The 84,788-nt window shown below is 67.9% G+C and carries 73 protein-coding genes (1 of these 73 running past the window's edge); 31 read left to right on the forward strand and 42 right to left on the reverse strand.

Features of this window, described 5'->3' with window-relative positions; genetic code table 11:
• A protein-coding gene (locus tag BN976_RS12750; protein WP_011781984.1) for a hypothetical protein crosses the window boundary here: on the reverse strand, positions 1-13 show its start. It extends 341 nt beyond the left edge of the window; the window shows 13 of its 354 coding nt (coding positions 1-13); it begins with the start codon at positions 11-13; its stop codon lies beyond the left edge, outside the window.
• Positions 14-363: 350 nt separating this feature from the next.
• Between BN976_RS12750 and mscL the strand changes: the two genes are divergently transcribed.
• On the forward strand, positions 364-798 hold the full coding sequence (gene mscL, locus BN976_RS12755; RefSeq protein WP_011781985.1) for a large-conductance mechanosensitive channel protein MscL: 435 nt from the start codon (positions 364-366) through the stop codon (positions 796-798).
• 66 nt (positions 799-864) lie between these two features.
• Here mscL and BN976_RS12760 read toward each other — a convergent pair whose 3' ends face one another.
• From BN976_RS12760 to rpmF, 6 genes are all read right to left on the reverse strand, one after another.
• Positions 865-1,494: a porin MspA gene (locus BN976_RS12760; RefSeq protein WP_036371066.1), complete on the reverse strand. Its 630-nt coding sequence runs from the start codon at positions 1,492-1,494 to the stop codon at positions 865-867.
• A gap of 719 nt (positions 1,495-2,213) precedes the next feature.
• Positions 2,214-2,741 carry a MogA/MoaB family molybdenum cofactor biosynthesis protein gene (locus BN976_RS12765; protein ID WP_011781988.1) on the reverse strand — a complete coding sequence of 176 codons (528 nt, stop codon included), beginning with the start codon at positions 2,739-2,741 and terminating at the stop codon, positions 2,214-2,216.
• Between the two features lie 77 nt (positions 2,742-2,818).
• Positions 2,819-4,189: a S1C family serine protease gene (locus tag BN976_RS12770; RefSeq protein WP_036371069.1), complete on the reverse strand. Its 1,371-nt coding sequence runs from the start codon at positions 4,187-4,189 to the stop codon at positions 2,819-2,821.
• A 240-nt stretch (positions 4,190-4,429) separates the two neighbouring features.
• Entirely contained in the window at positions 4,430-5,884 is a 1,455-nt protein-coding gene (locus tag BN976_RS12775; RefSeq protein ID WP_036371072.1) for a HAMP domain-containing sensor histidine kinase, read from the reverse strand.
• Positions 5,884-6,573, reverse strand: coding sequence for a response regulator transcription factor (locus BN976_RS12780; protein ID WP_036371075.1), 690 nt, complete (start codon positions 6,571-6,573; stop codon positions 5,884-5,886). Before BN976_RS12780 ends, BN976_RS12775 begins: the two co-directional genes overlap by 1 nt.
• Positions 6,574-6,645: 72 nt before the next feature.
• A complete protein-coding gene (gene rpmF / locus BN976_RS12785) occupies positions 6,646-6,819 on the reverse strand; it encodes a 50S ribosomal protein L32 (RefSeq protein ID WP_003930126.1) in 174 nt (57 codons plus the stop codon).
• A 371-nt stretch (positions 6,820-7,190) separates the two neighbouring features.
• On the opposite strand from rpmF, the gene BN976_RS12790 reads away from it, so the two are divergent.
• From BN976_RS12790 to BN976_RS12820, 7 genes are all read left to right on the forward strand, one after another.
• Positions 7,191-8,828, forward strand: a complete 1,638-nt coding sequence (locus tag BN976_RS12790; protein ID WP_235622051.1) for an acyclic terpene utilization AtuA family protein — start codon at positions 7,191-7,193, stop codon at positions 8,826-8,828.
• Positions 8,825-9,985 carry an acyl-CoA dehydrogenase family protein gene (locus tag BN976_RS12795; protein ID WP_036371078.1) on the forward strand — a complete coding sequence of 387 codons (1,161 nt, stop codon included), beginning with the start codon at positions 8,825-8,827 and terminating at the stop codon, positions 9,983-9,985. Before BN976_RS12790 ends, BN976_RS12795 begins: the two co-directional genes overlap by 4 nt.
• On the forward strand, positions 9,982-11,631 hold the full coding sequence (locus tag BN976_RS12800; protein ID WP_051558414.1) for an acyl-CoA carboxylase subunit beta: 1,650 nt from the start codon (positions 9,982-9,984) through the stop codon (positions 11,629-11,631). Before BN976_RS12795 ends, BN976_RS12800 begins: the two co-directional genes overlap by 4 nt.
• A 91-nt stretch (positions 11,632-11,722) precedes the next feature.
• Complete coding sequence (locus BN976_RS12805; RefSeq protein WP_011781995.1) at positions 11,723-13,693, forward strand: acetyl/propionyl/methylcrotonyl-CoA carboxylase subunit alpha; 1,971 nt, start codon at positions 11,723-11,725, stop codon at positions 13,691-13,693.
• A complete protein-coding gene (locus tag BN976_RS12810) occupies positions 13,690-14,847 on the forward strand; it encodes an acyl-CoA dehydrogenase family protein (protein WP_036371080.1) in 1,158 nt (385 codons plus the stop codon). Before BN976_RS12805 ends, BN976_RS12810 begins: the two co-directional genes overlap by 4 nt.
• Positions 14,848-14,902: 55 nt before the next feature.
• Positions 14,903-15,670 carry an enoyl-CoA hydratase family protein gene (locus BN976_RS12815; protein ID WP_036371084.1) on the forward strand — a complete coding sequence of 256 codons (768 nt, stop codon included), beginning with the start codon at positions 14,903-14,905 and terminating at the stop codon, positions 15,668-15,670.
• 124 nt (positions 15,671-15,794) lie between these two features.
• On the forward strand, positions 15,795-16,391 hold the full coding sequence (locus BN976_RS12820) for a DUF1707 SHOCT-like domain-containing protein (RefSeq protein WP_011781998.1): 597 nt from the start codon (positions 15,795-15,797) through the stop codon (positions 16,389-16,391).
• Here BN976_RS12820 and BN976_RS12825 read toward each other — a convergent pair.
• From BN976_RS12825 to BN976_RS12875, 11 genes are all read right to left on the reverse strand, one after another.
• On the reverse strand, positions 16,388-18,394 hold the full coding sequence (locus BN976_RS12825) for a vWA domain-containing protein (protein WP_011781999.1): 2,007 nt from the start codon (positions 18,392-18,394) through the stop codon (positions 16,388-16,390). The genes BN976_RS12820 and BN976_RS12825 overlap by 4 nt on opposite strands.
• Entirely contained in the window at positions 18,387-19,778 is a 1,392-nt protein-coding gene (locus BN976_RS12830) for a sigma 54-interacting transcriptional regulator (RefSeq protein ID WP_011782000.1), read from the reverse strand. The genes BN976_RS12825 and BN976_RS12830 overlap by 8 nt, the downstream gene beginning before the upstream one ends.
• Positions 19,779-19,821: 43 nt before the next feature.
• Positions 19,822-20,496 (reverse strand): hypothetical protein, encoded by a 675-nt coding sequence (locus BN976_RS12835; protein ID WP_036371427.1) that lies wholly within the window; start codon positions 20,494-20,496, stop codon positions 19,822-19,824.
• Between the two features lie 15 nt (positions 20,497-20,511).
• Complete coding sequence (purH, locus tag BN976_RS12840; protein WP_036371087.1) at positions 20,512-22,095, reverse strand: bifunctional phosphoribosylaminoimidazolecarboxamide formyltransferase/IMP cyclohydrolase; 1,584 nt, start codon at positions 22,093-22,095, stop codon at positions 20,512-20,514.
• The gene (gene purN / locus BN976_RS12845; protein WP_011782003.1) at positions 22,092-22,748 is read right to left on the reverse strand and encodes a phosphoribosylglycinamide formyltransferase; all 657 of its coding nucleotides are present in this window, start codon (positions 22,746-22,748) and stop codon (positions 22,092-22,094) included. Before purN ends, purH begins: the two co-directional genes overlap by 4 nt.
• Positions 22,749-22,757: 9 nt before the next feature.
• On the reverse strand, positions 22,758-24,278 hold the full coding sequence (locus BN976_RS12850; RefSeq protein WP_036371091.1) for a cell division protein PerM: 1,521 nt from the start codon (positions 24,276-24,278) through the stop codon (positions 22,758-22,760).
• A gap of 60 nt (positions 24,279-24,338) precedes the next feature.
• Complete coding sequence (locus tag BN976_RS12855; protein ID WP_011782005.1) at positions 24,339-25,184, reverse strand: DUF5336 domain-containing protein; 846 nt, start codon at positions 25,182-25,184, stop codon at positions 24,339-24,341.
• A 168-nt stretch (positions 25,185-25,352) separates the two neighbouring features.
• Entirely contained in the window at positions 25,353-26,483 is a 1,131-nt protein-coding gene (sfnG, locus tag BN976_RS12860; protein WP_036371429.1) for a dimethylsulfone monooxygenase SfnG, read from the reverse strand.
• A 64-nt stretch (positions 26,484-26,547) separates the two neighbouring features.
• Positions 26,548-27,678: a glycosyl hydrolase family 8 gene (locus BN976_RS12865; protein WP_036371092.1), complete on the reverse strand. Its 1,131-nt coding sequence runs from the start codon at positions 27,676-27,678 to the stop codon at positions 26,548-26,550.
• Positions 27,672-30,356, reverse strand: coding sequence for a glycosyltransferase family 39 protein (locus tag BN976_RS32075; protein WP_051558415.1), 2,685 nt, complete (start codon positions 30,354-30,356; stop codon positions 27,672-27,674). Before BN976_RS32075 ends, BN976_RS12865 begins: the two co-directional genes overlap by 7 nt.
• On the reverse strand, positions 30,353-31,924 hold the full coding sequence (locus tag BN976_RS12875) for a glycosyltransferase (RefSeq protein WP_199558935.1): 1,572 nt from the start codon (positions 31,922-31,924) through the stop codon (positions 30,353-30,355). Before BN976_RS12875 ends, BN976_RS32075 begins: the two co-directional genes overlap by 4 nt.
• A 318-nt stretch (positions 31,925-32,242) precedes the next feature.
• On the opposite strand from BN976_RS12875, the gene BN976_RS12885 reads away from it, so the two are divergent.
• Positions 32,243-33,091: an LLM class F420-dependent oxidoreductase gene (locus tag BN976_RS12885; RefSeq protein ID WP_011782010.1), complete on the forward strand. Its 849-nt coding sequence runs from the start codon at positions 32,243-32,245 to the stop codon at positions 33,089-33,091.
• A gap of 20 nt (positions 33,092-33,111) precedes the next feature.
• Complete coding sequence (locus tag BN976_RS12890; RefSeq protein ID WP_011782011.1) at positions 33,112-33,660, forward strand: hypothetical protein; 549 nt, start codon at positions 33,112-33,114, stop codon at positions 33,658-33,660.
• On the opposite strand, the gene BN976_RS12895 is transcribed toward BN976_RS12890, so the two are convergent.
• The gene (locus tag BN976_RS12895; protein ID WP_011782012.1) at positions 33,657-35,186 is read right to left on the reverse strand and encodes an acetyl-CoA acetyltransferase; all 1,530 of its coding nucleotides are present in this window, start codon (positions 35,184-35,186) and stop codon (positions 33,657-33,659) included. The genes BN976_RS12890 and BN976_RS12895 overlap by 4 nt on opposite strands.
• A gap of 149 nt (positions 35,187-35,335) precedes the next feature.
• Between BN976_RS12895 and BN976_RS12900 the strand changes: the two genes are divergently transcribed.
• Both BN976_RS12900 and BN976_RS12905 read left to right on the forward strand, forming a co-directional pair.
• Positions 35,336-36,466 carry an ATP-binding protein gene (locus tag BN976_RS12900; protein ID WP_011782013.1) on the forward strand — a complete coding sequence of 377 codons (1,131 nt, stop codon included), beginning with the start codon at positions 35,336-35,338 and terminating at the stop codon, positions 36,464-36,466.
• Complete coding sequence (locus BN976_RS12905) at positions 36,445-37,554, forward strand: MarR family transcriptional regulator (protein WP_036371102.1); 1,110 nt, start codon at positions 36,445-36,447, stop codon at positions 37,552-37,554. The genes BN976_RS12900 and BN976_RS12905 overlap by 22 nt, the downstream gene beginning before the upstream one ends.
• Positions 37,555-37,650: 96 nt before the next feature.
• On the opposite strand, the gene sucD is transcribed toward BN976_RS12905, so the two are convergent.
• Positions 37,651-38,553, reverse strand: a complete 903-nt coding sequence (sucD, locus tag BN976_RS12910) for a succinate--CoA ligase subunit alpha (protein WP_011782015.1) — start codon at positions 38,551-38,553, stop codon at positions 37,651-37,653.
• A 12-nt stretch (positions 38,554-38,565) separates the two neighbouring features.
• Positions 38,566-39,729, reverse strand: coding sequence for an ADP-forming succinate--CoA ligase subunit beta (gene sucC / locus BN976_RS12915; protein WP_011782016.1), 1,164 nt, complete (start codon positions 39,727-39,729; stop codon positions 38,566-38,568).
• Positions 39,730-39,980: 251 nt separating this feature from the next.
• Here sucC and BN976_RS12920 point away from each other — a divergent pair, with 251 nt between their 5' ends.
• Together BN976_RS12920 and BN976_RS12925 are read left to right on the forward strand one after the other, a co-directional pair.
• Positions 39,981-41,027, forward strand: coding sequence for a M23 family metallopeptidase (locus BN976_RS12920; RefSeq protein ID WP_011782017.1), 1,047 nt, complete (start codon positions 39,981-39,983; stop codon positions 41,025-41,027).
• Positions 41,028-41,555, forward strand: a complete 528-nt coding sequence (locus BN976_RS12925; protein ID WP_011782018.1) for a hypothetical protein — start codon at positions 41,028-41,030, stop codon at positions 41,553-41,555.
• Here the strand turns inward: BN976_RS12925 and pcrA are convergent.
• Positions 41,552-43,879 carry a DNA helicase PcrA gene (gene pcrA, locus BN976_RS12930; protein ID WP_011782019.1) on the reverse strand — a complete coding sequence of 776 codons (2,328 nt, stop codon included), beginning with the start codon at positions 43,877-43,879 and terminating at the stop codon, positions 41,552-41,554. The genes BN976_RS12925 and pcrA overlap by 4 nt on opposite strands.
• A 264-nt stretch (positions 43,880-44,143) precedes the next feature.
• On the opposite strand from pcrA, the gene BN976_RS12935 reads away from it, so the two are divergent.
• Positions 44,144-44,440, forward strand: a complete 297-nt coding sequence (locus tag BN976_RS12935; RefSeq protein WP_264000104.1) for a chorismate mutase — start codon at positions 44,144-44,146, stop codon at positions 44,438-44,440.
• Between the two features lie 48 nt (positions 44,441-44,488).
• On the opposite strand, the gene BN976_RS12940 is transcribed toward BN976_RS12935, so the two are convergent.
• Complete coding sequence (locus BN976_RS12940) at positions 44,489-46,504, reverse strand: acyltransferase family protein (protein WP_011782021.1); 2,016 nt, start codon at positions 46,502-46,504, stop codon at positions 44,489-44,491.
• Between the two features lie 168 nt (positions 46,505-46,672).
• Positions 46,673-48,121 carry an NAD-dependent succinate-semialdehyde dehydrogenase gene (locus BN976_RS12945; RefSeq protein ID WP_011782022.1) on the reverse strand — a complete coding sequence of 483 codons (1,449 nt, stop codon included), beginning with the start codon at positions 48,119-48,121 and terminating at the stop codon, positions 46,673-46,675.
• 50 nt (positions 48,122-48,171) lie between these two features.
• Here BN976_RS12945 and pgi point away from each other — a divergent pair, with 50 nt between their 5' ends.
• A complete protein-coding gene (gene pgi / locus BN976_RS12950; RefSeq protein WP_011782023.1) occupies positions 48,172-49,833 on the forward strand; it encodes a glucose-6-phosphate isomerase in 1,662 nt (553 codons plus the stop codon).
• 49 nt (positions 49,834-49,882) lie between these two features.
• Here the strand turns inward: pgi and BN976_RS12955 are convergent, their stop codons facing one another.
• The 6 genes from BN976_RS12955 to BN976_RS12980 form a co-directional block, all read right to left on the reverse strand.
• Complete coding sequence (locus tag BN976_RS12955) at positions 49,883-50,410, reverse strand: hypothetical protein (RefSeq protein ID WP_011782024.1); 528 nt, start codon at positions 50,408-50,410, stop codon at positions 49,883-49,885.
• Entirely contained in the window at positions 50,403-50,696 is a 294-nt protein-coding gene (locus tag BN976_RS12960; RefSeq protein ID WP_011782025.1) for a helix-turn-helix transcriptional regulator, read from the reverse strand. Before BN976_RS12960 ends, BN976_RS12955 begins: the two co-directional genes overlap by 8 nt.
• Positions 50,697-50,793: 97 nt before the next feature.
• Positions 50,794-52,146: a cytochrome P450 gene (locus BN976_RS12965; RefSeq protein ID WP_011782026.1), complete on the reverse strand. Its 1,353-nt coding sequence runs from the start codon at positions 52,144-52,146 to the stop codon at positions 50,794-50,796.
• 60 nt (positions 52,147-52,206) lie between these two features.
• Entirely contained in the window at positions 52,207-52,956 is a 750-nt protein-coding gene (locus tag BN976_RS12970) for an SDR family oxidoreductase (protein ID WP_036371107.1), read from the reverse strand.
• Between the two features lie 113 nt (positions 52,957-53,069).
• Positions 53,070-53,963: an Fpg/Nei family DNA glycosylase gene (locus tag BN976_RS12975; RefSeq protein ID WP_036371109.1), complete on the reverse strand. Its 894-nt coding sequence runs from the start codon at positions 53,961-53,963 to the stop codon at positions 53,070-53,072.
• 3 nt (positions 53,964-53,966) lie between these two features.
• Positions 53,967-54,350, reverse strand: coding sequence for a phage holin family protein (locus BN976_RS12980; RefSeq protein ID WP_011782029.1), 384 nt, complete (start codon positions 54,348-54,350; stop codon positions 53,967-53,969).
• Between the two features lie 96 nt (positions 54,351-54,446).
• On the opposite strand from BN976_RS12980, the gene BN976_RS12985 reads away from it, so the two are divergent.
• Positions 54,447-55,319 carry an LLM class flavin-dependent oxidoreductase gene (locus tag BN976_RS12985; RefSeq protein ID WP_036371112.1) on the forward strand — a complete coding sequence of 291 codons (873 nt, stop codon included), beginning with the start codon at positions 54,447-54,449 and terminating at the stop codon, positions 55,317-55,319.
• On the opposite strand, the gene BN976_RS12990 is transcribed toward BN976_RS12985, so the two are convergent.
• The gene (locus BN976_RS12990; RefSeq protein WP_199558936.1) at positions 55,320-56,600 is read right to left on the reverse strand and encodes a nucleotide disphospho-sugar-binding domain-containing protein; all 1,281 of its coding nucleotides are present in this window, start codon (positions 56,598-56,600) and stop codon (positions 55,320-55,322) included. It abuts the gene before it with no gap.
• Between the two features lie 184 nt (positions 56,601-56,784).
• Between BN976_RS12990 and BN976_RS12995 the strand changes: the two genes are divergently transcribed.
• Positions 56,785-57,495: a class I SAM-dependent methyltransferase gene (locus tag BN976_RS12995; RefSeq protein ID WP_011782032.1), complete on the forward strand. Its 711-nt coding sequence runs from the start codon at positions 56,785-56,787 to the stop codon at positions 57,493-57,495.
• An 8-nt stretch (positions 57,496-57,503) separates the two neighbouring features.
• Here BN976_RS12995 and BN976_RS13000 read toward each other — a convergent pair whose 3' ends face one another.
• On the reverse strand, positions 57,504-58,682 hold the full coding sequence (locus BN976_RS13000; RefSeq protein ID WP_036371115.1) for an ROK family transcriptional regulator: 1,179 nt from the start codon (positions 58,680-58,682) through the stop codon (positions 57,504-57,506).
• A gap of 86 nt (positions 58,683-58,768) precedes the next feature.
• Here BN976_RS13000 and eda point away from each other — a divergent pair, with 86 nt between their 5' ends.
• Together eda and BN976_RS13010 are read left to right on the forward strand one after the other, a co-directional pair.
• Positions 58,769-59,422, forward strand: a complete 654-nt coding sequence (gene eda / locus BN976_RS13005) for a bifunctional 4-hydroxy-2-oxoglutarate aldolase/2-dehydro-3-deoxy-phosphogluconate aldolase (RefSeq protein WP_036371434.1) — start codon at positions 58,769-58,771, stop codon at positions 59,420-59,422.
• The gene (locus BN976_RS13010; RefSeq protein ID WP_011782035.1) at positions 59,419-60,630 is read left to right on the forward strand and encodes an MFS transporter; all 1,212 of its coding nucleotides are present in this window, start codon (positions 59,419-59,421) and stop codon (positions 60,628-60,630) included. The genes eda and BN976_RS13010 overlap by 4 nt, the downstream gene beginning before the upstream one ends.
• Positions 60,631-60,664: 34 nt before the next feature.
• On the opposite strand, the gene BN976_RS13015 is transcribed toward BN976_RS13010, so the two are convergent.
• The 3 genes from BN976_RS13015 to BN976_RS13025 are packed head-to-tail and all read right to left on the reverse strand — an operon-like array spanning position 60,665 to position 63,263.
• The gene (locus BN976_RS13015; protein ID WP_036371118.1) at positions 60,665-61,843 is read right to left on the reverse strand and encodes an acetyl-CoA C-acetyltransferase; all 1,179 of its coding nucleotides are present in this window, start codon (positions 61,841-61,843) and stop codon (positions 60,665-60,667) included.
• Positions 61,843-62,499, reverse strand: coding sequence for a 3-oxoacid CoA-transferase subunit B (locus BN976_RS13020; protein ID WP_036371121.1), 657 nt, complete (start codon positions 62,497-62,499; stop codon positions 61,843-61,845). The genes BN976_RS13015 and BN976_RS13020 overlap by 1 nt, the downstream gene beginning before the upstream one ends.
• Positions 62,499-63,263: a CoA transferase subunit A gene (locus BN976_RS13025; protein ID WP_036371124.1), complete on the reverse strand. Its 765-nt coding sequence runs from the start codon at positions 63,261-63,263 to the stop codon at positions 62,499-62,501. Before BN976_RS13025 ends, BN976_RS13020 begins: the two co-directional genes overlap by 1 nt.
• 169 nt (positions 63,264-63,432) lie before the next feature.
• Between BN976_RS13025 and BN976_RS13030 the strand changes: the two genes are divergently transcribed.
• Positions 63,433-64,194, forward strand: a complete 762-nt coding sequence (locus tag BN976_RS13030) for an IclR family transcriptional regulator (RefSeq protein ID WP_036371127.1) — start codon at positions 63,433-63,435, stop codon at positions 64,192-64,194.
• Between the two features lie 125 nt (positions 64,195-64,319).
• Here the strand turns inward: BN976_RS13030 and BN976_RS13035 are convergent, their stop codons facing one another.
• Positions 64,320-66,167 (reverse strand): sigma-54-dependent Fis family transcriptional regulator, encoded by a 1,848-nt coding sequence (locus tag BN976_RS13035; protein ID WP_011782040.1) that lies wholly within the window; start codon positions 66,165-66,167, stop codon positions 64,320-64,322.
• 186 nt (positions 66,168-66,353) lie between these two features.
• Here BN976_RS13035 and BN976_RS13040 point away from each other — a divergent pair, with 186 nt between their 5' ends.
• From BN976_RS13040 to BN976_RS13065, 6 genes are all read left to right on the forward strand, one after another.
• The gene (locus BN976_RS13040) at positions 66,354-68,258 is read left to right on the forward strand and encodes a hydantoinase/oxoprolinase family protein (RefSeq protein WP_011782041.1); all 1,905 of its coding nucleotides are present in this window, start codon (positions 66,354-66,356) and stop codon (positions 68,256-68,258) included.
• Positions 68,259-68,288: 30 nt separating this feature from the next.
• Complete coding sequence (locus BN976_RS13045) at positions 68,289-68,717, forward strand: acetone carboxylase subunit gamma (protein ID WP_011782042.1); 429 nt, start codon at positions 68,289-68,291, stop codon at positions 68,715-68,717.
• A gap of 34 nt (positions 68,718-68,751) precedes the next feature.
• A complete protein-coding gene (locus BN976_RS13050) occupies positions 68,752-70,881 on the forward strand; it encodes a hydantoinase/oxoprolinase family protein (protein ID WP_011782043.1) in 2,130 nt (709 codons plus the stop codon).
• Positions 70,882-70,908: 27 nt separating this feature from the next.
• On the forward strand, positions 70,909-73,221 hold the full coding sequence (locus tag BN976_RS13055) for a hydantoinase B/oxoprolinase family protein (protein WP_036371130.1): 2,313 nt from the start codon (positions 70,909-70,911) through the stop codon (positions 73,219-73,221).
• A 58-nt stretch (positions 73,222-73,279) separates the two neighbouring features.
• Positions 73,280-74,074 carry a hypothetical protein gene (locus tag BN976_RS13060; protein ID WP_036371133.1) on the forward strand — a complete coding sequence of 265 codons (795 nt, stop codon included), beginning with the start codon at positions 73,280-73,282 and terminating at the stop codon, positions 74,072-74,074.
• A 131-nt stretch (positions 74,075-74,205) separates the two neighbouring features.
• Positions 74,206-75,249, forward strand: a complete 1,044-nt coding sequence (locus BN976_RS13065; protein WP_036371135.1) for a zinc-dependent alcohol dehydrogenase family protein — start codon at positions 74,206-74,208, stop codon at positions 75,247-75,249.
• Between the two features lie 61 nt (positions 75,250-75,310).
• Here the strand turns inward: BN976_RS13065 and BN976_RS13070 are convergent, their stop codons facing one another.
• On the reverse strand, positions 75,311-76,111 hold the full coding sequence (locus BN976_RS13070; RefSeq protein ID WP_235622044.1) for an alpha/beta fold hydrolase: 801 nt from the start codon (positions 76,109-76,111) through the stop codon (positions 75,311-75,313).
• Positions 76,112-76,235: 124 nt separating this feature from the next.
• Between BN976_RS13070 and BN976_RS13075 the strand changes: the two genes are divergently transcribed.
• Positions 76,236-76,868, forward strand: a complete 633-nt coding sequence (locus tag BN976_RS13075) for a VOC family protein (RefSeq protein WP_036371138.1) — start codon at positions 76,236-76,238, stop codon at positions 76,866-76,868.
• Positions 76,865-77,329 carry a ribonuclease HI gene (gene rnhA, locus BN976_RS13080; RefSeq protein ID WP_011782050.1) on the forward strand — a complete coding sequence of 155 codons (465 nt, stop codon included), beginning with the start codon at positions 76,865-76,867 and terminating at the stop codon, positions 77,327-77,329. The genes BN976_RS13075 and rnhA overlap by 4 nt, the downstream gene beginning before the upstream one ends.
• Positions 77,330-77,348: 19 nt before the next feature.
• On the opposite strand, the gene mhpA is transcribed toward rnhA, so the two are convergent.
• The 3 genes from mhpA to BN976_RS13095 are packed head-to-tail and all read right to left on the reverse strand — an operon-like array spanning position 77,349 to position 81,029.
• Positions 77,349-78,920, reverse strand: coding sequence for a bifunctional 3-(3-hydroxy-phenyl)propionate/3-hydroxycinnamic acid hydroxylase MhpA (mhpA, locus tag BN976_RS13085; protein WP_235622045.1), 1,572 nt, complete (start codon positions 78,918-78,920; stop codon positions 77,349-77,351).
• A gap of 40 nt (positions 78,921-78,960) precedes the next feature.
• The gene (locus BN976_RS13090; RefSeq protein ID WP_011782052.1) at positions 78,961-79,899 is read right to left on the reverse strand and encodes a fumarylacetoacetate hydrolase family protein; all 939 of its coding nucleotides are present in this window, start codon (positions 79,897-79,899) and stop codon (positions 78,961-78,963) included.
• Positions 79,896-81,029 (reverse strand): VOC family protein, encoded by a 1,134-nt coding sequence (locus BN976_RS13095; protein ID WP_036371439.1) that lies wholly within the window; start codon positions 81,027-81,029, stop codon positions 79,896-79,898. Before BN976_RS13095 ends, BN976_RS13090 begins: the two co-directional genes overlap by 4 nt.
• Positions 81,030-81,150: 121 nt before the next feature.
• Here BN976_RS13095 and BN976_RS13100 point away from each other — a divergent pair, with 121 nt between their 5' ends.
• Positions 81,151-81,864 (forward strand): TetR/AcrR family transcriptional regulator, encoded by a 714-nt coding sequence (locus tag BN976_RS13100; RefSeq protein ID WP_036371141.1) that lies wholly within the window; start codon positions 81,151-81,153, stop codon positions 81,862-81,864.
• A 36-nt stretch (positions 81,865-81,900) separates the two neighbouring features.
• Here the strand turns inward: BN976_RS13100 and BN976_RS13105 are convergent, their stop codons facing one another.
• Positions 81,901-83,073: an aromatic ring-hydroxylating oxygenase subunit alpha gene (locus BN976_RS13105; protein ID WP_011782055.1), complete on the reverse strand. Its 1,173-nt coding sequence runs from the start codon at positions 83,071-83,073 to the stop codon at positions 81,901-81,903.
• Between the two features lie 114 nt (positions 83,074-83,187).
• Between BN976_RS13105 and BN976_RS13110 the strand changes: the two genes are divergently transcribed.
• On the forward strand, positions 83,188-83,808 hold the full coding sequence (locus tag BN976_RS13110; RefSeq protein ID WP_011782056.1) for a TetR/AcrR family transcriptional regulator: 621 nt from the start codon (positions 83,188-83,190) through the stop codon (positions 83,806-83,808).
• A gap of 83 nt (positions 83,809-83,891) precedes the next feature.
• Here the strand turns inward: BN976_RS13110 and BN976_RS13115 are convergent.
• Positions 83,892-84,788: HNH endonuclease signature motif containing protein (locus tag BN976_RS13115; RefSeq protein WP_036371153.1), on the reverse strand; the 897-nt coding region annotated here is incomplete at its 5' end.

Here is an 84,788-nt window from a genome sequence, read left to right on the forward strand (position 1 = left end):
CGTGCTTAGCCATCAGCATTCCCTTCGATAGATGGACACAAGTGTCCTGATTGCGTTTTTCAAGCTTCCACAGACTAGCAGTCGGGGCCGCGTCCCGCGCACTGAGCGAGCGATTCATAAGGTGGCGGATTCCCGTAGTTTCGCGACGTTTATCCACGTCGCGTCCGACACGGATCGTCCCACCGGCACCCACCCGGGAAACCGCCCAATTCCCGATGGCGCCAACGCCTTTGACACCTGCCGACGATCTACGGGTGCTGACGGCCTGATCCTCGGGATTCTCCCAGTCTCCCCACAGCCAGGCCGCACGCGTTAAGTTTCGGGAACCCGGCACCACACGCTGAAACGAAAGGGTCGACGTTCATGTTGAAGGGGTTCAAAGAGTTCATCTCGCGAGGAAATGTCATCGATCTTGCGGTCGCGGTTGTCATCGGCGCCGCGTTCACCGGACTGGTGACCGCGTTCACCGAGAATGTCATCCAGCCGCTGATCGACCGGATCGGTGCGGGTCCTGACGCGGAGTACGGAATCCTGCGAATTCCGTTGGGTGGGGATCAGTTCGTCGACCTGAACGCGGTGCTGTCGGCCGCCGTCAACTTCCTCATCGTGGCCGCGGTCATCTACTTCGTCATCGTCGTGCCGTTCAAGAAGCTCAAGGAGCGGGACAAGAAGGTCGAGTCGACGGAGACCGAGCTGACGCTTCTGACCGAAATCCGCGATCTTCTGCGCGACAACGCCGCCGACGCTGCGACGGGCCGACACGGCGGTACCGGCCCCCAGTCCCACGCCGACGAATGAGACGGTCCACTGGATACGAAATGGCCCCCGGCTCGTCGCCGGGGGCCATTTCTGTAGAGCCTTGGGTCAGTTCATGTTCCAGGGCGCGCCGTAGGTGGTGACGCTGTCACCGGTCGACGAGATCAGGCGGGCGAACGGACGCAGCAGCACACCACCGGCAGCACCGGTCACCGTGCCGTGGGCGTTGGACACCGCCACCGAGCCACCGGGGCCGGCGACATCGACGGAGAAGGTCGCGACCTCCTGGATACCCGGGCCGTTACCCAGGTCAGCCGAGATCGACACACCCGGGAACAGCGGCGGGGTCACGATGCTGTCAGCCAGGTTGCCGTCCAGGCCCCAGCCGTCGAACGCGATGTTCGGGGTGGTGTAGCTGAAGTTGATGCCCACACCCAGCGACCACGGGAAGCCGACCTGGTAGCCCAGCTCCAGCGTGCCCTCGAAATCGTCGGCACCCTCGCCGGCCACGATGTAGGTCGCCTTGCCGGAGTGGAACCACTCACGGGTCAGACGGTTACGGTCCAGCGGAAAAACGCCGTTGAGGAACGTGTCCCACTGCTGGACGGTCAACGTCCGGCCCTGACCGTCGACCAGGCTCAACTCATTGTCCAGCCCTGCGTGAGAGGTGCCAGTGCTCACGAACAACGCTGCGATGGACGCCACCACCGCGATCAGCACCCGACTGATTGCCTTCATCTTCTCCCTAGCTCTGTCGTACGAAGTCCCGGTCGGGGCTTCGTAGTGTCCGTGCCTGGCTCTACCGCTACACCACACACCTCGCAAGAGGATCATGTGAGGGGAATTAAAAACCTCACATGTCGGTCTTACGATTCACTCATCGTTGACACGAGGAACATAACGGGGGGGCATCAGACCGGCAACGCGTAGCCCCGGTGGTACAAAACGGGACGCAACGCCGCGCGTCGTTTGCTGAGGTATCCCCGACGGCCGCTGACCCCTTCCGTGCGACGACGGAGTGTGGTCGGAGAGAACGTCGCAGATTGTGACCCCGCACCGACGTATTCGTCGACGGTGAGGCAACCGTTACGGGATGCACCTGGTGGTGCTACTGCGAAATCACAGGTCAGTCATGGTGAGGCGGGACGTTGTCCCGCAGCCAGCGATCACGCTCGGCGTCGTCGCCCGGCGAGACCGGGTCCCGCTCATCAGCCGTTACCTCGGGTAATGCGTCACCGAAGACCCTGTTAACTAGGTCTCGCGGCCGCTTCGGAAGCTGTGTCACAGCGCGACTCCAGTGTGACTAAGATCACACTTTACACACACTTGCCGTTCACCTGCGCGTAACACTGCAGGTCGCCCGCTGTTACAGCAACGCCGATCGGCGCGGGGCAGTAAGTGCTGCCACCGCGCCATCGCGCCCACGTTTCGGGTAAACGTCAGCGTGAACAAGCCGCTTAGATCTCCAAACTGGATAGCTGAGCGATGACCTGACCCGCCAGCGGGCCCAGGGTGGCCATGCCGTCGCGGACCGCTGCGCGGGAGCCGGCGAGGTTGACCACCAGAGTGCTGCCGGAGATGCCGGCCAAGCCGCGGGAGACGCCGGCATCGATGATGCCCGCCGAGAGCCCGGACGCCCGCAGCGCCTCCGCGATCCCCAACAGTTCTCTATCGAGAAGCTCCCGGGTCGACTCCGGCGTGACGTCGCGCGGCGTCACGCCGGTGCCGCCGACGGACACGACCAGGTCGACGCCGCCGATGACGGCGGTGTTCAGTGCGTTGCGGATCTCCACCTCGTCGGAGGACACCACGACCACGCCGTCGACAACGAATCCGGCCTCGCCGAGCAGTTCGGTGACCAGCGGGCCGCTGTGGTCCTCTTCGTCGCCGTGGGCGGTGCGGTCATCGACGACCACGACCAACGCACGACCGACCAACGCTTGAGGCTGTTCCATGAGCTCAACCGTATATCTCGGCGCAGTCATCGGTGCAGCCACACGGGGCCGAATGTCGCCGCCGGGGCGGCTACCCCGGTCCGGACGATCCTGCCCGGCGGCCAGCCTCACTGGCCGGCCTTGCCGAGCGTGACGTCCAGCGACTGCGACTTGCCCGCCGGATCGAGGTAGGTCAGCGTCACCTTGTCACCGGGCGCCTTGGACCGCACCGCGGCCACCAACGCGTCCGCACTGTTGATCAGCCGGTCGTCGACCTTGGTGACGATCACGCCGCTGGGCAGTCCCGCGGCCGACGCCGCCCCGCCTGCGGTGACCTCGACGATCTTGGCGCCGTCGACGCCGGCCTCGTTGCCGACCTGGACGCCCAGCGAGGCGCGCGACGCGGAGCCGGTCTGGATGATCTCGTCGGCGATCCGCTTGGCCTGGTCGACCGGGATCGCGAAGCCCAGACCGATCGAACCGCCCTGCTGTGCGCCCGCGTCGGCACCCATCGTGGCGATCGCCGAGTTGATGCCGACCAGTTCGCCGTTCATGTTGACCAGAGCCCCGCCGGAGTTACCGGGGTTGATCGCGGCATCGGTCTGGATGGCGTCGAGCACGGTGTTCTGGTTGCGCGCGTCGCCGCCGGCGGCCACCGGCCGGTTCAGCGCGCTGATGATGCCGGTGGTGACGGTGCCCTCCAGCCCGAGCGGTGAGCCGATGGCGACCACGTCCTGGCCGACCCGCAGATCTGCCGAGGACCCGACGGTGATGGGGGTAAGGCCGGACACGTTCTGGGCGCGGACCACCGCGATGTCACTGCTGGGGTCGGCGCCGATCACCGTGAACGGTGCGGTCTTGCCGTCGGCGAAGGTGACCTTGGTCTTCGCCGGGCCTCCGGGTTCGCCCGCGGCACCTGCGGCGGTGGCGACGACGTGGTTGTTGGTCAGGATCAGCCCGTCGGTCGACAGGATCACCCCGGAGCCCTCCTCCGATGCCCGGCCCTGGCTGACCTCGAGCTTGACCACGCTGGGCACCACCGCGGCGGCCACCGCCTCCACCGAACCCGCCGGCACGCTCGCGGCGGGCATGCCGGGCGCCGCGCCTGACGCGCTGATGCCCGGGACGCCGTGGTCGGGGTGCACCAGCATCGCGACGCCGCCACCGATACCCCCGGAGACAAGTGCGACCGCGACCGCGCCGGCAGCCAAAGCCGTTGCACGGGAGCCCTTCCGAGGCTGCCGCGGAGGGGTCACAGGCACACCGGGGCGCGGGTGGTGACCGGGACCGGACGGCATGGGAGCGCCGGCATACGGATCGTAGGGCGCCCGGAACGCCTGGCGCTGCTGCTCGGTGGCGTACCGCCAATCCCAACCGCCGCTACCCTGCTGCTCGTAGGACCCCGTCCGCGGTCCAGCATGACCGGGGGGCACCTGCCCGGGATATCCGGACTGGCGACCCGGTTGCGGAGTCGGCGAGTAACTGGGCTGGTTCGTCATGTCGCTGCAGTGCTCTTCCTGGAGTCGGTGTCGTCACTTGGAACAACGAAGGTTGCTAGCTCAGCGTGCCCAAACGGGCTGAGAATCGGCTTAGAGAAGGATTTCCATTCCGACAACATTCGAGCGCACCCCCTGCCGCGTCCCTGTGGAAGACCCTGTCAGTGTCCGTGTCAAGGCCCCTGTCAATCATCACCAACGGTGCTCACGAACACGCCCGTGAAGCACCCCGCGTGTCGCGATCTACCGCTCGGCCTCGTCGGAGCCGGCCGGGGAGGGGCGTCCGGGCAGCACCACGTGCATGGCCGTGCCGGGGGGTGTGCCGCCGGGCACTGTGTCCTCGATGCGCAGCGTGCCGCCGTGCTTGAGCACCACCTGCTTGACGATCGCCAGCCCGAGCCCGGATCCCGGCATGCTTCTGGCCGAGGTCGACCGGAAGAACCGTTCGAAGACCAGTGCGCGTTCCTGCGGGGGAATCCCGGGACCGCGGTCGGAGACCACCAGCTCGGCGTGCAGTGCGTCGATCTGAGTGAGGCCGACGCCGACCCGTCCGCCCGGCGGGCTCCATTTCGCGGCGTTGTCGAGCAGGTTGAGCACGGCACGGCCCAACCCCGCCGCATCGCCGTAGACCTGCCACGGCGTGACCGCGACGTCGAACTGGATGTCGTTGCGGCGCCTGCGAACCCGCTCCAGCGAGCGATCGATGACCTCGGTGATCTCGACCGTCTCGTGGACCGCGTTGCCTGCGTCGTCGCGCGTGAGATCCACCAGATCGCCGACGAGCGTGGACATCTCCTCGATCTGGGCGATGACATCGGTGCGCAGCTCCGCCATGTCCTCTTCGGGGATCCGCGGCGCGCCGGGCTTCATCGACTCCATGAGCAGTTCGACGTTGGTGCGCAGCGACGTAAGCGGGGTGCGAAGTTCGTGGCCCGCATCGGTCACCAGACGTGCCTGACGCTCCCGGGATTCGGCGAGTGCCCGCAGCATCATGTTGAAAGTCTCGGTGAGACGGGCGAGTTCGTCATTACCGATGACCGGTATCGGGCGTAGGTCGTCGGTGCGGGCGACGCGTTCGGCGGCCTGCGTCAGTCGGCCCACCGGCCGCAGGCCCGCGCTGGCGACCATGCCACCGGCGATCGCGGCGACGGCCACACCGAGCCCACCGACGATGAGCAGAACGGTGCCGAGCCTTTTCAGCACCTTCCCGGTCGGGACCAGGCTCTTGGAGAGCAGCAACGTATTGCCGCTGGCGAGTTGGATGGCGAGAACCCGCTGATGTTCGACGGTGCGCAACGACAACACCAGCGTGCCGTCCATCACGTCCTGCTCGGGCGGACCCACGGGCAGCGTCTGCCCCTGCTGGTTGGCGGTGTACTTGCTGCGGCCGGGGATGTAGAACATCGCGTTCATGTCCGAATACGCGGTGCCCTCGATGGCCTTGCCGGGGTCGACATCCAGTGAACGGCTCTCGATGAGCATCTGCGCGCGGCTGCGGAGCTGGTTGTCGATGTCGTCGTAGAGCGCCCGCGAGACCACCGCATACACGGCGACCGCCATCAGCACGACGGAGATCACCACCATCGACATCGCCAGCAGCATCACCCGCCATCTCAGCGACACCGAACTGGCCGGGTGGGTGGGCGCAGGCGGGCCTGGGGGTTGCCCGGGCCACCGCCCGGCGTTGTCGGCAGCCATCAGGGCGGTGTCTCACGCAGCACGTATCCCACGCCCCGCACCGTGTGGATGAGCCGCGGCTCGCCTTCTGCCTCTGTCTTTCTGCGCAGATAGCCGACGTAGACCTCGAGAGCGTTGCCCGATGTGGGGAAGTCGAAGCCCCACACCTCTTCCAGAATCCTGCTTCGGGTCAACACCCGTCGCGGGTTGGCGATCAGCATCTCCAGCAGCGAGAACTCGGTGCGGGTCAGGCTGATCGGCCGGTCGCCGCGGGTCACCTCTCGGGTGACGGGGTCCAGGGACAGGTCCGAGAACGTCATCGCCGCCGACTCACCTTCCCCGTCGTCGGGGGTGGTGCGACGCAGCAACGCGCGCATCCGGGCGAGCAACTCTTCCAGCGCGAACGGCTTCGGCAGGTAGTCGTCGGCCCCGGCGTCCAGACCGGCGACCCGCTCCGACACCGAATCACGCGCGGTCAGAACCAGGATCGGAAGGTCGTCACCGGTGCTGCGGAGCTGGCGGCAGACCTCGAGGCCGTCGAGCCTGGGCATCATCACGTCGAGCACGACCGCGTCGGGCCGATCGCTGGCTATCAGATCGAGAGCTTCACGGCCGTCCTGGGCCAGCTCCACCGAATAACCATTGAACGACAGCGAGCGGCGCAGGGATTCGCGCACCGCGCGATCGTCATCAACGACAAGAATGCGCACTGGCACAGTCTCAACCCGATGTCTGAGAGTGGGCTGAGAGGCACGCCGCCAATTGGGCGTCTTCCCTCAGACTTAGCGGCGGTCGAGGTCGATCAGGCCAAGGCGGGCGGCCTTGAGCAGACGACGGGGCACCTTGCGCTGCTGACCTGCGACGGTGACACCGACGAGGTTGGTCGCGGTGGCCTTCCACTGCGCGCGCCGGCTACGGGTGTTCGCGCGCGACATCCTGCGCTTCGGCACAGCCATGATCGAGAACTCCATCTATCGGGGTGATATCCGAGGTTGCACTGCCTGCGGGCCTGGACCGGCCGGGCGCTGGCAATTGTCGTTCAGGATAGCCGGTGAGCTGGGTGGGCTCCAAACTCGGCAACTTGACCTCGCCCGGTGGGCGTCCGGACCGCGGTATCAGCGGAAACGCCCGGTAGTCCGGCACCGGCATCGCAGACTGGACCACACCAACCCGCGCGGAACCCTTGACGCGATACCGCCGGTACCCGATAACCTACCGGTTGGTTGGTCGGGACCTGACGACAGGAGTGTGCGTGACGACTGCGGGGTTTCGGACGCCCGTCCGCATCGGGAACTGCTCGGGCTTCTATGGCGACCGGCTGGCGGCGATGCGCGAGATGCTCACCGGCGGCGAGTTGGACTACCTCACCGGCGACTACCTGGCCGAGCTGACGATGCTGATCCTCGGTCGCGACCGGATGAAGAACCCCGACCGCGGTTACGCCAGGACCTTCCTGCGCCAAATGGAGGAGTGCCTGGGCCTCGCCAAGGACCGCGGTGTCCGGATAGTGGCCAACGCCGGTGGCCTGAACCCCGCCGGGTTGGCCGCCGCGGTGCGCGCACTGGCCGACAAGCTGGGCGTCGCGATCGCCGTGGCCCACGTCGAGGGCGACGACCTGCTAACCCGCGCCGAACAGCTGGGGCTGGGAAACCCGCTGACCGCCAACGCCTATCTGGGGGCGTGGGGCATCGTCGACTGCCTGGACTCGGGAGCCGATGTCGTTGTCACCGGGCGGGTGACCGACGCGTCGGTCATCGTCGGGCCTGCGGCCAGTCACTTCGGTTGGCAGCCAACGGATCACGATCTCATCGCGGGCGCCGTCGCAGCCGGCCACGTGATCGAGTGCGGCACCCAGGCCACCGGCGGCAACTTCTCCTTCTTCACCGAGCTGGCCGACCTCACCCACCCCGGCTTCCCGATCGCGGAGATCCATGCCGACGGCACGTCGGTGATCACCAAACACCCCGGCACCGGCGGCGCCGTCACGGTGGACACCGTCACCGCGCAACTGCTCTACGAGATCGGCGGCGCCCGTTACGCCAATCCCGACGCCACACTGCGCGTCGACTCGATCGAACTCACGAACGAGGGCCCCGACCGGGTCCGGATCTGCGGCGTGAAAGGCGAGCCCCCGCCGCCGACGCTGAAGGTCTCCCTCAACAGCCTCGGAGGGTTCCGCAACGAGGTCACGTTCGTTCTCACCGGTCTCGACATCGAGGCGAAGGCAGATCTGGTGCGCCGCCAACTCGAAACCAGCCTGCCGGTGCGCCCCGCCGAGCTGGAGTGGACGCTGGCGCGTACCGACCACCCCGACGCCGACACCGAGCAGGAGGCCAGCGCGCTGCTGCGGTGTGTCGTGCGCGACCCCGACCCCGCGACGGTGGGACGGCAGTTCTCTTCTGCCGCTGTCGAACTGGCCCTGGCGAGTTACCCCGGCTTCACCAGCACCGCCCCGCCCGGGGACGGACAGGTCTACGGCGTGTTCACCGCCGCCTACGTCCCCGCCCGCGATGTACCGCACGTCGCCGTGCACGCCGACGGGGTTCGGATCGACATTCCCGCCGCGACGGACACCGTGGAGCTCACGGATCCCCCGCAGCCGCAGCTGCCGCCGCAGCGCGAGTCCGGCGCGGCGCGGCGGGTCCCGCTGGGCCTGATCGCCGGCGCCCGCAGCGGCGACAAGGGCGGCAGCGCGAACGTCGGCGTCTGGGTGCGGACTCACGACCAGTGGACGTGGCTGGTGCACACGCTGACCGTCGAGAAGGTGCGCGAGCTGCTCCCGGAGGCCGCCGAACTTCCGGTGACCCGCCACGTCCTGCCCAATCTGCGCGCCGTGAACTTCGTCATCGACGGGATCCTCGGCCGCGGCGTGGCGTACCAGGCGCGCTTCGATCCGCAGGCCAAAGGCCTCGGCGAGTGGCTGCGCAGCCGTTGTATCGAGATACCTGAGGAGCTGCTCCCGTGAGCATCTGGACCACCCCGGAGCGGGACGACCTTCGCAAGACAGTGCGCGCGTTCGTCGAACGCGAGGTACTGCCCCACGCCGGCGAGTGGGAGCGGATCGGGGAACTGCCCCGCGAGCTGCACCGCAAAGCGGCCGAGGTGGGACTGCTCGGCGCCGGGTTTCCCGAGTCGGTCGGCGGGGGCGGCGGTGACGGCGCCGACGCCGTCGTCATCTGCGAGGAGATGCACCGGGCCGGCGCGCCGGGCGGGGTGTTCGCGTCGCTGTTCACCTCCGGCATCGCGGTACCGCACATGATCGCCTCGGGCGACGAGCACCTGATCGACACCTACGTGCGGCCCACCCTGCGCGGGGAGAAGATCGGCGCGCTGGCGATCACCGAACCCGGCGGCGGATCCGACGTCGGGCACCTGACCACCCGCGCCGTCAAAGACGGTGACTGCTACATCCTCAACGGCGCGAAGACCTTCATCACCTCCGGCGTGCGCGCCGACTACGTCGTCACCGCGGTGCGCACGGGCGGGCTGGGCGCCGGCGGCATCTCGCTGATCGTGGTCGACAAAGGCGGACCGGGCTGCTCGCCTGGCTTACAGGTCACCCGCAAGCTGGACAAGATGGGCTGGCGCTCCTCGGACACCGCCGAACTGTCCTATACCGACGCCCGGGTACCCGCAGGCAACCTGGTCGGCGCGGAGAACACCGGCTTCCTGCAGATCGCGGCGGCGTTCGTGTCCGAGCGTGTCGGCCTTGCCGCGCAGGCGTATTCGAGCGCCCAACGTTGCCTGGACCTGACCGTCGAGTGGTGCCGCAGCCGCGAGACGTTCGGCAAACCGCTGATCACGCGGCAGTCGGTGCAGAACACGCTCGCCGAGATGGCCCGCCGCATCGACGTCGCCCGCGTGTACACCCACCACGTCGTCGAACGTGAACTCGCCGGCGAGACCAACCTGATCGCGGAGGTGTGCTTCGCCAAGAACACCGCCGTGGACGCGGGAGAGTGGGTGGCGCACCAGGCCGTGCAACTGTTCGGCGGCATGGGCTATATGGCCGAATCAGAGGTCGAACGCCAGTACCGCGACATGCGCATCCTCGGAATCGGCGGCGGCACAAGCGAAATCCTCACCGCACTGGCCGCCAAGACGTTGGGATACCAGTCATGACCACAGCGACAAGCGATGGGGGCACCTCCCGCTCGCGGGGGACGGATCGCGCATCGATCCTGCAGACCGCGATCGACACCGCCTCCCCCGCCTACCTCGAGGCCGCCGAGGTGATGACAGCCAAGCTCGCCGAACTGGAGGCCGAACACACCAAAGCGCTCGCGGGCGGCGGCGAGAAGTACGTCGCCCGCCACCATGCCCGCGGCAAGATGACCGCCCGCGAGCGCATCGAAGCCCTGCTCGACCCCGACTCCCCGTTCTTGGAGCTGAGCCCGCTGGCGGCGTGGGGCACCGAATTCACCGTCGGCGCCAGCATCGTCGTCGGCATCGGCGCGGTCAGCGGCGTGGAATGTCTGCTGGTGGCCAACGACCCGACCGTCAAGGGCGGCACCAGCAACCCGTGGACGTTGCGGAAGATCCTGCGCGCCAACCAGATCGCGCTGCAGAACCGGCTGCCGGTGATCTCCCTGGTGGAATCCGGCGGCGCGGACCTGCCGACCCAGAAGGAGATCTTCATCCCCGGCGGGCAGATGTTCCGGGACCTGACCCGGCTGTCAGCCGCCGGCATCCCGACGATCGCGCTGGTGTTCGGCAACTCCACCGCTGGGGGCGCCTACATCCCCGGCATGTCCGACCACGTGGTGATGATCAGGGAACGGTCGAAGGTGTTTCTGGCCGGGCCACCGCTGGTCAAGATGGCCACCGGCGAGGAGTCCGACGACGAATCGCTGGGTGGCGCCGAGATGCACGCCCGCACGTCGGGTCTGGCCGACTACTTCGCCGTCGACGAACTCGACGCGCTGCGCATCGGCAGGCGGATCGTCGCGCGACTCAACTGGCGCAAGCAGGGACCCGCGCCGCGGCCGGTCGTCGTGCCGCGATACGACGAGAACGAGTTGATCGGCGTCGTGCCACCGGATCTCCGGATCCCGTTCGACCCGCGCGAAGTCATCGCGCGCATTGTCGACGGCTCGGAGTTCGACGAGTTCAAACCGCTCTACGGCGGCTCGCTGGTGACCGGATGGGCCACGCTGCACGGCTACCCGCTGGGCATCCTGGCCAACGCCCGAGGCGTGCTGTTCAGCGCAGAGTCGCAGAAGGCCACCCAGTTCATCCAGCTGGCGAACCGGTCGAACACTCCACTGTTGTTCCTGCACAACACCACCGGCTACATGGTGGGCAAGGACTACGAGGAGGGCGGCATGATCAAGCACGGCGCGATGATGATCAACGCCGTGTCCAACTCGACGGTGCCCCACATCTCGCTGCTGATCGGCGCCTCCTACGGCGCGGGGCATTACGGCATGTGCGGGCGAGCCTACGACCCCCGGTTCCTGTTCGCGTGGCCGAGCGCCAAATCCGCGGTGATGGGCGGTACGCAGCTGGCGGGGGTGCTGTCGATCGTCAACCGCGCCGCCACCGAGGCCCGCGGTGGACAGGTCGACGAAGCCGCCGACGCTGCGCTGCGGGCGGCCGTCGAGGCGCAGATCGAGGCGGAGTCGCTGCCGATGTTCCTGTCCGGACGGCTCTACGACGACGGCGTCATCGACCCCCGCGACACCCGCACCGTGCTGGGAATGTGCCTGTCCGCCATCGCCAATGGCCCGATCGAGGGGACGTCGAACTTCGGCGTCTTCCGGATGTGAGCATCGTGGCCGCCATCGCCGAATCTGAACTTCTCCCCGAGTTTTCGCCCGTTTGTCGCACGCAACTTCAGACTCGACACGAGGGACGCCCATGATCACTCGAGTTTTGGTCGCCAATCGCGGCGAGATCGCCCGCCGCGTGTTCGCCACCTGCCGCCGCCTCGGGATCGGCACCGTCGCGGTGTACACCGACGCCGACGCCGGGGCGCCCCACGTCGCCGAGGCCGACGCCCGGGTGAGGTTGACGGGCACCCGCGGCTACCTGGATGCCGCGCAGCTCATCGCGGCCGCCCGGTCGTCGGGTGCCGACGCGATCCACCCCGGATACGGATTCCTCTCGGAGAATCCCGATTTCGCCGCCGCCGTACAGGATGCGGGGCTGAGGTGGATCGGCCCGCCGGTGGCCGCGGTGGCGGCGATGGGTTCCAAGATCGAGGCGAAGAAGCTCATGGCCGCGGCGGGCGTACCGGTGCTCGACGAGCTGGACCCCGACACCGTCACCGCGGACATGCTGCCGGTGCTGGTGAAGGCGTCGGCCGGCGGCGGGGGTCGCGGGATGCGGGTCGTCCGCGACCTGGCCGAGCTGCCTGCCCAGGTGGAGGCCGCGCGCCGCGAGGCACAGTCGGCCTTCGGCGATCCGACGGTGTTCTGCGAGCGCTATCTCGACGCCGGGCACCACGTCGAGGTCCAGGTGATGGCCGACGTCCACGGCACCGTATGGGCGGTCGGGGAGCGGGAATGCTCGATTCAGCGCCGTCACCAGAAGATCATCGAGGAGGCCCCGTCGCCTCTGGTCGAACGCGTCGCGGGTATGCGGGACAAGCTGTTCGAGGCCGCGAGGCTGGCCGCGACCGCGATCGGTTACAGCGGCGCGGGCACCGTCGAGTTCATGGCCGACGATCAGGGCGCCTTCTTCTTCCTCGAGATGAACACCCGGCTGCAGGTGGAGCACCCCGTCACCGAGCTCACGTCCGGAGTGGACCTGGTGGAACTGCAACTGGCCGTGGCCGACGGTGCGACACTGGATCCCTCACCGCCGGCACCGCGCGGCGCGTCGATCGAGGCCCGGCTCTACGCCGAAGATCCCGCCAACAACTGGCAACCGCAGCCCGGCGCCGTGCACCACTTCGACGTCCCGACAGCCGGTGTCGAGTTCGGCCCCCTCGACCGCACGGGTGTGCGTCTGGACTCCGGCATCACCGACGGCGCGGTCATCTCGGTGTTCTACGACCCGATGATCGCCAAGGTGATCTCGTACGCCCCGACGCGCAGGCAGGCCGCGGCCCTGCTCGCCGACGCGCTTACCCGCGCCCGCATCCACGGGGTGCGGACCAACCGGGACCTGCTGGTCAACGTGCTGCGCCACCCCGCGTTCGGCGACGGCGCCACCGACACGGCGTTCTTCGACACCCACGGGCTGGCCGAGCTGGCCGCACCCGTCGCCGACGACCGGACCGTGGCGCTGTCCGCGGTGGCCGCCGCGCTGGCCGATGCGGCCCACAACCGCAGCACCGCAACCGTTTTCGAGGATATTCCGAGTGGGTGGCGCAACCTGCCGGCCGGGTTCCAGCACAAGAGCTACCAGGACCACGCCGGCCGGGCGCACGACGTGCGGTACCGCTTCACCCGGGATGGAGTGATGATCGACGGCCACGACGACGTCTCCGTGGTGTCGGCCGGGCAGCGGCAGGTGGTGCTGACGGTCTCCGGCGTGGACCGGCCGTTCGACGTCACCCGGTACGGGGATTCAGTCTTCGTCGACTCACCCTGCGGCTGCACGCATTTCGTGGCGCTACCCCGGTTCCCCGACCCCGCGGCAGCGTTGGCCCACGGCTCGCTGCTCGCGCCGATGCCCGGCTCGGTGCTGCGGGTCGGGGCCGCCCCTGGCGACACGGTGACCGCGGGCCAGCCGCTGCTGTGGCTGGAAGCCATGAAGATGGAGCACACCATCACCGCCCCCACCGACGGTGTCCTCGTCGAACTCAACGTCGAACCCGGCCGCCAGGTCGAGGTCGGTGCCGTCCTCGCCCGAGTCGAAAGCCAAGAAGGAGATCCGCGATGAGCTTCATCGAAACCGACGAACAGCAGGCGCTGCGCAAGGCGGTGGCCGCCATGGCCGCCAACTACGGGCAGGACTATTACCTGGAGAAGGCGCGCGCCGGCCAGCACACCGACGAATTGTGGTCGGAGGCAGGCAAGCTCGGGTTCATCGGGGTGAACCTGCCCGAGGAGTACGGCGGCGGCGGAGCAGGCATGTACGAATTGAGCCTGGTCATGGAGGAGATGGCGGCGGCAGGGTCGTCGCTGCTGATGATGGTCGTCTCCCCCGCGATCAACGGCACCATCATCTCCAAGTTCGGCACCGAGGAGCAGAAGAAGCGCTGGATCCCGGGCATCGCCGACGGATCCCTGACGATGGCGTTCGCGATCACGGAACCCGACGCCGGCTCGAACTCCCACAAGATCACCACCACCGCGCGCCGCGACGGCAGCGACTGGGTGCTGTCCGGGCAGAAGGTCTACATCTCCGGTGTGGACCAGGCGCAGGCGGTCCTGGTGGTCGGCCGGACCGAAGACCACAAGACGGGCAGCCTGAAGCCCGCGCTGTTCGTGGTACCCACGGACACACCGGGTTTCACCTACACCAAGATCCCGATGGAGATCGTCAGCCCCGAGTTCCAGTTCCAGGTCTTCCTCGACGAGGTGCGGCTGCCTGCCGACGCGCTCGTCGGCTCGGAGGACGCGGCGATCGCCCAGTTGTTCGCCGGGCTGAATCCGGAACGCATCATGGGCGCGGCGAGCGCAGTCGGCATGGGCCGCTTCGCGATCGGCAGGGCCGTCGAGTACGTCAAGACCCGGCAGGTCTGGAAGACACCGATCGGCGCGCACCAGGGGTTGTCACACCCGCTGGCGCAGAACCACATCGAGGTCGAACTGGCCAAGCTGATGATGCAGAAGGCCGCCAGCCTGTACGACGCCGGCGACGACGCTGGCGCCGCGGAGGCGGCCAACATGGCCAAGTACGCCGCCGGCGAAGCATCGGTGCGGGCCGTCGACCAGGCCGTGCAGTCACTCGGCGGCAACGGTCTGACCAAGGAGTACGGCATCGCTTCGGCGCTGACGGCGTCGCGGCTGGCGCGCATCGCCCCGGTCAGTCGGGAGATGATCCTCAACTTCGTGGCGCAGACCTCGCTGGGCCTGCCCAGGTCGTACTGATGTGGGGGTACCACCCGCTTGCGGGGGACGCTCGCGCGAAGAAGCGACGGTACTGATGAGCACGCTGGTCACCTACGAGCGCGACGGTGCGGTCGCGCGGCTCACGCTGGATTCCCCGCACAACCGCAACGCGCTGTCCACCGCCCTGGTCGAACAGCTGCACGACGGGCTGACGCGGGCGTCCTCAGAACCGCGGGTGCGCACGGTGGTCCTCGGCCACACCGGCAGGACGTTCTGCGCGGGCGCCGACCTGAGCGAGGCGGCCGGCCGCGACCCGTCAGATCTGGCTGTCGACCGCGCCCGCGAGATGACCCGGCTGCTGCGCAGGATCCTCGAGCTGCCCCTGCCCGTCATCGCCGCGGTCGACGGGCATGTCCGCGCCGGCGGCCTGGGTCTGGTCGGCGCGTGCGACATCGCGGTGGCCGGCGGCTCGAGCACGTTCGCGCTCACCGAGGCCAGGATCGGCGTCGCGCCGTCGATCATCTCCCTGACCCTGCTGCCGAAGATGACCGCACGGGCCGCGGGACGCTACTTCGTCACCGGAGAGAAGTTCGGTGCCGCCGAGGCCGCGGCCATGGGGCTGGTCACCGTCGCCACCGACGACGTGCCGGGCACGGTCGCCGATCTGACGTCCGCGATAGCCCAGGGTTCCCCGCAGGGGCTGGCCGCGTCCAAGGCGTTGACGACGGCGGCCCTCATCGACGACTTCGAGCGGCGCGCAGAGAAATTGACGCAGGAGTCTGCGCGGCTGTTCGTCTCCGAGGAGGCGCGGGAGGGGATGCTGGCGTTCCTGGAGAAGCGACCACCGCGGTGGGTGGGCTGAGCAGGCCACAGTTTGGTCAAGCCGCTTGCATGTGCCGACGTTCGTCGTAGGCTCGGGGCGATGTACTGCCTGCGTAGCAACGAGCCATCGATGAGGAGCCGTCGGTGAAGAGCGGAAGGTCACGATGAGCACCCCGGCCTCCCGCAGCGGGGCGATGCGTGCCGGCGACACCGACCGCATTCAGGTCGCCCAGCTCCTGACGGACGCCGCCGCCTCCGGCACCCTCGGTCTCTCGGAGTACGAAAGCCGCTTGAGCAGGGCCTACGCCGCCCAGACGTATGACGAGTTGGACCGCCTTTCCGCTGATCTGCCCGGTGCGGTGACGCGTGGCCGCGGCGGCCCGTGCCGGCCCGCGCCGTCGACGTTGCTGCTGGCGATCCTCACCGGCTACGAGCGCCGCGGCCGGTGGAACGTCCCGCGCCGGCTCACCACGTTCGCGCTCTGGGGTGGCGGCGTCGTCGACCTGCGTTACGCCGACTTCACCTCACCCGAGGTCGACATCCGGTCCTACTCGATCATGGGCGGGCAGACCATCCTGGTTCCCCCTGAGGTCAACGTCGACTCTCGGGGCGTCGCCGTGATGGGCAGTTTCGACCACGGCGTCGACGGGGAGGGCTCCGCGGGTGCACCGCTGGTCCGCATCAGGGGCTTCGCGCTCTGGGGCAGCGTCGGCGTCAAACGCAAGAGACGCAAGGCGCCGGCGGACACCGCCGAGGGTTAACGACGCCGCTTCGCGCTGAGATAGTCACCCACCACCGCCGCGCCCAGGCCGTCGAGGTCGGGCACCACCACGCGACCGCCCACCCGGCGCGCCACCTGATCGATGAACCGTGCCAGCCCCGGGTCGCTGCCGAGCCGGAAGATCGTCACCTGCGCGCCCATCCGCGCCACCTCGTCGAATCCCTTCACGGTGTGGGCGATGGTCCGCGGGTGCGGAGGGTAGTCAAAAAACACCGCAGAACGGCCGTCGCCGTCGAAGTCCTCCAGATGCGCAGTCGGCTCACCGTCGGTGACCACCAGCACGACCGGCTGCGCGTTGGGGTGCCGCCGCAGGTGCCGGGTGGCCAGCGCCAGTGCGTGGTGCAGATTCGTGCCCTGCTCGTAGACGCCTTCCAGCCCGGTCAGCTCCGCGGCGGTCACGGTGCGGGCATACCGGCCGAACGCCACGATCTGCAGCGCGTCGGAACGGAACCGGGTGCTGACGAGGTGGTTGAGCGCCAGCGCGGTCCGCTTCATCGGCAGCCAACGGTTCTCCATCACCATCGAGAACGACGTATCCACCAGCAGCGCCACCGCGGCCTGGGTGCGGGTTTCGGTCTCGGAGATCTCGACGTCGTCCACCGTGATCCGAATCGGCCCGGCGGTCTCCCCGGTCCCGGCCTCGCGCAGCACCGCGTTGGTACCCGCAGTGCGGAGCACTGCATTCGTTACCGTGCGGGTGACGTTCCACGGTTCGGTGTCGCCGAACTGCCACGGCCGGGTGGCTCCGGTCAGCTCTCCGGCCGCCCCGGCGCGGCGGGTGTCGCGCTCGCCGTGCCGCCCGGAAAGCTGTTGCGCCACATCACGTAACGCCGCCTGACCGAGCTGTCGCATCGCCTTGGGTGAGAGCCGCCACTGCCCGTCGGATCCGCGGTCGAGGAAGCCCTGGTTCATCAACGCCCGCTCCAGCTCCGCCAGGGTGCGGGCGTTGACGGCGGCCTCGTCGCCGAGTTGACGCGCCAGCATGTCGAGGTCGACGTCGTCCATGGTCGCGCCGGAGTAGCTCTGCGACAGCTGTTCGGCGAGCTGCTCGAGCTCGGCGATGTCGGCCAGCGCCTGTGCCCCCTCCCCCATGCCGAGCGGGTCGTCACCGGAGAACCGTTGCGAGCCCGTCCAATCCTCCCCGGGCCGGGCGGACTGCAGGTGGGCGTCGAGACGGTCGAGCGCGTTCATCAACGACGGTGACCCGAAAGCCTGCTGCGCCAACGCATCCAGCTCGGCGCGCTGCTGCTCGGACAGGCTGTTGCGGAACCGCTGCGCGGCCGCCGCCCGCTTGGCCAGCGAGTCCAGCAGCTCGTCGATGTTCTTCGGGTTCTCCGGGAAGAACTGGCCGTGCTTGGCCATGAAGTCCTGGAAATCCTGGGGGGAATCTTGTCCTTTGGCGTGCTTGTCGAGCAGGTCGTTGAGATCGTCGAGCATGTCGTTGACCCGCTGGCGATCCTCGTCGGTGGCGTTCTCCAGCGCCTCCTTCATGCCGGCGAACCGCTGATCGAGCATCTCGCGTCCGAGCAGATCCTTGATCTGGTCGTACTTCTCGCGCGCCTCCGGCGACCGCCAGTCATAATCGGAAAGCTCCTGCACGGCTTTGGCCGGGGACGGGGACAGCGAGTTCAGCTGCAGCTCACCGAACCGTGCGTCGTCGTCGAGCGCACGCGCCAGTTCCTTGCGTTCGGCGAGCACCGCCTCGTCGAGCAGCTTCTTGATGTCGGCCAGGGTGCCGTCGAGATTGTTGCGCTGCAGCAGTTCCCGACGGCGACGGTTGGCTTCGGCGGCGAGCTTGTCGGCGCCCGGCATGTTCTGAGTGCCGCGCCGGAGCATCTCCGACAGCGCGCGCCGCGGCGACGTGCCCTCCATGACGTCCTGACCGATCGCCTCGAGCGCCTCGCGCAGGTCGACGGGCGGCGCCAGCGGGTCGGGCCCGCCCGTGTACCGCGAATACCGCGACAGCCGAACATGTTTAGCCATAGACGGTTTCGCCTTCGTCGGACACCTTGTCGATGCGCTTGGCCAGATACAGGGCCTCCAGCGCCAACTCCATCGCGGCGGCGCGCTGCCCTTCGGACGTCGCACCGAGCCGCTGCTGGATTTCGGCGACGGCGGACACCTCGGGAACTGCGGCCAGCACCTCGCGGGCGGACACCCGTTCCCCGGTGGTGACGGGCGAGCCGTTCTCCACGGCGGTGACGATCGGTCCGACGTCGATGCCGCCGAGCAGCCGTTGCGCCGTCTCGGCCGTGGCGCGGCGCAGCAGATGCTCGAGGACGGCCTGCTCGCGGCCCTCCTCGCCGGACTCGAATTCGAGCTTGCCCCGCAGCACGTCGATCACGTTCTGCAGGTCGACCACCCGCGCGACCGGATCCTGCTCGCCGAGCAGGGCCGCGCGGTGGCGGGCCGACGCGGCGACGGTTTCTGCGGCCGCGATCGCGAACCGGGCCGAAACCCCGGAGCGCTGGTCGATGGAGCTGGATTCGCGCAGGCTGCGTGCGAAGCGGGCCAGAATCTGCAGCAGGTAGTCGGGCACCTCGGCGGCCAGGTGCGCCTCCTGGGTGATGACGCCGACCTCGGCGTCGAGCTCGGGCGGGTAGTGGGTGCGGATCTCGGCGCCGAACCGGTCCTTGAGCGGGGTGATGATGCGCCCGCGGTTGGTGTAGTCCTCGGGGTTGGCGCTGGCGACGACCAGCACGTCCAGCGGCAGCCGCAGCGTGTACCCGCGGACCTGGATGTCGCGCTCCTCCATCACGTTGAGCATCGCCACCTGGATCCGTTCAGCCAGGTCGGGAAGCTCGTTGACCGCGACGATGCCCCGGTGTGCCCGCGGGATCAGGCCGTAGGCGATGGTCTCCGGGTCCCCGAGGCTGCGTCCCTCGGCGACCTTGATCGGGTCGATGTCACCGACCAGGTCGGCCACGCTGGTGTCCGGGGTGGCCAGTTTCTCGGTGTAGCGCTCGCTGCGGTGCCGCCAGGTGATCGGCAGGTCGTCACCGGAGTCGGCCGCCCGCCGGATCGACTCGGGGGTGATCGGGCTGTACGGGTGCTCACCGAGCTCGGCGCCGGCGATCACCGGCGTCCACTCGTCGAGCAGGTTGGTGAGCGCACGAAGGAGCCGCGTCTTGCCCTGCCCGCGTTCACCGAGCAGGACGACGTCGTGTCCGGCGATCAACGCCCGCTCCAACTGGGGGATGACGGTGTCCTCGAAGCCGAGAATGCCCGGCCAGACCGCATCGGCACCGGCTCCGGACGCCAGCGCCGACAGCAGGTTCTCCCGGATCTCGGCCTTGATGCTGCGCTCCTGATGGCCGGAGGCACGCAGTTCGCCGACGGTTCGGGGCAGGTCGTTAGGTGAAGTCACCTCTCCACGCTACGACTATCCGCGGAGTTGGGGTCGGATAACCTCAGCGGCTGCCCGGCGGCAGCATCTGGAAACCGTTCAGAATCTGGGCGGAGTCGCGCTGGTATTCCGGATCCCGCTCGTCGGCGCTCTGCACGGTGACCGCGACACCGTAGGTCGTCCCTTCACTGACCATGACGGCGCTGAGCAGGTCCGCCCGGCGGGGCGCCGCCGTGCCGAGCAGTGGCGACATGTAGTGCCCGCGCACCGCGGGCAGGCCGCACAACGTGGTGTCGGTGAGTGTCAGGTCGGTGACACCCAGCTGCATCACCTGGCGCCGTTGGTCGGCGAAAAACTCCCGCGGCGACAATTCGCCGCGGTGGGACTCCAGCGTCACCACCGCCGTCGGGGTGATGCCCCCTGTGGCCAGACCCTCATTGCGCATCACGTACCGGATGGCCCCGGAGTCGAGGGCGGTGACGCGCTTCCAGCCCTCGGGGCGGGGGATCCGGAGCACCGGTTCGATGTCGGCCGCCGCGCCGCGCGGCGGCGGAACGTCGGCGAGCTCGCTGTCGACGGGCGTACAGGCGTCCGCGGAGGCATAGGAGCCGAACGGGGCGCCGGGTTCGGCGGCCACCGCCCGCGCGTCGTCGACCACCCGCGTGCACGACGGCACCAGCGTCGCAGCGAGCACCGCGGTCGCCGCGAGAACGCGGCGCCGCACTGTGCGCGAATCCATCAGCAAGGCCACTCCCTAGTGCGCGAAATGCCTTGCGCCGGTGAGGTAGAGCGTGATCCCGGCCGCTTCGGCGGCGGCGGTCACCTCGTCGTCGCGCACCGATCCGCCGGGGTGGACGACGGCCTTGACGCCCGCCCTGATGAGGGTCTCCAGCCCGTCCGGGAACGGGAAGAACGCGTCGGAGGCGCCGACTGCGCCGCTGCTGCGCCCGCCGGCGCGCTCGACGGCCAGGCGGGCCGCGTCGACGCGGTTGACCTGACCCATGCCCACCCCGACCGTGGCGCCGTCCCTGGCGAGCACGATGGCGTTAGATTTGACCGCCCGGCAGGTCCGCCATGCGAACGCCAGGTCGGCCAGCGTGTCGGGGTCGGCGGCGGGGCCTGCGGCCAGCGTCCACGTGTTCGGGTTGTCGCCGGCGGCGTCGAGGGCGTCGCGCTGCTGCAGCAGCAGCCCGCCGCTGACCTGACGGAACTCGGTGCCGCCCCGCTGGGGTTCGGAGGCGACCAGAACGCGGATGTTCTTCTTGCCCGAGAGCACTTCGACGGCACCCGGTTCGTAGGCCGGCGCGATGATCACCTCGGTGAAGATTCCGGCGACGGTCTCGGCCATCTCGACGGTGACCTCGGTGTTCGCCGCGATCACCCCGCCGAAAGCCGACAGCGGGTCACACTCGTGTGCCTTGCGGTGGGCGTCGGCGACCGAGACCGGCGAGATCGCGATGCCGCACGGGTTGGCGTGCTTGATGATCGCCACGCAGATGTCCTCGTGGTCGAACGCCGCACGCCACGCCGCGTCGGCGTCGGTGTAGTTGTTGTAGGACATCTCCTTGCCGTGCAGCTGTTCGGCCTGTGCGAGGCCGGGCCATCCGCCGTCGTCGCGGTACAGCGCGGCCTGCTGGTGCGGGTTCTCGCCGTAGCGCAGCACGGCCGCGCGCCGGAACGTCGCGCCCAGCCAGGGCGGCAGGTCGCCGCTCGTCGCCTCGGCCTCGGGGGCCAGTACCGACTCCATCCACGAGGCCACCGCCACGTCGTACTCAGCGGTGTGCCGGAATGCCAACGCCGCCAGCTTCTTTCGCTCCGAGTAGGTGAAGCCGCCGGCGCGCACCGCGGCCAGCACCCCGTCGTAGCCCAGCGGATCGACCACGACGGCGACGCTGGGATGGTTCTTGGCGGCGGCGCGCACCATCGACGGCCCGCCGATGTCGATCTGCTCCACGCATTCGTCTTCGTCTGCGCCGGAGTTCACCGTCTGGGTGAACGGGTACAGGTTCACCACCACCAGCTCGAACGCCGCGACGCCGAGCTCGGCCAGTGCCGCGACGTGTTCAGCCTTGCGCTGATCGGCGAGCAACCCGGCGTGCACGTGCGGGTGCAACGTCTTGACACGGCCGTCGAGCACCTCGGGGAAGCCCGTGACGTCCTCCACGGGTGTGACCGGAATCCCGGCGCCGGCAATCGTTTTGGCCGTCGAACCGGTGGACACGATGTCGACGCCGGCAGCGTGCAGACCCTGCGCCAGGGGCACAAGCCCGGTCTTGTCGTAGACGCTGATCAGGGCACGCCTGATCGGCCTCCGGAACAGGTCGTCGTTGTCGCTCATCCTAGGTTCACCTTTCGTCCTGTCCATGTCATGCCGCGGGTTGCCATCGCCGCCACCACATCCACCAGCAGTTGCCTTTCGATCACCTTGATGCGCTCGTGCAGCGATGACTCGTCGTCACCGTCGAGCACCGTCACGGCCTGTTGGGCGACGATGGGACCGGTGTCGGTGCCCGCGTCCACCAGATGCACCGTGCACCCGGTCACCCGTACGCCGTAGGCCAGCGCGTCGCGCACCGCGTGCGCGCCGGGGAACGCGGGTAGTAGCGCCGGATGGGTGTTGAGCACCCGGCCGGGAAATGTCGAAAGAAACTGGGGGCCAAGTATTTTCATGAATCCGGCGGACACCACCAAATCGGGGCGGTGGGCCGCGGTCGCGTCGGCCAGCGCAGCGTCCCACGCGGCGCGGTCGGGATACTCGCTCAGCGGGACGGTGAACGTCGGTATCGCGGCCCCGGAGGCGATGTCCAGCGCCGCGCACACCCGATCTGTGCCGACTGCGACCACCCGTGCCGGGTAGTCACCGACGGCGGATTTCAACAACGAGGCCAGCAGCGAGCCGGTACCCGAAGCCAGCACCACCAGTCGCGCCGGCGCGCTCGGGGGCACACGCAGGACGCATCGCTCCTCGCGTCCGCCGGCCTCAGGTTGCACGCTGAGATCCTAGTGGTCACCCTGTTCGCGCTTGCCGCCGCTGTCGTCGTCGACGACGCTGAGGCCGTTTTCTTCGTCTTCGACGCTGAGGCCGTTTTCTTCGTCTTCGACGCTGAGGCCGTTTTCTTCGTCTTCGACGAAGTGGCCGTTTTCTTCGTCTTCGACGAAGGGGCTTGTTTGTTCGTCAACGACGAAGTGGTCCTCGGGGTCAAGGTCAGCGTCGATCGGACCGTCGGGTACCGGCGGCGCAGGTTCACCGGCGGGCTCGATTCGCGGGTCGGGGTCCGGCCGGTCCCGGGGCGGTGCCTCGAGGGCGATTTCTTCGGTGTGGGGCTCCGCGTCAGCGGTCTCGATCACGGCGTCGTCGACAACCGCCGCTGGTTCGGGGACAGGCTTGGGTTTGCGCACCCGCGGGGTGATCCCGCCCGACATCGCGACCGTGAGCGCGCCGATCCCGAAAAACCACAGGAACACCGCGGGGGCGAACGTGGCCTGATCCACACCGACGTTCCCGAAATTGCCCAGCGGTCCCCCACCGGCATGTCCGAGCAACGCCATCGCCCCCGCCGCGGCCGCCGCGGCGGTCAGCACCTTCGCCAGCGCCGCGGGCATCGGCAGCGGGTGGCGCGCGCACTGCTGGCCCAGCGCCACCGCCGACACCGCCGCGATGATCATCAGGGCCACCCATACCGGGCCGAGCGGCGGAGTCGGGACCGCGGCCAGCACCGGAAGCGCCGGTATGTCGCCGCCGAACACCGTGAACGAACTGAACGTGGCCAGCCCGATGTGCGCACTCGAGCCGACCGCCACCGCCGAGGCCCCCACCATCACGTTGGGCAGGTACAGCACCGAAAGCACGGTCAGGCTGAGCTGGCCGAACATCGAGTCGGTGATCGAGAACAGGTCGTGCATGGTCGACCAGTGCACGACCAGCGACCCGGCGACGACGGCGCCCGACAGACCCATGAGCGCCAGCACACCGGCCGCCGCCGCCCGGAACGCGTCAGGCAGCCAACCGGGCAGCGGCGACGCGCTCAGCAGCCGCCTGCCCACCCGCGAACCGACGCCGAGCACCGCACCGATCGCGTGCACGGTGAACACGTAGCCGAAGGCGTGCAGCGCGTCCGGGGTCTGCAGTTGGGTGAGCACCGAGGCGGCGTCGTGGATGACGGCCAGACAGATCGCGGCGATCAACACCGGCCCGCCCAGCGCCGAGGCCACCACCCAGCGGGTGACGAACCACGAGGAGCTGGTCGCCGCCGCGGTGGTCCGCGCGGTGCCGTAGATCATCACCAGGACCGGAAGCAGCGGCATCACGCCGAGAGCGCTGCCGCCGATGGACACCGGAACCAGATGCACACCCAGCCACATGCTGGCGATGGCGCCGAAAGCGCCTGTCATGTCGCTGTTGGCGATCAGCAGCTGAAGCAGGACGACTGCGGCGATGATCACCAACGCGACGAGGGACGGACCGAACGCGACCCGCAGCAGGTCACGCGCCTGGCGTGTACCGACTGGCCGGGTGCTCACGGGTTGGGCCGCTCCTCGCAGACGCTCGGGCGCGCGACGTTCGCGCACGCGCGGCTCAGACTACGACGAGGACTGACCCGGCTGCGAGGATGACGGCGACTGGTGTGGCGCGGGCGCCTGGCTGGTCGGCGTGTTGCTCGCGGGCGGCTGGCCGTACGTCGGGAAGCCGGTGGGCGGGGTGGGCGGTCCGGACTGTGCGCCGGCGGGGAAACCGCCGGTGCCCGGCCCGCTGCCCGGGTAGCCGCCATACGGCGTCGGGTATCCGGGCCGCTGCTGTTGTTGCGGCCCCTGCTGGTGCTGACCGGAACCGCCCTGGGTGGGCGGCTGACCGTAGTAGCCGGGGTACTGGCCGTAGGACTGCGGCTGCTCGTACTTGGGCCGGGGCACCGGTGGGGTGATGATGCCCGCGTCGAACAGCAGCACGACGACGGAGACGGCCGCCTGAAGCAGGATGAACGCGATGACGAGGTAGAGGCCCCATCCGATCGACGCCTCGGCCGGCTTGTTGATGATCTCCGCGACCACGAGCAGCAGGGCCAGAACCGCCGCGACGGCGGCCACAGCGGTGAAGTTGTTCTGCCGGGGAAGCAGCCCGACCGCGGCGAACAGGCCCGCTGTGATCGCGGAGATGACAGCCAAGATGACACCGAACGAGCTGCCCGTCAGCTCACCGAAGGCGGAGAAGTCCGACGCTGTGAAGTGCGGGCCGAAGCTCGACATGTACACGAGCAGGCCGAGGGCCACGACGGCGGCGCTGAGGTAGACGGGTAGTTTGCTCGGACCCTCGGCGACCGGGTCGGCGTCGGGAACTCTGTTGAACTGCTGTGTCGGCGCGCTGAATTGGGTGGTCGGTTGCTGGCCGGGCGGGAATCCCTGACCTCCGGGCGCGCCTTGTGGGTACGACATGACCTCTCCTGTGCTGTGCGGACATCGGAACTGACGGTGCCGCCATGGGTGACGACGGTCGACGTCGACGAACCCGCCTGAAGCGAATCGATAAACCACGCTAGCGCACTCCGGGGTGAGCCCGGCACTCCCGCACGAACGCCGAGCCCCGGACCCGTCGAGGTTCTGCTACGCAGGCACGAGGACGGGTGAATCCGCCGACACGCGCCCGGAGTTCTCGATCTCGCGAACCAATGGGAGCACCCTCGCCCCGAAGTACTCGATCTCCTCCTGGAAGTGCAGGAAGCCGCCCAGGATCAGGTCGACGCCACGCTCGCGGTACGCCGCGATGCGTTCGGCGATCTGCTCGGGCGTGCCGATCAACTGGGTGCGGAAACCGTCGTTGTACTGGACCAGATCCTCGAATGTGGAGTCGGCCCACATGCCCTTCCTGTCGCTCGTCGAGTTGCCGGCCTGCTGCACCGCGCCGCGGAAGCCCTCCACCGCAGGTGTGTTCGCCTTGGCGATGATCTCGCGGAGCACCTCTTTCGCCTCTTTCTCGGTGTCTCTGGCGATGATGAAGCCGTTGAGTCCGAACCTGACCTCGCGACCCGCGGCTCGGGCGTGGTCTCGGACCTCGACCACCTGCTCGGTGACGCCGTCGAAGTCCTTGCCGTTGGAGAAGTACCAGTCGGCGTAGTAGCCGCCGTTGCGGCGGGCCGCGGTCGAGTTGCCGCCCTGGAACAACTCCGGATTGGGCCGCTCGGCGGTGTTGGCGGGCTTGGGCTTGAGGGTGAAGTCATGGATGCGGTAGAAGTCGCCGCGGAAATCCACGTCGTCCTCTGTCCAGATCTTGCGCAGCACCTGCAGGAACTCTGCGCTGCGCCGGTAACGCTCGTCGTGCTCCAGCCACGGCTCGCCCAGGTGGGTGAACTCGTCTTTGAACCAGCCGCTGACGACGTTGACGGCGAACCGGCCGCCGGAGAGCTGATCGGCGGTGGCCCCGAGCTTGGCCAGGACGGCCGGCTGCCACAACCCGGGATGCACGGCCGCGATGACCTTGAGCCGCTCGGTGGCCAGCAGCAGCGCGAGACTGAAGCTGGTCGACTCATGCTGGTATTCGGCGCCGTAGCTGGCCTCGTAGCGCACCTGGGACAGGGCGTACTCGAACCCGTTGTTCTCCGCGGTTCGGGCGAGTTTCCGGTTGTACTCGTAGTTCCAGTCGGTGCGCTGCTCGATGTCGCTGGTAACCAGGCCCCCGCTGACGTTGGGCACCCAGTAGGCGAACTTGACGTGGTCGGCGATGCGTTCGGTCGTCATGGTCAGCCATGCAACCGCCATCGCGCGGCGGGGTCATCGGTATGGATCGCGGTGAAGGAAACGTTTATGCGCACTCGCCGAGCAGCGACGTGTCCAGCATGATCCTGCCGAGGGCGACCCAGGCGGCCCCGAAATAGGTCGGATAGCGCTGCTGCAACGCGGAGGCCTGATCCAGTCGGGCCGCGCCTGCCTCACGGTCACCCGCCGCGTGATCGGTCGCCGCGGCACTGACCAGCGCGACGGGATGCTGCCACTCGCCTGCGGCCGACCCGTCCAGGTTGCGGGTCGCCGGGATGTCGCGCGACGCGGCGACCACCCGGCGCAGTGACACCGCCACCGCACGGTCCGCCGGGTCGCACGACTCCGCGAAACGGATCGGTAGCCGTGCGGCATCCAGCCCGAACCGGGTGGGTCCTCCGTCGGGTGGACCCGTCGGCACCGCGCGCCCGGCCGGGTCGACCGACGCCCAGTCCGGCGGCAGTGAAGCCGTGCCGATCAGCTGCCAGACCAGCACACGCTGGGTTCTGCTGACATCGAGCCACCGCCGGTCGGCCGAGGCGTCCAGCAGCTCCCGCTCGGCGCGGGGACTGAAGTACCCGGGGTCCACGGCATGCGGCGGCGCGGTCGCCCAGTTACCCGCGACGGTGATCAACCCGGGTCGGGCCATGGCGGGCGACGGCGCCGCTCCGACGGTCACGGTCTCTCCCCGCAACACGTCGGCACCGAGCCGCTTCCCGTCCTCGGCCAGTTCCGGCGCGGCGAATCGCCGCGCCGCGAGCAGCAGCGAGCGGGCAGCGTCCAGGTCCGCGTCGGTGGCACTGCTCGGGTCCGTGACCCGACCGTCGGCCCAGCGCCACGACAACAACCCGTCGGGGCGGCGCAGGTGGGTCCGGGTCCAGTCCCAGATCGCCCGGAAGCGGGGCTCGTCGCCGAGCGCGGCGGCGATCAGCATGCCGTAGGCCTGCCCTTCGCTGACGACATCGCCGCCTTCGTCGCGTCGGACGACGCGACCGTCGCTCTCGACGTACCTGGACAGGAAGTCCTCGCCGGCCTGTCGCGCCGCCTGTTCGCGCATCCCGCGGACGTCGTCGTCGGACATGCGTGGGTCCACCGCCTGCGCGGCGGCCCACCCTGCGCCGACGACGAGCAACAGCGCAACCAGCAGCAACATGGCCTTACGCAACCGACTCACCATTGGCCCCTCCATTGCCCTTGCCTCCTCTGATATCTCGTCAGGGCCCAGGCGAGCGCGGCGATGACAGTCGCGCACGCGGCCAGCGGTAGCACCTTCTGGCGCGGATCGCCGCCGGCCGCAACGGTCTTCGACGGGTTCTTGTCGGGTATCGGTGCGACTGCGGGTGCACCGGGTGCCGGTGGGTCCAGCGGGGCCGCGGCTGCCGCCACGTCGCGCGTCTGGTGCACGGCCGGACCGTCCCGCCCGTCGGTGACCACCAGCGTGGTGGGAGTGCCGTCGGTCAGCTCGACCGGTTGGCGCCACTCCCGTCCGCCCGCGGTGACGACCGCGTCATAGGCGCCTGCGGGCTCCGCGCCGTAGCCGGTGATCAGCCCGTAGGAGGCGTTGTCGGCCAGCACGGTGGGGTCCGCGCCGGGTGCGGCCAGCGCGAGCTTCACCGGGCCGGCCGCGGCCGCCGCCTGCAGCAGCCGCACCGAGGATCCGCTGACGGGACCGTCGGGCGCGAGTTGCGCCGCGATCTCGCCGGTCTCTCCGGCCGAGAACAACGCCAACGTGTACGTCGCCCCCGGCGCGACCGTGAACGCCTGCCGCATCACCGGCACGCCGCCGCGGTCGGCGACGGTGCTCATCACGTAGGTGCCACCGGGAAGGGCCCGATAGTCCGACGGACTTCCGGTTCCGGGGCGGACCGATCCCACCGGGGTGCCGTCGACGTGGACGAACTCGAGACGGTCGGCCGCCTGCCCGCGCCGCATGTCGACGATCCGCACCGCGGCCGGAGGACCCGCAGGGACGGGATCCGGACGCGACCCGAGGCCGACGTCCGTCGCCCGGGCGGGGAATCGCACGGTCAACCCGTTGTCGGACAACTGCACCGTCTCGGCCCCGAACGGGCTGCGCTGACGCTCGATGAACCCCGCGGCGGCCTGGAGCTGGTCCCGGGGTCCGCCCAGCCTGAACTCGCGCCGGGCGGTGCCTGCCACCTCTTCCGCGGCGACACCCGAGATGCTCTGCAACACAACGGGTTGCCGCGAGACGAGCATCGACAACGTGGCGACGGTCCGTTGGTCGACGACGCCCGACTGCAGGTCGGCCAGCGCGTCGGGATCGGAGTCGGGATGGAGGCGGGCGGCGACCTGAACTCCGAAGTCGGGCACCGCGGGCCGCGCCGCCGGGGCGCCACCGGAGTCGACGCGCAGCACGTCGACGCGCTCGCCGCCGGATCCGAACGTCGCCGCCGGCCGGGCATGCCACATCGCGTCGGTCAGCACCCCGGAGTCGGGCATGTTGGCGCGCATCGACGGTGTGGACACGACCCATCCGTAGTCGGCCCAGCCGTCGGGCGCCAGGTTCTGCACCTGCTCGTCGGTGTCCACCTTGTACGACCAGATCACGTTGTGTCTGTCCCGGCCGTCCCTGACCAGGTCGACCCACATGGCGTCGTCGACGATCAGGCGGTCTTCCTCGGGCACGTTGGCAGCGACCCAACTCTGGGCCTGCCGCATGGCGGCGTCGTCGTCGGCCGACAGCACGGTGTCGTGGCTCGGCACCCAGAGGGCGACGAGCATCGCGGCCGCGAAAGCCGTTGCCAGCGCCGCAGTCACCCGGATACGGCTGCCGAAACGCGGCGCGATCTGCCCGCCGCGCCGCAACCGTCGCACGCCCTCCTCCCCGAGGCCGGCGGCCAACAGGGCGATGAGCGGCAGCGCGGCGATGACGAACGGCACGGGCAGATATCCCGGCCGCAGGACGGTGACCACCAGGATGAGCAGTCCGAGGGCGTACGGCCGCAACCGCTGAATCAGCAACGCGGACAACGCGATCGGCGCGGCCAGCAACGGCAGCACCGGATCCAGCCGGAGCCATTCGTCGATAGTGTGCCGTTTGAGTGATTGCGGATCGCCGATGGAACCGCTGGCTTCCCGTTGCCACAGCTGGAATTTGACGCCCTCCCACAGGCTGACGTGTCCGGGGCCGGGGATCAACTCGCCCCGCACCAGCGCCATCAGCGCGTAGATGCTGACGACGAGAGCGAACACCGTACCGAACACCGTCAACGCGTACCGGCGTGTCGCCGGGGCGGTTTTGGTCCACACCAGCCAGGCCACCATCGGCAGGAACAGCAGCATGGTCTCCTTGGTCAGCACCGCGATGCCGAAACACGCGGCCGCGCCGAGCATCGCCGAGAGCCGGTGCCGCGGTGAGCACACCAACACGAGGCCGGCCAGCATCCACGCCACCGCAAGGTTGTCCAGGTAGACCGCACGGCTCAGCGAGATCGCCAACGGCGACACCGCCAGGACGGTCACCGCGGCCGCGGCGGCCGGGCGCGTCATGCCGATCCGGCGAGCGAGCAGCCACAACAGTCCCGTACCGACGACCGCGACGACCACCATCAGGTAGCGGCCCGCGGTGACGGCGTTGCCCCCGAACCCCGGCCCGGTGAGCAGCATCCACCCGGCCAGCTGCAACCAACCGGCAGGCGGATGGTCGTACCAGTAAGTGTAGTGGGCCAGCTCGCCCCACTGGATCATCGCGAAAGCCTGAGCGACGTAGGTTCCCTCGTCGTCGAGCCGAATCGGCGAGCCCGCGATGTTGATCAGACGCAGCACAGCGGTCAGCGCCATCAGCGCCAACAGGACCGGTATCGAAGGATTGATCCGCTTCAGCGTGTTCATGCCGCGATCGCCTCCTCCCGACCACCGGCGCGGTGGGCGTTGACGTGTTCGGTCTTCTCCCATCCGCCCTGACCGCGCAGTTCCCGCCACACCGAGCGCACCGCCGCGGCGGCCAGCAGCAGCTGGTAGGGAAATGCGCCGAGCACCAAGCGGACCTGGTCCCACAGCCGGATCCTGATGCCGAACTCCTTGCCGAACTCGCCGAGGGCCGCCGCCTCCACCGCCACCGTGACCAGCGTCGGGGCCAGCGGCAGGAAAGACAGAAGCGTCAGCGGGACAGGCACTTTGAGCACGAACATGCACGCGATAGCGATGGGTACCAGCGCGCCGGTGGCGGCCTGCAGGAACGGCATCGCGAGGGTGTAGCGCGCCAGCATCCGCTGCCGTCTACTGGGCAGTTTGCGCCACTCACCCTTCCGGTAGACCTGCATGAAGCCCTGGTCCCAGCGGGTGCGCTGCTTGACCAGCGCCCGGAGCGAGCCGGGTGTCTCCTCACGCGTGACGACCTTGGGGTCGTAGGCGACCGCCACCCGCGCGCCCCGGGTCGACAGCCGCACCCCGATCTCGCAGTCTTCGGCCAGGCAGTCACGGTCCCAGCCACCGACCGACCGCAGCAGCGCGGTGCGGGCGAACACGGTGTTTCCGCCGAGCGGGATGAACCGCTGGTCGGCGTGGAAGTGCAGACGGGACCGGAACCAGAAGTAGTACTCCAGGCAGTTGCGCAGCGACCACCAGCTGGTCTGGATGTTCATCAATTGCACGCCCGACTGCACGACGTCCGCCCGTGCTTCCTCGAACCGGGCCTCCACCAGTCGCAACAACCTCGGGTGGACCTCGTCCTCGGCGTCGAAGACCCCGACGATCTCACCCCGGCAGGTAGGAAGCGCGGTGTTGAGGGCCTTGGGCTTGTTCTTCGGGATGTTGGTGTCGATGACCACGCGCACGATCCGCGGGTGACGGGCAGCGGCGGCGCGTGCCACGTGTTCCGTCTCGGGGTCGTCGTGGCCGATGATCACGATCACCTCGTAGAGCGGATGATCCAGCCGGGCCAGCGCGTCGATGGTGTCACCGAGCACGTCCTGCTCGTGCCGGGCCGGCAGCAACAGCGAGAAGCCCTTCGGCCTGCCGGCAGAACGGCGACGAAAACCGGTGGAATGCAACGACTCCGGACTTCGCCACGCATGCAGCATCCACCACAGCGTGGTCGCGGCGACGATGAACAGCAGCAGCGAGATCACCGTCATCACGATGTAGAGCAACCACTGCGGCCATCCTGCGGCGTCGTCCGGCCGTGGTGGCGGCGCAGGCGAGGCCTGCGCAGGCGCTCCGGTCGCGGACTGGACGCCGTCCGCCTGGGGCAGCGCGCCGCCGGAGGATCCCACGGCGCTGTCCGGTGGCGCGGGCGCCGGCGCTGCCGCCTCGGCGGCCACCGACGCGTCGGCCGGAACCGACGGCGGGGCACCGGACTGGTCACCGCCGGAGAAGAGGCGGCCTCCGAAAATCAGGAAGACGGCGAAAATCACCAGGACGGTTCCCAGTGCGACGCCGCCGCGAGTCATGCGGGGCATGTCATTGCCTTACAAGCTTGGGCAACACCTGCTGCTACACCGTCGTGAAACCCAGGTGTCGCTGCGGAGTGCCGCCGGCACGGCAGGCACCACTGAACCGGCGGCTTTCGAACGAATCGAAATCGCGTTATTGCAGTGTCCTTCGTCGCGGCTCTCCGTCGCGTTACGCCATCGAGCGTCACCGCAGGTCAAGCGGCCGCGCGCCGACGTCGGCGCCGTCTCGGTGAGCACCGGCGGGGCCGGTCACGGCGGCACTGCCGGGCGCCTGCACCCGGCCCCCCTTGCGGCCACGGATTGGAACACGTTCTAATTCTCGGTATGAACTATGGGTTGGTGCTGTTCACCTCGGACCGCGGGATCACACCGGCGGCGGCCGCCAAGCTGGCCGACGAGCACGGGTTCGAGACGTTCTACGTGCCCGAGCACACCCACATCCCGATCAAGCGCCAGGCCGCCCACCCCACCACCGGCGACGAATCGCTGCCCGATGACCGCTACATGCGCACCCTCGACCCGTGGGTCTCGCTGGGGACCGCCGCCGCGGTCACCTCGCGGGTGCGGTTGTCCACCGCGGTGGCGCTGCCCGTCGAACACGACCCGATCACGCTGGCCAAGTCCATCGCCACCCTCGACCATCTGTCCGGCGGCCGCGTCTCCCTCGGTGTCGGGTTCGGCTGGAACACCGACGAACTGGCCGACCACAACGTCCCACCCGGACGTCGCCGGACGATGTTGCGCGAGTACCTGGAGGCCATGCGCGCCCTGTGGACCCAGGAGGAGGCCGAATTCGACGGCGAGTTCGTCAAGTTCGGTCCGTCCTGGGCCTGGCCCAAGCCGGTGCAGGCCCACATTCCCGTTCTGGTCGGCGCCGCGGGCACCGAGAAGAACTTCAAGTGGATCGCCAAGTCCGCCGACGGCTGGATCACCACCCCGCGCGACTTCACCATCGACGAGCCGGTCAAGCTGCTGCAGGACACCTGGGCCGCGGCGGGACGCGACGGCGCCCCTCAGATTGTGGCGCTGGACTTCAAGCCCGACCCCGAGAAGCTCGCCCACTGGCGCGAGATCGGTGTCACCGAAGTCCTGTTCGGCCTGCCGGACAAGTCCGAGGCCGACGTGGCCGCCTATGTGGAACGCCTGGCCGGAAAGCTCGGCGCCCTGACCTGATCTTTCGACGGAGATGCGCTATGCGAGTCACGATCCCGCTCATCGCGCTGGCGACCGCGGCACTGGTCGCGGGATGCTCGATGGAGAAGCAACCCGCGCCGGCTTCCGTTAGCACGGAGACCGCTCCCCCGACGGACACTCCGCCCGCGGATCCGCCGCCCGGTGTCGACTTCCCCGATCTGTCCGGCTACACCGAGAGCTTCGACCAGTTCGAGCAGACCGATGTGCCTCGGGTGCAGGGTTTTTCGTTCTCCACGCCGAGCGGATTGATCTGCAGCAGCAACGCGTACCCGGAACCGCAGTTCGAATCGGTGAGCTGCCGCGGGCCCATCGCCGCGCAGGGTCCAGGACTCTGGGAGGTCACCACACTGTTCGGCCAGGCGGCGACGGTGGTCGCCGTCGTCGACGACGGTCTCCCCCGGGACACTCCGCCGGTGTTGCCGCCGTTCCACAAGGTGACCGCGAGCAAGGGCGCCGCCGAATGCGGGGTCGACGACGAGGGCACCGTCGCGTGCCGCATCGGCCAGGACGGGTTCGTGCTGACCCCGTCGTCGGTGGAACTGTTCTAGCGCAGTACCGCCCGGTTGCCGTTGTCGGTCGGCGTGACGGTGATGTTGGCGCCCAGCGGGTCTGCCTCGGTCATCAGCGCCACCAGGTCGGCGTCTTCGCTGGTGGCCATGAACCGGGAACCGTCGGCGTCCAGCCGCCCGACGATGATCCCGGTGCGCACCGGCCAGTCGTGGCGCACCGAGTACGTCTCGATCGTTGCAGCCCCTTCGGGTGACTTCGTCACCGCGACCCTGGGCCGCTCGGCCACCTCCGCGGTCAACTCCGCACTGCGCGACGTGCGCCAGCCGACCGGCTCGGTCGAATAGATACCGACGGAGTACTTGCTCATGATGCCGCCGTTGGCCCCGACGAAGCCGAATTGCCCTGGCCTGTCCCGCATCTGGGCGACCGTTTCGGCGATGCCGTGCAGGGAGTAGCTGTTGCCGGGTCCGCCGAAATAGGGCAACCCTCCGGTCAGCGTCAGGCCGCGCGGGTCGTCGGCCGACAAGCCGAGTGCCTCACAGATGACGAACACCGGGAACGGGAAGCAGCTGTAGAGGTCGAAGGTGGCGATATCGTCGACACCGAGGCCGGCGACCCGCAGCGCTTCGTGAGCCGCCGCGACGGCCGCGGGACTCGCCCCGAGATCCACCCGCTCCAGCAGGGCCTGCTCGACGAGATCGGAGTGGCCGTGCAGGTACACCCACTTCTCCTCGGGCACACCGAGTTTGCGCGCGGCCTCCACGGAGGTGAGCACCGCGGCCGCACCCTGGTTGACGGTGTCGCGCGCGACCAGGAACCGCGGATACGGGTCACAGATCATCCGGTTCTCGCCGGTGACCGTCTCCACCTCTTCGACCGAGCGCTCGACCAGGGACGCCGAGAAGGGGTTCTTGGCAGCCACTTTCGACATGGGCGCGAAAAGCTCGGCCATCAGGTGGCGATACGGCCCGACGCCGAGACCGAGGCGGGAGCGCCTCGCGTTGTCCAGCAGTCCGTACTGCACGGGGGCGCCGGTGAGCCCGTGGGTAACGGTGTATTCGTCGATGTAGTTGTAGATCTGGTGGCCGCGGTCCTCGAGCTGTCCGTCGACGTGCTCGGTGAAGTCCGGCTTGTCGTCCCTGCCCGCGAAGTATTTGGCCGTCGACCCGGGCTCCGAGCCCATGATCATCACGACGTCGGCGTCACCCGCGACGATCAGGTTGCCGGCCTCGGTGACGAGCTTCTGCGGGCCCTGCCCGCCGACGGGCTCGAGCACCACCCGCGCCGGGTCGCCGCCGACCCGCTTCATCACCGACCGCGGATAGTTGTTCGACTTCCCCAGCGTCGCCGGCATCGGGCCCGAGATCTCGAACTGCCGGAGGCCGAACACCGTGTCGATCGCGGCGGCCACCACGGCGGCGTCGGCGCCGGTGTCGACGAGCGCGGCCTGCACCGCGGCGGTCGCCAGTTCGACTGCCGACATGCCGCGATATGCGGGGTCGTCGATGCGCTCGGTGAACTGCCCCACGCCGACGATGACCGGCGTCCGTGGATCCACTGCCATGTACCCGTCCTCTCAGATACTTCGAAAGGCTAATAGAACACGTTGCAGAAGTTCCACCCCCGGTCAGATACGACGACCATGACGTACAACAGCTCTGATGTACATCTGTTTTGACGTACACTCTGGTGGTGAACTGGGAACCGCGGCCCATGTCCCTCGTCGTCGGCGGCGTCGTGCCCGTCGAGGACGTCGTCGGCAGGGTGCGGGAATCCAACGAGGTCCTCGCCTCGCTGCCGAACTCCGGCGCGGTCCTGGTCGGCGACCGCAGGCACGGCAAGACGTCCCTGGCCCGGCTGGTGCAGCGGATGGCGGCCGACAGCGGCGCCGTCGTCGTCTCGGTCAGCGCCGAACGCGAGACCTACGCCGAGTTCGTCGCCGCGTTGATCTCCGAACTGGCCCGCCTCGACCCGGCATGGGCCCAGGAACTCGCCCGGATCCGCCTCACCCTGACCGCGGGACCCGTCCGGCTGGAACGGGACAGCCGCGCCGCGGCGACCCTCGACGACCTGCTCGACCGTGCCGTCCGGCGGGCAGGCAGCCGCATCCTGGCGCTGTTCATCGACGAGGTCAGTGTGTTGGCACGCAATCTGGAGCGCGCCTCGCCCGGGTCCGGGGACACCTTCCTGCATCTGCTGCGCCGGGTCCGCCAGGAGAATCCGGGCCGGGTGGCCACGGTGCTCTCGGGGTCCATCGGCTTTCACCACGTGTCGGCCGACGCGCCCAGCACCGTCAACGACATCCCGAAGATCGCCGTCGGGCCCATTCGCTCCGACCATGCGACCTACCTCGCCGAGTGCCTGCTGCTGGGCAGCGGCGTCCCGACCACCGACCGGCACGAGGTCGCCGCGGCGATCGCGGCGGCCGCCGAGAACGTGCCCTACTACATCCAGCACCTGGTGGCCGCGGCCCGCAAGTCGTGGCAGGACACCCAGGTGGCCCCGTATCCGGAGCTGATCGACCTGCTGGTACTGGATGCCATCGAAAGCCCTTACGACCCTTGGGATCTGCGACACTACCGGGATCGGTTGCCGCACTACTACGGCGCCGACGCGCCCGCGATCGCCGGGTTGCTCGACATCTACGCCCACGCCGCAGGGCAGGTGGGCGTCGACACCGTGCTGATGCGTCTGCGCAGCGAGGGCAGCCCGATCGGTGACCGGGCACAGCTGGTGTCTTTCATCGAAAGGCTCACGCTGGACCACTATCTGGTGCGCACCGGCGACACCGATGGGTTCGCCTCTCCGCTGTTGCAGCGGGCATGGAAGGCCATGCGGCGGTGACCCGGCCCGCACTGTTCACCCCGTCGGCGTCGGACACCGCCGCGCTGGAAGCCCTGACCGTCGGACGCACCGACCTGCTGGACACGTTGACCCAGCGCATCCGATCATCGGCGCGCGACGGCTCCCGGCCCCATACGCTACTGGTGGCGCCCCGCGGGGCGGGCAAGACACATACGCTGCGTGTCGTTCTCGGCCGCACGCTTTCCGATGCGGCAACAGCGAGACATGTTCTGCCGGTGATGGTTTCGGAGGATTCGCTGGCGATCGGCTCCTATGCCGACCTGCTCGTCGAGGCGGCGCGCGCGATCGGGCCGCAGGTGGCCGAGCAGGCACGGCAGCTGCGCCGCGCGCGGGACCCGGTGGGCATCGAAGCGGCAATCATCGAGGCCGCCGCGGGCAGGATGATCCTGCTGGCGATCGAGAACCTGGACCGCGTGTTCGACGCCATCGGCGCGACAGGGCAGGGCAGCCTGCGGGCGTGGGTCGAAACCTCGACGACCGTACTGGTTCTCGGGACATCGCCGGAGCTGTTTCCCGGTGTCTCGTCGCGGGAGTACCCGTGGTACGGCTCGTTCATGATCGAGACGTTGCCGGAGCTGACGGCGCAGGACGCCGGCGAATTGCTGCGCGGCGCGGCGCGGCGACGCGGTGACACCGACTTCCACAGGTTCCTCCAGTCCCCGGACGGCCGGGCCCGGGTCGCGGCCGTGCACAAGATCATCGGCAGCACCCCACGGATGTGGCATCTGCTCGCCGAATGCGCCGACGCGCCCAGCCTCGACGCGGTCACGCCCGCCGTCAACGCCCTGCTCGACCGTCTCGCACCGCAATACCAGCAGCGGCTGTGGCAGCTGCCCGCGGGCGAACAGCGTCTGGTCGTCGAGCTGGCCCGGGGTTCGGAACCCCGTTCGGTGTCCGAACTCGCCGAGGCCGTGGGGGTTTCGAATCAATCCGCGTCGGCGGCACTCGGGCGGCTGGCCGCCGAGGGCTGGGTGACGTCGTCGAAGGCCGCCGGTGATCGGCGCACGTCCTGGTACGACCTCACCGACCCGCTGCTGCGCAGCTACCTGCAGTACCGCGGCGGCTGAGATACAGCGCGAGCGCGCGCGTCTGTACGGGTTGCGACGGTGTGTCGCGTACAAACACGCGCGCTCGCGGTGAGACGTGCGGTGTGGGTGCCTGGCTTACAACCCGGCGAGGATCTCGCGGGCCAGCTTGGCGGTCTCCGACGGGGTCTTGCCGACCTTCACACCGGCGGCCTCCAGGGCCTCCTTCTTGGCGGCCGCGGTGCCCGACGAGCCCGACACGATGGCGCCGGCGTGGCCCATGGTCTTGCCCTCCGGAGCGGTGAAGCCCGCGACGTAGCCGACGACCGGCTTGGAGACGTTGGCCTTGATGTAGTCGGCCGCGCGCTCCTCGGCGTCGCCGCCGATCTCGCCGATCATCACGATGATCTTGGTCTCGGGGTCCTTCTCGAACGCCTCGATGGCGTCGATGTGGGTGGTGCCGATGACCGGGTCGCCGCCGATGCCGATGGCGGTGGAGAAGCCGAGATCCCGCAGCTCGTACATCATCTGGTAGGTCAGCGTGCCCGACTTGGACACCAGGCCGATCGGGCCCTTGCCGGTGATGTTGTTCGGCGTGATGCCGACCAGCGACTCGCCGGGGGTGATGATGCCCGGGCAGTTGGGGCCGATGATGCGGGTCTTCTGCCCCTTGTCGACGTTATAGGCCCACGCGTACGCGGTGTCCTGCACCGGGATGCCCTCGGTGATGACCACCAGCAGCGGGATCTCGGCGTCGATGGCCTCGATGATGGCGTCCTTGGAGAACGCCGGCGGCACGAACGCGATCGACACGTCGGCGCCGGTCTCCTTCATCGCCTCGGCGACCGAGGCGAACACCGGGAGTTCGACCTCGTTGCCGTCCTTGTCTTCGTGCTTGACGGTCGTGCCGGCCTTGCGCGCGTTCACGCCGCCCACGATCTGGGTGCCGGCCTTGAGCATCAGCTTGGTGTGCTTGGTGCCCTCGCCGCCGGTGATGCCCTGGACGATGACCTTGCTGTCCTTGTTCAGGAAGATAGACATCTTGTTGTTCCCTTACTTGTTCGCCAGCTCGGCGGCCTTGTCGGCGCCGGAGTCCATGGTGTCGGCCTGGATGACCAGCGGATGGTTGGCCTCGGACAGGATGCGGCGACCCTCTTCGACGTTGTTGCCGTCGAGACGCACCACGAGCGGCTTGTTGGCCTCGTCGCCGAGGATCTCCAGGGCCTTGACGATGCCGTTGGCCACCGCGTCGCACGCGGTGATGCCGCCGAACACGTTGACGAACACGCTCTTGACCTGGCTGTCATTGAGGATGACGTCCAGGCCCGCGGCCATCACCTCGGCCGACGCGCCGCCACCGATGTCGAGGAAGTTGGCCGGCTTCACGCCGCCGTGCTTCTCGCCGGCGTAGGCGACCACGTCCAGCGTCGACATGACCAGGCCGGCGCCGTTGCCGATGATGCCGACGGCACCGTCGAGCTTGACGTAGTTGAGGTCGTTCTCCTTGGCCTTGAGCTCGAGGGGATCCGTGGCGTCCTTGTCCTCGAACTCGGCGTGGCCGGGCTGCCGGAAGTCTGCGTTGGCGTCGAGGGTGACCTTGCCGTCCAGCGCCAGGATCTGATCGTCGGGCGTACGCACCAGGGGGTTCACCTCGACCAGCGTGGCGTCCTCCTTGACGAAGACCTCCCACAGCTTGGCGATCGTCACCGCGGCGGCGTCGAGCACCTCGGCGGGCAGGTGGCCCTTCTCGGCGATCTCGCGTGCGAACGCCTCGTCGACACCCTTGACCGCGTCGACGGGCACCTTGGCCAGCCGCTCGGGCTTGGTGGCGGCGACCTCTTCGATCTCCATGCCGCCCTCGACCGAGCACATCGCCAGGTAGGTGCGATTGGCGCGGTCGAGCAGGAAGGAGATGTAGTACTCCTCGGCGATGTCACTGGCCTCGGCGACCAGCAGCTTCTTGACGATGTGGCCCTTGATGTCCAGGCCCAGGATGTTCTGCGCGTGGGTCAGCGCGTCCTCGGGGGTGGCCGCGTACTTGACGCCGCCGGCCTTGCCGCGGCCGCCGACCTTGACCTGCGCCTTGACCATGACAGGCTTGCCGATTTCCTCGGCGATCGCTTTGGCATCCTCGGCGGATTCGGTCACCCGGCCGGGGGTGGTGGGAACGTTGTGCTTGGCGAACAGCTCTTTCGCCTGATACTCGAAGAGGTCCATGGACTCCGGAACATCCCTGTCTGTGAGCGGCTAGAAGTACGGCCCGACGGGCTCCGGGGAACTTTATCGACCCGAGCCGCGACCGTTGTCACCGCCTACCGTTCATGTGGTCGATCTCACCGCCGGCACCTCAGTGATTCAAGTCACATTCAGCGGCGGAATAGGCGCTTGGGTTGCCACTCTGATTGGAATTTGGTTAACGTCCATTGGTCTAGATAACGGTCTGATCACGACGACAAGGATTGTTCAGGTTGCCTCAGCATCGACTGCCTCGCTCTATCGAGGTCCTCGCGGCGCCTGGTCCCACCGAAGTCACCGACATCATCCCGTTCAACGAGTTCGGCGATCTCAGCGATCTAGAGTTCTTGCCGCACGCGGCTTTTGACCGCGACACCCAGGTCATCCACGCTCCCGAACTCGACGATCTGCACGACACCGACGACCTCACCCCGTTGCAACTGGCGGTGCCGAGCGAGTTCCGCGCCGCGCCGCGTGCCGATCGCCGGCCGTCGGGGCGGGCCTATCGGGACAGTCACACCGACGTCAGCGACGGCACAGCAAAGACGGACATCATCGACATGCGCGGCCGAACCGGCCTGCACCGCAAGGCCGAGGTGCCGGTCAAGGGCCGGTTGGTGGTGGCCGCGATGGCGGTCGGAGCAACCGCGGCAGGCGCGTACACGATGACCAACGGCACGGCGAAAGCGCCCGCCGAGACCGTCCTCGCCTCCGACCACACCACGCTGGGCGACAGCACCGTGATCGCCGGTTCGACGGACGGCATGCAGATCGTCACCGTCGCGCCCGCGGCGAACTCCACGGTGCACGCCGAGGAGATCACCAAGGCGGCGGCGTTCGCGCAGGAACGCGCCGAGCGCGAGGCCAGGCTGACGAAGCCACAGTTCGCGATGCCGACCACGGGCGTGTGGACGTCCGGCTTCGGCTACCGGTGGGGCGTGCTGCACGCCGGCATCGACATCGCCAACGCGATCGGTACCCCGATCCTGGCCGCGGCCGACGGCGTCGTCATCGCCGCGGGGCCCGAGGGCGGATACGGAAACCTGGTCAAGCTGCGTCACGCCGACGGCACCGTGACCCTGTACGGCCACAACAGCTCCGTTCTGGTCAACGTCGGCGAGCGGGTCATGGCCGGCGACCAGATCGCCAAGATGGGCAACACCGGCAACTCGACCGGACCGCACTGCCACTTCGAGGTGCACCTCAACGGCACCGACCGTGTCGACCCCGTCGGATGGTTGGCCAAGCGGGGGCTCACCCCCGGCGGCTACGTTGGCTGAGTGGCCGACGAGTCCTCTGATTCCACCGAAGAGACCCGGATCCTGCGGCGAGCGCCGCTGAACACCGGCGCTGCGCCCTCCGCGCCCACCTCGGAGCCCGTCACCCAGATCGTCCCGCGCGCCCAGCCGGTCGCCGTCGGACCGCCCCGCGCAGCCCGCGCCGACCCGAAGTCGGCCATCGCCACCGCCGTCACGAGCATCCTGTCCGGGTGGGCGACCACCGTCATCGCCACCGACCTGATCACCGGGTGGTGGGCTACCGACCCGCTGTTCTGTGTCGCGATGGGATTCCTCGCGGCGGTGTCGGCGGCGGCGTCGATCAGCGGGCTGATCGCACTGCTGCTGCGCCGCCGCACCGCGCGCCTGCTCGTCGTCGTCGGCGCGGTGATCGCCCTGCTCATCTTCGCGAGCCTGTTCGTCGCGGGCGCGAACCTGCCCGCACTGGTCTACGCGATGCCGCTGCTTCCGGCGGCGTCGATCGTGCTGGCCGCGCTGCCCGCCACCGCGCGCTGGAGCCGGTCCGCTTAGAGCTTGCTGACGGGCGCGTGGTTGTGCATCAGCTTGACGCGCCCCGCGCTGCCGAAGTCGATCAGCGACATCGCCGATTCGCCGGCCCCGGACACTTCCTCGACCCGGCCCAGGCCGTACTTGTCGTGGGTGACGCGGTCCCCGGGTTCGAGCACGATCAGCGGCCGCTTCCCGGCCGCCGGACGCGTCGGTGACGGACGCGGGGCGCCGTACCGACCGGCGTTGCCGACCGGCGCCGAGAACGACGACGGCTGCTCGGTGCGACGCCAGTCGATGAGCTCCTGAGGGATCTCGCGCAGGAACCGCGATTCCGGGTTCAGCATGGGCTGCCCCCACGACGACCGCACCTTGGCGCGGCTGAGATAGAGGCGCTGACGGGCGCGGGTGATGCCGACGTAGGCCAGTCGGCGTTCCTCGGACAGCTCGCCGGGATCACCGAGCGCGCGCATGTGCGGGAACATGCCGTCCTCCCAGCCGGTGACGAAGACGACCGGGAACTCCAGCCCCTTGGCGGTGTGCAGCGTCATCATGGTGACGACGCCCGCCCCGTGTTCGGGAATGTCGTCGGCGTCGGCGACCAGGGACACCCGCTCCAGGAAAGCGGCAAGGACTCCGGTGTCGGGCACGTCCTCGTCCTGCGGCTCGGCTCCCTCTTCACTGGCCAGTGCCTTGGCGTTGGCCAGGTCGATGCTGAATTCGTGTGCGACGCTGACCAATTCGTTCAGGTTGTCGAGCCTGGCCAGATCCTGCGGATCGCTTGAGGCTTCCAGCTCGGCGCGGTAGCCGGTGCGGTCCAGCACGGTTTCGACGAGGTCGCCGAGTTCACCGTCGAGCCCACCGCGCAGTTCGTCGAGCAGCTCGACGAAACCCTTGATGGCCTTCTCCGACCGGGTGTTGAGCATCGGCACCTTGCCCTCGGCGGCGGCCGCGAGCGCGTCGTTGAAGTTGGCCCCGGTGGTCTCGGCGTACACCGCCACACAGGCCTCGGCGCGGTCGCCGATCCCGCGGCGCGGGGTGTTGAGGATGCGCCGCATGCTCACCGAGTCGCCCGGGTTGTCGAGCACCCGCAGGTAGGCCACGATGTCGCGGATCTCCCTGCGCTCGTAGAAGCGCACTCCCCCGACCACCTTGTACGGGATACCGGCCCGGATGAACACCTCCTCGATGGCGCGCGAGGAGTTGTTCGTGCGGTAGAACACCGCGACGTCGTTGTAGGAGAAATCGGCGACGGCGTCGGACAGCGCGTCGATCTCCTGCGCGACGAAGCGGGCCTCGTCGTGCTCGTTGTCGGCGACGTAGCCGACGATCAGCTCACCCTCGCCGGCGTCGGTCCACAGCCGCTTGTCGCGCCTGCCGACGTTGCGGGCGATCACCGAGTTCGCGGCGTTGAGGATGGTCTGGGTGGAGCGGTAGTTCTGTTCCAGCAGAATCGTTGTGGCGTTGGGGAAGTCGCGCTCGAAATCCTCGATGTTGCGGATCGTGGCGCCGCGGAACGCATAGATCGACTGGTCCGCGTCACCGACGACGCACAGCTCGGCCGGCGGGACCCCGTCGACGGTTTCGGTTCCGACCAACTCACGCACCAGCACGTACTGCGCATGGTTGGTGTCCTGATACTCGTCGACCAGGATGTGCCGGAAGCGGCGCCGGTAGTACTGGGCGATCTGCGGAAACGCCTGCAACACGGCCACGGTCTCGCCGATCAGGTCGTCGAAGTCCAGCGCGTTGGCCGCGCGCAGCCTGCGCTGGTACTCGGCGTAGACGCTGGCGATGATGCGGGCCAGGTCATCCTCGGCTTCGGACGCCTCGGCGGCGGCCTGCTCGGGACCGATCAGCTCGTTCTTCAGGTTGGAGATGCCGTTGGCCAGCAGCCGGGGCGAGTGCCGCTTGGTGTCCAGCCCCATGTCCTTGCCGATCATCAGCAGCAGGCGGCGGGAGTCGTCGGCGTCGTAGATGGAGAAGTTCGAGTTCAGCCCGGGCAGCAGCGAGGCCTGGTTGCGCAGGATCCGCACACAGGTCGAATGGAACGTCGACACCCACATGTTCCTGGCCCGGGGACCCACGAGTGACACCACCCGTTCGCGCATCTCGGCGGCGGCCTTGTTGGTGAACGTGATGGCCAGCACCTGGCCCACCCCGACGTCGCGGGCGGCCAGCAGGTAGGCGATGCGTCGGGTCAGCACCGCCGTCTTGCCCGACCCGGCCCCCGCGACGATCAGCAGCGGGGTGCCCTGGTGCAGCACGGCCTGGCGCTGCTGCGGGTTGAGCCCGTCGAGGAGCTCATCGGTGCCGGTAGGCCCAGCAGACACGGAGAGGGAAGTCATATCGTTACCAAACTTACCGCTGTGCAGGGACACTCTTTGCGCTGCCACGGCTGGTGGTGGCACACTCATTGGGTGCTCAAAGCGCAGCTTGGCCATTTGCTCTTCGCCCGAGGGGCTCATCGCCGATTTTTCTACGGGTACCGGCCAGCGGTGCCCGTGGTCTAGCTGCTTCCCAGAGCCCCGCGGTCCGCTTCCGGATCCGGGGCTCGTCTCTTGTGTGAGGCCCGAAACCGGACGGGACCAGGACTTTCACACAACGAGAATCTGGAGAACAAGATGACGACGATGGAAACCACGGGATCTTCTGGCTCATCCGAGGCGAATGACATCGATGAGCTGCGCGAGGAGATCGACCGCCTCGACGCGGCGATCCTTGAGGCCGTTCAGCGCCGCACCGAGGTGTCGCAGTTGATCGGCAAGGCGCGGATGGCCTCGGGCGGCACCCGCCTGGTGCACAGCCGCGAGATGAAGGTCATCGAGCGCTACAGCGTGCTCGGCGACGAGGGCAAGAACCTCGCGATGCTGCTGCTCCGCCTCGGCCGCGGCCGCCTCGGCAAGTAGCGATTTCGGTGTACTTGGTCAACCTCAGCGTGACCAACTACACCCGAATCACTCGGGTTTGAGGGCATCGACCAGCCACGGCGTCAGCCACTCCACGGCCTCGGGCGTCGGGTGCACGCCGTCACTGCGCACCCTGATGCCGTCGACCCTGGTCTGGTAGTAGCCGTTGGGGCTGAGCTTCTTGTTCAGGTCGAGCACTGTGGCGTTGGGCCGCTTGTCGACGACGCTGCGCAGCAGCGCGTTCCAGGTCTCGACGCGCTTGGGCTGATCCTCGGGATACAGGCTGCCGTCCGGTTTCTCGGCCCGCCTGTTGTACGGCTCGGTCGTCACGACCACCCGCGCACCCGTCGAGCCCAGGATGTCCAGGGCGCGGTTGAGCTCACCGCGCAGGTAGGCGTCGTAGCCGGCCTCGCCGATGTGGGTCCACTGCCCCTCCATCATCCGGTCGACCACCTCCCACCGGCCGACCATCAGCAGCACCACGTCGGGCTTCTCGTGCCCGACGCGCTGCGCCCACCGCGCGGGCCACTCGTCGCACTCGGGTTTCTGCGGGAGTTCCTGGCCGACGTACTCGTAGGGTCCACCGCGCGCGATGCCACACCCGATCGTCGTGTAGTCGGCGAAGTCCAGGCCCGGCGTCTCGGGCAGGTACCGCATCAGCGTCCACGCGATCGAGTCGCCGAACACCGCCACGCGTAGGTCACCGGGGGCGCTCGGTCGCGGCGCCCGCGTCACCTCGACCGGCACCTCCGCCCCGACCAGCGCCGCGATGTCGACCTCGGGGCCCGGCTCCGGCGTCGCGGGCACCATCCGAACCGGCAGCACCGTCATCGTCACCACTGCGGCGGTCGCGGCCGTCGCCGCCGCCAGCGGAAGCATCGGCACGAACGCCGGCCGCCATTCGCGGATCGGCTGCTCGATCAGCCACCACGACACCGCCGCCACGGCGACCGTCGCCGCGCACCGCAGCGCGAACAACTCCCAGCCCTCGATGCCGGTGCGTTCCCCGTTGAGCACCAGGAAGATCGGCCAGTGCCACAGGTACACCCCGTAGGAGATCGCGCCGAGCCCGACCAGCGGGCCCGCCGACAGCAGCCGCGCGACCGGACCGTCCTGGGCCAACGCCACCGGCGCGATGACCAGCACCGCCGCCAGCGCGACCACGATCAGCAGTCCGCTCCGGAACTCCGCGGCGCTGCCTGTGGCCATCCGGGCGGCGCTGAACAGCACCACGAGCCCGACCGCCGGCAGCGACCAGGCCACCCAGCGGGCCCAGCGCGACCGGAAGATCACCAGGCCCGCCGTCAGGCCGCGCCAATCGCGCACCACCAGCGCGGCGGCGGCCGCGCCGACGAGGAGCGCCTGGACCCGGGTGTCGGTGCCGAAGTAGACGCGGTTGAGCGTCGCGTCGGAGCTGAGGAAGAACGTGGCCGTCGCGGATGCGACGACGCCGCCGGCGGCCAGCACGAACACCGCGGTGCGCACCACCCGCTGCGACAGCGGCACGCCGCGCCGATACGCCAGCGCGGCCAGCCCGGCGAGGACGGCCGCGATCAGCAGCGGCCACAGCACGTAGAACTGCTCCTCCACGGCCAGCGACCAGGTGTGCTGCAGCGGCGAGGGCGGCGCCCCCTGGGAGAAGTAGTCGGTGTGCTGGGCGACGAACACCCAGTTCGACATCCAGAAGAACGCGGCGACGGCGTCCTCGCGCAGGTTGGCGGTGGACTCCTCGGAGAACAGTTCGCGCAGCGCCACCACGGCCAGCACCATCACCAGCAGCGCGGGCAGCAGCCGGCGGGCCCGGCGGATCCAGAAGCCCTTCAGCCCGATCCGGCCGGTCCGTCCGACCTCGTCGAGCAGCAGCGAGGTGATCAGAAATCCGCTGAGGACGAAGAAGACGTCGACGCCGAGGAAGCCACCCGACAGGCCGGGGACGCCGCCGTGGTCGGCGAGCACCAGTGCGACCGCGATCGCCCGCACGCCGTCGAGGGCGGGAATGGCCTGGCCCGGGCCCACGTACCGACGCGGCCCCACACGGATCGGCGCCGCACTCACGGCTGTCACGGTCCCAGGGCCCTCCTTGCTGTCCGAGCAAGGAAGTCTATGGGCGGACCGACGCCGAATCCGGAAGGCGCGCTGACCACTTCGGCGGGCCGGCTGGTTGGTCACGCCGGCGGGCCGGCTATTTGGTCACGCCGGCGGGCCGGCTATCTGGTCACGCCGGCGGGCCGGCTATCTGGTCAGTGCGATGTACTTCGTGTCGAGGTACTCCTCGATGCCCTCGGTGCCGCCCTCGCGGCCGAAGCCGGATTCCTTGATCCCGCCGAACGGCGCGGCGGCGTCGGAGATCACCCCGCGGTTGACGCCGACCATTCCGGACTCGATGTTCTCGGCCACCCGCAGCGCGCGGTCCAGCGACTGGGTGTACACGTAGGCGGCCAGGCCGTACTCGGTGTCGTTGGCCGCGGCGATGCCCTCCTCCTCGGTGTCGAACCCGGCGATCGGCGCGACGGGCCCGAACACCTCTTCCTTGAGGATGCGCGCGTCGGCGGGCACGTCGGTCAGCACGGTGGCCGGGTAGAAGTTGCCGGGCCCGCCCGGTGCGACACCGCCGACCGCGACGGTCGCGCCGCGCGACACCGCGTCGGACACCAGTTCGGTGACGGTGGCGACCTGCTTGGCGTTGATCAGCGGACCCAGCGTCGACTTCTCGTCGAGGCCCTTGCCGAGGGTGAACTCGCTCATCCGTTTCACGAACTTCTCGGTGAACTCCTCGCGCACCGCGTTGGCGACGTGGATGCGGTTGGCCGCGGTGCAGGCCTCGCCGCCGTTGCGCATCTTGGCCAGGATCGCCCCGTCCACGGCGGCGTCGACGTCGGCGTCGTCGAAGACGATGAACGGCGCGTTGCCGCCCAGCTCCATCGAGGTGCGCAGCAGTTTGTCGGCCGACTGCTTCACCAGCGCCTTGCCCACACCGGTCGATCCGGTGAACGTCAGCTTGCGCAGCCGGCCGTCGTTGATCAGCGCCTCGGTCACCGCGCCCGGATTGCTGGTGGGCAGCACCGACAGCACGCCCTTGGGCAGGCCCGCCTCGGCCATCAGCTTGGCCAGCAGCAGCATGGTCAGCGGGGTCTCCTGGGCGGGCTTGACGATCATCGTGCAGCCGGCGGCGAACGCCGGGCCCATCTTGCGGGTGCCCATCGCCAGCGGGAAGTTCCACGGAGTGATCGCGTAGCAGGGGCCGACGGCCTGCTTGGTCACCAGGATCCGGCCGGTGCCGGCGGGAGCCGGGGTGTAGCGGCCTTCGATGCGCACGGCCTCCTCGGCGAACCAGCGGAAGAACTCGGCGCCGTAGGTGACCTCGCCCTTGCTCTCTGCGAAAACCTTGCCCATCTCCAGAGTCATCAGCGCGGCGATGTCGTCGGCGCGCGCGGTGATCGTCTCGAACACCGACCGCAGGATCTCGCCGCGCTTGCGCGCCGGGGTGGCGGCCCACTCGCCCTGCACCGCGCACGCGGCGTCGAGCGCGTCGCGGGCGTCGTCGGCCGTGGCGTCGGCCACCGTCGCCAGCACTTCGTCGTCGCTGGGGTCGAGAACGCTGAACGTCGACGTGCCCTGGCGTTCCTCACCGCCGATCCACAGACCGGTCGGCACGGATTTCAGCAGCGCGGAGGTATCCATACCTCCATCATTTACTCCTTCGTCCGCGCGTCCGCACTAGGGTTCTGCTCATGGGTTCCGACATCACTGCCACGCCCGCCTGGCAGGCTCTGTCCCGCCACCACGACGAGATTCGCGCCAAGGATCTGCGCGGGCTCTTTGCCGACGACCCCACCCGCGGCACCGGGTTCGCGCTCACCGTCGGCGATCTCTACATCGACTACAGCAAGCACCGCGTCACCCGTGAGACGCTGGACCTGCTGCTGGATCTGGCGCGCACGGCCGGCCTACCCGCCAAGCGTGACGCGATGTTCTCCGGTGCGCACATCAACACCTCCGAGGACCGTGCGGTGCTGCACACCGCGCTGCGGTTGCCGCGGGACGCGTCGTTGACGGTCGACGGGCAGGACGTGGTCGCCGACGTACACGAAGTGCTGGACCGGATGGGCGATTTCACCGACCGGTTGCGCAGCGGCGAGTGGCGCGGCGCGACCGGTGAACGCATCACGACGGTGGTCAACATCGGCATCGGCGGCTCGGATCTGGGCCCGGTGATGGTCGACCAGGCGCTGCGCCACTACGCCGACGCGGGCATCTCCGCGCGCTTCGTCTCGAACGTCGACCCCGCCGACCTGGTCGCCAAGCTCAACGGACTCGACCCCGCCACAACGCTTTTCATCATCGCGTCGAAGACGTTCTCGACGCTGGAGACACTGACCAACGCGACGGCCGCACGACGGTGGTTGGTTGACGGACTCGGCGGCAGTGCCGGACAGGACGCGGTGTCCAAGCACTTCGTCGCGGTGTCGACGAACGCCAAGCTCGTCGACGACTTCGGTATCGACACCGCCAACATGTTCGGCTTCTGGGACTGGGTCGGCGGGCGCTACTCGGTGGATTCGGCGATCGGGCTGTCGGTGATGGCGGTGATCGGCCGGGAACGCTTCGCCGAGTTCCTCGCCGGCTTCCATCTGGTCGACGAACACTTCCGCAGCGCGCCGCTGGAGGCCAACGCGCCGGTGCTGCTCGGCCTGATCGGGCTGTGGTACAGCAACTTCTTCGGCGCCGAAACGCGTGCGGTGCTTCCCTATTCGAATGACCTGGCACGCTTCGCCGCCTACCTGCAGCAGCTGACGATGGAGTCCAACGGCAAGTCGGTGCGCGCCGACGGCACACCTGTGTCCACCGGCACCGGAGAGATCTTCTGGGGCGAGCCCGGAACCAACGGCCAGCACGCGTTCTATCAGTTGCTGCATCAGGGCACCCGACTGGTTCCGGCGGATTTCATCGGGTTCAGTGAGCCCACCGACGACCTGCCGACCGCCGACGGCACCGGCAGCATGCACGACCTGCTGATGAGCAACTTCTTCGCCCAGACGCAGGTGCTGGCGTTCGGCAAGACGGCCGAGGAGATCACCGGCGAGGGCACACCGCCGAATGTGGTGCCGCACAAGGTGATGCCGGGCAACCGGCCGAGCACCTCGATCCTGGCGACCAAGCTGACGCCGTCGGTGGTGGGCCAGCTGATCGCACTCTACGAGCATCAGGTCTTCGTCGAGGGCGTCATCTGGGGCATCGACTCCTTCGACCAGTGGGGGGTGGAGCTGGGCAAAACGCAGGCCAAGGCGCTGCTGCCGGTGCTCACCGGGGCTGACTCGCCTGCGGCACAGTCGGATTCGTCGACGGACGCGCTGGTGCGCCGCTATCGGACCGAGCGGGGCCGCACCGCGTGATTGCGGCGTGCCGGGTCGCGTTGCCCGCTACCGTGCACGCCGAAATCGCTCAGGCGTCGGGGTCCGGTCGGGTCCAGCCCAGGATCATCGCCGGCGCGCAGCCGCCGATCAGCAGCACGGTCAGTGCCATCAACCCGCCGGCATAGGCCATGTCGGTGTCGGTGCCGCGGGTCATCACCGAGCCGAAGATCAGGTAGAAGATCGGGATCAGCATCAGGTTCTGCGTCACCGTCAAGCCGATGGACCGCGCGTTGTTGCGCTGCGCCAACTCGTATTCGTCGAGTGCCGCGTCTGGGGCGTCGCCCTGGCGGCCGGACACGATCTGCAGCAGCAGCCACAGCGGGAAGAACGCCGCGGCGGCCGGCAGCCAGATCAACGGCGCCCAGTCGATTCCGAACGCGCACAGCACACTTACCACCGCCATGACGACGAAGGTGCTCGCCAGACCGGCGACGATGATGCGACGCCGTCGCTGCGGGCGCCAGCCCGGAAGCGCATTCGAGTAGGTGCGTTCGTGTTTCAGGAAGCGCCTGGTGCGGAAATCCTGGTAGCGGTCGATCAGCGTGGCGTCAGGCATGAGCTTTTCCTCCTTGCGGTCGTCCGTCCTTTCGGTAGAGCTCGGTCGACAGCGGCGGGAAGGGTTTGCGGGAGAACACCGCCTCGACGGGCAGGTCAAAGACCTCGCAGATGCGGAAGGCCAGGTCGAGGCTCGGATAGTGGTCGCCCCGCTCCAGCGCGCCGACGGTCTGCGGGTTGACGTCGATCTGCTCGGCGAGCTGCGCCCGAGACATTCGCCGTTCGGCGCGCAGTACACCGATGCGGTTGTGGATGGGGAAGGTCTCCCCGCGCCGTACCGGGCTCACCTAACCAATTGTTAGGAAAACCCAACGATCCGTCAAGCAACCCGAGCGATTTCGGTGTCGTTGGTCAACGCCATGTTGACCAACTACACCCGAATCCCTAAATGACCGCGGCGGCCTTGTGGACAGTGATCGGCGCCGCCAGTTGCTGCTCGTCGCAGACGCGCTGGAGCTTCTCCAGCGTGGCTTCCAACCCGGGGCCCAGCCGCGGGCCCGGCGTGAAAGCGGCGGGCAGATGCTGCATGCCCTGGATGACGCCGATCGTCTCGTAGTGCACGGCCCCCGCGGCGTCGCACTGGAAGTCAGGCATCCTGTCGAGCACCGCGGTCAGCATCGACTTGAACACCGTGCGCGCGACATTCGATCCGATGCACCGGTGCACGCCGAGGCCGAAACTGAAGTGGCGGTTTCCTTTTCGATCCAGGACGACCTCGTCGGGGTTCTGGAAGAGCGCCGGGTCCCGGTTGGCCATCGCCCACGACAACCACAGTCGCTCGCCCTCTTTGAGCACCACGCCGTCGACCTCGATGTCCTCGGCCACGGTGCGCCCGTCGCCCGGTGCGGGAGTGAAGTAACGCAGGAACTCTTCTGTCGCCGGGTCGAGCAGCGTGTCGCGGTCCCGGCTGAGCCGCTCACGCTCGTCGGGGTGCTGCGAGAGCCATTCCAGCGCATGCGCGGTCAGCGCGGTGGTGGTGTCGAACCCGCCGCCGATCAGCAGCATCAGCATGCCCATGATCTCGGTGTCCGGCGCGGGCTGGCCGTCGATCCGGGTTCGGACCAGCGCGTCGATCAGTCCCGGCCGCGGCGTCTGCCGGATCTCGGCGACGTGATGCATCATTCCCATCGCCGACGCGATCGCCAGATCGGCCACGCGGGGGAAGTCCGGGGAGTCCGCGGGCGTGTACACCGAGGCGTGGGCCGGCTCGCAGTAGATCTCCCAGTCCTTGAGCGGGACGCCCAGCAGCCCCAGCGTCAGCACCGCGGGGACGATGTTGGCCAGGTCGTCGACGAAGTCGATACGGCCGTCTTCGATCTTCTCGTCCAGGCACGCCTTGACGAGTTCGTCGACGACCGGCACCCAGCGCCGCACCGCCGCGGGTGACAGATACCCGTTGAGCGGGCTGCGGTACTCGCGATGCTCGGGGTCGTCCATCTCCAGCATGCCGCCGCGGAACGCGACGCTGTAGTCACCGCGGGGGATGTTGATACCGGTGTAGCCCCTGCGCGTGCCGTCGATGTCGTTGTCGTTGGAGACATGCGGACACCGGGCCAGCTCGAAGACTTCCCTGTTGCCGGCGGCTACCCAGTGCCCGCCGTAGGTGTCGGTCCACGCGAGCGGGCACCGGGCCTGCATCTGCGCGGTGATCTCCTGGAACCGGTCACGGTATTGCGGTGTGTGCCGGTCGAAATGGAAACTGCGCGCTTCCCGCCGCCGGTCAAGCTGATCCGCCATTCATCGAGGGTAGGAACCCCCGCCCGCCGGAGTGGACAGTTCTGCGAGATTGCCTACCGGTCAGGCGAAGTACTTGGCGAAGCGCGGCGGGAGCACCTTCATGACCTCCACCAGCGGCCACCAGGGCCAGCCAGGGACCACCGCGCGGCCCTTCTCCTTCTCGATCGCGTCGACCATGGCCTTCACGCCGGTCTCGTTGTCGACCATCAGCATGGTCTTGTTCGCTTTCGCGGTCATCTCCGACTCGATGTAGCCGGGCTCGAGCACTGTGATCTTGATGGGTCCCGACGCGTACTCCGAGCGCAGCGATTCACCCAGCGAGATGACGCCGGCCTTGCTCGCCGAGTAGGCCGCCTTGGTGCCGGGGACGCCGACGTTGCCGAGCACCGACGCCACCAACACCAGATGGCCCTTGCCCGCGGCCTTGAAGATCTCCAGCGCGCTCTCGATCTGCACCAGCGCGGCAACGAGATTCGTCTCGATGGTGGCCTTGTTGGCCCACAGCTTGCCGCCACCCAGGGGGTAGCCCTTGCCGATGCCCGCGTTGACGATCACGCAGTCGATGCCGCCGAGTTCTTCGCTGAGCTCGTTGAAGACCTTGGGCACCTGCTCGTGGTCGTTGACGTCGAGCGCAGCCACCGCGACCTTGATGTCGGGGTAGCGCTCGAGCAGCTCGGCTTTGAGCTCGTCGAGGTTGTCGAGACGGCGTGCGCACAGAGCGAGGTCTCGCCCCTTGGCCGCGAACTGCCGGGCCATACCCGCACCGAGTCCGGAGCTCGCGCCGGTGATCAGGATCTTCTGCCGAGTCATGCGCGAAGAATAACCGAGTTAAACAAGTGACCAGAAATCGCCGAAATTGCATTCCAGCAGCCAAACCGCGAGTGAGCGCCTGCTGGAATGCAATTTCGGCGAGAGACGAGTGGCTATTTGAGAAGTCGGGACATGCGGCGGTCGGCGAGCACCTTGCCGCCGGTCTGGCACGTCGGGCAGTACTGGAACGATTTGTCGGCGAAGGACACCTCGCGGATGGTGTCCCCGCAGACCGGGCAGGGCAGGCCGGTGCGGGCGTGCACCCGCAGGCCGGAACGCTTCTCCCCTTTGAGGGTGGCCGCCTGCTGGCCGACGGACCGGGTCACCGCGTCGGTCAGCACCGAGATCATCGCGTCGTGCAGCGTCACCAGTTGCGACGGCGTCAGTTTGTTCGCCGTGGCGAACGGCGACAGCTTGGCGACGTGCAGGATCTCGTCGCTGTAGGCATTGCCGATCCCGGCGATCACCTTCTGGTCGGTGATGACGGTCTTGATCCGCCCCGACTGCCCACCGAGCACCTCCGCCAGCGCCTGCCCGGTCAACGACAGCGCGTCCGGACCCAGCGAGGCGATCTGCGGGACCGCCATCGGGTCGGTGACCAGCCACACCGCGAGGCGTTTCTGGGTACCGGCCTCGGTCAGGTCGAAGCCCGGAGCCGCCCCGGCGGCGACATTCGGCCCCGGGGACTCCCCCGGGGGGCCCAGATGGACCCGCAGCGCGATCGGTCCCTTGCCTGGCTTCAGCGGCGCAGCGGCGAGCTTGTCCGACCAGCGCAGCCAGCCCGCGCGCGACAGATGGGTGATCAGATGCAACTCACCGGCCTGCAGCCCGAGGTACTTCCCCCACCGGTTGGCTCCGGTGACTTCCTGCCCGTACAGCGCGGAGATCGGCGGGTCGAAGGTCTTGAGCACCGACAGCGCCGCGACGTCGACCCGGCCGACGGTCAGGCCGACCGCGTGGCGGCGCAGGTGATCGGCGAGGGCTTCGACCTCGGGCAGCTCGGGCATGGTTCAGTCCGCCTTGACGATCAGGGACAGCAGCCAACTGACGATCGACAGCACGATGGCCGCCCAGATCGCCGTCCACCAGAAGTCGTCGATGGAGAGCCCCCAGTGGGTGGTGTGCTCGGTGATCCACGACGTGATCCACAGCATGAACGCGTTGATCACGATGTGGATCAGGCCTAGCGTGAGGATGTAGAGCGGGATCGAGATGATCTGCACGACGGGCTTGATGACCGCGTTGACCAGCCCGAAGATGACCGCGACGACGAAGATGATGCCTACGCGTGCCGCCGTCGAGTCACCACCGACGAACTGGACGCCGGGCACGATCAGCGTCACCACCCACAGTGCCAGTCCGGTCAACGCCGCGCGCAGCAGAAACAAACCCATGCGTCCATGATCGTGGTCACCCCCACGTCAGACAATCGGGCACCGGCGGATTAGAACACGTTCTAGTATTCAGTTAACCGACCAGCAGGAGGCCCCGTGCGATTCACCTATGCCGAAGCGATGACCGACCCCACGTTCTACATCCCCTTGGCACAGGCCGCCGAGGCCGCCGGCTATCACGCGATGACGATCGCCGACAGCGTGGCCTACCCGTTCGAGTCGGATTCGAAGTATCCGTACACCGCTGACGGCAACCGTGAATTCCTGGACGGCAAGGCGTTCATCGAATCGTTCGTGCTGACCGCCGCCTTGTGTGCGGTCACCACCAAGCTGCACTTCAACCACTTCGTGCTCAAGCTGCCGATCCGGCCGCCCGCGCTGGTCGCCAAGCAGGCCGGCTCGCTGGCCGCGCTGTTCGACAACCGTCTCGGGCTCGGTGTCGGCACCAGCCCGTGGCCCGAGGACTACGAACTGATGAACGTCCCGTTCGCCAAGCGCGGTAAGCGGATGGACGAGTGCATCGCCATCATCCGCGGCCTCACGTCCGGCGACTACTTCGAGTACCACGGCGAGTTCTACGACATCCCGAAGACGAAGATGACCCCGGCGCCGACCAAGCCCATCCCGATCCTGATCGGCGGGCACGCCGACGCGGCGCTGCGTCGCGCCGCCCGCAACGACGGCTGGATGCACGGGGGCGGTGACCCCGAGGAACTCGACGCGCTGCTCGGCAAACTCAACAGGTTCCGCGAGGAAGCCGGAACCGCCGACAACGCGGACTATCAGATCCACGTGATCTCGATCGACGCCTACACCGCCGACGGGATCAAGCGGCTGGAGGACAAGGGCGTCACCGACGTGATCGTCGGCTTCCGCATCCCCTACATCCAGGGTCAGGACACCGAGCCGCTGGACGCCAAGATCCGCAACCTGGAGATGTTCGCCGAGAACGTCATCGCCAAGCTGTGATCAGGCGTTGCACAGCCGCTTGATCGCGTTCGCGATGGCGTCCACCGGGGTCGACGCTTCGATCGCCGACCGCAGCCGCTCGGCGGCGCTCCGGTAGCGGCCGTCGCGGCGGACGTGGTCCACGGCGGCCCGGATCGCCTCGGGTGTCGGCGTCGCCGTCTTGAGGTCGATGCCGACGCCGCTGTAGTCGACACGGGCGGCGACCTCGGCTTTGTCGGAGGTCTCGCCCGCGACGACGAGCGGCACGCCGTGGGCCAGCGCGTGTTGCACCCCGCCGTAGCCTCCGTTGGTGATCATCACGTCGACGTGCGGAAGCAGCGCCGAATAGGGGATCCAGTCGGCGATTCGCGCATTGGCCGGGATCCGGCCGTGGATGCGCTGCCCCTGTCGGCCGCCGGTGGTGGCGACGACGAGCAGGTCGGCGCGGTCGCCGAGGGCCTCCAGGGTCGGGGCGATCAGCTGGTCCAGGTCGGCGTTGTCGAAAGTGCCCTGCGTGACGTGCACGACCGCGCCGGCATTCATCACGTCGCCCCACCAGTGCGGCGGGTCGAAATCCTCCGGTCCCGCAGGCAGCACCGGACCGACGAACTCGACCGTGGCCGGAAGGTCGCCGCGTGGATACTCCAACGCCTGCACCGACAGTTGCAGCAACCCGTCCGCCAGCCGCGGCCAGTCGCTGACGAAGAGCGGGCAGGCATCCGAACCCGCCTGTCGCAGAGCATGATTGAAGCGTCGCTGGCTTGACCGCATGATCACCCGGTGCGCAGCGGTGGTCATCCGCCGGTAATCGAGGCCGCGCTCGGGTTGCCAGGCCACGCCGAACGGCGGCGTGTCCCGGCTCGAGATCGTCAGCGGGCCCACCCCACACACGACGACCGGTGGCCGTGGTGAGTCCTGCAGCAGGACCGGAAGCACACCGGTGAACGCCACATCGGCGACGATCGCGTCCACCGAGCCGTTCCGCAGCACCGCCCGCAGTGACTGTGCTTCTGCGGCAAGGGGTTCGGCGAACACCGAGGCCAGTTCGGCACGGCCCAGCCAGAACCGCCGCACCGCGACGGGCAACTTCCGCAGCAGCGCGGGCGCAGCCGCGGGCGGGTCGATGCGCACACTGTCGGGCAGCGGGATCATCTGCAGCCCGGCGGCGTGCACCGCGTCGCTGAACTCGGCGCCCGTCAGCACGCAGATGTCGTGGCCGAGCGCCTGCAGGCCGATCCCGACGTTGACCATCGGCATCACGTGCCCCCGAAGCGGGCTGACGGCGAGCAGATAGTGCGCCAAACCGTGTCCTTCGGTGTCACGGAGCCGTGGCCCCTGGACGTGCTCTGATCAGCGACACTACCGGTCATCGACCCGCGACGACGCGATGCCTGATCGCGGCGGGCCGTCGGCGGCCCGGGCCGGGCATGGCCCACCTGCACAGAACGGGCGTGGCGACCGACCGCAACGGTTAACGTCGACCGGTATGACGGCGAGAAACTACGACGTTCCCGACGCGTTCGACGCCGGGGCACCGGCCTATGACGGACTGGTCGGCGCCAATCCGGGCTATCACGCGCATCTGCGCCTCTCGGCACGTCGGATGCGCCTGCCCGACCAGGGGCGTGGCCTGCGACTTCTCGACATCGGTTGCGGTACAGGCGCATCCACTGCAGCGTTGTTGAGCGCCGCCCCGCTGGCCGACATCGTGGCGGTCGACGGCTCGGCGGGGATGCTGGAGCAGGCGCGCGCCAAGACGTGGCCGCCGTCGGTGACGTTCGTGCACAGCCGGGCGGAGACGCTGGCCGCCGCCGGCGTGACCGGCCCGTTCGACGGCATTCTCGCGGCCTACCTGATTCGCAACGTCGAGGACCCGGACAGCGTACTGGGATCGCTGCGTTCGCTGCTGCGACCCGGCGGCGTGCTGGCCGTCCACGAGTATTCGGTGCGTGACTCCCGACTGGCCACGGCCGTCTGGAACCTCGTCAGCACGGCGATCATCATCCCGGCGGGACGGTTGCGCTCCGGCGACGCCGGCCTGTACCGGTACCTGCGCCGCAGCGTCAACAACTTCGACGGAGCCGCGCAATTCCGGGACCGGCTGCGGCGCAACGGCTTCGTCGACGTGCACAGCGAAAGCATGCCCGGCTGGCAGCACAACATCGTGCACACGTTCCTCGGCAGGGCTCCGCAGTAACTGCAGAGTCAAGCGGCGATGAGCGCGTCGACAGCCCGCGGGCCGAGGACCTGGTCGAGCACCATCATCGCGCTGCCGAGACAGCCTCCGCGGTCTCCGAGCTGCGCGGGCCGGATCTCCAGCACCCGGGTGGCCAGCGCGGTCGCGTTGCCGTACAACGTCTCCCGCAATCCGGCCACGAAGATGTCGTAGGCGCCTGCGACGTCACCGGCCACCACAAGGGCCGCCGGGTTGAGCAGGTTGACCGCGCCCGCGAGCACCTCGCCGATGTGGCGCCCGCTGTCACGGATCAACCTGCGCGCCAGCGCATCTCCGGAATGGGCCAGCTCAACGAGATCACGCAGATTCCCCACCGGTCTGCCCTCCCGAGCGAGCGTGCGCACCAGCGCCCAGCCTCCCGCGACGGTCTCCAGGCAGCCGGTGTCACCGCAGCGACACGGCCGGCCCTCGGCAGCCACGGTCTTGTTGTGGCCGAACTCGCCGGCCGCGCGGATGGCGCCGCGCTGCAGCGCGCCCCCGGCGATGATGCCCGCGCCCAGCCCGGTGGAGGCCTTGACCACGAGCAGGTCGTCGAATCCGCGGCCTGCCCCTGCGCGCCATTCGGCAAGCGCGATGACGTTGGCGTCGTTGCCGAGCACGACAGGAGCCTCGGTGAGTTGACGGAAGTACGGGATCAGGGGCGCGCCGTCCCAGCCGCTGAGCACCGGGGTGTCGATGCTGCTGCCGCGTTCCTGGTCGACGGTACCGGGCAGGCTGAGGCCGACGCCGTACACGGAATCGCTGTGTCCGGATTCGGCCAGCAACCCCTCGAGTCCTTTGACCACCTGCGGCATCAGATCCTGCGGGCCCAGCCCGGGCTCCTGGTCGATGTCGGCGGCCGTCAGCACGTCGCCGGCCAGGTTGCACACCGCCAGCCGGGTCCGACTACCACCGACTGCGGCGGTCAGCACCACCCCGGCGTCGGCGTTGAAGCTGAGCAGGGCAGCGGGCCGGCCGCCGGTGGACGGTGCCTGCTCGCGCTCGACGACCAGGTCGCGGGACGTGAGTTCGCTCACCCGTGCGGTGACCGCGGTGCGCGACAAGCCTGTGAGTCTGCCGATCTCGGTCCGGGTGAGATCGCGCTTGTGCCTGATGAGGGCGAAGACATCACCCACCGACGATGCTGAGGATGTCCTGAATAAGGCCATGAACAGAGCGTAACTTCGTTTACTTCTGCATTTCAAGTACGTAACTCCGATTGAGAGATACCTAATCCGCGTCTACGGTGGAGGACGTGAAAGAGCCGAGATCGCTTTTGGACGTCGCCCCGGTGATGCCCGTCATCAGCGTGCGCCGCGCCGCCGACGCGGTGCCCGTCGCGCGTGCGATCACCGCGGCCGGCCTGCCGCTCGTCCAGGTGGCGCTCGACGGGCCCACCGCACTCGAAGCCATCGCACGCATCGCCGAGGAGGCGCCCGACGTGATCGTCGGAGCGGGCGCCGTGACCGAGGCCGATCAGCCGGAGCGGGCCCGTGCGGCGGGCGCCGAGTTCCTGGTCGCCACCAAAGGCAGCGCCGCCCTATGCGCCGCGATGCGCGACAGCGAGCTGCCACACCTGCCCGGTGTCACCACGGCCGCCGAGGCCGCGGGACTTCTCGACGCCGGCTACACCGACCTGGTGCTGCACCCGGCCGCGGCCGCGGGCGGGTTGCGCCACCTCAAGGCGCTGGCGGCGTTCGCCCCCGCCGCGCGGTTCTGCGCATCGGGCGGCATCACCGCGGCCGATCTCACCGGCTATCTCGCGGCGCCCAACGTCGGGTGTGTCAGTGCCGACTGGTTGGCCCCGGCCGACGCTGTCCGCCGCCGCGACTGGGACCGCATCCGCCGACTCGCCGACGTCGCCCTCAAACTCAGCACGCCGACCGTCACCACTGTGCGAGCCCTGTGACCGACACCCTCCATCGCCCGTCCGGCCCCGTGTCGGTGGCCGCCCCCGATCCGGTGGTGCGCCGGCTCGCCGTGGTCGCGCTCGCACTCGGCGGATTCGGGATCGGCACCACCGAATTCGTGGCAATGGGTCTGCTTCCCGACATCGCGACCGGCATGGGTGTCTCCGAACCCACAGCCGGCCATGTCATTTCGGCCTACGCCCTCGGGGTCGTGGTCGGTGCCCCGGTGATCGCTGCCGTCACGGCGCGGATGGCGCGGCGCAAGCTCCTGCTGGCGCTGATGGCGTTGTTCACCATCGGCAACCTGGCCAGCATGCTGGCGCCGACCTACGAGACACTGATCGCGGCCCGGTTCCTCGCGGGCCTGCCGCACGGCGCGTACTTCGGTGTCGCGGCCCTGGTCGCCGCGCACCTCATGGGTCCGCAGAACCGGGCCAAGGCGGTCGCCCATGTGCTGACCGGCCTGACGGTCGCCACGGTGCTCGGTGTACCGATCGCGTCGTGGCTCGGCCAATCCCTGGGCTGGCGAGCAGCTTTCGGGTTGGTGGTGGGTGTCGGCCTGGTCACCTTGACGGCGCTGTGGTGCTGGCTGCCGTTCCAGCTGAAGTTCATGCGGGCCACCAGCCCGCTCACCGAACTCGGCGCGCTGCGCCGCCCCCAGGTGTGGCTGGCGCTTCTCGTCGGGATGATCGGCTTCGGCGGCATGTTCGCCGTCTACACCTACATCACCACCACCATGACCGATGTGGCGGGCATGCCGCGTGGCCTCGTCCCGTTGGCGCTGATGATGTTCGGCCTCGGCATGGTGCTCGGCAACCTCGTCGGCGGCCGGCTGGCCGACGGTTCGGTGGTCCGTGCGCTCTACCTGTCACTGGGTGCGTTGTGCGGTGCGCTCGCGCTCTTCGTCGTCGCGTCGCACAACCCGTGGACCGCGCTGCTGGTGCTGTTCCTCATCGGCCTCACCGGTTCGGCGGTCGGCCCGGCGCTGCAGACCCGGCTGATGGACGTCGCGCACGACGCGCAGACTCTGGCTGCGGCGCTGAATCATTCGGCGCTCAACATCGGCAACGCGACGGGCGCGTGGGTCGGTGGCCTGGTGATCGCCGCGGGTCTCGGCTACACCGCTCCTGCCGCAGCGGGCGCGGTGCTGGCGCTCGCCGGTCTGGCGGTGCTCACGGTCTCGGTCCTGCTGCAGAAACGCGGCTGACGTCGGGATAGCCCCAACTCCTGCACAACAACTGTCAGCAGCGAACGATGAGTGCGGATCCTTGACCACCGCCACCACAGAGCGCTGCCGCTCCGGTTCCTCCGCCGCGACGCTGCAGTTCCAACGCCAGATGTAGGACGATTCGTGCGCCGGACATGCCCAGCGGGTGGCCGATCGCGATGGCGCCACCGTTGACGTTGACCCTCTCCGGATCGAGGCCCAGTGCGCGCGTCGATTCGATACCCACTGCGGCGAACGCTTCGTTGATCTCCACGAGATCCAGTGCCGCCGGGTCGATTCCTTCGATTGCGCACGCTGCGGCGATCGCGTTCGCCGGTTGCATCTGCAACGTCGAATCGGGACCGGCGACGACACCGTGGGCGCCGATCTCCGCGATCCAGGTCAAACCGACCTCGGCGGCCTTGGCCTTACTCATCACGACCACAGCCGCAGCACCGTCGTTCATGGTCGAAGCATTGCCCGCGGTGACAGTACCGTCGGCGACGAACGCCGGCCGCAGTCGTGCCAGAGACGCCGTGGTGGTGTCGGCGCGGATCCCCTCGTCCACGGTGACCTGCACCGGATCACCCTTGCGTTGCGGGATCACGACAGGCACGACCTCGCCGTCGAAGACGCCGTTCTTCCACGCCGCCGCGGCGCGCCGGTGCGACGCTGCGGCGAACTCGTCCTGGTCGGCGCGCGACAACGCGTTGACGCTGTCGGTGAGAGAACCCATCGCCTGGTCGGTGAACACATCCCGCAATCCGTCGACGGCAACGTGGTCTCTCAGCGCAGCATCGCCGAATTTGGTTCCGGCACGCAAGTTTTCGAGAAGATGTGGCGCCTGCGACATGGACTCCTGCCCGCCGGCGACGACGACATCGAACGCGCCGGCGCGGATGAGCTGATCGGCCAGCGCGATAGCGTCCAACCCGGACAGGCACACCTTGTTGACCGTCAGGGCAGGCACCGTCATCGGGATGCCTCCGGCGACTGCCGCCTGCCGGGCAGGGATCTGGCCTGCGCCCGCGGTCAAAACCTGACCCATGATCACGTACTGCACCTGCGACCCGGAGATGCCCGCCTTGGCAAGCGCTGCCGCGATGGCGACGCCGCCGAGCTCCGCACCGGTGAGGCCGGCCAGCGACCCCATGAACTTTCCGATCGGCGTGCGCGCTCCGGCCACCAGCACAGAGCTGTTGTCCGCGGCCATCACAGTGCCACCGTCAACTCGGCGCCGGTCGCGGCGACGACGTCGTCGACGGTGACGCCGGGAGCCAGTTCGCGCAACACCAAGGTGCCGTCTCCGGGTACATCGATGACGCCCAGATTCGTGATGATCCGGTCGACGACACCCTGTCCGGTCAGGGGCAACGTGCACGCGTCGACGATCTTGGGTGCGCCACTGCGGTCGGTGTGTTCCATCACGACGATGACACGCGCTGCGCCATGGACCAGATCCATCGCACCGCCCATTCCTTTGACCATCTTGCCGGGCACCATCCAGTTCGCCAGATCTCCGTTGCGTGACACCTGCATAGCGCCAAGAACGGCTGCATCAATGTGGCCTCCGCGGATCATCCCGAACGAGGTCGCGGAGTCGAAGAAGGCGGCGCCGCGGTTGACGGTGACGGTCTCCTTGCCCGCATTGATGAGGTCGGCGTCGACCGAATCCTCGTCCGGATATCCACCGGTGCCCAGAATCCCGTTCTCCGAGTGCAGGATTACCCGCACCCCGGGGCTTAGATGACCAGGGATCAGGGTGGGCAATCCGATGCCCAGGTTGACGTACTGCCCGTCGATCATCTCGGCGGCCGCGCGGGCCGCGATCTGGTTGCGGGTCCAGCCGGTTGTGAAGGTCGCGGTCATCAGTGGGCTCCTTGCGCGGTACGGACAGTGCGCTTCTCGATGCGTTTGGTCTGCGGTCCGGTGTGGACGACGCGTTGGACGAAGACACCTGGGAGATGCACCCGCCCCGGCTCAATCGCACCGGGCTCGACGAGCTCCTCGACCTGGGCGATCGTGATCCGTCCCGCCATCGCGGCGAGCGGGTTGAAGTTCATGGCGGTCTTCTCGAACACGAGGTTGCCATCGGTGTCGCCGAGCCGGGCATGGACGAGAGCGAAGTCGGCGATGATCGCCTCCTCCAGCACATATCGCTTCTCGCCGAACACCCGGGTCTCCTTGGGCGGTGACGCGATCGCCACCGATCCGTCGGCCGCGTACCGCCACGGCATACCGCCGTCGGCAACGGGGGTGCCGACTCCGGCGGGGGTGAAGAACGCCGGAATCCCGGTACCGCCGGCCCGGAGCCGCTCGGCCAGAGTGCCCTGCGGAGTCAGCTCGACTTCCAGTTCGCCGGCCAGGTATTGCCGGGCGAATTCCTTGTTCTCCCCGACATAAGAGGCCGTGACCCGACGGATCCGGCCCAGCGACAACAAGACTCCCAGCCCGTGGTCGTCGACGCCGCAGTTGTTGGAGAACACTTCGAGATCGGTGGTTGACGAGGCCGCGACAGCCTCGATGAGCGCATCCGGGATGCCGCACAAACCGAAGCCGCCGACCGCGAGGGTCGCTCCCGTCGCAATATCGGAGACCGCCGCCGCGGCGCTGTCATAGACCTTCGATGACATCGATGCTCTTTCCTTCCGACCATTCTTCAGACGCGATGCGCTGCGTTGCCGATAGTGCTTCTTCGCAGCTCCAGCACGCAAGGAGTAACGGTGAGGTTGCGTAACACTGCTCGGATGATGACCACAAGGTCAGTATGCGTCCACTATGTGAACGCATAGACTCTGCTGGATGCAGGACAAGGGAACCCAGGTGCTGGCGCGAGCCGCGGCGCTGCTGCGTGCGATCGGCGGCGGCGATCTGACGGGGATGTCGACCACCGAGATCGCCCGCACCGCCGACCTGCCCCGCCCCACCGCACACCGGCTGCTCACGGCGCTCGCCGAGGAAGGACTGGTCGATCGGGACACCACCACCGGACGGTGGACACTTGGGCCGGAGCTCTACCTACTCGGTACCGGCGCTGCCCACCGCTACGACATCACCGACCAGTCCCGCGACGTCATCGAGCGACTGGCCCGCGAAACCGGTGAGAGTGCGTTCCTGTCGGCCCGCCGCGGAGACGAAACCGTGTGCATACTCAGCAGGGAAGGCAGCTTCCCGCTGCGATCCCATGTCCTGCACGAAGGCATTCGTTTCCCCCTCGGCGTCGCTTCTGCCGGACTGGCAATCCTCAGCCACCTTCCCGACCGAGACATCGATGAGTACTTCACCCGATACGATTTCGAACCACGCTGGCCGGCAAGCCATTCCGAAGCCGCTATCCGCGAACGGATCGCGGCCACCCGCACCACCGGCTACGCGGTCAATCCAGGCCTCCTCGTCGAGGGCAGCTGGGGAATGGGTGCGGCCGTCTTCGACCGCACCGGTCGCCCTGCCTGGGCGCTGAGCCTCACTGGTGTCGAGACACGATTCCGCCCAGAGCGGCGAGTGGAGATGGGCGCGCTGCTCCTCGAACTTGCGCACGAGCTGACGGTCCGGTTACGCAGATGATCACGCGGCTTCACCGCTTCGGTCGTCGCGAGATGTCGCCGCGGTTCTCACCGATCCGCCTTGCCCACTCGACGGCCCCCGCGGATAACCAACCCTGCTCCGATTATCCACTCCGGTAAGCGAATTCAGGCGACAATGCCGTACGTCTTGATCTTCCGGTACAGGCTGGACCGCGACATGCCCAGATGAGCCGCGGCCGCAACGCGATTCCCGGCCGTATCCCGCAACGCTGCGACGATCGCATCGCGTTCGGCTGCCTCCAACGGCGTCAACGCATGTCGGGACGCCGTCTGGCAGTACCCGGGCAGATCAGATTCTTGAATCTCGCCCACCGGCCGGCGCCGAAGAGCATGAACCAGTGCCTCTCGCAGCTGAGAAATGTTGCGCGGCCACGAATACCGTGCAATCACGCGCTGCGCCTCAGGACTGAGTCTCACCTTGCGTTCAGGCGCAATCCCTCGCAGTAGTGCTGCGGTGAGCGTCGGCAGATCGTCGGTGCGACAGCGCAGCGGCGGGATGGTTATCGACACCTCGAAATGGTGCAGCAGCTCGCGGAACGGCAGATCGGCGCTCGCCGCAGAGTCCGATCCGGTGGCAACCACCCATACCGGCCCGGTCACTTCCGCCACCGCGGCAAGATACGCCTCCAGCCGCTCGACGCCATCAGTGCTCGCCTGGTCGATGTCACGGATGATGTGCAGCGTCGGCTCGGCGGAATCTCCCAGCAGCGATCCGAGATCGGATGGCGCGCAGCCGCTTTCAAGCTGTCCGGCATCCACCGAGATGGCCCGGCCCCCCGGATACACCGAGTGGAACAACTCGGCCACCAAGGTGAATTTCCCTGCCCCCTGCTCTCCGACCACAAGTGCGGGCTGGACCTGTTCGAGGGCCTGCCGCAGGTCACCACATGCTCGAATCCAGGCGGGCGTACTACCGCCCGCCAGGGAGTCACGTGAACGCCACAGGCCGCCGACGATCTGAGACGTCTGCGGCGTCGCAATCGCGACCTGGGGCAACTGCTGCTCGCTGAAATCATCCGGCGTCCCCGGCTGACTCGACGTCACCAGATCCGCGATCACCACCATGCCCGCCACCGCCACGCCGGCCAGGATCCGGGTTCCCCGGACGTGGACCAGGCGCTGTCCTGGCAGGGCGATGGTGTCGCTGACTCGATCCTTACCGGCCATCAGGAACATCGCGTGCTCACGCATGATGCGCTGTTCGTCGGCGTCGAACATCTGCTGCGCTGCCGAATTGGCCACGAACACCGACTCGCCGAACGCGAACACGGCCTGGCGATCCGATCGGGCGGTGACCTTGAGGTATGTCTCGAAGATCGCTCGCTGAGCCTGACCGCGGTCAAGCAGAAAATTGCGCCCGATGTCCTTTGCGGCGCTCTTGACCAGGGTGTGCATCAACGGACTCCACGAAGACGACAGCGTCGAGATGTCCAGCACCCCCTCGACACGGCCGGTCACCGGGTCGATGACCGGGGCACCGGTGCAGGCGAACAGGTGCAGATTCTCGCTGAAGTGCTCCGGGCCCACCACGCTGATCGGCTGCCCCGCTTCGAACACCGTCCCGATGCCGTTGGTGCCCATGGTCGACTCGGCGTAGCTGAATCCGGGGGCCAGATCCACCCGGTCCAGCAGCCGAGCCACCGCCGACGAACTGTCGATGCGCTGGACCACCCGTGCTTTCTTATCGGTCAGGGCGATCACCAGCGGCATGTCGGCAGTGTCGATCTGGAGTTGCTGCAGCACCGGCCGCGCACAGCGCACCAGCAGCGAAGCTGCGTCGATCTCATCGGTGAACTGCGCGTTCGGGTGCGCGATGTCCACACCGGCGGCCTGACTGCGCTCCCACGATGCGACCACGACCTCGGAAACCCCGGCCGCTCCGCCACCGCCGTACTCCAGGAAATCCGCACGCGCAGCCGCCACCCGCAACATGCGAGCGGAGCTGTTGGGCATGGCGCACCTCCTGAGGTCATGTCCAGTCTGAACGAGACGCGCATCACAGCCAAGGCGATCGGTGTCCGATCTTGGGACACCCCCGACTGCTGAGACGTGGACAACGCTCTATGCAGCGGTGTGGCGCACAGCACAATGCCACCCCCTCCACGCATTCATATATGCGAATTCCACGAACGGAGCGCCATGGGCACCCTCATCAACATCGACAACGGCGGAACGCTGACCGACATCTGCGTCTGGGACGGCAATGCGTTCACCTTCACCAAGACGCTGACAACGCCCCACGACCTTTCGGAATGCCTCTTCACCGGCATCGAGAAAGCGTCAGACGCGCTGTACGGCGAGGCCGACATCACCAGGCTGTTGCACGCCACCGAGCACATCCGTTACTCCACGACACAGGGCACCAACGCGCTGGTGGAGCGACGCGGGCCGATGATCGGCATCCTCACCACCATCGGTGGCCTGGATGCCGGCATGAAGCGCGGTGCCGCCGAGAAGAAGCTGTTCACCGGCTTGGTCGGCGACCGCTTCCTGACCGTCGACCCCGAGGCCGATCTCGAATTCGACGCGGTCCAGAAGATCAACCGGCTCACCACCCTCGGCGCTGCCCGTGTGGTGGTTGCCGCAGCCACTCCCGAAGAGGAACGACAGCTGCGGCATGTGCTGTTGCGCAAGTTTCCCCGTCACCTGCTCGGTTCGGTGCCACTGATCTACAGCTGGGAGCTGGCCGGCGACCGTGACGACGCCCGACGGGCGTGGTCGTGCGTGGTCAACGCGTTCCTGCACCCGACGATGGAACGGTTTCTCTACAGCGCCGAACGCCGGCTGCAGGCCTACAAGGTGGTCAACCCGCTGCTGGTCTACCGCAACGACGGCGCCTCCTCCCGGGTCGCCAAGTCGGTCGCGCTCAAGACCTACTCGTCAGGCCCGCGCGGCGGGCTGGAAGGCACCGCGGCACTGGCACGGGTCTACGGCCTACCGCACGCCCTGATGATGGACATCGGCGGCACCACCACCGATGTCGGTGTGGTCGAGGGTGGCGCGGTCGCGGTCGCCGACCGGGGTGGCATCGAAGGAGTGCACATCTCCTACCCGATGAGCGACGTGACCTCCTCGGGCGTCGGCGGCTCGTCGGTGATCCAGGTGGTTGACAGCGAGATCACCGTCGGCCCGCAGTCAGTGGGTGCCGCACCCGGCCCGGCCTGCTTCGGTTTCGGCGGCAAACAGGCCACCATCACCGACGTCAACCTGCTGCTGGGCGTCCTCGACCCGGATACCTATCTCGACGGCACCTTCACCCTCGACCCCAGCCGGTCCCAAGCGGTGATCACCGAGACGATCGCGCGCCCGCTCGGGATCTCGTTGGAAGAGGCGCTGATCCGGATGGAGCACGCATACTTCCAGGCCCTTTCGGCGTCATTCGCACCGCTGGTCACCGAGGACACCACGCTGCTCGCCTTCGGCGGCGCCGGACCGATGAGCGCCACCGGCGCAGCCCGGCTGGCAGGCGTCAAACAGGTGCTCGTCCCGCGCACCGCAGCGGTGTTCTCGGCATTCGGAATCTCGTTCTCCGACATCGGCAAGACCTACGAGGTCATCGTCGCCGAACCCACCACCGAAGCCGCCACCGAAACCCACGACGCGCTGCTGGTGCGCGCCGAACGCGACATGTTCCAGGAAGGCTACGCGCTGGCGGATTGCGAGACCTCCTGGCAGCTGCTGGTCGAGAATCTCGAGGACGGATCGGTCTCGCGGCTGCCCTATCAGCCCGGTGACGAGGTGGACTACCCGGGCTCCGTGGTGTCGCTGCAACTCAATGCCGCAGCGCCGCTGTCACATCCGGACCTCACAGCCGACGCCGTGGTTACCGCTACCGCGGCGCCCGCGGCGGGTACGCGGCAGGTCCGGTCGGCGGCCGACCACGTCGACGACGTCCCAGTACACGTCCTGGATGACCTGAGCCCTGGCGATGGGGGCGAAGGGCCCGCCATCATCGAGGGCCCCTTTTTCACCGCCCGGGTGCTGCCGGGCTGGTCGTTCCGCCTCACCGCAGCCGGCGACCTCCTGCTCAACGACAAGTCCTGACCCCCAGACCACCAAGAAAGGAGACTTGCCATGCGAGTCCCAATGACCGAATACCTCGTCATCGACCTGGACACCGAACGCTGGGTATGCCGGGTGTGCACCCAGGACATGGGTTCCGCGCACGACACCTACAAATCCGGAACGCTTGTCTATGACCGCGATCCGCGCGAGATCCACCAGCCGATCATCGATCCCGAGCGCTACGAGTACACCTTCAGCCCGGACCCGACGTACTGCCGGATCCTGGAGTACTACTGCCCGGGCTGCGGCACGCAGATCGAATGTGAATACCTGCCACCGGGACACCCGCCGGCCGTGGACATGCTCATCGACGTCGCGGCCCTGCGCAAGCAGTGGGCGGACCGCGGTCAGGACGCCGAAGCCGTCTTCAACTACGGACCGGGCGAAGACGCCCAGAAGTACACCGCAGCTCTCAAGGCCGCCGGCCACCTGCATTGAACCTTCGACTGACCTGTACAGGAGAACACCAGAGATGAAACGTATTTCGGTCGACATCGGTGGCACCTTCACCGACTGCTTCTTCGTGTGGGACGACATCTACGTCGATGCCAAGGCGCTGACCACACACCACAACCTGGCCATCGGCTTCAACGATGCCCTGGACCTGGCGTGCAAGCGCGCCGGGCTGGACCGCTCAACCGTGCTCTCCGAGGTGGACTCGGTCCGATACGCCACCACGCTGGGCACCAACGCGCTGATCGAGCGCAACGGACCCAAGGTGGCGGCCATCGTCACCCACGGTTTCGAGGACACCATCCCGCTATCGCGCGGCCGGGGCTATGGCGAGGGCCTGGATTACGGTATGCAGCAGAACCTTCCGGCTGCCGAGCGGCCCGAACCACTGGTGCCGCGGGCGATGATCCGCTCGGTCAAGGAACGGGTGAACTCCGCGGGCAAGATCGTGGCACGCCTGGATGCCGAGGATGTCCGCACCGTGGTGCGCGAGCTGGTCGACGCTGGAGCCGAAGCGATCGTGGTGTCGCTGGTCAATGCCACCGAGAACCCGGAGCACGAACTGGCGATCCAGGAGATCATCCTCGACGAGTTCCCGCCGCACGAGCTGGGCGCCATCCCAGTGCTGCTCGGTCATCAGGTGTCCGGCCGCAAGGGCGAATACGTGCGCGCGACATCGACGATCATCGACGGCTACCTGCACGAGATCATGTTCCACGCGCTGGCCCAGCTGTCGAGCAACCTGCGCGACTTCGGCTACGACAAACCGATGCTGGTGATCCACAACTCCGGCGGCATGGCGCAGATGAACTCCACCGACGCGTTACAGACCATCCACTCCGGCCCCATAGCCGGTGTGGGTGCGGCCGAGCACCTGTCGAACGAAACGGGAATCGGCCACGTCATCGCCACCGACATGGGCGGCACGTCCTTCGACATCGGCCTGGTGCCCGAGGGCGGGGTCAAGCACTATGACTTCCTGCCCACCATCGACCGCTGGCTGGTGTCGGTGCCGATGGTGCACCTGGACACCCTGGGCGCCGGCGGCGGTTCGATCGCCAGCTACGACCGCATCCACAACTCGGTCAAGATAGGCCCCAAGTCGGCCGGGTCGAATCCGGGTCCGGCGTGCTATGACCGCGGCGGGCTCAAGCCCACCGTCACCGACGCCGACCTGCTGCTGGGCTACCTCGATCCGGACAACTACGCCAACGGCTACATCAAGCTCAACCCGAAGCGATCACTGTTCGCCATCGAAGAGGAACTCTGCGACCACCTCGACATGGATCCGATCGACGTCGCCCGCGTGATCAAGGACGGCGTCGACGAGCAGATGGCCATCGGCATCGGTAAGGAGCTGCGCGTGCGCGGCTACCTGCCAGAGGACTTCACGATGCTGGCCTACGGGGGCAACGGGCCGCTGCACGCCTGCGGCGTCGCCCGCCACGCGGGGATCAAACGTGTCCTGGCTCCGCCGTTCTCGTCGGTGTTCTCCGCGTGCGGCGCCGGCAACATGAAGCAGCTGCACTTCCACGAACGCGGTGTGCACGTGACGATGTACAACGCCACCACCAGGGCCCTGTTCGAGGACTACGACGAGTTCAACTCCGTTGTATCCGAATTGGAGGCCCGCGGCTGCGAAGACCTGATCCGGCAGGGATTCTCCGCCGAGGACGTCAAGTTCCGGTTGGAGCTGGACATGCGCTACGGCAACCAGCTGCTGACCCAGGCGGTGGCGCTCTCGGACATCAACCGCATCAACGGCGTGGGCGACGTCCTGGAGATCATCAAGACATTCGGAGACGTCTACAGCCACCGGTTCGGTGCGTCCTCGGCCGCACCCGAGGCCGGAATCCGTTGCAGCACAATCAGGGTAGCCTCCTACGTGGACGGCGACGTGGTGAACTTCGAACCTCTCGAGCACGGCGGTGCCCGCACCGCTCCGGCGCCGGCGGGCACTCGCAAGGCCTACTTCATCGGCATCGACGATCCGATCGAAACCCCCGTCTACGACGAGAAAGCGCTCACCCCCGACAGCGTCATCGTCGGCCCGGCGATCGTCACCACGGAGAACACCACGTTTCTCGTCGAACCTGGCTGGCGTCTGGAACCCACCGCCCAGGGCGCTGTGTGGTTCCTGCAGGACTGACCCCAAAACTCCAAGTAAGGACAAGACATGACCACAGTCAACGAACGCCCGGCCGGCAAGCTCACCGCAACTGAGCAACGGTGGGTCGATCAGTTCATGGACGAGACCACGCTGTTCCTGGGCCCGGACCCGGAAATCATGCGCAGCCACCGCATCTCGGAACGCTCGCTGCACGAGGAGGTCGCCATCGCGGCCGGCGTGGACCGGCTGCAGGTGGAGCGCATCCGAAAGCGCATCGCCGGCGCCCTGGACGAGGGCTACGAGATGTGCGAGGCACAGGGTGCGGCCCCAGGTGCCAAGTGGGGTGACCTGACCACCGCCATCTACACGGGCTCCGGCGATGTCTCCTACCTGTCGTGCCACGGCGTCATCGCCTTCAGTGCGATCCTGCACCACCCGATCCGATACATCATGAAGTACTGGAAGGACGAGCCGACCGTCGGGATCAACCCTGGTGACGGCTTCATCCACAACGACGCCCGATTCGGCAACGTGCACAACACCGACCAGTCGATGATCATGCCGATCATCCGCGACGACGAGATCATCGCGTGGGTGGCAGCCACCATCCACGAGGGCGAGAACGGGGCGTGTGAACCTGGCGGCATGCCCTCGGGCTCGGAGACGGCGTTCGACGACGGGCTGCGGATGAGCCCGTTCAAGATCGTCGAGCGCGGCGAGTTGCGCCGGGATCTGCTGACCTTCCTGCAGCATTCGGTGCGCGACCCGAAGCTCCAGCTGGCCGACCTGAAGGTGAAGATCACCGCGGTGCGCAAGATCATGGAGCGCATCGACAAGGTGATCGACGAGGTGGGGGTCGACACCTTCGTGGCAGCACTGCGCACCACCGTCGAGGACGTCGACGCCGAGGTGCGCCGCCGCATCGCCGAACTGCCGGATGGGACCTACCGGTTCGACCAGTTCATGGACAGCACGCTCAAGGAGAACATCCTCATCAAGTTCGCGTGCAAGATCACGGTCAAGGGCGACCACATGACCGTGGATCTGCGCGGAACGGGGCCCGAAATCCTCAACCGGGCTATCAATTCGCCGTTGTGTTCGGTGAAATCGATGATGATGCAGGCGATCCTGGCGTTCTGGTGGCCGGACCTGCCGCGCTGCACCGCGGCGATGAGTTGCATCGACATCATCTCCGACGAGGGCACCTGGGCGGATGCCTCCTACGACGCCCCGATGGGGCAGTCGCTGCAGGCTTCGTTCCGCGGCTTCTCCTGCATGCAGGCGCTCTACAGCCGGATGTCGTTCTCCACCCCGCACAAGTACTCCAACGTGGTGGCCAACTGGTTCAACCAGATCAACACGTTCTTGTGGGGCGGCATCACCCAGCACGGCGACATGGTGGGCAACCTGTGCGCCGACCTCAACGGAATGCCAGGTGGCGCCAAGCCGTTCCACGACGGCGAGGACGCCGTCTCACCACTGTTCTGTGCGATGGCCGACACGGCCGAGCAGGAGGTGATGGAGGAAGAGGTGCCGTTCATGCAACTGGTCGCCAAGCGCCTGGTCCGCGACAACATGGGATTCGGCAAGTTCACCGGCGGGATGGGTTACGAGATGATCGTGGCCGCCGAGGGAACGCCTCAGTGGGGATTCATGACGGTGACCTCCGGTGCGAAGTTCTCGTCGATCTACGGCATGTACGGCGGATACGGCTGCGGCACCTACCCGTTGGCGATGGTCAAAGGCACCAATGTCTATGAACATTTCCGACGTGACAACAAGAAGTTCGACCTGTCGATCGAAAAGGTGATGAACGAACGCCCCTTCCCCGACGGCCGCTACTCCACGTATCACATGGGTCTACAGTTCGACCTGGCCAAGGACGGCGAGCTGTACATGATCAGCCAGGGCGCCGGGGGCGGTTATGGAGATCCCCTGGAGAGGCTGCCCGAGTCGGTGGTCCGCGACGCTGAGCTCGGCCGGATCAGCCAGAAGGTGGCCGAAGACATCTTCGGAGTTCGTTACGAGCCGAAGACGTTTCGCCTGGACGTGGCCGGCACCGAGGCGGCACGCGCCGCGGCGCGCAAGAACCGGCTACAGCGGGGGAAGCCGTTTGCCGCGTTCTGCGAGGAGTTCGTCACGCCCGAACCGCCGAAGGATCTGCCGTATTACGGATCGTGGGGAACCTGGGCCGACGACAACCAGGACATCACCGCGACTGTGTACTCCATCGACGGTCCCGAGCGGGTGTGCGCACCACTGAGCGAACTTCCGATCGTGATGGTTCCTGACCGCCGCGAAGTCAAGATCGGCAAGCTCGAGGCCCGCATCGCCGAGCTTGAAGCCAAGCACGGCGAGAAGGTCACCCGACTCACCTGAGATCGGTGGCGGCCCCGGATGGCTTCCGGGGCCGCCACCAGCCCAGAAAGGCAGCTTCATGAGTGCGAAATCGTTGATGGCCGCGACGCCGACCGGGCGACGCCGGCCACTGCTGATCGACGACGCCGATTACTCCACGGCGGTGGTCCGCCAGGGTACACCGATCCCGTGGACCGACACCGCCCTGGCAGCCGGGCATTTCGACCAAGTCAGGGCTCTACTCGATCCTGACGCACTCTGGATCGACGTCAGGCGACTGCTCACCGCGCACACCGACGCGCGCCCTGATCTCATCGCGTCGATGGGCGCACGCACCCGCATCGGCTATCCCCTGCGCACCCTGCTGACCGATTCCGACGTCCTCGCTGCCAGCCGTGAGATGCTCGAGACGGTGGCGAAAACCACACGGCGCCAGCTGCTTTTGCATCTGCCCTCGCCAGGGGCCTGGCTTGGCGCGGCACACGAGGTCGCAGGCACACCACTCGACGAGGTGGATGCGGACCGCGCCGACAACGCGTCGATCTACGTTGCGGAATGGCTCGGGCGGCTCGGGTCACTGCCGATCGCACTGATACTGCTCGATGCTCGCGACGCCTCGTTCGCGGAGACGCTGACGCCCTACACGGCGGTGGCCAACGTGGCGTCGCACTTCGACTGGACACTGGCGATGTGGAACGACGACGGAATTCACGGGGCCGCCGGCGATCCCAGCATCGGCGTGCTCGGGCCCGAGTTCTGGACCGGCGGTGCGGAATTCGGCCACGCCGTCCCGGAGACCGATCTGCTGGTTACCTCGATTCCGCCGTCGGCATCACCAGAGCACGTGCTCGATCAACTCGCGAAACTCACCTGAACGAGCGCCCTCGACAGCAAGAGTGGCGCTACCAGCAGCCGGTCAACGCCCGGCAGTTTTCGCCAGTCACTCAAATTCTCAAGCGGTGCTGGATGTTCCATTCAGGAACCCACAAAGTCAAGGAGACAGCAATGAAGGCAATGGTGTATCACGGCGATGGAAAGGCTTCATGGGACGACGTACCGGATGCCGTCCTCGTTGATCCGACCGACGCGGTGGTTCGGGTCGACGCCGTCACGATCTGCGGGACTGACCTGCATATCCTACGTGGCCATGTCCCCACCGTGGACAGGGGACGAATCCTCGGCCACGAGGCGGTGGGAACCGTGACCGCGATCGGTTCAGGCGTGCGGCAGCTTGCGGTCGGTGACCGTGTGTTGATCTCCTGCATCAGTTCGTGCGGGAGTTGCCGATACTGCCGTCGCACGAGCTATGGCCAATGCAGCGGAGGAGGTGGTTGGATCCTGGGGAATCGCATCGACGGAACTCAGGCTGAGTTCGTGCGAGTTCCGTTTGCGGACAATTCGACACATCGGGTTCCGGACGGCGTGAGCGACGAAAACATGATCACGCTGGCGGATTTGCTTCCGACCGGGTACGAAGTGGGAGCCATCAACGGCAGAGTCCGGCCGGCGGACACAGTCGTTGTCGTGGGTGCCGGGCCGATCGGCCTTGCGGCGATCATGACGTCCCAGTTGTTCAGCCCCAGCCGCATCGTGGCCATCGACCTTGCCGACAGCCGACTGGATGCTGCCCGCAAGTTCGGTGCAGACATCGTGATCAATCCCGACCGCCAAGACCCGGTTGCGGCGATCGCCGACTTGACAGGCGGATTGGGTGTTGACGCGGCCATGGAAGCAGTCGGGACGGCCGCAACGTTCGAACTTGCCGTGCAACTCGTCCGTCCGGGCGGACACGTCGCCAACATCGGGGTGCACGGCGGGCCGGCAACACTTCATCTCGAAGACATCTGGATCAGGAATCTCACCATCACCACAGGCCTCGTCGACACCTATTCGACACCGACCCTTGTCGACCTTGTCGCCGCGCACAGACTCGATACATCCGCCCTGGTGACGCACCGCTACCCCTTGGACGAATTCGAGCGCGCCTATCACGAATTCAGTAATGCCGGCGAAACGGGAGCACTCAAAGTTCTACTGACACAGAACTGATGCCGGTCCGGGCGAGATCCGGGTGCGCAGTTCATCGGCCACGGACCATGTCGGACGTGACCTAGCCTGCGCCGCGGCCGGCGGCCGCCAGGATCAGGTCTGCCACCTCGCGCGGCCGCGTGAGCAGCGATACGTGTGAGGTGTCGAGTTCAATTGTGTGCGCGCCCATTCGGTGGGCCAGGTATCGCTCCAGCTCCGGGTCGATGGTCCGGTCCTGAGTGGACACCTGGTACCAGGACGGCTTGTCCCGCCATGCGGCGGTCGTAGTCCGCTCGGCCGGCAAAGTGGTCAGGTTTCGACCCTGCACCGCGTACAGCGCGCGGGCCCGCTCCGCGGGTACTCCCCCGGCGAAATCCGACAGGAATGCCGCTTCGCCGAGTTGTGCGTATCCGTCCGGTGTGACGACGACGCCCTTGGATGCCGGCGGCGCCGGGAACCGCTTCGCCAACGCCGGGAAATCCTCGCCTGCGTCGGGAGCCCGCGCGGCGATGTAGACCAGGGCACTCACCGTCGGGTCACCGCCGACTTCGCTGACGATGGTGCCCGACCACGAGTGACCGGCCAGCACCGTCGGGCCGGGCTGCAGAGCCAGCACGCGGCGAGTCTCGGCGACCGCGTCGGCCAGCGTCGTCAGCGGATTCTGCACCACCGTCACCGCCAGGCCCGCGTTCTGCAGATGCGGCACCACGTCGATCCACGACGAGCCGTCCGCATACAGGCCGTGCACCAGCACCACGCTGCGGGCCTGCGTTTCGGCGACCGGGACCCCAGCCGGTGCAGCGCGGGCCCGCGGCCCGATCCGTGCGGCGGCGACTCCTGCCGCGGCCGCCACCGCGATACTGCCGAAAGCCCTTCTCGACACCTTCAAACCGAACCTGCCTTCACCGTCGGATTCGCGCGGACGTGCGCAGACTCGAGTGTGCGCTGCCCGCGCGAGAGGGGCTCGACGTAGGGTCAAGCGCATCGGAAACTCACACAATTCACCCGTGACCGTCGACGAGTTCGCGGTCGCCGATCCCGTCGACGCCTGGACGTGGGCCGGGTTCAGCGTCGACGCCGATGCCGTCTGCCGGGTCGGCGGCGTCCGCATCAGACTGGTCGGCCGCGACCGCGGCACGGGCATCGTCGGGTGGTCGCTGTGCGGTCTCCCCGAGCGTTCGGCCGGCGACCTCGACGGCGTGCCGACGGCAAGATCGAGCGCATCCGCGTCAACTCCTGCCGCCCATGCCAACGGCGTCACCGCGATCGACCACGTCGTGATGCTCTCGCCCGACCTGAGCCGGACCGTCGACGCACTGGCCGTCGTCGATGTGCACCCGCGCCGCGAACGCGACACCGAGCTCGGCGGGCGGGCGGTGCGCCAGATCTTCTTCCGGTTGGGTGAGGTCATTCTCGAGGTCATCGGTTCGCCCGGGACGGCGGGTGACGGTCCGTCCACGCTCTGGGGCATCACCTACGTCGTCGACGACATCGACGCGACCGCCGCGCTCTTCGGTGACCACACGACCCCGGTGAAGGATGCGGTGCAGCCCGGACGCCGGATCACCACGCTCCGGCATCAGGATTTCGGGATGTCGGTCCGCACGGCGATGATCTCGGCACCTATTCTCGGCGCATGACAGACGACCCCGTCATCATCCACACCGACGGCGGCTGCAGGCCCAACCCCGGCCCCGGCGGCTGGGGTGCGGTGCTGCGTCAGCGCGACCACGTCCGCGAGATGTTCGGCGGCGAGGCCGGGGCGACAAGCAACAACCGGATGGAGTTGATGGCGCCGATCATGGCGCTGGAGGCGCTCACCAGGCCCGTGGTCGTGCACCTGCACACCGACAGCACCTACGTTCGCAACGGCATCACCAAGTGGGTGTTCGGCTGGGAGCGCAACGGCTGGATGACCGCCGCCAAGCAACCGGTCAAGAACGTCGATCTGTGGCAGCGGCTGCAGATCGCGTCCGCGCAGCACCGCGTCGAGTGGTTCTGGGTGAAGGGCCATTCGGGTATCGCCGACAACGAGTTGGCCGACGCGCTGGCGACCCGCGGTTTGCAGGAGGCGATCGCCGCCGCCGCAATACCCACCTGACCGGTACACGCGCGGCAGGTCAGTCCGGCGTCGCGGCAACCGGGTTCCACACGCCGACGAGGTTGCCGGACAGGAACTGGCGGCACAGCGCGTCGACATCTCGGCCTGCGCTCATGACGGTTCGGTCGGGCCGGATCATCGCGGTGGTCACCCGCCCGCGCCGTAGCCACGACGCCAATTCGGTTGCCGGAGCCACACACAGTGCGCGCGCCCCGCAGCGCTCGACGAGCGCCTGCTGCGCCGGCGTCAGCGCGCCGGTGGTCACCACACCGAAACCCGACCCGAGCGCCTCGTCGAGTCTGCGGCCGTCGGCGAGGACAGGATTGGGACACAGCCGACCCGCGACGCGACGACTGGCCGGTGTGCGCCGGACCAGCGATGAGGCCTTCAGGGCCGGTGTCTCGGAATCGATGACCTTGCCGCGCATTCCCGGGATCAGGTGCAACCGCGGGACAATCAGCCTGCGCACGGCAGCGCCGAGCTGGCCACCGGCGGTCATGGCACGCCCCATGTTGAGCGCCAGGGAGATCATGTGCCGGGCGTGCGGTTTACGTTCCTGCTCATAGCTGTCCAGCACGGTCGGCGGCAGGCTGCCATGGTGGACACCGGCAAGCTTCCACGCCAGGTTCATCGCATCGCGCAGCCCTGCGCCCATTCCCTGCCCGATGAACGGTGGTGTCAGATGAGCCGCGTCGCCGAGCAGGAAGATACTTCCGGACCGCCAATGATCGGCGATCTGGGCACGGAAGGTGTATTCGGCCACCCGGACGAGCTGCAGATCGGCCTCCGCAACGTGGCGAGTCCACGGTGCGAGCAAGGGAAGCAACGCGCTCAGAGTCGCGAAGTCGTCGGCGGATTCGCCGGCCGATAGTGCGAATTCCCAACGGTATCGGGTGTCACCGATGCGCATGTACGTACCCGCACGCCGGGGATCGCAGATCTGGTGGACGCCTTCCCACTGCTGGAGATCAGCGGTGGTGGCAACATCGACCACGAGCCACCGCTGATCGAACTTCAAGTTGCGCATGGTCGCGCCGATGGCGTTACGCACCATGCTGTTGGCGCCGTCGCAGCCCAACACGTAATCGGCGGTGATCACCGATCGGCGCCCACTCAGCCGGTCGGAGAACGCAACTCGGGTGACACCGGCGGCGTCCACGGCGATGTCGAGAACCTCGACGTCGCCACGGAACCGGGCGCGTCGGAACCGAGTCAGATTGCGCCTGAGCAGGTTTTCCAGTTCGGGCTGATCGAACATGTTCGCCGCGGGATAACCGCTGCGGGTCACTGCGGTGTCCCGCCGGAATTCGGCGAGCACCGCGAGGTTCCGGTCGACCAACCGCAATCCGCGGGCTGGACGTGAGATGCGGGCGAACTCCTCGGCGACGCCGAGTCGCGCCAGGATTCGGCAGATCTCGTCATCGAGATGCACCGCACGCGGCTGCGGGTAGACCTGCGACCACCGGTCCAGCACCAGGGTGTCGACTCCGTACTGCGCCAGCAGGGTGGCCGCCGTGACGCCGGTGGGGCCGCCGCCGACGACCACGACAGGCACGTGCTCATCGGGCCCTTCGCCGACGGCCTCGGTCACCGGCTGCCGATCGAGCAGGCGGGCCAGACCGCACCGGCGCTCACGCGAACCGCACCGTCAACCGCTGGGTGCCCAGGTCGATGGCACCGTCGTCGGTGGCGATGGACGCCTCGACGACGTCGCCGTGCCGCAGATACTTCGGGTTCTTCGCCTGCCGGGCGAAGAAGGCCTTCCACTTGACCGCCGGCGGCAGCAAATTGCCGATGATCTCTATCGGTTTCGGTGGGGCGCTGAGCGCGGTGCCCACTGGGGTCCCGGTGAGCACGAGGTCACCGGCCGCGAGGTCCTGGAATCGCGCCAGTGACTGCAGGGCCTGCAACGGCCGGTACAGCATGTCACCCTCCACCAACGCGTTCTGGCGCTCGTCGCCGTTGACTCTCAACCGCAGCCGCAGGTCACCGAAACGTGCCAGCTCCTCGGCGTTGACGAGCACCAGCGCCGGCCCGACCGGGGTGAACGTGGGGTAGGACTTGGCCTCGTAGAACTGGGTCTGGGGAAGCTGGATGTCCCGCGCGGACACGTCATTGGTGATCGCCAGGGCGGCAACGTAATCGGCCAGGTTTGCATCGGTGAGCGTGGTACCCACCGGGATGTCCCGACCGATGACCAATCCTATTTCGACTTCGTAGTCGAGCAGTCGGACGTGCGACGGCCGAACGATGTCGTCGAACGGTCCGCTGATCGATGCCGAAGACTTGCGAAAGAAGGTCAGCGGCACGGTTTTCGGGTCCATGCCGGCGTCTTTGACGTGGGATTCGAAGTTCGTCATCTGGGCGACTACCCGGCACGGTGCGGTGACCGGGGACAACAGGTTCAACTCCGAGACCGCGGCTGTCGGCGTACTACTCGCAGCTTCCTCGACCGCCGCGCGATCGGCGAGAAGTTGTGCGGTGGTGGTCGCCTTCGTGTCGATGCGGGCAGCGCCGGCCGGGGTGTGCACCCACCAGGCGTCGGCGGTGCGCAGAACGGAGAGGGTCATGAGGAAGCCACTTTCAGAAGGCCGATGAGGCGGGTGAGGTCGAACTCGTTGCGGTCGCGCAGTGCGCTCACCATGGAACGCAGTTCCTGGGGAGCATGTTTGGGGGTGGTTCCCAGAAAGTCCCTGCTCACCGGCGGCCCCCACTGCGCCAGGCCGGTCGCGGTGAACGGCGCCCAGCCCGGTTCCACGGTGTTGTCGAACATGTCGCCGTCGGTGAAATGCTCGACCAGGAAGCCGTCGGGGTCGCGCCAGTAGTCGAACAGTTGGCTGCCCTGGATGTGTCGGCCGATACCCCAGGACCGGAAGTAGCCCCGGTCGCGCAGATATTCGCCACCGGCGGCCAAGGCATCGAGGTCACTGACCTGGTAGGCCGAATGGACGTATCGGTTGGCCGGGCCCAGGGCCAGTGCCAGGGTGTGGTGGTCGGCTGGAGAATCGCCCCGATCGCAGCGGATAAAACTCATCGTCGGGCCGCGGTCGCGTTGGCCGGGAAAGTAGAGGAAGTCGCTGACGATCATCCCGAGGGTGTCCAAATACCAGTTCAGCGTCGCCAGATAGGTGGTGGACTGCAACACCACGTGCCCTAGACGTTGCACGCGGGCGGGTGCGCGCAGTGGCCGCTGGGTGGCGTTGGTCCGCACGGTCTTTCGTCCGGTGTTGAGCAGTAGCGGGGATTGCGTCGGCTGTTCGGGGAGCTCGTGCAGTCCACCAACGACTTTCACCGCGATACCGCTGGGGTCGGTCAGCTGCACCGCCACTCCCCCGAGCGCCTCGGGCAGCGGCTGGACCGGGGCATGAACCTTGTCCGCGAGCCTCAGCACATCCACCTCGTCGGCGGCGCGAAACGCCACTCCCGTGAACCTACTATGTGTCCCGGGTCGCACGATCAGGCACGGACATCCGGCGTCGGTGCCCCGCAGTACCAACTGCCGGGGATCGCTGGAGGCCACGCCGAGCCCGAAGGCGCGCGCGAACGCTTCGGCGCGCACCAGATCGGGCTTGTCGAATTCCAGCCAGGCGATGTCAGCCACCCGGATCAACGGGTTGGTCGATCGCCCAGGATGTTCGCCGCGCCGGGCACCCTGCTCGCTGTGCAGATGTTTGTGCCCGTCGTTCCTCAGTTTCACCATCGCGGTCACGTCTCCCGCCGCCTCGACACGTTACTGACGAAATCGTCACACAAGAGTGAAATGTCAGTCAAGGAGTTTCTGACGAAAACCTCACTACTGAGGTCACTGGTATCCTCCCGCCATGAATGAGGCGCACCGCGACGCCCACGCCGCGTCGACGGCACCGGTCAGCAGGCTCCAACGCCGCAAGATGCGTACTCGGATGGCCCTGATCCATGCCGCACAGGGCTTCATCGCGGAGGGCAAACTCGCCGTTCCGGTGCTGGAGATCACGCAGGCCGCCGACGTCGGAATGGGCTCGTTCTACAACCACTTCGACAGCAAGGACGAGCTGTTCGAAGCGGCAGTCACCGAGGCCCTCGATGGGTTCGGCGCGCTGCTGGACAGCTATACCGCCGCTGTGGCCGATCCGGCCGAAGCATTCGCCACCAGCTTTCGCCTGAGCGGGCGCCTGTTTCGCATTCGCCCCCAGGAGGCGAAGTTGCTGCTGGCCAACGGCAGCTCGCTGATCCTGTCCGAGCACGGGCTGTCGCCGCGAGCGCTGCGTGACATCACCGCCGCCATCGACAAAGGGCGGTTCAAGATCACCGACCCCGAACTCGGACTCGCAATCGCCGCCGGGGCGCTGTACGGACTCGGCACGCTCTTGACCCAGCGACCGGACCGTGACGGCGCTTCGGCCACCGACGAGGTCACCGCGAGCGTCCTACGGATGTTCGGAATGACCTCCCAGCAGGCGCGCGGACTGTGCCGGCACCCGCTGCCCGACCTTTCGTCGCTGCAAGACACACGTGCCGCACGGCCCACCCCCATACCGCCTGCCGGAGCAACGTGATGCCGGCTCCGGGCGCCTCGATTGCAGGACCTCTTACTACGACAGCGCGACGCCGAGTTCTTGGGCGAACACCTTGACCATGTGTTGCACGCCGATCTCGTTGCGCCCGATGATCATGTGGTCGTGCTGGCCGTGGCGCACGCCTTCGCCGCACTGGGGCAGCATGGCGAAGTCCTCGTCGACGACCGCCGCGTGCACGCTGTCGTACACCTGGTCATACATCTCGCGCATCTCGTCGGTGGTGGCGGGCACACGGCCCATCCAGCTGTGCCGCACCGAGCAACGGGTAGGTTCCCCGGCGGGCAGGATGTCGATGATCTCGACTCCGATCGGGCTGTTGGCCAGGATCAGATTCGGATAGATCCAGTAGATGACGCCCATGTTCTGGTGCGGGTCCCAGGACCCGGACGCGTCGTCGGCGAGGTTGGTGACCCAGTTGAACGGGAAACCGATGCGGTGGTGCTTGCCGTACTCGTCGTACACCCCGGTGTTGGGCAGCGTGTTCTGCCCGATCACGCTCTCGCCGTGGACAAATGGAAAGTGGTAGCCCTCGGCGAACGCCTCGAGTGCACCCTTCCAGGACACCTGTGACTGGAATTCCTTCTCGGTGTGGTAGCCGTAGGACGCGTAGTTCATGAGCTCCAGTTCCGGACCGATGGCCCCCAGGTGGGCGTCGACGTCGATGGTTGCGCCGGCGGTCAGGACGGCCCAGATGAAACCGTGGCGCTCCTGGTTCGGCAGCTCCACGAGTCCGTAGTCGGCCTTGTCCATCGAGTCGAAGCCCGCCTTGCCGGGGACGGTGAACAACTCGCCCGTGTTCTTGTAACTCCAGGCGTGGTACGGGCAGGTGAACCTCGAGGTGTTACCCGCTCCGCATGCCGGCTTCGCACCACGGTGTCGGCAGTAGTTCAGGAAGACATGACTGACACCGTCGCGGTCGCGCGTCACCAGCAGGGAATCACCGAGCACCGAACGCACGACGTAGTCGTTGACGGCGGGAATCTGGGCCGACGGCACGATCGCGAGTGGAACGCGGCGCAGCACTTGGGATTCCTCGATCTCGGTGATCTTGGGGTCGCGGTAGTAGTGCAGCGGTACCCGCAGTTCACGGTCGGCCATGTCGGTGGTCTTGTCGACCGCGTGCCGCAGCGCGCGCCTGGTCAGCTCCTCATCTTGATTGCTGACCGGGCCGTCGGCGATCGCCGTCATGGCATACCTCTTTCGTTTGCGGGCTCGAGTCGGACCATACATCATGCCTCTCATGTATGGTCAAGGGTCGACGGAGTTTCACTGCTCCCCGCGGCGGGATGAAACGATGCGGAGATGCGCAGACACGGGTGGGCGGGCAACATCCCCGTCGACGACGACGAGGCGGTGAGTCGCATCGTGGCCGCAGCCAGGGCGTCCATCGACGCGCGGGGCACGGTCAGCGTGTCGGAGGTCGCGACCGAACTCGGGATCACACGGCAGACCGTGTACCGCTACTTCCCCACTCTCGACGCGCTGCTGACGGGAACCGCGTTGTCGGCTGTCGGCGGCTTCCTCGACCGGTTGGCACAGGATCTGGCGTCGATCACGGACCCCGCCGAAGCGGTGGTCGAGGGCATCGCCTACACCCTCGAGCAACTACCCCACGACCGCTATCTCGGTCTGGTCATGCAACCCGGAAAGGCCAGTGCCTTCGCCGCCGGGGTCACCTCGGACGTGGCCATCTCGTTCGGCCGTTCGATCCTTGAGCGCCTCAACGTCGACTGGGCCGGCGCAGGGTTCAGCGGCCAAAGCCTCGACGAACTCGTCGAATTCATGCTGCGCACACTGCAATCCTTCATTCTCGATCCGGGCGGGCCCGATCGCCACCGCGGCGAATTGCGCGCCTTTCTGCACCGCTGGGTCGCACCAGCAGTCGAGCTTCACCACCGCTCGGGGTTTCCCGAACAAGCCTGAAATGACCCCGGCTCCGCTGAGCGACGGAGATGCGCATTCGAGATCCGCGGCGGTCAGGCCGCGCGGTTGTCAGCCCGCGGCGGTCAGGCCGCTTGGTTGTCTGGTGGTGCGGGGCCGCCGGGTTCACCGGGATTGTCGGCCGGCTGTGGGGCGCCTGGCTGGGCGTCGCCGATCTCGTTACCTTCGGCCGGCTTGGCCGTCGCTGCAGTGTCGTTGTCGCTGTGAGGGTCTGGTTCCTCGGGTGGGCGTAGGAGTCGTTCGGGTCGGTGGTAGTTGTTGATTCGGGCTTGGCCGGTGTCCAGTTGCGGTGGTGGACTCCATTCGACTTCGCAGCGCTCGTTCATCTGGGTGGTCCAGCCGCCGTTGTTGTCGACGCTGCGGTTGTCGGGCCCGCACGCCAGGCCGAGTTCGTCGACGTTGGTGTTACCACCCTTGGCGAAGTCTGCCTCCACATGATGACCCTGACAACCGTAGGCGCCGACGGTGCAGCCCGGTTTGGTGCACCCACCGTCGCGGGCGATCAGCATGATCCGCTGGGCCGGGGAGGCGATCCGTCGAGTGCGGAACAGATCCAGCGCTGATCCGGTGGCCCGGTCGAACACCGCCAGATAGTGGTTCGCGTGCCCGGCCATCCGGATCACCTCGGCGATCGGCACCACCGTGCCGCCACCGGTGACACCGACCCCGGCGCGCGATTCCAGGTCTTGCAGGGTGGTGCGGATGATCACCGAGACCGGCAACCCGTTGAGCTTGCCGAGCTCACCGCTCATCAGTGCGATGCGCCCGCCGGCGAGGAGCGCGTCGTGTTGGCGTTGGGCCAGGCTGCGCTGATCGTGGTCGATCTGGGCCTGTGACGGCGTGCCTGAGGTGCACGGCTCAGGATCGTCGGGGTTGCACATGCCGGGGGCGGCGAATTTGGCGAAGATCGCCTCCCACACCGCCCAGGCTTCCGGAGTCAACGTCGCCGACACGTCGACCAT

The sequence above is a fragment of the Mycolicibacterium austroafricanum genome (assembly GCF_000612725.1).
In the GTDB taxonomy this organism is placed as follows: domain Bacteria; phylum Actinomycetota; class Actinomycetes; order Mycobacteriales; family Mycobacteriaceae; genus Mycobacterium; species Mycobacterium austroafricanum.

Coding starts and splice junctions, on each gene's coding strand:
- mscL (WP_011781985.1), top strand. CDS start 364: ATGTTGAAGGGGTTCAAAGAGTTCATCTCGCGAGGAAATGTCATCGAT.
- BN976_RS12760 (WP_036371066.1), bottom strand. CDS start 1,494: ATGAAGGCAATCAGTCGGGTGCTGATCGCGGTGGTGGCGTCCATCGCA.
- BN976_RS12765 (WP_011781988.1), bottom strand. CDS start 2,741: ATGACTGCGCCGAGATATACGGTTGAGCTCATGGAACAGCCTCAAGCG.
- BN976_RS12770 (WP_036371069.1), bottom strand. CDS start 4,189: ATGACGAACCAGCCCAGTTACTCGCCGACTCCGCAACCGGGTCGCCAG.
- BN976_RS12775 (WP_036371072.1), bottom strand. CDS start 5,884: ATGGCTGCCGACAACGCCGGGCGGTGGCCCGGGCAACCCCCAGGCCCG.
- rpmF (WP_003930126.1), bottom strand. CDS start 6,819: ATGGCTGTGCCGAAGCGCAGGATGTCGCGCGCGAACACCCGTAGCCGG.
- BN976_RS12790 (WP_235622051.1), top strand. CDS start 7,191: ATGCGCGAGATGCTCACCGGCGGCGAGTTGGACTACCTCACCGGCGAC.
- BN976_RS12800 (WP_051558414.1), top strand. CDS start 9,982: ATGACCACAGCGACAAGCGATGGGGGCACCTCCCGCTCGCGGGGGACG.
- BN976_RS12805 (WP_011781995.1), top strand. CDS start 11,723: ATGATCACTCGAGTTTTGGTCGCCAATCGCGGCGAGATCGCCCGCCGC.
- BN976_RS12810 (WP_036371080.1), top strand. CDS start 13,690: ATGAGCTTCATCGAAACCGACGAACAGCAGGCGCTGCGCAAGGCGGTG.
- BN976_RS12815 (WP_036371084.1), top strand. CDS start 14,903: ATGAGCACGCTGGTCACCTACGAGCGCGACGGTGCGGTCGCGCGGCTC.
- BN976_RS12820 (WP_011781998.1), top strand. CDS start 15,795: ATGAGCACCCCGGCCTCCCGCAGCGGGGCGATGCGTGCCGGCGACACC.
- BN976_RS12825 (WP_011781999.1), bottom strand. CDS start 18,394: ATGGCTAAACATGTTCGGCTGTCGCGGTATTCGCGGTACACGGGCGGG.
- BN976_RS12835 (WP_036371427.1), bottom strand. CDS start 20,496: ATGGATTCGCGCACAGTGCGGCGCCGCGTTCTCGCGGCGACCGCGGTG.
- purH (WP_036371087.1), bottom strand. CDS start 22,095: ATGAGCGACAACGACGACCTGTTCCGGAGGCCGATCAGGCGTGCCCTG.
- BN976_RS12855 (WP_011782005.1), bottom strand. CDS start 25,184: ATGTCGTACCCACAAGGCGCGCCCGGAGGTCAGGGATTCCCGCCCGGC.
- sfnG (WP_036371429.1), bottom strand. CDS start 26,483: ATGACGACCGAACGCATCGCCGACCACGTCAAGTTCGCCTACTGGGTG.
- BN976_RS12865 (WP_036371092.1), bottom strand. CDS start 27,678: ATGGTGAGTCGGTTGCGTAAGGCCATGTTGCTGCTGGTTGCGCTGTTG.
- BN976_RS32075 (WP_051558415.1), bottom strand. CDS start 30,356: ATGAACACGCTGAAGCGGATCAATCCTTCGATACCGGTCCTGTTGGCG.
- BN976_RS12875 (WP_199558935.1), bottom strand. CDS start 31,924: ATGCCCCGCATGACTCGCGGCGGCGTCGCACTGGGAACCGTCCTGGTG.
- BN976_RS12885 (WP_011782010.1), top strand. CDS start 32,243: ATGAACTATGGGTTGGTGCTGTTCACCTCGGACCGCGGGATCACACCG.
- BN976_RS12890 (WP_011782011.1), top strand. CDS start 33,112: ATGCGAGTCACGATCCCGCTCATCGCGCTGGCGACCGCGGCACTGGTC.
- BN976_RS12895 (WP_011782012.1), bottom strand. CDS start 35,186: ATGGCAGTGGATCCACGGACGCCGGTCATCGTCGGCGTGGGGCAGTTC.
- BN976_RS12900 (WP_011782013.1), top strand. CDS start 35,336: ATGTCCCTCGTCGTCGGCGGCGTCGTGCCCGTCGAGGACGTCGTCGGC.
- BN976_RS12905 (WP_036371102.1), top strand. CDS start 36,445: ATGGAAGGCCATGCGGCGGTGACCCGGCCCGCACTGTTCACCCCGTCG.
- sucD (WP_011782015.1), bottom strand. CDS start 38,553: ATGTCTATCTTCCTGAACAAGGACAGCAAGGTCATCGTCCAGGGCATC.
- sucC (WP_011782016.1), bottom strand. CDS start 39,729: ATGGACCTCTTCGAGTATCAGGCGAAAGAGCTGTTCGCCAAGCACAAC.
- pcrA (WP_011782019.1), bottom strand. CDS start 43,879: ATGACTTCCCTCTCCGTGTCTGCTGGGCCTACCGGCACCGATGAGCTC.
- BN976_RS12945 (WP_011782022.1), bottom strand. CDS start 48,121: ATGGATACCTCCGCGCTGCTGAAATCCGTGCCGACCGGTCTGTGGATC.
- pgi (WP_011782023.1), top strand. CDS start 48,172: ATGGGTTCCGACATCACTGCCACGCCCGCCTGGCAGGCTCTGTCCCGC.
- BN976_RS12955 (WP_011782024.1), bottom strand. CDS start 50,410: ATGCCTGACGCCACGCTGATCGACCGCTACCAGGATTTCCGCACCAGG.
- BN976_RS12965 (WP_011782026.1), bottom strand. CDS start 52,146: ATGGCGGATCAGCTTGACCGGCGGCGGGAAGCGCGCAGTTTCCATTTC.
- BN976_RS12970 (WP_036371107.1), bottom strand. CDS start 52,956: ATGACTCGGCAGAAGATCCTGATCACCGGCGCGAGCTCCGGACTCGGT.
- BN976_RS12975 (WP_036371109.1), bottom strand. CDS start 53,963: ATGCCCGAGCTGCCCGAGGTCGAAGCCCTCGCCGATCACCTGCGCCGC.
- BN976_RS12980 (WP_011782029.1), bottom strand. CDS start 54,350: ATGGGTTTGTTTCTGCTGCGCGCGGCGTTGACCGGACTGGCACTGTGG.
- BN976_RS12995 (WP_011782032.1), top strand. CDS start 56,785: ATGACGGCGAGAAACTACGACGTTCCCGACGCGTTCGACGCCGGGGCA.
- BN976_RS13000 (WP_036371115.1), bottom strand. CDS start 58,682: ATGGCCTTATTCAGGACATCCTCAGCATCGTCGGTGGGTGATGTCTTC.
- BN976_RS13015 (WP_036371118.1), bottom strand. CDS start 61,843: ATGGCCGCGGACAACAGCTCTGTGCTGGTGGCCGGAGCGCGCACGCCG.
- BN976_RS13020 (WP_036371121.1), bottom strand. CDS start 62,499: ATGACCGCGACCTTCACAACCGGCTGGACCCGCAACCAGATCGCGGCC.
- BN976_RS13025 (WP_036371124.1), bottom strand. CDS start 63,263: ATGTCATCGAAGGTCTATGACAGCGCCGCGGCGGCGGTCTCCGATATT.
- BN976_RS13030 (WP_036371127.1), top strand. CDS start 63,433: ATGCAGGACAAGGGAACCCAGGTGCTGGCGCGAGCCGCGGCGCTGCTG.
- BN976_RS13035 (WP_011782040.1), bottom strand. CDS start 66,167: ATGCCCAACAGCTCCGCTCGCATGTTGCGGGTGGCGGCTGCGCGTGCG.
- BN976_RS13040 (WP_011782041.1), top strand. CDS start 66,354: ATGGGCACCCTCATCAACATCGACAACGGCGGAACGCTGACCGACATC.
- BN976_RS13045 (WP_011782042.1), top strand. CDS start 68,289: ATGCGAGTCCCAATGACCGAATACCTCGTCATCGACCTGGACACCGAA.
- BN976_RS13050 (WP_011782043.1), top strand. CDS start 68,752: ATGAAACGTATTTCGGTCGACATCGGTGGCACCTTCACCGACTGCTTC.
- BN976_RS13055 (WP_036371130.1), top strand. CDS start 70,909: ATGACCACAGTCAACGAACGCCCGGCCGGCAAGCTCACCGCAACTGAG.
- BN976_RS13060 (WP_036371133.1), top strand. CDS start 73,280: ATGAGTGCGAAATCGTTGATGGCCGCGACGCCGACCGGGCGACGCCGG.
- BN976_RS13065 (WP_036371135.1), top strand. CDS start 74,206: ATGAAGGCAATGGTGTATCACGGCGATGGAAAGGCTTCATGGGACGAC.
- rnhA (WP_011782050.1), top strand. CDS start 76,865: ATGACAGACGACCCCGTCATCATCCACACCGACGGCGGCTGCAGGCCC.
- BN976_RS13090 (WP_011782052.1), bottom strand. CDS start 79,899: ATGACCCTCTCCGTTCTGCGCACCGCCGACGCCTGGTGGGTGCACACC.
- BN976_RS13095 (WP_036371439.1), bottom strand. CDS start 81,029: ATGGTGAAACTGAGGAACGACGGGCACAAACATCTGCACAGCGAGCAG.
- BN976_RS13100 (WP_036371141.1), top strand. CDS start 81,151: ATGAATGAGGCGCACCGCGACGCCCACGCCGCGTCGACGGCACCGGTC.
- BN976_RS13105 (WP_011782055.1), bottom strand. CDS start 83,073: ATGACGGCGATCGCCGACGGCCCGGTCAGCAATCAAGATGAGGAGCTG.
- BN976_RS13110 (WP_011782056.1), top strand. CDS start 83,188: ATGCGCAGACACGGGTGGGCGGGCAACATCCCCGTCGACGACGACGAG.